Source organism: Arthrobacter sp. KKT183 (assembly GCF_055657625.1).
The window spans coordinates 1-112944 of the sequence record NZ_CM145770.1; the positions used below are offsets into that span (position 1 = coordinate 1).

General features: G+C 63.1%; 112 protein-coding genes, 4 tRNA genes and 1 pseudogene (1 of these 117 only partly in view). 77 read left to right on the forward strand and 40 right to left on the reverse strand.

Annotation, left to right across the window (positions count from 1 at the left end; translation table 11 throughout):
• From dnaA to ACZ2GY_RS00055, 11 genes are all read left to right on the forward strand, one after another.
• A complete protein-coding gene (gene dnaA / locus ACZ2GY_RS00005) occupies positions 1–1404 on the forward strand; it encodes a chromosomal replication initiator protein DnaA (RefSeq protein ID WP_277358070.1) in 1404 nt (467 codons plus the stop codon).
• Between the two features lie 454 nt (positions 1405–1858).
• Entirely contained in the window at positions 1859–2983 is a 1125-nt protein-coding gene (gene dnaN / locus ACZ2GY_RS00010; protein WP_277358071.1) for a DNA polymerase III subunit beta, read from the forward strand.
• Between the two features lie 41 nt (positions 2984–3024).
• Positions 3025–3912: a phosphogluconate dehydrogenase (NAD(+)-dependent, decarboxylating) gene (gnd, locus tag ACZ2GY_RS00015; RefSeq protein ID WP_056545603.1), complete on the forward strand. Its 888-nt coding sequence runs from the start codon at positions 3025–3027 to the stop codon at positions 3910–3912.
• A gap of 17 nt (positions 3913–3929) precedes the next feature.
• Positions 3930–5111 carry a DNA replication/repair protein RecF gene (gene recF, locus ACZ2GY_RS00020; RefSeq protein ID WP_471672618.1) on the forward strand — a complete coding sequence of 394 codons (1182 nt, stop codon included), beginning with the start codon at positions 3930–3932 and terminating at the stop codon, positions 5109–5111.
• Positions 5112–5136: 25 nt separating this feature from the next.
• Complete coding sequence (locus ACZ2GY_RS00025; protein ID WP_277358073.1) at positions 5137–5694, forward strand: DciA family protein; 558 nt, start codon at positions 5137–5139, stop codon at positions 5692–5694.
• 248 nt (positions 5695–5942) lie between these two features.
• The gene (gyrB, locus tag ACZ2GY_RS00030; RefSeq protein ID WP_404800710.1) at positions 5943–7997 is read left to right on the forward strand and encodes a DNA topoisomerase (ATP-hydrolyzing) subunit B; all 2055 of its coding nucleotides are present in this window, start codon (positions 5943–5945) and stop codon (positions 7995–7997) included.
• A gap of 82 nt (positions 7998–8079) precedes the next feature.
• The gene (gene gyrA, locus ACZ2GY_RS00035; RefSeq protein WP_471672619.1) at positions 8080–10713 is read left to right on the forward strand and encodes a DNA gyrase subunit A; all 2634 of its coding nucleotides are present in this window, start codon (positions 8080–8082) and stop codon (positions 10711–10713) included.
• Entirely contained in the window at positions 10710–11243 is a 534-nt protein-coding gene (locus ACZ2GY_RS00040; RefSeq protein WP_056545612.1) for a DUF3566 domain-containing protein, read from the forward strand. The genes gyrA and ACZ2GY_RS00040 overlap by 4 nt, the downstream gene beginning before the upstream one ends.
• Positions 11244–11325: 82 nt before the next feature.
• A tRNA-Ile gene (locus tag ACZ2GY_RS00045) sits at positions 11326–11399 on the forward strand.
• Positions 11400–11439: 40 nt separating this feature from the next.
• Positions 11440–11556: a DLW-39 family protein gene (locus ACZ2GY_RS00050; protein WP_235563158.1), complete on the forward strand. Its 117-nt coding sequence runs from the start codon at positions 11440–11442 to the stop codon at positions 11554–11556.
• A gap of 45 nt (positions 11557–11601) precedes the next feature.
• A tRNA-Ala gene (locus ACZ2GY_RS00055) sits at positions 11602–11674 on the forward strand.
• Between the two features lie 54 nt (positions 11675–11728).
• Here ACZ2GY_RS00055 and ACZ2GY_RS00060 read toward each other — a convergent pair.
• Positions 11729–12544 (reverse strand): glycosyltransferase family 2 protein, encoded by an 816-nt coding sequence (locus tag ACZ2GY_RS00060; protein WP_471672620.1) that lies wholly within the window; start codon positions 12542–12544, stop codon positions 11729–11731.
• Positions 12545–12675: 131 nt separating this feature from the next.
• The gene (locus ACZ2GY_RS00065; RefSeq protein ID WP_277358076.1) at positions 12676–13479 is read right to left on the reverse strand and encodes a hypothetical protein; all 804 of its coding nucleotides are present in this window, start codon (positions 13477–13479) and stop codon (positions 12676–12678) included.
• A 153-nt stretch (positions 13480–13632) separates the two neighbouring features.
• Between ACZ2GY_RS00065 and ACZ2GY_RS00070 the strand changes: the two genes are divergently transcribed.
• On the forward strand, positions 13633–14175 hold the full coding sequence (locus tag ACZ2GY_RS00070; protein WP_056545617.1) for a peptidylprolyl isomerase: 543 nt from the start codon (positions 13633–13635) through the stop codon (positions 14173–14175).
• 240 nt (positions 14176–14415) lie between these two features.
• Positions 14416–15048 (forward strand): rhomboid family intramembrane serine protease, encoded by a 633-nt coding sequence (locus tag ACZ2GY_RS00075; protein WP_346027791.1) that lies wholly within the window; start codon positions 14416–14418, stop codon positions 15046–15048.
• A gap of 153 nt (positions 15049–15201) precedes the next feature.
• Here ACZ2GY_RS00075 and ACZ2GY_RS00080 read toward each other — a convergent pair whose 3' ends face one another.
• Positions 15202–15909 carry a FadR/GntR family transcriptional regulator gene (locus tag ACZ2GY_RS00080; RefSeq protein ID WP_346027792.1) on the reverse strand — a complete coding sequence of 236 codons (708 nt, stop codon included), beginning with the start codon at positions 15907–15909 and terminating at the stop codon, positions 15202–15204.
• 166 nt (positions 15910–16075) lie between these two features.
• Here ACZ2GY_RS00080 and ACZ2GY_RS00085 point away from each other — a divergent pair, with 166 nt between their 5' ends.
• Positions 16076–16588 carry a gluconokinase gene (locus tag ACZ2GY_RS00085; RefSeq protein ID WP_277358079.1) on the forward strand — a complete coding sequence of 171 codons (513 nt, stop codon included), beginning with the start codon at positions 16076–16078 and terminating at the stop codon, positions 16586–16588.
• A gap of 79 nt (positions 16589–16667) precedes the next feature.
• Here the strand turns inward: ACZ2GY_RS00085 and ACZ2GY_RS00090 are convergent, their stop codons facing one another.
• Positions 16668–16913: a cell division protein CrgA gene (locus tag ACZ2GY_RS00090; protein ID WP_471672621.1), complete on the reverse strand. Its 246-nt coding sequence runs from the start codon at positions 16911–16913 to the stop codon at positions 16668–16670.
• Positions 16914–17190: 277 nt separating this feature from the next.
• On the opposite strand from ACZ2GY_RS00090, the gene ACZ2GY_RS00095 reads away from it, so the two are divergent.
• From ACZ2GY_RS00095 to ACZ2GY_RS00105, 3 genes are read left to right on the forward strand one after another with little or no spacing between them, the layout of a single operon-like run.
• Positions 17191–17913 (forward strand): class E sortase, encoded by a 723-nt coding sequence (locus tag ACZ2GY_RS00095; protein ID WP_157359044.1) that lies wholly within the window; start codon positions 17191–17193, stop codon positions 17911–17913.
• Positions 17913–18071, forward strand: a complete 159-nt coding sequence (locus tag ACZ2GY_RS00100; RefSeq protein ID WP_277358080.1) for a hypothetical protein — start codon at positions 17913–17915, stop codon at positions 18069–18071. Before ACZ2GY_RS00095 ends, ACZ2GY_RS00100 begins: the two co-directional genes overlap by 1 nt.
• Positions 18072–18073: 2 nt before the next feature.
• Positions 18074–18727 carry an anthranilate synthase component II gene (locus tag ACZ2GY_RS00105; RefSeq protein ID WP_056546686.1) on the forward strand — a complete coding sequence of 218 codons (654 nt, stop codon included), beginning with the start codon at positions 18074–18076 and terminating at the stop codon, positions 18725–18727.
• On the opposite strand, the gene pknB is transcribed toward ACZ2GY_RS00105, so the two are convergent.
• Genes pknB through ACZ2GY_RS00140 form a run of 7 tightly spaced genes read right to left on the reverse strand, consistent with a single transcriptional unit; the run spans position 18716 to position 28051 of the window.
• Positions 18716–20650: a Stk1 family PASTA domain-containing Ser/Thr kinase gene (gene pknB / locus ACZ2GY_RS00110; protein ID WP_471672622.1), complete on the reverse strand. Its 1935-nt coding sequence runs from the start codon at positions 20648–20650 to the stop codon at positions 18716–18718. The two genes, ACZ2GY_RS00105 and pknB, sit on opposite strands and share 12 nt — an antisense overlap.
• Positions 20651–20672: 22 nt before the next feature.
• Complete coding sequence (locus tag ACZ2GY_RS00115; protein ID WP_277358082.1) at positions 20673–22418, reverse strand: protein kinase domain-containing protein; 1746 nt, start codon at positions 22416–22418, stop codon at positions 20673–20675.
• Positions 22415–23857 (reverse strand): peptidoglycan D,D-transpeptidase FtsI family protein, encoded by a 1443-nt coding sequence (locus ACZ2GY_RS00120; RefSeq protein ID WP_056545626.1) that lies wholly within the window; start codon positions 23855–23857, stop codon positions 22415–22417. The genes ACZ2GY_RS00115 and ACZ2GY_RS00120 overlap by 4 nt, the downstream gene beginning before the upstream one ends.
• Positions 23854–25266, reverse strand: coding sequence for an FtsW/RodA/SpoVE family cell cycle protein (locus tag ACZ2GY_RS00125; protein WP_277358083.1), 1413 nt, complete (start codon positions 25264–25266; stop codon positions 23854–23856). Before ACZ2GY_RS00125 ends, ACZ2GY_RS00120 begins: the two co-directional genes overlap by 4 nt.
• Positions 25263–26846: a PP2C family protein-serine/threonine phosphatase gene (locus tag ACZ2GY_RS00130; RefSeq protein WP_471672623.1), complete on the reverse strand. Its 1584-nt coding sequence runs from the start codon at positions 26844–26846 to the stop codon at positions 25263–25265. The genes ACZ2GY_RS00125 and ACZ2GY_RS00130 overlap by 4 nt, the downstream gene beginning before the upstream one ends.
• A 3-nt stretch (positions 26847–26849) precedes the next feature.
• Positions 26850–27326: an FHA domain-containing protein FhaB/FipA gene (locus tag ACZ2GY_RS00135; protein ID WP_056545632.1), complete on the reverse strand. Its 477-nt coding sequence runs from the start codon at positions 27324–27326 to the stop codon at positions 26850–26852.
• Entirely contained in the window at positions 27323–28051 is a 729-nt protein-coding gene (locus ACZ2GY_RS00140; protein WP_277358085.1) for an FhaA domain-containing protein, read from the reverse strand. Before ACZ2GY_RS00140 ends, ACZ2GY_RS00135 begins: the two co-directional genes overlap by 4 nt.
• A 279-nt stretch (positions 28052–28330) precedes the next feature.
• Here ACZ2GY_RS00140 and ACZ2GY_RS00145 point away from each other — a divergent pair.
• Positions 28331–28413: transfer RNA gene (locus tag ACZ2GY_RS00145), tRNA-Leu, on the forward strand.
• Positions 28414–28492: 79 nt separating this feature from the next.
• Here the strand turns inward: ACZ2GY_RS00145 and ACZ2GY_RS00150 are convergent.
• From ACZ2GY_RS00150 to ACZ2GY_RS00160, 3 genes are read right to left on the reverse strand one after another with little or no spacing between them, the layout of a single operon-like run.
• Positions 28493–31900 (reverse strand): error-prone DNA polymerase, encoded by a 3408-nt coding sequence (locus ACZ2GY_RS00150; RefSeq protein ID WP_277358086.1) that lies wholly within the window; start codon positions 31898–31900, stop codon positions 28493–28495.
• 44 nt (positions 31901–31944) lie between these two features.
• On the reverse strand, positions 31945–33546 hold the full coding sequence (locus ACZ2GY_RS00155) for a DNA polymerase Y family protein (RefSeq protein WP_471672624.1): 1602 nt from the start codon (positions 33544–33546) through the stop codon (positions 31945–31947).
• Entirely contained in the window at positions 33543–34340 is a 798-nt protein-coding gene (locus ACZ2GY_RS00160; RefSeq protein WP_277358088.1) for a hypothetical protein, read from the reverse strand. Before ACZ2GY_RS00160 ends, ACZ2GY_RS00155 begins: the two co-directional genes overlap by 4 nt.
• Positions 34341–34451: 111 nt before the next feature.
• Between ACZ2GY_RS00160 and ACZ2GY_RS00165 the strand changes: the two genes are divergently transcribed.
• Positions 34452–35135, forward strand: coding sequence for an SOS response-associated peptidase (locus ACZ2GY_RS00165; RefSeq protein ID WP_471672625.1), 684 nt, complete (start codon positions 34452–34454; stop codon positions 35133–35135).
• A 3-nt stretch (positions 35136–35138) separates the two neighbouring features.
• On the opposite strand, the gene ACZ2GY_RS00170 is transcribed toward ACZ2GY_RS00165, so the two are convergent.
• On the reverse strand, positions 35139–35519 hold the full coding sequence (locus ACZ2GY_RS00170) for a DUF5997 family protein (RefSeq protein WP_277358090.1): 381 nt from the start codon (positions 35517–35519) through the stop codon (positions 35139–35141).
• A 37-nt stretch (positions 35520–35556) separates the two neighbouring features.
• Between ACZ2GY_RS00170 and ACZ2GY_RS00175 the strand changes: the two genes are divergently transcribed.
• The gene (locus ACZ2GY_RS00175) at positions 35557–36270 is read left to right on the forward strand and encodes a LysR family transcriptional regulator substrate-binding protein (RefSeq protein ID WP_471672626.1); all 714 of its coding nucleotides are present in this window, start codon (positions 35557–35559) and stop codon (positions 36268–36270) included.
• A 7-nt stretch (positions 36271–36277) separates the two neighbouring features.
• Here the strand turns inward: ACZ2GY_RS00175 and ACZ2GY_RS00180 are convergent, their stop codons facing one another.
• On the reverse strand, positions 36278–37660 hold the full coding sequence (locus tag ACZ2GY_RS00180; RefSeq protein WP_277358092.1) for a GH1 family beta-glucosidase: 1383 nt from the start codon (positions 37658–37660) through the stop codon (positions 36278–36280).
• 105 nt (positions 37661–37765) lie between these two features.
• Here ACZ2GY_RS00180 and ACZ2GY_RS00185 point away from each other — a divergent pair, with 105 nt between their 5' ends.
• Positions 37766–38632: a lysostaphin resistance A-like protein gene (locus ACZ2GY_RS00185; RefSeq protein WP_471672627.1), complete on the forward strand. Its 867-nt coding sequence runs from the start codon at positions 37766–37768 to the stop codon at positions 38630–38632.
• On the opposite strand, the gene ACZ2GY_RS00190 is transcribed toward ACZ2GY_RS00185, so the two are convergent.
• Complete coding sequence (locus ACZ2GY_RS00190) at positions 38633–39154, reverse strand: DUF4262 domain-containing protein (RefSeq protein ID WP_471672628.1); 522 nt, start codon at positions 39152–39154, stop codon at positions 38633–38635. It abuts the gene before it with no gap.
• 82 nt (positions 39155–39236) lie between these two features.
• Here ACZ2GY_RS00190 and ACZ2GY_RS00195 point away from each other — a divergent pair, with 82 nt between their 5' ends.
• From ACZ2GY_RS00195 to ACZ2GY_RS00205, 3 genes are read left to right on the forward strand one after another with little or no spacing between them, the layout of a single operon-like run.
• On the forward strand, positions 39237–40049 hold the full coding sequence (locus ACZ2GY_RS00195; RefSeq protein ID WP_471672629.1) for an enoyl-CoA hydratase/isomerase family protein: 813 nt from the start codon (positions 39237–39239) through the stop codon (positions 40047–40049).
• Between the two features lie 39 nt (positions 40050–40088).
• Positions 40089–40580 carry a transporter substrate-binding domain-containing protein gene (locus ACZ2GY_RS00200; protein WP_471672630.1) on the forward strand — a complete coding sequence of 164 codons (492 nt, stop codon included), beginning with the start codon at positions 40089–40091 and terminating at the stop codon, positions 40578–40580.
• Complete coding sequence (locus tag ACZ2GY_RS00205) at positions 40577–41593, forward strand: cation diffusion facilitator family transporter (RefSeq protein WP_346027797.1); 1017 nt, start codon at positions 40577–40579, stop codon at positions 41591–41593. Before ACZ2GY_RS00200 ends, ACZ2GY_RS00205 begins: the two co-directional genes overlap by 4 nt.
• Before the next feature lie 57 nt (positions 41594–41650).
• Here the strand turns inward: ACZ2GY_RS00205 and ACZ2GY_RS00210 are convergent, their stop codons facing one another.
• On the reverse strand, positions 41651–42130 hold the full coding sequence (locus tag ACZ2GY_RS00210; protein WP_277358097.1) for a Dps family protein: 480 nt from the start codon (positions 42128–42130) through the stop codon (positions 41651–41653).
• 218 nt (positions 42131–42348) lie between these two features.
• Between ACZ2GY_RS00210 and ACZ2GY_RS00215 the strand changes: the two are divergent.
• Positions 42349–42798: pseudogene (locus ACZ2GY_RS00215) on the forward strand (SRPBCC family protein); the annotation flags it as partial.
• 188 nt (positions 42799–42986) lie between these two features.
• Here ACZ2GY_RS00215 and pstS read toward each other — a convergent pair.
• From pstS to ACZ2GY_RS00230, 3 genes are read right to left on the reverse strand one after another with little or no spacing between them, the layout of a single operon-like run.
• A complete protein-coding gene (gene pstS / locus ACZ2GY_RS00220) occupies positions 42987–44099 on the reverse strand; it encodes a phosphate ABC transporter substrate-binding protein PstS (RefSeq protein WP_471672631.1) in 1113 nt (370 codons plus the stop codon).
• Between the two features lie 59 nt (positions 44100–44158).
• A complete protein-coding gene (locus tag ACZ2GY_RS00225) occupies positions 44159–45646 on the reverse strand; it encodes an FAD-dependent oxidoreductase (protein ID WP_346027798.1) in 1488 nt (495 codons plus the stop codon).
• A 29-nt stretch (positions 45647–45675) separates the two neighbouring features.
• Entirely contained in the window at positions 45676–46248 is a 573-nt protein-coding gene (locus ACZ2GY_RS00230) for a hypothetical protein (protein WP_056545668.1), read from the reverse strand.
• A 110-nt stretch (positions 46249–46358) separates the two neighbouring features.
• On the opposite strand from ACZ2GY_RS00230, the gene ACZ2GY_RS00235 reads away from it, so the two are divergent.
• The gene (locus ACZ2GY_RS00235; RefSeq protein WP_471672632.1) at positions 46359–46922 is read left to right on the forward strand and encodes a cysteine hydrolase family protein; all 564 of its coding nucleotides are present in this window, start codon (positions 46359–46361) and stop codon (positions 46920–46922) included.
• A 12-nt stretch (positions 46923–46934) separates the two neighbouring features.
• Here ACZ2GY_RS00235 and ACZ2GY_RS00240 read toward each other — a convergent pair whose 3' ends face one another.
• Positions 46935–47138 (reverse strand): hypothetical protein, encoded by a 204-nt coding sequence (locus ACZ2GY_RS00240; RefSeq protein WP_277358101.1) that lies wholly within the window; start codon positions 47136–47138, stop codon positions 46935–46937.
• A gap of 247 nt (positions 47139–47385) precedes the next feature.
• Here ACZ2GY_RS00240 and ACZ2GY_RS00245 point away from each other — a divergent pair, with 247 nt between their 5' ends.
• A complete protein-coding gene (locus tag ACZ2GY_RS00245; RefSeq protein ID WP_277358102.1) occupies positions 47386–47844 on the forward strand; it encodes a DUF4383 domain-containing protein in 459 nt (152 codons plus the stop codon).
• Positions 47845–47942: 98 nt separating this feature from the next.
• On the opposite strand, the gene ACZ2GY_RS00250 is transcribed toward ACZ2GY_RS00245, so the two are convergent.
• Both ACZ2GY_RS00250 and ACZ2GY_RS00255 read right to left on the reverse strand, forming a co-directional pair.
• Positions 47943–48383 carry an Hsp20/alpha crystallin family protein gene (locus tag ACZ2GY_RS00250; protein ID WP_277358103.1) on the reverse strand — a complete coding sequence of 147 codons (441 nt, stop codon included), beginning with the start codon at positions 48381–48383 and terminating at the stop codon, positions 47943–47945.
• Positions 48384–48559: 176 nt separating this feature from the next.
• Positions 48560–48633, reverse strand: a tRNA-Val gene (locus ACZ2GY_RS00255).
• Positions 48634–48771: 138 nt separating this feature from the next.
• On the opposite strand from ACZ2GY_RS00255, the gene ACZ2GY_RS00260 reads away from it, so the two are divergent.
• The 3 genes from ACZ2GY_RS00260 (at position 48772) to ACZ2GY_RS00270 (ending at position 50635) form a co-directional block, all read left to right on the forward strand.
• On the forward strand, positions 48772–49017 hold the full coding sequence (locus ACZ2GY_RS00260; RefSeq protein WP_277358104.1) for a DUF2630 family protein: 246 nt from the start codon (positions 48772–48774) through the stop codon (positions 49015–49017).
• Positions 49018–49096: 79 nt separating this feature from the next.
• Complete coding sequence (locus ACZ2GY_RS00265) at positions 49097–49705, forward strand: flavodoxin family protein (protein WP_277358105.1); 609 nt, start codon at positions 49097–49099, stop codon at positions 49703–49705.
• A 90-nt stretch (positions 49706–49795) separates the two neighbouring features.
• The gene (locus ACZ2GY_RS00270; RefSeq protein WP_471672633.1) at positions 49796–50635 is read left to right on the forward strand and encodes a formate/nitrite transporter family protein; all 840 of its coding nucleotides are present in this window, start codon (positions 49796–49798) and stop codon (positions 50633–50635) included.
• Positions 50636–50694: 59 nt separating this feature from the next.
• Here ACZ2GY_RS00270 and ACZ2GY_RS00275 read toward each other — a convergent pair whose 3' ends face one another.
• On the reverse strand, positions 50695–50943 hold the full coding sequence (locus tag ACZ2GY_RS00275) for a hypothetical protein (RefSeq protein ID WP_471672634.1): 249 nt from the start codon (positions 50941–50943) through the stop codon (positions 50695–50697).
• Positions 50943–51785 carry a non-homologous end joining protein Ku gene (ku, locus tag ACZ2GY_RS00280; protein WP_277358107.1) on the reverse strand — a complete coding sequence of 281 codons (843 nt, stop codon included), beginning with the start codon at positions 51783–51785 and terminating at the stop codon, positions 50943–50945. The genes ACZ2GY_RS00275 and ku overlap by 1 nt, the downstream gene beginning before the upstream one ends.
• A 46-nt stretch (positions 51786–51831) precedes the next feature.
• Between ku and ACZ2GY_RS00285 the strand changes: the two genes are divergently transcribed.
• From ACZ2GY_RS00285 to ACZ2GY_RS00295, 3 genes are read left to right on the forward strand one after another with little or no spacing between them, the layout of a single operon-like run.
• Positions 51832–52314: an SRPBCC domain-containing protein gene (locus tag ACZ2GY_RS00285; protein ID WP_056545693.1), complete on the forward strand. Its 483-nt coding sequence runs from the start codon at positions 51832–51834 to the stop codon at positions 52312–52314.
• Between the two features lie 40 nt (positions 52315–52354).
• The gene (locus ACZ2GY_RS00290; RefSeq protein WP_471672635.1) at positions 52355–54811 is read left to right on the forward strand and encodes an ATP-dependent DNA ligase; all 2457 of its coding nucleotides are present in this window, start codon (positions 52355–52357) and stop codon (positions 54809–54811) included.
• A gap of 22 nt (positions 54812–54833) precedes the next feature.
• The gene (locus tag ACZ2GY_RS00295) at positions 54834–57212 is read left to right on the forward strand and encodes a phosphoketolase family protein (protein ID WP_471672636.1); all 2379 of its coding nucleotides are present in this window, start codon (positions 54834–54836) and stop codon (positions 57210–57212) included.
• 44 nt (positions 57213–57256) lie between these two features.
• Here ACZ2GY_RS00295 and ACZ2GY_RS00300 read toward each other — a convergent pair whose 3' ends face one another.
• Complete coding sequence (locus ACZ2GY_RS00300; RefSeq protein WP_471672637.1) at positions 57257–57883, reverse strand: cob(I)yrinic acid a,c-diamide adenosyltransferase; 627 nt, start codon at positions 57881–57883, stop codon at positions 57257–57259.
• A 52-nt stretch (positions 57884–57935) separates the two neighbouring features.
• Between ACZ2GY_RS00300 and ACZ2GY_RS00305 the strand changes: the two genes are divergently transcribed.
• The 5 genes from ACZ2GY_RS00305 (at position 57936) to ACZ2GY_RS00325 (ending at position 64783) form a co-directional block, all read left to right on the forward strand.
• Positions 57936–59609 (forward strand): BCCT family transporter, encoded by a 1674-nt coding sequence (locus ACZ2GY_RS00305; protein WP_277358110.1) that lies wholly within the window; start codon positions 57936–57938, stop codon positions 59607–59609.
• Between the two features lie 116 nt (positions 59610–59725).
• A complete protein-coding gene (locus ACZ2GY_RS00310) occupies positions 59726–61189 on the forward strand; it encodes a flotillin family protein (protein ID WP_056546691.1) in 1464 nt (487 codons plus the stop codon).
• Positions 61190–61291: 102 nt separating this feature from the next.
• On the forward strand, positions 61292–62068 hold the full coding sequence (locus ACZ2GY_RS00315) for an electron transfer flavoprotein subunit beta/FixA family protein (RefSeq protein ID WP_471672638.1): 777 nt from the start codon (positions 61292–61294) through the stop codon (positions 62066–62068).
• A 9-nt stretch (positions 62069–62077) separates the two neighbouring features.
• A complete protein-coding gene (locus tag ACZ2GY_RS00320) occupies positions 62078–63064 on the forward strand; it encodes an electron transfer flavoprotein subunit alpha/FixB family protein (RefSeq protein ID WP_471672639.1) in 987 nt (328 codons plus the stop codon).
• A 3-nt stretch (positions 63065–63067) separates the two neighbouring features.
• Positions 63068–64783: a cytochrome b/b6 domain-containing protein gene (locus tag ACZ2GY_RS00325; RefSeq protein WP_471672640.1), complete on the forward strand. Its 1716-nt coding sequence runs from the start codon at positions 63068–63070 to the stop codon at positions 64781–64783.
• Positions 64784–64790: 7 nt separating this feature from the next.
• Here ACZ2GY_RS00325 and ACZ2GY_RS00330 read toward each other — a convergent pair whose 3' ends face one another.
• Positions 64791–65879 carry a GTP pyrophosphokinase gene (locus tag ACZ2GY_RS00330; protein ID WP_471672641.1) on the reverse strand — a complete coding sequence of 363 codons (1089 nt, stop codon included), beginning with the start codon at positions 65877–65879 and terminating at the stop codon, positions 64791–64793.
• A gap of 175 nt (positions 65880–66054) precedes the next feature.
• Here ACZ2GY_RS00330 and ACZ2GY_RS00335 point away from each other — a divergent pair, with 175 nt between their 5' ends.
• The 9 genes from ACZ2GY_RS00335 to ACZ2GY_RS00375 all read left to right on the forward strand — a co-directional run bounded on the left by ACZ2GY_RS00335 (position 66055) and on the right by ACZ2GY_RS00375 (position 71470).
• Positions 66055–66810, forward strand: a complete 756-nt coding sequence (locus ACZ2GY_RS00335) for an alpha/beta hydrolase family protein (RefSeq protein ID WP_471673611.1) — start codon at positions 66055–66057, stop codon at positions 66808–66810.
• Positions 66811–66864: 54 nt separating this feature from the next.
• Positions 66865–67329, forward strand: coding sequence for a PGPGW domain-containing protein (locus ACZ2GY_RS00340; RefSeq protein ID WP_056545709.1), 465 nt, complete (start codon positions 66865–66867; stop codon positions 67327–67329).
• Positions 67330–67345: 16 nt separating this feature from the next.
• Positions 67346–68275 (forward strand): carbohydrate kinase family protein, encoded by a 930-nt coding sequence (locus ACZ2GY_RS00345; protein WP_277359716.1) that lies wholly within the window; start codon positions 67346–67348, stop codon positions 68273–68275.
• The gene (locus ACZ2GY_RS00350; protein WP_471672642.1) at positions 68272–68799 is read left to right on the forward strand and encodes a YbhB/YbcL family Raf kinase inhibitor-like protein; all 528 of its coding nucleotides are present in this window, start codon (positions 68272–68274) and stop codon (positions 68797–68799) included. Before ACZ2GY_RS00345 ends, ACZ2GY_RS00350 begins: the two co-directional genes overlap by 4 nt.
• A 30-nt stretch (positions 68800–68829) precedes the next feature.
• On the forward strand, positions 68830–69057 hold the full coding sequence (locus ACZ2GY_RS00355; RefSeq protein ID WP_277359718.1) for a zinc-ribbon domain-containing protein: 228 nt from the start codon (positions 68830–68832) through the stop codon (positions 69055–69057).
• Positions 69058–69126: 69 nt separating this feature from the next.
• Positions 69127–69933: an HAD family hydrolase gene (locus tag ACZ2GY_RS00360; protein ID WP_471672643.1), complete on the forward strand. Its 807-nt coding sequence runs from the start codon at positions 69127–69129 to the stop codon at positions 69931–69933.
• 6 nt (positions 69934–69939) lie between these two features.
• Positions 69940–70713, forward strand: a complete 774-nt coding sequence (locus ACZ2GY_RS00365; protein WP_471672644.1) for a glycerophosphodiester phosphodiesterase family protein — start codon at positions 69940–69942, stop codon at positions 70711–70713.
• Between the two features lie 68 nt (positions 70714–70781).
• Positions 70782–71000, forward strand: a complete 219-nt coding sequence (locus ACZ2GY_RS00370) for a hypothetical protein (RefSeq protein ID WP_277359721.1) — start codon at positions 70782–70784, stop codon at positions 70998–71000.
• 8 nt (positions 71001–71008) lie between these two features.
• Positions 71009–71470 (forward strand): MarR family winged helix-turn-helix transcriptional regulator, encoded by a 462-nt coding sequence (locus ACZ2GY_RS00375; RefSeq protein WP_277359725.1) that lies wholly within the window; start codon positions 71009–71011, stop codon positions 71468–71470.
• Between the two features lie 5 nt (positions 71471–71475).
• On the opposite strand, the gene ACZ2GY_RS00380 is transcribed toward ACZ2GY_RS00375, so the two are convergent.
• From ACZ2GY_RS00380 to pgm, 5 genes are all read right to left on the reverse strand, one after another.
• A complete protein-coding gene (locus ACZ2GY_RS00380) occupies positions 71476–72483 on the reverse strand; it encodes a phosphotransferase (RefSeq protein WP_471672645.1) in 1008 nt (335 codons plus the stop codon).
• 36 nt (positions 72484–72519) lie between these two features.
• Entirely contained in the window at positions 72520–73668 is a 1149-nt protein-coding gene (locus ACZ2GY_RS00385; RefSeq protein ID WP_471672646.1) for a thermonuclease family protein, read from the reverse strand.
• 105 nt (positions 73669–73773) lie between these two features.
• A complete protein-coding gene (locus ACZ2GY_RS00390; RefSeq protein ID WP_277359533.1) occupies positions 73774–74466 on the reverse strand; it encodes an aspartate/glutamate racemase family protein in 693 nt (230 codons plus the stop codon).
• A gap of 43 nt (positions 74467–74509) precedes the next feature.
• Positions 74510–75838 (reverse strand): uracil-xanthine permease family protein, encoded by a 1329-nt coding sequence (locus ACZ2GY_RS00395; RefSeq protein ID WP_471672647.1) that lies wholly within the window; start codon positions 75836–75838, stop codon positions 74510–74512.
• A gap of 67 nt (positions 75839–75905) precedes the next feature.
• The gene (pgm, locus tag ACZ2GY_RS00400; protein WP_471672648.1) at positions 75906–77537 is read right to left on the reverse strand and encodes a phosphoglucomutase (alpha-D-glucose-1,6-bisphosphate-dependent); all 1632 of its coding nucleotides are present in this window, start codon (positions 77535–77537) and stop codon (positions 75906–75908) included.
• 220 nt (positions 77538–77757) lie between these two features.
• Between pgm and ACZ2GY_RS00405 the strand changes: the two genes are divergently transcribed.
• From ACZ2GY_RS00405 to ACZ2GY_RS00425, 5 genes are read left to right on the forward strand one after another with little or no spacing between them, the layout of a single operon-like run.
• Positions 77758–79203 carry an extracellular solute-binding protein gene (locus ACZ2GY_RS00405; protein WP_471672649.1) on the forward strand — a complete coding sequence of 482 codons (1446 nt, stop codon included), beginning with the start codon at positions 77758–77760 and terminating at the stop codon, positions 79201–79203.
• A complete protein-coding gene (locus tag ACZ2GY_RS00410) occupies positions 79200–80156 on the forward strand; it encodes a carbohydrate ABC transporter permease (protein WP_277359537.1) in 957 nt (318 codons plus the stop codon). The genes ACZ2GY_RS00405 and ACZ2GY_RS00410 overlap by 4 nt, the downstream gene beginning before the upstream one ends.
• A gap of 11 nt (positions 80157–80167) precedes the next feature.
• Positions 80168–81019, forward strand: coding sequence for a carbohydrate ABC transporter permease (locus tag ACZ2GY_RS00415; RefSeq protein WP_277359538.1), 852 nt, complete (start codon positions 80168–80170; stop codon positions 81017–81019).
• A gap of 34 nt (positions 81020–81053) precedes the next feature.
• The gene (locus ACZ2GY_RS00420; RefSeq protein WP_277359539.1) at positions 81054–82343 is read left to right on the forward strand and encodes a glycoside hydrolase family 32 protein; all 1290 of its coding nucleotides are present in this window, start codon (positions 81054–81056) and stop codon (positions 82341–82343) included.
• A gap of 33 nt (positions 82344–82376) precedes the next feature.
• Complete coding sequence (locus ACZ2GY_RS00425; protein WP_471672650.1) at positions 82377–83738, forward strand: CoA transferase; 1362 nt, start codon at positions 82377–82379, stop codon at positions 83736–83738.
• Here ACZ2GY_RS00425 and ACZ2GY_RS00430 read toward each other — a convergent pair whose 3' ends face one another.
• Complete coding sequence (locus ACZ2GY_RS00430) at positions 83739–84758, reverse strand: LacI family DNA-binding transcriptional regulator (protein ID WP_277359541.1); 1020 nt, start codon at positions 84756–84758, stop codon at positions 83739–83741. It lies immediately after the preceding gene.
• Between the two features lie 232 nt (positions 84759–84990).
• Here ACZ2GY_RS00430 and ACZ2GY_RS00435 point away from each other — a divergent pair, with 232 nt between their 5' ends.
• Positions 84991–85941, forward strand: coding sequence for a DUF559 domain-containing protein (locus ACZ2GY_RS00435; RefSeq protein WP_471672651.1), 951 nt, complete (start codon positions 84991–84993; stop codon positions 85939–85941).
• A 102-nt stretch (positions 85942–86043) separates the two neighbouring features.
• Here ACZ2GY_RS00435 and ACZ2GY_RS00440 read toward each other — a convergent pair whose 3' ends face one another.
• Positions 86044–86637 carry a hypothetical protein gene (locus ACZ2GY_RS00440; protein WP_471672652.1) on the reverse strand — a complete coding sequence of 198 codons (594 nt, stop codon included), beginning with the start codon at positions 86635–86637 and terminating at the stop codon, positions 86044–86046.
• On the opposite strand from ACZ2GY_RS00440, the gene ACZ2GY_RS00445 reads away from it, so the two are divergent.
• Positions 86636–86821, forward strand: coding sequence for a hypothetical protein (locus ACZ2GY_RS00445; protein WP_471672653.1), 186 nt, complete (start codon positions 86636–86638; stop codon positions 86819–86821). The genes ACZ2GY_RS00440 and ACZ2GY_RS00445 overlap by 2 nt on opposite strands.
• A gap of 63 nt (positions 86822–86884) precedes the next feature.
• Here ACZ2GY_RS00445 and ACZ2GY_RS00450 read toward each other — a convergent pair whose 3' ends face one another.
• A complete protein-coding gene (locus ACZ2GY_RS00450; protein WP_471672654.1) occupies positions 86885–88351 on the reverse strand; it encodes a peptide MFS transporter in 1467 nt (488 codons plus the stop codon).
• Positions 88352–88408: 57 nt separating this feature from the next.
• On the reverse strand, positions 88409–89818 hold the full coding sequence (locus ACZ2GY_RS00455; RefSeq protein WP_471672655.1) for an amidase: 1410 nt from the start codon (positions 89816–89818) through the stop codon (positions 88409–88411).
• A 113-nt stretch (positions 89819–89931) separates the two neighbouring features.
• Between ACZ2GY_RS00455 and ACZ2GY_RS00460 the strand changes: the two genes are divergently transcribed.
• From ACZ2GY_RS00460 to ACZ2GY_RS00475, 4 genes are all read left to right on the forward strand, one after another.
• Positions 89932–90258: a rhodanese-like domain-containing protein gene (locus tag ACZ2GY_RS00460; protein ID WP_056545739.1), complete on the forward strand. Its 327-nt coding sequence runs from the start codon at positions 89932–89934 to the stop codon at positions 90256–90258.
• Entirely contained in the window at positions 90255–91202 is a 948-nt protein-coding gene (pheA, locus tag ACZ2GY_RS00465) for a prephenate dehydratase (RefSeq protein WP_277359372.1), read from the forward strand. Before ACZ2GY_RS00460 ends, pheA begins: the two co-directional genes overlap by 4 nt.
• Positions 91203–91235: 33 nt before the next feature.
• Positions 91236–92207, forward strand: coding sequence for a DNA topoisomerase IB (locus ACZ2GY_RS00470; protein WP_346027816.1), 972 nt, complete (start codon positions 91236–91238; stop codon positions 92205–92207).
• Between the two features lie 84 nt (positions 92208–92291).
• The gene (locus tag ACZ2GY_RS00475; RefSeq protein ID WP_277359370.1) at positions 92292–92675 is read left to right on the forward strand and encodes a hypothetical protein; all 384 of its coding nucleotides are present in this window, start codon (positions 92292–92294) and stop codon (positions 92673–92675) included.
• A gap of 8 nt (positions 92676–92683) precedes the next feature.
• Here ACZ2GY_RS00475 and ACZ2GY_RS00480 read toward each other — a convergent pair whose 3' ends face one another.
• A complete protein-coding gene (locus ACZ2GY_RS00480) occupies positions 92684–93787 on the reverse strand; it encodes a diacylglycerol/lipid kinase family protein (protein ID WP_471672656.1) in 1104 nt (367 codons plus the stop codon).
• 68 nt (positions 93788–93855) lie between these two features.
• Between ACZ2GY_RS00480 and serS the strand changes: the two genes are divergently transcribed.
• Both serS and ACZ2GY_RS00490 read left to right on the forward strand, forming a co-directional pair.
• Complete coding sequence (gene serS, locus ACZ2GY_RS00485) at positions 93856–95121, forward strand: serine--tRNA ligase (RefSeq protein ID WP_277359368.1); 1266 nt, start codon at positions 93856–93858, stop codon at positions 95119–95121.
• Positions 95122–95213: 92 nt separating this feature from the next.
• On the forward strand, positions 95214–96071 hold the full coding sequence (locus ACZ2GY_RS00490; RefSeq protein WP_471672657.1) for an HAD family hydrolase: 858 nt from the start codon (positions 95214–95216) through the stop codon (positions 96069–96071).
• Here ACZ2GY_RS00490 and ACZ2GY_RS00495 read toward each other — a convergent pair.
• Positions 96068–96694: a hypothetical protein gene (locus ACZ2GY_RS00495; RefSeq protein ID WP_471673612.1), complete on the reverse strand. Its 627-nt coding sequence runs from the start codon at positions 96692–96694 to the stop codon at positions 96068–96070. The genes ACZ2GY_RS00490 and ACZ2GY_RS00495 overlap by 4 nt on opposite strands.
• A 90-nt stretch (positions 96695–96784) precedes the next feature.
• Positions 96785–97351, reverse strand: coding sequence for an inorganic diphosphatase (locus ACZ2GY_RS00500; protein WP_471673613.1), 567 nt, complete (start codon positions 97349–97351; stop codon positions 96785–96787).
• Between the two features lie 172 nt (positions 97352–97523).
• Here ACZ2GY_RS00500 and dacB point away from each other — a divergent pair, with 172 nt between their 5' ends.
• The 17 genes from dacB to ACZ2GY_RS00585 all read left to right on the forward strand — a co-directional run.
• Positions 97524–98951 carry a D-alanyl-D-alanine carboxypeptidase/D-alanyl-D-alanine endopeptidase gene (dacB, locus tag ACZ2GY_RS00505; protein ID WP_277359366.1) on the forward strand — a complete coding sequence of 476 codons (1428 nt, stop codon included), beginning with the start codon at positions 97524–97526 and terminating at the stop codon, positions 98949–98951.
• Positions 98952–99010: 59 nt separating this feature from the next.
• Entirely contained in the window at positions 99011–100129 is a 1119-nt protein-coding gene (locus tag ACZ2GY_RS00510) for a zinc-dependent metalloprotease (protein ID WP_471672658.1), read from the forward strand.
• Complete coding sequence (tilS, locus tag ACZ2GY_RS00515; RefSeq protein WP_471672659.1) at positions 100126–101205, forward strand: tRNA lysidine(34) synthetase TilS; 1080 nt, start codon at positions 100126–100128, stop codon at positions 101203–101205. Before ACZ2GY_RS00510 ends, tilS begins: the two co-directional genes overlap by 4 nt.
• Before the next feature lie 3 nt (positions 101206–101208).
• Complete coding sequence (gene hpt, locus ACZ2GY_RS00520; RefSeq protein ID WP_277359363.1) at positions 101209–101760, forward strand: hypoxanthine phosphoribosyltransferase; 552 nt, start codon at positions 101209–101211, stop codon at positions 101758–101760.
• Positions 101761–101946: 186 nt separating this feature from the next.
• Entirely contained in the window at positions 101947–104043 is a 2097-nt protein-coding gene (ftsH, locus tag ACZ2GY_RS00525; protein WP_277359362.1) for an ATP-dependent zinc metalloprotease FtsH, read from the forward strand.
• Positions 104044–104079: 36 nt separating this feature from the next.
• Entirely contained in the window at positions 104080–104697 is a 618-nt protein-coding gene (folE, locus tag ACZ2GY_RS00530) for a GTP cyclohydrolase I FolE (protein WP_404800751.1), read from the forward strand.
• Between the two features lie 14 nt (positions 104698–104711).
• Positions 104712–105617 (forward strand): dihydropteroate synthase, encoded by a 906-nt coding sequence (gene folP, locus ACZ2GY_RS00535; RefSeq protein WP_471672660.1) that lies wholly within the window; start codon positions 104712–104714, stop codon positions 105615–105617.
• A gap of 7 nt (positions 105618–105624) precedes the next feature.
• On the forward strand, positions 105625–106008 hold the full coding sequence (folB, locus tag ACZ2GY_RS00540) for a dihydroneopterin aldolase (RefSeq protein ID WP_277359360.1): 384 nt from the start codon (positions 105625–105627) through the stop codon (positions 106006–106008).
• A complete protein-coding gene (folK, locus tag ACZ2GY_RS00545; protein ID WP_471672661.1) occupies positions 106005–106499 on the forward strand; it encodes a 2-amino-4-hydroxy-6-hydroxymethyldihydropteridine diphosphokinase in 495 nt (164 codons plus the stop codon). The genes folB and folK overlap by 4 nt, the downstream gene beginning before the upstream one ends.
• A gap of 7 nt (positions 106500–106506) precedes the next feature.
• The gene (locus tag ACZ2GY_RS00550; RefSeq protein ID WP_056545763.1) at positions 106507–106998 is read left to right on the forward strand and encodes a DUF3180 domain-containing protein; all 492 of its coding nucleotides are present in this window, start codon (positions 106507–106509) and stop codon (positions 106996–106998) included.
• Positions 106991–107503: a PH domain-containing protein gene (locus ACZ2GY_RS00555; protein ID WP_277359358.1), complete on the forward strand. Its 513-nt coding sequence runs from the start codon at positions 106991–106993 to the stop codon at positions 107501–107503. Before ACZ2GY_RS00550 ends, ACZ2GY_RS00555 begins: the two co-directional genes overlap by 8 nt.
• The gene (locus ACZ2GY_RS00560) at positions 107500–109038 is read left to right on the forward strand and encodes a PH domain-containing protein (RefSeq protein WP_471672662.1); all 1539 of its coding nucleotides are present in this window, start codon (positions 107500–107502) and stop codon (positions 109036–109038) included. Before ACZ2GY_RS00555 ends, ACZ2GY_RS00560 begins: the two co-directional genes overlap by 4 nt.
• Positions 109025–109963 carry a Rossmann-like and DUF2520 domain-containing protein gene (locus ACZ2GY_RS00565; RefSeq protein WP_471672663.1) on the forward strand — a complete coding sequence of 313 codons (939 nt, stop codon included), beginning with the start codon at positions 109025–109027 and terminating at the stop codon, positions 109961–109963. Before ACZ2GY_RS00560 ends, ACZ2GY_RS00565 begins: the two co-directional genes overlap by 14 nt.
• Positions 109960–110865, forward strand: a complete 906-nt coding sequence (gene panC, locus ACZ2GY_RS00570; RefSeq protein WP_471672664.1) for a pantoate--beta-alanine ligase — start codon at positions 109960–109962, stop codon at positions 110863–110865. The genes ACZ2GY_RS00565 and panC overlap by 4 nt, the downstream gene beginning before the upstream one ends.
• A 70-nt stretch (positions 110866–110935) precedes the next feature.
• A complete protein-coding gene (gene lysS, locus ACZ2GY_RS00575; RefSeq protein WP_277359659.1) occupies positions 110936–112390 on the forward strand; it encodes a lysine--tRNA ligase in 1455 nt (484 codons plus the stop codon).
• A 4-nt stretch (positions 112391–112394) separates the two neighbouring features.
• Complete coding sequence (locus ACZ2GY_RS00580; protein ID WP_277359655.1) at positions 112395–112580, forward strand: hypothetical protein; 186 nt, start codon at positions 112395–112397, stop codon at positions 112578–112580.
• A 95-nt stretch (positions 112581–112675) separates the two neighbouring features.
• On the forward strand, positions 112676–112944 hold the 5' portion of the coding sequence (locus ACZ2GY_RS00585; RefSeq protein WP_056545775.1) for a histone-like nucleoid-structuring protein Lsr2. It continues 55 nt past the right edge of the window; 269 of the gene's 324 nt are visible here — the first part of the coding sequence; its start codon is at positions 112676–112678; its stop codon lies beyond the right edge, outside the window.

A 112944-nucleotide genomic window follows, 5' to 3' on the forward strand; every position in this document is an offset into this window, starting at 1 on the left:
GTGAGTACAGACGAGATCAATGATGTAGGAAGCTCCTGGCGCAAGGTCATCCGAACCCTGGAACAGGACGAGCGGATATCTCCACGTCAACGTGGGTTCGTGGTGCTGGCGCAGGCACAGGGACTCATCGGGACAACCCTGCTGGTGGCCGTTCCGAATGAACTGACCCGCGAAGTTTTGCAGAGTCAGCTGAAGAGCCAGCTCAATGACGCACTAAAAGACGTTTTCCGAGAGGATATCCAGTGCGCGTTCGTCATTGATCCGGAACTCACTCCGATCATTGAAGAAGAACCGGAAGAGATTCCGGAGGAAAGTGCGCCGCGGGACCAGACGCCATCGCCCACTCCACCGAGCAACTCCCATGAGTTCGGGCGACTGAATCCTAAATACATCTTCGACACCTTCGTCATTGGTTCATCGAACCGGTTTGCGCATGCGGCCGCAGTGGCGGTCGCCGAGGCGCCGGCCAAGGCGTACAATCCGCTCTTTATCTACGGCGATTCCGGGCTGGGTAAAACTCACCTGCTACACGCCATCGGCCACTACGCCCGCCACCTCTACACAGGGATCCGGGTTCGCTACGTAAACTCCGAGGAATTCACGAACGACTTCATCAACTCAATTCGCGATGATGAAGGCACAAGCTTCAAGCAGACGTATCGGAACGTCGACATCCTGCTCATCGATGACATTCAGTTCCTCTCCGGCAAAGACCGTACACAGGAGGAGTTCTTTCACACCTTCAACGCCCTGCACAACCACAGCAAGCAGGTGGTCATCACCTCTGATCTTCCGCCCAAGCAGCTGTCCGGCTTCGAGGAGCGGATGCGTTCGCGCTTCGAGTGGGGGCTCCTTACTGACATCCAGCCGCCGGAACTGGAAACCCGGATCGCCATCCTTCGTAAGAAGGCAATCAGCGAAGGAATGAGCGCACCCGATGAGGTGCTTGAGTACATCGCGTCGAAGATCTCCACGAACATCCGTGAACTCGAGGGTGCGCTGATCCGCGTAACAGCCTTCGCCAGCCTGAACCGCCAGGCGGTGGACAAGAACCTGGCCGAGATCGTGCTCAAGGACTTGATCAGTGACGACGGCGCCCAGGAAATTACATCGTCGCTGATCATGGCGCAGACAGCTGAGTACTTCAACATCACTCTTGATGACCTGTGCAGCAAGTCGCGAACGCGCACGCTGGTCACGGCACGGCAGATTGCGATGTACCTGTGCCGTGAGCTGACCGATATGTCACTACCGAAAATAGGCCAAGAGCTGGGAGGACGGGATCACACCACTGTCATCCACGCTGACCGCAAAATTCGCGAGCTCATGGCGGAACGCCGGGCCATCTACAACCAGGTGACCGAACTGACCAACCGGATAAAGCACCACCGGAAAGATTCATAGGACCTCTGGTACATACCTCAGCCGCGCGTGAATTAACATCTGTGGAAACAATTGTGGATAACTACCGGATTCCCGTGGACGTTAATGAGGACAACGCCAGGGAAGCCTGTGGACCGCTGAATTACGGCTATCTCATGCACAGCACACCTGGTACTTCTCCGTCTTCAGCTCACATGCTGTACACAGGGAGAATCCGCGGAAATGCCAGTACTGGGAAGGTTATCCACAGTATCCACAGGAGTTATTAACACTACTGATCCTTAATCCATCGATCTGTTCCAAATAACATTTCCCCTCCAGGCCATCCGGCAAGACTGTCCGCTGTGTCGCGCTAAGCTGTGACTCAGTAGAGTTGACGCTTGCTCACGCCTCCTCCTTCGCCCGCAAAGAATCGTCGGACAGGTCGAGGCCGAGTGGCTTCCCCCATGTACCTCGCGAAAGGCGGCACCCTTCAGTGAAATTCCGAGTCGAGCGCGATGTCCTGGCTGAGGCCGTCACATGGACGGCGCGTTCCTTGTCACCGCGTCCTCCCGTACCGGTGCTGTCGGGACTGTTGATCAAGGCGGGTGCAGGCAGTCTCAGCTTGGCCAGCTTTGACTACGAAATCTCAGCTCGTTTGGAAATTGCCGCTGATGTAGCCGAAGAAGGCACCATTCTCGTGTCCGGCCGGTTACTCGCTGACATTTGCCGCAGCCTTCCGTCCGCACCGGTTGAGGTAGAGACTGACGGATCCAAGGTCACACTGACCTGCCGTAACAGCCGCTTCAACCTGGCGACGATGCCGGAAGCGGAGTATCCCGAACTTCCAGCGCTGCCGGAGGTCAGCGGCGTCGTCGACGGCGATGCTTTCGCCGAAGCCGTTTCTCAGGTCATCATCGCTGCCAGCAGGGATGACACACTGCCCATCCTCACCGGTGTACGGATGGAAATCGAGGAAGACCTGATCACCTTCCTCGCCACCGACCGTTATCGCCTGGCGTTGCGTGAACTCTCCTGGAAACCGACGAATCCTGGAATCTCCACCAGCGCCCTGGTCAAAGCCAAGACGCTGAGCGAAGTGGCAAAGACCCTGGGCGGATCCGGAGATCTCAACATCGCGCTGTCTGACAACAGTGAACTCATCGGCTTCGAAAGTGGCGGCCGGCGAACCACCTCTTTGCTGGTTGACGGCGATTACCCCAAAATCCGGTCCCTATTCCCGGACAGCACACCCATCCATGCAACGGTGGAGACGAGTTTGCTGGTCGAAGCAGTCCGTCGTGTGTCCTTGGTGGCCGAGCGGAATACGCCTGTGCGCCTCGCTTTCAGTGCGGGCCAGGTGGTACTTGACGCCGGTACGGGTGAGGATGCCCAGGCATCCGAAGCCATCGAAGCTACCCTGGACGGCGAGGACATTACCGTTGCCTTCAACCCCCATTACCTGAGTGAAGGTCTTGGTGCCTTCAGCAGCCGCTTCGTGCGGTTCTCCTTCACCACCCCGCCCAAACCCGCTGTTATCTCGGCGCAGGAAGAGGCAACCGGCGCTGACCGGGAAGATTACAGGTACTTGTTGATGCCGGTGAGGTTGCCAAACCAGTAGCAGCGAGACCGTCCATCCCACCGAAACCCATGGAGGATACTTTGCACATCGGCCTAATCGGACTCGGAAAAATGGGACATAACATGCGGGAACGGTTGCGTTCCAAGGGCATTGAGGTCTCCGGTTACGACCGCAATCCGGATGTATCCGACGTCGCAAGTCTTGATGAACTGATTGCTACGATCCCCACTCCACGGGTGGTCTGGGTCATGGTCCCGGCTGGAAAGATTACCGATCAGGTGATTGCCGAGTTGGGAGAGAAGCTCTCCGAGGGCGATCTCGTGATTGATGGCGGCAATACCAAGTTCAGTACCGATCAGGAACACAGCGAGCAGTTGTCACTCAAAGGCATTGCCTTTGTTGATTGTGGGGTCTCCGGCGGTGTATGGGGCCTTGAGAACGGATATGGGCTGATGGTCGGCGGAGCTGCCGAGGACGTTGAACGGGTGATGCCGGTCTTCGATGCCTTGCGTCCGGAAGGTGACCGCGAAGAAAGCTTCGTCCATGTGGGAGACACCGGTGCGGGACACTACGCAAAAATGGTGCATAACGGGATTGAGTACGGTCTGATGCAGGCTTACGCCGAGGGCTACGAACTGCTCGAGGCAAAAGACATCATCAAGGATGTACACGGGACGTTCCGCGCATGGCAAAAGGGTACAGTCGTGCGGTCCTGGCTACTGGACCTGTTGGTGAAGGCGCTCGAGGAAGACCCGAAACTCACCCAGGTTGGCGCTTACGTTGAGGACTCAGGCGAAGGGCGGTGGACGGTTGAGCAGGCTATTGCCAATGAAGTGGCCGCACCAGCCATCACTGCTGCGCTCTTTGCCCGATTCAGCTCGCGGCAGGAGGATGCACCCTCGCTGAAGATGGTTGCGGCCCTGCGCAACCAGTTCGGCGGCCATGCCGTACGCCCTCCCCGCAAGTGAAAAATGATTGAGCAACGGTGTACGTCCAGCATCTCTCACTGACCGATTTCCGTAGTTATTCCCAGCTTGAGGTCGCCCTGGAACCAGGAGTGACGGTGTTCGTCGGGCAAAACGGCGTCGGGAAGACCAATATCGTCGAAGCCATCGGTTTCCTCGGGTCCCTCTCGTCCCACCGGGTGAGCTCCGACAAACCATTGATAGCCTTCGACGCTGAGCGGGCGTTGGTCCGTGGGCGCCTGGTACGCGGAGCACAAGCCACGAGTGTGGAGCTGGAGATCAACGGCGAGCGGGCCAATCGCGCCCGTATCAACCGGGCCAACCCGGTTCGGGCACGGGACGCCGCAGGTATCCTGCGTACGGTTCTCTTTGCACCGGAAGACCTCGCTCTCGTCAAGGGAGATCCGTCCAACCGCCGCCGGTTCCTGGACGAACTGATGGTGCAGCTGGTACCGCATCATGCCGGCACACGAGCGGACTACGAACGGGTCTTGAAGCAGCGCAACGCATTACTCAAATCATTGCGGGGGCGCAGGCTGACCGATGCGCATGAGGCCACTTTGGAAGTGTGGGACCAGCACCTTGCGGCGGTTGGTTCACAACTCCTCCATGCCCGACTCGCCGTTCTGACCAGACTTCTGCCGCATATCCAAAAGGCCTATCGCGAGCTGACCGACGGCTCGAAAGTTGCAACAGCCGCTTACCGTTCGTCCCTGGTCGGTCCGGTTTCCGATGACGACGACGGCCAGGCACCTTCTTCGGCCGAAGACCTCGGCACGCTCTCCATTGAACACATCACTGAGCGGTTTTTGACGACAATCAGGGAGCAGCGGCGCCGCGAAACCGAGCGTGGTATCTCATTGGTGGGGCCGCACCGCGACGAGGTGGAGCTCATGCTCGGTCGTGCCCTGGTCAAGGGGTATGCCTCGCACGGCGAAACCTGGTCGATGGCGCTTGCGCTCCGCCTCGGTTCGTACTACCTCCTGACCGATGATGATCAGACCCCGGGATCCACGCCAGTCCTGATTCTCGACGATGTGTTTGCTGAACTGGATACTGATCGCCGAGAGCGGTTGGCCTCTGTGGTGGTCGGAGCTGAACAGGTACTGGTGACCGCTGCGGTTGGAGCGGATGTACCTGCTGCGTTGGCAGGCCGCCAGTTCGAGGTAGTACCGGGGGGCTTCAGTGAAGTACCGGCCTGAAGATAATCGTACAGCGCCGGGTGTTATGAAGGCACAACCCAATGACGACGCCGGCACACCCCTTGCGGATGATGCCGGGGAAACACCTGCCCAGGATGCACCGCGGCTGTTGTTGAACCGACTCCGTGACGCGTCTGCAGCGCGTGGTGATCTTCGCGCGCCGGCCGCCCGCCGTCGTCGTACTGGGAATGGTGCTCATCATCCTAGAGGTCAGGAGTCCTACACCGGCAGGGATCCGCAGGGAGTCGGGGCCGTATTCGGGCGGCTCCTTAGTGAGCGAGGCTGGAATTCGCCGGTAGCCGTGGGGTCGGTCATGGCGCGGTGGCCGGAACTGGTCGGGCAGGAAATCGCCAGCCACTGTACTCCCGAAAGCTTCCACGAAACAACGGTTCTCGTGCGCTGCGACTCCACCGCCTGGGCAACGCAGCTCAGACTGATCAGCCCTGACCTTTTACGCCGCTTCGAACACGAGCTGGGCACAGGTGTTGTGACGGCCATGAAAATTGTCGGGCCGTCGGCTCCGTCCTGGCGAAAAGGGGGCCGATCGGTTCCCGGCAGAGGTCCCAGGGACACCTACGGGTGACCTGCTGACCGGTTATCTGCGGATCCGCTGATGAGCGGCGTGCAGCGCCGAGCGGACCCCAGCGGACGTATACGCCCCCACAAGACCCCCCGCTGAGAGCTTAAATAGCTGTTTATTCGCCGTTAGGGGGCAATTGAGGCTCCGTTGTCGGCCACTGCACGGTAGAATGACAGGTGCAGGCATTCCTTTTGGGATGCCTTCATTCTGAGACTGGGCAACATTAGGACAACGAGGAGTCGACAGCGTCAGTGGCTAACGACAACGAAGTGGAATCTGCCGGACTGCCGGAAACCGGCGCCGGCGCACCCAAAGGTTACGGCGCAAGCGACATCACAGTCCTTGAGGGGCTGGAAGCGGTTCGAAAGCGGCCCGGTATGTATATCGGGTCCACTGGTCCCCGCGGCCTGCACCACCTTGTCTATGAGGTTGTGGATAACTCTGTGGATGAGGCACTCGCGGGATACTGCGACCACATCAAGGTGGCGCTGCTTGCTGACGGCGGCGTCCGCGTCATCGACAATGGCCGCGGTATTCCGGTTGATATGCACCCGACCGAGGGCAAACCCACCGTTGAAGTAGTCATGACTATCCTGCACGCAGGCGGGAAGTTCGGCGGTGGAGGATATGCCGTATCCGGTGGCCTCCATGGAGTGGGTATTTCGGTTGTGAATGCGCTTTCCTCCCGTGTCAACACGGAAATTAAGCGTCAGGGCCACGTCTGGAGGCAGTCCTTCGAGGATGGTGGAAAACCTGTCGGAAAGCTCGAAAAGGGTCCGGAGACCACCGAGACCGGTACCACGCAGACTTTCTATCCGGATGCCTCAATCTTCGAGTCGGTTGAGTTCGATTTCGAGACGTTGCGGGCGCGTTTCCAGCAGATGGCCTTCCTGAACAAAGGCCTGCGGATCAGCCTTGTGGATGAGCGCGTGCCTGAGGTGGAGACCGAGGAAATTACGGACGCCGCCCACGCCGAGGCAGAACAGTCCGAAGAGAACAAGCACCGCCATGTCGAGTACCTCTATGAGAACGGCTTGCTGGACTACGTCAAGCACCTGAACTCATCGAAACGCGTTGACATCATCCACGAGGACGTCATTGCGTTCGAGACTGAGGATTCGGACCGCTCCATCGCCGTCGAAGTGGCAATGCAGTGGACAACGGCGTATTCCGAAAGCGTTCACACCTACGCGAATACGATCAACACCCACGAGGGTGGAACCCACGAAGAGGGTTTCCGCGCAGCTATGACATCGTTGATCAACCGTTATGCGCGTGAGAAGAACATCATCAAGGAAAAGGATGACAACCTCACGGGTGACGACATCCGTGAAGGGCTTACCGCCGTCATCTCGGTCAAGCTGTCCGAACCACAGTTCGAAGGGCAGACCAAGACCAAGCTGGGCAACTCGGAAGCCAAGGGATTTGTGCAGCGCGTGGTCACGGACCAGTTGGGTGACTGGCTCGAACGTAATCCCGGGCCTGCCCGCGATGTCATCCGCAAGTCCATTCAGGCAGCCCAGGCGCGGCTGGCTGCGCGCAAGGCAAGGGAGTCCACCCGGCGGAAGGGCCTGCTGGAATCCGGCGGGATGCCGGGCAAGCTCAAGGACTGCCAGTCGAAGGACCCATCGAAGTCTGAGATCTACATTGTCGAGGGAGATTCCGCAGGTGGCTCGGCCGTTCGCGGTCGCAATCCGGAAACGCAGGCAATCCTCCCGTTGCGCGGAAAGATCCTGAACGTTGAGCGTGCCCGGCTTGACCGTGCGCTGAGCAACACCGAAGTCCAGGCGATGATCACCGCCTTCGGAGCCGGCATCGGTGAGGATTTCGACGTCGAGAAGGCCCGCTATCACAAGATCGTCCTGATGGCAGATGCCGACGTCGATGGTCAGCACATCACCACGCTGTTGCTGACGCTGCTTTTCCGCTACATGCGGCCGCTCATCGAGAATGGGTATGTGTACCTGGCGCAGCCGCCCCTGTACCGCATCAAATGGTCCAACGCTGCGCACTCCTACGTATACAGCGACCGCGAGCGGGATGAAACCATCAAGATGGGCCTTGCCAATAACCAGCGTCTCCCCAAGGAAAACGGGATCCAACGTTACAAGGGCCTCGGCGAGATGGACTACACCGAGCTCTGGGACACCACGATGGATCCTGACAACCGCACCTTGCTGCAGGTCACTATGGATGATGCCGCTGCAGCCGACCAGATTTTCTCTGTACTGATGGGTGAGGATGTCGAGTCTCGCCGCAACTTCATCCAGCAGAACGCGAAAGACGTACGGTTCCTCGACATCTGAGCGTCATTGAGTAGCCCCGGCCGGGCACGCAGCTATCTGCTGGCCCGGGTCCTGACACGCATTCACGAATGGAACGAACTAGATGAGTGACGAAGTAACGCCTGAGGTTCCGAGCGGTACGCCCATTGAAGGTGCAGTGCTGACGGACCGTGTCGAGCAGGTAGACCTGCAGACCGAGATGCAGCGGTCCTACTTGGACTACGCAATGGCGGTCATTGTCGGTCGCGCGCTGCCTGACGTGCGTGACGGTCTGAAACCCGTTCACCGTCGCGTTCTTTATGCAATGTTCGACGGCGGCTACCGCCCCGACCGCTCGTTCAACAAGTGTGCGCGCGTTGTCGGTGAGGTCATGGGCCAGTACCACCCGCACGGCGACAGCGCTATCTATGATGCACTCGTCCGGCTGATCCAGGACTGGACCATGCGGTACCCGTTGGCCCTTGGTCAGGGGAACTTCGGATCGCCGGGTAACGACGGCGCGGCAGCCCCCCGGTATACCGAGACCAAGATGGCACCGCTGGCCATGGAGATGGTCCGCGACATCGACGAAGAGACTGTCGACTTCCAGGACAACTATGACGGAAAAAACCAGGAACCCACCATCCTGCCGGCGCGCTTCCCGAACCTGCTGGTCAATGGATCCTCCGGTATTGCCGTCGGCATGGCAACCAACATCCCGCCGCACAACCTGCGTGAGGTGGCGGACGGTGTGCAGTGGTATCTGCAGAACCCGACTGCCAGCAAGGAAGAACTGCTTGAGGCGCTCATCCAGCGCATCAAGGGACCGGATTTCCCTACCGGAGCGCAGATTCTTGGCCACAGGGGTATTGAAGACGCCTACCGGACAGGCCGCGGTTCAATCACCATGCGCGCCGTGGTCAACGTGGAGGAAATTCAGGGTCGTACCTGCCTGGTCGTAACCGAGTTGCCCTACCAGGCCAATCCGGACAACCTGGCGATCAAGATTGCCGATCTCGTCAAGGACGGGAAGGTTTCGGGGATCGCCGACCTCCGGGATGAGACCTCGGGCCGCACGGGCCAGCGCCTGGTCATTGTCCTGAAGCGTGATGCCGTGGCCAAAGTAGTGCTCAACAACCTCTACAAGCACACGCAGCTCCAGGACAATTTCAGCGCCAACATGCTGGCGATCGTGGATGAGGTCCCCCGCACCCTCAGCCTGGATGCCTTCATTCGGCACTGGGTGACGCATCAGCTCGAAGTCATTGTCCGCAGAACCAGGTACCGCCTGCGGAAAGCGGAAGAAGCCGCACATATTCTGCGGGGACTGCTCAAGGCACTCGACGCCCTCGATGACGTGATCGCCCTTATCCGGAGATCTTCGACCGTAGAGGACGCACGCAATGGGCTGATGGGTCTGCTGGACATTGACGAGATCCAGGCTCAGGCGATTCTGGACATGCAGCTGCGGCGGCTCGCCGCCCTGGAGAGACAGAAGATCCAGGATCAGCATGCCAAGCTCGAATCCGAAATCACCGAGTACAAAAAAATCCTTGCCTCCGAGGTACAGCAACGAGAAATCGTCTCTACGGAGTTGCAGGAGATCGTCGACAAGCATGGTGATGACCGCCGCACCGAGATTCTCATGGGGTACGACGGCGATATGAGCATGGAAGACCTCATCCCTGAAGAGGAGATGGTGGTCACCATCACCCGCGGTGGTTACGTCAAGCGGACTCGTAGTGATAACTACCGCCAGCAGGCTCGGGGCGGTAAGGGTATCCGTGGGGCGCAGTTGCGCGGCGACGACGTCGTCGAACACTTCTTCGTCACCACGACGCACCATTGGCTGCTGTTTTTCACCAACCTTGGGCGCGTTTACCGCGCGAAGGCGTACGAGCTTGTGGAAGCGGCACGCGACGCCAAAGGTCAGCATGTAGCGAACCTGTTGGCATTTCAGCCTGACGAAACCATTGCGCAGGTACTTGATCTGCGCGATTACCAGCAATCCCCTTACCTGGTGCTGGCAACCAAACGCGGCCTGGTCAAGAAGACGCGCCTCGAGGACTATGACACCAACCGGTCCGCGGGTGTTATCGCCATCAACCTGCGTGACGGTGATGAACTGGTGTCAGCTCAGCTTGTGTCCGAAACCGACGACATGATGCTGGTCTCCCGGAAAGGGCAGTCACTTCGCTTCAGTGCCACCGATGAGGCGTTACGCCCGATGGGCAGGGCTACCTCGGGAGTGACCGGCATGAAGTTCCGGGAAGAGGATGAGCTACTGGCGGCCAACGTCGTGAGTGATGACTCCTACGTGTTCATCGTGACCGAGGGCGGCTTCGCGAAGCGGACCAAGGTCGATGAGTATCGGGTGCAGGGCCGTGGTGGCCTGGGCATCAAGGTAGCAAAGCTTGCTGACGTGCGCGGCGATCTGGTTGGGGCCCTCATCGTGCAGGAAGAAGACGAAGTCCTCGTTGTTATGGGCGGCGGCAAGGTGGTGCGGTCATCGGTGGCCGGCGTTCCGGCGAAGGGCCGTGACACCATGGGCGTGATTTTCGCGAAGCCGGACAAGTCGGACCGGATCATCGCTGTTGCCCGCAACACGGAACGTGGACTCACGGTGGATGAGGAAGTTCCGGTAATGGGTGTGGATGACACTGAATCTGCGCCGGTTGCTCCTGATGAAGTACCGTTGTCGTCAGAAGAAACGGCTGAGCCGGAGGCTGAGTCAAGCGATATTGGAGGTTCCGAGTGAGTTCTGCCAACTCAAATCCGCGCACGACTGCGGGCAGCGCTGTGCGGTCGTCGGGCGGCGGACCTCGGGTCAACCCGCCCGCGCGGCCCACCCAGCGTCCGGCTTCATCAGGCGCAAGGCCGGCGGGAAACCGTCCTGGGCTGGTCAAACCCGCACCGAAGGCCAAGGCTCGCAAAGCGCGTCTGCTGGTCAGCAAGATCGATCCGTGGTCCGTCCTCAAAATGTCATTCCTGCTTTCCGTGGCGCTGGGCATTGTTACGGTGGTTGCGGCGATCGTCATTTGGACTGTGCTAGACCTCACTGGGATCTTTGATCGGGTGAACCAGCTCCTTGGAGAGATCGCTGGATCAGAGGGAGCCGGCTTTGATCTGCGCCAGTTCGCATCTCTGGGTCAGGTTGTCTCGTTCGCCACCATCATCGCCGTCGTGAATGTAGTGCTTCTGACCGCCCTGGCCATGCTTTCGGCGGTTCTTTACAACATTTCATCGACCCTTGTCGGCGGAATCGGCGTGACGCTGACGGACGACTGATCTGCCGAAATCGATGCGGGCCTCAATTTGTGGATCGCTGAGGCCCTACTGTAAAGTCGTATTTCGGCCCGATGAGGTACGGGGGCGTATAGCTCAGGCGGTTAGAGCGCTTCGCTGATAACGAAGAGGTCCCAGGTTCAAGTCCTGGTACGCCCACGGATCGTGAAACCGGCAGGCAACTGCAAGGAGGAGCACTGTGAAGAAGTTGCTGGTAGCGGCAGCTGCTGTTGCAGGAGTTTTCGCCTACAAACGGTGGCAGGAGTCCGAGAAGGAAAAAGAAGTGTGGAGCAGCGCGACTGATCCAGTCGAGTAAAACTTCACCGCCTGGTCGGGGTATACTGATCAGGTTCCGTTTTACGGGGGCATGGCGCAATTGGTAGCGCACCTGCTTTGCAAGCAGGGGGTTCGGGGTTCGAGTCCCCGTGCCTCCACCGAAAGATAAGGGCTCCAGTCGAAAGACTGGGGCTCTTGTCTGTTAACGGTGGCTAACGGTTCGCCGCTGTGTTTCGGGCTGCACGCGCGGTGTGCACGGCACGCAACACCTTCGCTGGGTAGTAGATCGACATGAAGATCAGCATCGGAATTTTCAGAACTTTCTTGTCAATCTGATGCGCTCGGTAGGTGCGGTCGAACCTTGTGACGTAATAGCGGTAGTCCTTGGGCGAATTCTCGAGGCGCCGGGCTGACATCCCGCTCACCATGCCGGGGATGTACCGGATGATCAGATCCTGTTCTGCAAGGTGAAGAGAGAGGTCTATGTCCTCATGCATCTCGTCCTTTTCATCAAGACAGGTGTACTCACGGATCTGTTCCCATGCCGTCCTGCGAAGCGCCATGTTGGAGCCGAAGAGAAAGTGGTACTGGTTACGTGCGAGCTTCAGCACGAGTTGACGCATTTTGTCATCCGCTTTCAGCCCCCACCGCCGCATCGGCATGTCATAGTAGACAACCGGTCCGGTCGCGGCGGCTACGGTTGGATCGCTGAACCCTGCCTGAACGGTTTCGACCCAGTCGGGTTCCAGGACGGAGTCGGCATCAATTCGGCCTAGTACGTCTCCTGTTGAGTGGTTCAGCCCATAGTTTCGGGTAGGTATGAGACCTTGCTTGTCATCTTGCTCCAGCAGGCGGATCGGGCTCTCAGGGTATTCGAGCTGCATCTGACGGACAATGTCGGCAGTGCGGTCAGTAGAGCGATTGTTCACGACCAGAATCTCGTGTGCCGGCATTGACTGATAGATGGCCGCGACGAGGCACTGGCGGATGACGCTTTCTTCGTTGTACGCCGGGATGACTATCGACACGGACGGCTTCGCGGTGTGCACGGCCGTAAATCTATCACCGGCCGGTCAGACTAAGACCCCAGACATCAAAAAAGCGGGAAAGATCCTCCGATAGGTGGACCTTTCCCGCTTTTTGCGGGGCGTCAACGAACCTAGACGGCGGGACCCTTGGGTGCGCCGGCGCCGTCGTCCGACTTTTCGGCTGCGCGGTCAGCGGCTTCCTTGATGTCGTTCACAGCCTGCTTGGCCTCTTCATTGTGCGCAATGTCTGCAACAGGAGTCGGTTCAACCGGAGCTGGGGTTTTCCAGGGATCCTCCACAGGCTGTGAAGCGCGCCAGATGGCAACTCCAGCTGTCAGGGCGGCGGCGATGATGCCGACAATCAGCCAGCCCTTCCCGCCCTTGCGCTGCTTGCTTCGCCTGAGGTCTTTCGCGGCGCGCTGGGCGGCGACAACGGCTGCTTTCTGGTACTTCTTTACGGCCTTTTTGTCACCGGTAACCTTGGTCACCACACCGGCAACTCCAGCCGGGATGGTAGCAGCAGCCAAAGTACGCGACGCTGAATCTGCGGCATCACCAAGCCGGTATGACACAGCCGGGATGTATTCACTCACGACGCGGTCGCGCGCGTGGTGGATGGCCGGGGTTGCGCGGTCCAGGGTGCCCTGAATGCGGGGCGCCGTGCCGTCGACGAACTGGTTGATGCGCGGACCTACGCGGTCCAGGCTCTCCTGAATTCTAGGGGTGACGACGGCTATGCCGTCTGACAGACCCTGTGTTGCCCGGTTCACGCCCTGCTGGATCCTGGGCGAGGCCGTCTCGATTCCTCGCTCGATTCGCGGCGTCACCCATTCTCTGGCGGCATCCACTCGCGGAGCGGCCCAATCCCGTGCCGTTCCGACGCCCATCAGAACGTTGTTCTCAAGGCTGCGGACAACGCTTTCGGATTTCTTCACAACTACCTCCCATGGATAGTGACTGTTGTTAGTCAGCCTACGTGCTATCCCGAGGTCCATGCTATCCGTGCGTTGGTTTCACAGCTTTTTCACTGTACGCGGAACGTGGTCGTTCCGGGAGATACCACGGGTGTGCGTGAAAGAATGGATCCCATGACAGCTATAGCTACTGCACACGCAACTATTCACACCAGCCTTGGAGACATCAAGGTGGAGCTTTACGGCAACCACGCCCCGAAGACCGTCAAGAACTTCACGGGCCTCGCTACCGGTGAGATCAAATGGACTCACCCCAGCACGGGCGAAGAGACCAACGCACCGCTCTACGACGGCACCATTTTTCACCGCGTCATCAAAGACTTCATGATCCAAGGTGGCGACCCCCTTGGCCAGGGCATCGGCGGCCCGGGCTACAAGTTCGACGATGAGATCAACCCCGACCTTGACTTCAGCGCTCCCTACAAGCTGGCAATGGCCAATGCCGGCCTGCAGAATGGCCGCGGAACCAACGGCTCACAGTTCTTCATCACCTCCGTTCCCACCACGTGGCTGCAGGGGAAGCACACCATTTTCGGCGAGGTCAAGGACGAGTCATCCCGCGCCATCGTCGACCAGCTCAACTCGATCCCCACCGATGGACGCGATAAGCCTCTCGAAGATGTCGTAATCAACAGCATCACCATCGAGCAGGCCTAGCACCGTATGACCTATGGAATCCCGGCGGGCCAGCCGGATGAGGACGTTCCCGTATGCCCACGCCACCCGGACAGGGTGAGTTATGTGCGGTGTCAACGATGTGGCAGGCCCGCCTGTCCGGAATGCCAGCGTCCGGCGGCCGTCGGGATTCAGTGCGTCGACTGCGTGCGTGACGCACAGCGCCACAGTCCGGCCACGCGCACCATCTTCGGCGGAACAGTGCGGCAAGGGAAACCGCTGGTGACCTTTTCGCTCATCGGAGCCTGCGTAGCGTTGTTCCTGGCCCAACTAGCCATCCCCGGGGTGACGGACCTATTGGCGTACGCAGGAATCTATACCTCCGGCATCATCACTCCGGAACCCTGGCGCATGATCACCGCCGCGTTCCTTCACTCCACAGGATTCCTGCTCCATATCGGTTTCAATATGTATGCGCTGTGGATCATCGGACAGGCTCTTGAACCCCTGCTGGGGCGGGCAAGATTCCTCGCCCTGTACCTGATCGCTGCCTTCGGCGGATCGGTGGCGGTACTCCTGCTGACCAATCCGCTGCAGGGCGTTGTCGGGGCATCAGGGGCGGTGTTCGGACTCTTCGGGGCCATGCTCATTGTGCAGAGGCGGCGTGGCGGTGACGTACGGCAACTGGTTGTGCTCATTGCAATCAACACCGTCCTCGGGTTTGTGGTATCGGGAATCTCCTGGCAGGCACACCTTGGCGGTCTGATGGCCGGAAGCGCTGCCGCGGCCATCATCGCCTACACGCCGCGGAGTTCGAAGCGCTCCCTGATCCAGTGGTCAGGACTGGCCGCGCTGACGGTTGTCCTCCTTGTTCTTACGTTTGTCGGTGCAAGCCTGGTGACGTTCCCCGCCTAGTTTTCCACAAGGGTTATCCCCAGTGGGGAAAACTTACACACATGTAATTCCACAGGTGTGGATAAGCAGAACCCACGGATTTCAGAAACGGCCCGAAGAATTGCACCGAGTTACCCACAGCTGTGGATAACTCGGTGCACAACCTGTGCACGACTACGTAACCGCTTCCTGTACTTCGGCCAGCAGGTTCCGCATCTCTGTTTCGGCTGCGTCAGGGTCGGATCCGGCGATCGCCGCCGCGACGGCTTCGTGGCTGGCAAGCGAATACTCACGGGGTGTGCGGGGCATCAACCCCTGGGTGGTCCTTCCCCGGAGAACTTCCGTGACAACGTCATCGAGCGCGGAGAACATCTCGTTACCGCTGGCCAACAGGAGTAGGGCGTGGAATTCGATATCCACGGCTAGAAACTCGTCAAGACGGCCCGCTTCGCCGAGTGTGCGCAACTGCTGGGCGAGGTTCACAACGACGGCGCGTTGCTCTTGGGTTGCATTGCGCGCTGCTCCCGCCGCAGCAAGCGGCTCAACTGCGCATCGCAGTTCCATCAGGCTCTTGAACTGCCGTGCGCGGGATGTTCCCTCCAACCGCCAACGGATGATCCGCGCGTCGTAGACATTCCAGTGACGAGGGGCCTGAACCACAATTCCGACGCGGCGTTTGCTGAAGACGAGGTTCATGGATTCGAGAATCCGCATGCAGTCGCGAATCACGGTTCGTGAGACCTTGAAGCGCGCCTGTAGTCCCTCGATTGTCAGCCGTCCCCCGGGTTGTAGCTCACCGCTGACAATGCTGCGCCCCAGCTCCTCGATGATGCTGCTGTACTTTACGGCGGCCGCCGGTGCCCGGCCTTGCGAAGACAGCACCACTGATTGACCTTTCCGAGGGGTAGGGATGGGATCAGAATAAGCCGGGACGCCGGCGATTCAAAGGTCGCATCTTTACTTTCGGTAAAGGTGCTACCTTTATAGCCGAGTAGATTGAGCGTTGAGTCGCAGGCGGCGGAAACGACCAGAAAGTCGAGGAGACGGCGTGGAGTCACGAATGCATCTGGTGATTATGGGCGTGTCAGGATCAGGCAAAACGACGATCGCCACTGCACTGGCGGAGCGCCTCGGTTGGATCTATGCCGAAGCGGACGAGTTTCATTCCCCTGAGAACATCACGAAGATGACCCAGGGTATTGCTTTGACCGACGAGGACCGCAAACCCTGGCTTGATTCAATCTCGCATTGGATCAGCGAGAAGAGCGCCAATGGAGAATCCACCATCGTGACGTGCTCGGCGCTGCGAAGGCGTTACCGGGATGTTCTGGCCGCTGCCGACGGTGACATCCGGTTTGTTCACTTGCTCGGCGATGTTGACCTCATTCGCTCACGCATGAAGACGCGCACCGGGCACTTCATGCCTGAATCCCTGCTGCCATCGCAGGTCAGCACCCTCGAAATCCTCGAGGAGAACGAGCGCGGGCTCACCATCGACAATGTCGGCACACCCGCGGAAGTTACGGATCGGATCATGGCCGAACTCGGCATCATCGCCTGAGCGCATAGAACAAAGGAGGCGCCTTTCGCTCGGAAGGCACCTCCTTTCTGGCTGGATGGAGCAGCCGCTCTGGCTAGAACTACCGCCAGCGGGTGGTCATGAGGAACCCGGCGATCGCGACTCCAAAGCCAATGAGAATGTTCCAGGAGTCGATGCCTGGGATCGGGAAACGTCCTTCGGAGATGTAATAGACCAGAATCCACAACAGACCGAGCACCATCAACCCGAACATTACCGGCTTGTACCAGACCGGGTTCGGCTTCGGTTCCGCAACGGCGCGCGTCTTCGGCTCGACCTGCTTCTTGCGGGACTTCGACTCGGGCACGGATCCTCCTAGACGGTGGCTGGGGCTTCCAGCCGCTGTGTTTGTGGTCATACAGCTCGGAACCCGGCCGCGACACCAGTTATCCTGAGATGAGGACCCATGGCATCGGCGCGGTTCTAGCTGCCCATTCTAGCTAATGAATGGCCGCTGCGACGCCCGACATCACATCCGTAGGCAGGGAGAAGGATTGAGCGACCTCGGCGGCGGCATCGCGGTGGCTCGCCGTGACCGTTCCCGGCGCGCGCCCGCCCGCCGACGTCGTCGTAGTCTGCTCGAGATGGCGGCCCAAGTGATCGGTGAGCTGCTCATCACGGCCGGCGTTATCCTGCTCCTGTTCGTGGCGTGGCAGCTGTGGTGGACAAATGTCCAATCCAATGCAAAACAAGACCAGGCAGTTGAGGAGTTCTTCGCCGACCTCGGTGAGGCGCCTGTGGCAGATGATCCTGTGGACGAGCCTCCAACTTCGTCACCGGATCAGGTTCCCGTTCTGGAGGCGAAAGCAGCGGGTGAGACCTTCGCCGTCATCTACATCCCGCGTTTCGGGGACAGCTACACCCGGCCGGTCACCAGCGGGGTGACGACGGCCGTGCTCGACAACCTGGGCCTGGGACACTATCCCGAGACCGGCATGCCGGGTGCTGTAGGGAATTTCGCACTTGCAGGCCACCGGCAGACAAACGGCGCCGTGCTGGACAACATACATACTCTGGTGCCCGGCGATCGCATCTATGTGCAAACACAGGACGGTTATTACTCCTACGTCTACCGGAATACGCAGATTGTACTGCCGGACCGAACTGATGTCCTCGCGCCGGTACCTACGCAGCCGGGCGTTGAACCCGAGGAACGAATCCTCACCCTCACCAGCTGCAATCCGCGCTTTGGCGCGCAGGAACGAATTATCGCCTACGCAGTGATGGAGTCATTCCAGTCACTGGAGGACGGACCGCCGGAGGAGATTGCCGCACAAGTAGCCGAGGTCGCGGAAGGAGCCGCCTGATGTACGCCTTCATATTCCGCCACTTGCCGGGGCCTCTCTGGCTTCGGATCGTCTGGGCGATTCTGCTCATCATTGCAGCACTGGCAGTCCTCGTGAGCTGGGTCTTCCCCTGGCTGTCCCAGTTCAGCCCCCTGACCGATTCAACGATTGGCACGTGATCATGAACAGTCCTACCCGAATCCTGGTTGTCGACAACTACGACAGCTTCGTGTACACGCTGGTCGGATATCTGCAGGAACTGGGTGCGGAGACCACCGTTGTCCGGAATGATGACGTCACGCTCGCTGAAGCTGTGGCGCTTGCCGAAGTGAGGGACGCAGTTCTCATCTCCCCCGGGCCGGGAGCGCCCGCGGAAGCCGGCGTCTGCATCGAGCTAATCAAGTGGTGCGGCGCAAACGACAAGCCGATGCTCGGTGTGTGCCTTGGCCACCAGGCGCTGGCAGAGGCTTACGGCGGATCAGTGACCCATGCTCCCGAACTGATGCATGGAAAGACGTCCCTGGTAGAACATGACTCAACGAACGTCTTCGAAGGCCTGAACTCGCCGTTGACGGCCACCCGCTACCACTCGCTGGCAGCAGTAGGGGACGTTCCTTCCGAACTGCGTGTGACGGCGAGGACGGCGAGCGGAGTGATCATGGGTCTTGAGCACCGGTCCGCTCCGCTGTGCGGAGTTCAGTTTCACCCGGAGTCGGTCTTGACCGAGGGCGGCTACCGGATGCTGGGGAACTGGTTGGAGCAGGCCGGCCTGGACGGCGCTGCAGCCCGCTCAGCCACGCTTAGCCCGCTGATTCACCAGCAGTCAGGGACCTAGGCCCTCCACCGCATCTCCCACGACGCCGCTGTTGCCCTGCCCGTTTCCCTGTCCTCGCCCGCGACCCTGGTTGCCGGGCTCTTCCTCCTCGGCGGGAGCGCTCGACGCGGGCGGCGGGGCTGTTGACGGAGCAGGCTCTTCTTCGGCCGGTTTGGTAGCAACATAGATGACTACTTCGGTGCCCGGCGCGATATTCGAGTTCGCAACCGGTTCCTGTCTCACTACAAGGCCGGGTTCCACGACGGCGTTTGGTTCCTCCTCGATCCGTGGGACCAAAGCGCGGGCCGGGTCTTCCAACAGCGCGACTGCTTCATCGCTCGGCAAGGAAGTGAGACGAGGGACGGTCACCAGCCCGGTGGAAAGCACGAGGTTAACCTCGGAATCAGCGGGTACGGTCGAGCCGAGTGCCGGCTCGGTTTCGATCACCCGGCCCGCGGGAACAGTTGCGCTGTTCGCTTCACTCACGCTACCGCCCCGCAGGCCAACCGACTCAAGGGCATCCCTCGCTGAGGATTCGGTCATCTGGAAAATGTCCTCAGGTATTGCGCGATTTGCCGGTCCCTTGGAAATCAGCAGTGATACCAGGGCATCCGGTTCCACCTCGCTGCCTGCTTCGGGATCGGTAGTGATAGCGAAGCCCGACTCGACTTCATCGTGGAACGTACGTTCCACCTGCGGACGGAGACCCACGGCGGTCAGCGCGTTGCTTGCCTCGGTTTCACTCAGGGAGTCAACGGCGGGAACAGAGGTGAGGATGGGCTCCTCCGGTTGCGCGTTGAGGATTCCGAAAAGCGCGATACCTCCGGCAGACAGGAGCAGGGCCAACAGCACCAGCAGTACAGCTATCCACCCGCGCCGGCGTGAGCGGGTCCGGTCTTCGGCATCGCGACGGTTCTGCGCCGCATGTGCCACGGGCAGCGAGCCCGTCTCCTCTTCCTCCACCAGCGAATCAGCTGCGATGCTTCCACCGGCAAGAACCCTGGCCATCGCTCTTGTCTGAGGGGCGTCGTCGTCCGTTCGTGCTGGAACGGCGGCGATTGCTTCGGTAGGTGCTGCCGGCACGTCTGGCCGGATGCCTTTGCGCGCGTCACGAAGGGCCGACCGGAAGTCGGCTGCACTCTGGAAGCGCCGGGCGCGGTCCTTCTCCAGCACAATGGAGAGCACTGACTCGATCTCCGCCGGAATGCTGGCATCGATTTCACGGGCAGGCGTGGGAATCTCACGCACATGCTGGTAGGCAACAGACACCGGGCTGTCGCCGACGAACGGAGGCCTTCCGGTGAGTAGTTCGTACAGTAGGCAACCCGCCGAGTACAGATCACTGCGAGCGTCCACGGTTTCTCCGCGCGCCTGCTCAGGGGAAAGGTACTGTGCGGTACCGATCACCGCTTGGGTCTGGGTCATGGTGGCGGCGGAATCGGCCATTGCCCTCGCAATGCCGAAGTCCATCACTTTCACCTGACCCTCAGGAGTAATCATCACGTTGGCCGGCTTGATATCCCGATGGACAATGCCTGCACGGTGGCTGTACTCGAGTGCTGAGAGAACTCCCAAAAGGTAGTCGACAGAGGTCTCAGGCGTCAGTTCTCCGCGCTTGAGGAGATCGCGGAGGGTCCGCCCGGCAACATATTCCATCACGATGAAGGGAACACGGACCTCGTCATGGTGCTGGCCCTCGACCTCCTCCTCACCGGTGTCGTACACGGACACGATCGTGGGGTGGTTCAAACCGGCAACCGCCTGCGCTTCGCGGCGGAATCGGGACTGGAACAGTGGGTCCCGGGCAAGGTCACGGCGCAGCACCTTGATGGCCACGGTACGGCCGAGCCGGACGTCACGGCCGAGGTGAACGTCGGCCATACCGCCACGGCCGATCAGTTCACCCATCTCGTAACGTCCGTTGAGGACTCTCTCGCTGCTCACCTGGTGCCCCCTCACATGCTTCCTAGGGCTGGTCCTGGCCGGGCGGAGTCTGGCCGGGACCGATCGCCGGGGGCGCCTGGGTTTCATCAGGGCCCAGGGAGACGACGTAACGAACGGTGCTTCCCGGTTCCACCTCGGTGCCTTCAGCCGGATCCACGGACAGGACGGTTCCCGCTGCTTGTTCGGAAGCTTCAGAACCGGAACGGACGGCGCTGAGCCCCAGATCGGCGAGGGCCTGCTGCAGTTCTTCCTCGGTGGCTCCTACAAGGCCCGATGGAATGGTCAACGTCTCGGGCGCTTCCGCGAAGGTGACAGTGATCTGGGAGCCGGGCGTCAGTGGGCCGACGGGGTTGAGGGTCAGGACCGTCCCGGGATCAAAATCGTCCGTAACCTCCGGCTGCTGGTCCACGGAGAATCCCAGATTGTTGAGCTCGGCCACGACCACGTCAATGGGACGACCCTGATAGGTGGCCTCATCCACCACGATCGCTTCCGGTGTGGTGGGTGCGGGGGTGGTGGGTTCCGGAGTGGTTTCTTCCGGCGTGGGCGTCGGGCTTTCACTTTCGGACGGCGTTGCGGACGCCGAGGAGCTGGTGGGTGCCGGGGCCGGCTCGTCTTCGTTGCCGGCCAACAGCGGAGCGAGCAGGAAGCCGGCAACGGTGAGCGCTGCCAGGACCAGCAGGACAATCAGCGCAATCAGCCAGGGACTGCGTCCACGGGATTCTTCCTCTGGCGGGGGAACTTCGTCGATATCTTCCTCGGTCCACTCCCGTGACGCCGCAACTGCGCCGGCGCCTGCCCCTGCACCTGCGACGGCGGGCAGAGCCGACGTCGTTGGGGCGGGAATCGCGCGGGTGGCGCCGGTGGGTGCCGGGACCGGAGTGGTGAGTGGGCCGGTGGAGTCCGTAAACAGCAGCATTCCGGGTACGGCTGACTCAGCTGCACGGATATCGTTGCGCCGGATGGCGGCGACAGCCTCGGCAAGCGCTTCCGCGTTCCCCGGACGGTCCGCCGGGTCCTTGGCCAGCATGCTCGCGATAAGCGCACGCACCGGATGAGGGATAGTTTCGGGTAGATCAGGCGGCGCATCATTGACCTGGGCGAGGGCAATTGCGATTTGCGACTCACCGGAGAACGGGCGGCGTCCGGCGAGTAGCTCGTACCCGATCACGCCCAGCGCGTAGATATCGCTGGAACCGGTTGCCTGCTGCCCGGTTGCCTGCTCTGGAGCCAGGTACTGGGCAGTGCCCATAACCTGTCCGGTGGCGGTCAGCGGAACCTGGTCAGCAAGGCGCGCAATGCCGAAATCTGTAATCTTCACGCGGCCATCGGGCATGATCAGCAGGTTTCCGGGCTTGACGTCCCGGTGCACAAGGCCCTGGCGGTGTGCGACGCTGAGGGCCGTTGCGGTCTGGCCGATGATTGACAGCGCCCTGTCCGGTGCCAGGATTTGTTCGCGCTCAATGATGGTCGACAGGGGCTGGCCTGGGACGAGCTCCATGACGAGATAGGCTGAGCCGCCTTCCTCACCATAGTCAAAGACGTTCGCGATGCCCTCGTGGTTCAGCAGGGCGGTGTGGCGGGCTTCGGCGCGGAACCGATTGAGAAAACCGGGATCCCCCGTATATTCCTCTTTGAGAATTTTTATGGCCACGATGCGTCCGAGCACCTGGTCACGTGCTTTCCAGACCTCACCCATGCCTCCGATGGCGATGCGATCAGTCAGCTGGAACCTGCCGCCTAATGTGATACCTGAAGTAGGTCTCACCTATTCAACACCGCCTCTATGAGTCTCTTAGCGTTTGGACTTGTCAATTGAGCACCCGTCGCTATGTCGACGTCCTGCATCACGATGGAAACCACTACTTCCGGATTGTCGGCCGGCGCGAAGCCGGTGAACCAGGCGTTGTCGCCCTGCTCGGGTACTTCCGCCGTGCCGGTCTTGCCGGCTACTTCCACCCCTGGGACCGCGGCATTCTGGGCCGTACCGTTCTCCACCACGTTGACCATCCACTCCGTGATCAGGTTGGCGTTGTCCGCGCTGAGGGATTCGCGGAAAACCTCCGGCTCCGGTTCGTCGATGATGGAGAGGTCCGGTGCACGGACGGCTTTCACCAGGTTGGGCTTCATGAGCACACCATCATTGGCGATCGCAGCGCTAACCATCGCCATCTGAAGCGGTGTGACTGCGACACTGAACTGCCCGATGGCCGACTGCGCGAGCTGGGCTTCACTAAGTTCTGTGGGGAACTGGCTGGCCGCCACCTCAACCGGAATGAAAAAGCGCTCACCAAAGCCGAACTCCTGCGCCTGCTCGAGTACCGCCTGCTCACCGACCTCCCACGCAATCTGGGCAAACGGAGTGTTGCAGGACTGCTCGAGTGCAAACTCGAGGTCTGCGGTGTCACGCGCCGCGCATCCGCCGGTGGTGAAGTTCGGGAGCCCGACGTCGGTGCCCGGCAGGTCAAGCACCGGCGGGTTGGGGATGGTGGACTCCGCATCGAACTGACCTGTCTCAAGAGCGGCCGCGGCCACCACGAGTTTGAAGACTGATCCGGGAGCCACAAGTGACTGCGTTGCTGGGTTGAAGTAGATGGACAAGCCGGGAACCTGAGCGAGCTGCTCGATGTTCTGCACAACCACCGACGTGTCATGGGCGGCGAGCAGATTAGGGTCATACGACGGCTTGGAAGCCATCGCGAGCACGTTTCCGGTGGCTGGCTCCATCACAACGATCGATCCGGTCTGCCCTTCGGGGATCATGTCCCAGGCCAGCTGCTGCAATTGAGGATCGATGGTCAGCTCGACGGAGGCACCCTGTGCCTGGGCGCCCGAGAACAGCCGGACCATCTGATCAATGAAGAGGTCGTCGCTACTGCCGGAGAGCTCCTCATTCATGACGTTCTCCAGCTGTGTGGAACCGTTCACCAACGAGAAGAATCCCGTGAGGTGCGCATACATCTCCGGCTCGTTGTAGACGCGCTGGTAGTTGAATTGGTCATCCGACGGCACGGATTCCGCGATCGGACGACCATCCACCAAAATCGCGCCCCGGTTCTTTCCATAGTCCTGCAGGATCTGCCGCGTATTCCAGTCATTGTTCTCCAGCGCGTTGGCCTCGAAGAACTGGACATAGGTGAGGGATCCGAGGACGAGCGCGAACATGCTCATGGCCACGATCCAGGAGCGTCGGATTGCCTGGTTCATGCGGTGACCTCCCGCGTAGGATCTGTTGCCGGAGTGTTCCGATTCTGCTTGCCTTCGGAAAATGTTTCGCGGACCGGCCCCTTCACGGCCGGCCGCCGGGCCGTCTCCGAGATGAGCAGGAGCAAGGCGACGATGATCCAGTTCGCCAGCAGGGAAGAACCACCGGCCGACATGAAGGGTGTGGTGAGCCCGGTAAGCGGAATGAGCCGTGTTACCCCGCCGATGACAACAAAGCACTGCAGCGCGATCGTGAAGGACAAGCCGCAGGCGAGAAGCTTTCCGAACCCGTCACGGGTGCCGAGAGCCGCGCGGAAACCCCGGGAAATAAGCAAAATGTAGAGCAGCACGATGGCGAAGAGCCCGATTAGGCCGAGTTCCTCACCGAGGGCCGTGATGATCATGTCGCTGTTGGCATAGGTTACAAGATCCGGCCTGCCCTGCCCGAGCCCGGTGCCGACGAGTCCACCGTTCGCAAGGCCGAAGAGCCCCTGGACAACCTGACCGCTGCCACCGGGATTGCGGTTGAAGACCTCCGGCTCAAACGCATTGATCCAACTGTCTATGCGCAGGGCAACGTGGCTGAACAACTGAAGGGCTGCGTAACCACCGACAGCAATCATCGCGAGGCCGATCAACACCCAGCTGACCCGCGACGTCGCGACGTAGATCATGGCCATAAAGAGGCCGAAGAACAGGATGGAGGAGCCGAGGTCACGCTGGAAGATCAGCACGCCGATGCTGACCAGCCAGGCGGCCACCATGGGTGCCAGGTCCCGGAAACGCGGAAGCTGCAGCGGTCCCAGCTTCTTTCCGGCCAGCAGGATGAGGTCGCGGTTGGTGGAAAGATACCCCGCGAAAAATATGGCGAGAGTGATCTTGGCGACCTCGCCGGGCTGGAAGGTACCCACACCCACGTTGATCCAGATACGCGCCCCGTTGATTTCGACGCCGAGCGGGGTAAGCGGCAGCATCAGCAGGACCGCGCTCACAATGAGCGATATATAGGTGAACCGACGCAACATCCTGTGGTCCTGAATCACCAGGAGTGTAGCTATGGACGCACCCATGGCGACAGTTGTCCAGAGGAACTGGCTCGGTGCAACAGGTTGTGCATCGGCCGGAAGTGCCAGGTCTAACCGGTAAATCATGGCCAGCCCGATTCCATTGAGCGCGATCACGATGGGAAGAATTACCGGATCTGCATATTTTGCGCGGAAACGAAGAAGTATGTGGAAGATCAACGCCAGCGCGGCCAGCGTACCGCCCTGCAGCCAGAAGGCCGAGTCGAACGGATTCTCCTTGTCGAGACCTACAAGCCAGTTGGCGCCGATCGCTACTGTCAGGGCCACGACAAGGAGGAGTGCCTCGACATTACGACGGGACTTCGGGACTGTGAGTACCTCACTCATTGGACTCTCCCTCCACAGGAGGCTGCTTCGCCTGGTGCTGCATCAGCGCTTGCGGAGGCGCTGGGGCTGGCTTCGGCGGTGGCGCCGGGACTCGCAGGAGAGGCACTTGCACTCGGTTCTGGTGTTGGGCTACCCGAGGACGACGGCTCAGGCGACGCAGTCTCGGGTGAGGCTGAAACTGTGGGCGACGGGCCGGCGGACGGGCTCGGATTGCTCTCCGGTGGACACGGCAGCGCCCGCAGTGACTGGCGGAGGTCTTCAACGATGTCCTGTGCATGTTCGAGGTCGCTCGCTGCGAGAGTGTTCTCGAGGCGATTGCGCTGGAATTCCGGAAGGCTGGACACAGGAATGTCGGTCGTCTGGTCCACGTGGCTCAAGGGAATCGGCCCGAGTGTCTGAGCAACCCCGTTGTAGATGGCCACCCTGTTGTCGAAGGTAGCAACGTAATAGCGCGTCTGGGTCCAGACGTATCCCAGGGAAAGCACTGCGGCAAGGATCAGTGCCATCAAAGCCAGGGCGGCCGGCAGCAGCCAGCGCCGGCGGCGGGGCGCGGAAGCTTCCTCGGTCTGGTCGTCCTCCACGGTGTCCGCGGGTGCTGCCTTGTGCGTCAGCATCATAGCTGCGCGGCGCTCGGTGGACCGCTGCGTGACGATGGGAATCTGTCCGGTTTCAGTAGCCAGCGCTGCCGAACCCACCAGGGTATGCGGGCGGGATGACAGGTCTTCCCGGATAACGTCCGCCCTGATGGCTACACCGGGTGTCGCGTCATCAGTAGAAGTGTCGCTGTCCTTCTCCCCGGCTGCTTCACGCGCGGGCGGAAGTGCGGTGAGCGCGGCAGTGCGCAGATCTTCAGGCGTGGCGGTGTCCACATCCACCACCACGATGGTGATGTTGTCCGGGGATCCGCCGGCCAGCGTCAGGTCAACAAGCGTGTTGACGCAAGCTGAAAGATCACGCGTTTCACGGATAATTCGTTCGACTGTGGCATCATCCAGGACGGCATTCAATCCGTCCGAGCAGAGCAACCAGCGTTCACCGGGCTCAGCATCGAAGGTGGTCAGGTCGAGTTCCGGGCTGGCATCGACATCACCGAGGACGCGCATCAGCACATTCTTGTGCGGATGGACATCCGCCTCCTCCGGCTTGAGCCGGCCCTCCTCGATGAGTCGCTGCACAAAGGTGTGGTCGACGCTGATCTGCTCGAAAACATCGTTCTTCAGCCGGTAGGCCCGCGAATCACCGATGTGGGCAAAGGAAATTTTCTCGCCGTTGAGAAGCATCGCCGTGACGGTTGTACCCATGCCGGCAAGCTGCGGGTTGGTGCTGACCAGTTCAGACAGGAGCGAATTGGCAGTCTGGATCTCGTCGGCCAGGTGAGTGCCGGCGTCGTCGTCGTAATCCTTACGGTCAAGATGCACCAGATCCAGGACTGTGGACGCTGAGGCGATGTTGCCGCCGGCGTGCCCGCCCATTCCGTCCGCTACAACGGCGAGGTAACGGCCGGCATAGGCGGAATCGTCATTCTTTGCGCGGACTTTTCCCACATCCGAGCGGGCGGCGAAACGGAAAACCAGGGCCATGGACTATGGCCTCAATTCAATAACCGTCTTACCGATCCGGACGGGTACGCCAGGTTCCACCGGCAGCGCGCGGGTCAGCTGGTTGCCGGCAAGATAGGTTCCGTTGGTGGATCCGAGATCTTCAATGAACCACCGGCTGCCCTGCGGGAAGAGCCGGGCATGGCGGCCGGACGCGTAGTCATCCTCAAGGACAAGCGTGGCTTCTTGGGCGCGGCCCAGCAGGATGGGGCTGGACGCGAGGTCCAGGGCGGTTCCCTTGAGAGGGCCTTCCGTGACGATCAGACGCCGCGCCTGCGCCTTGGCCGGTGGTTCCTCAACCAACTCCGGGTGCTTACGGGCTTCGCGGGCTGTAGGAGAGCCAGTCCGGTTGCGCAGGCCCACCACAAGATCCCGCCGCAATGCGCTGACGACGCTAAGGACGAGGATCCAGATCAGGAGCAGGAACCCGTATCTCAACAGCGTTACGGTCAGATCACTCATGCTTGGCGTCCACCGTTCTGCACGGGTACAAGTCGGAAAGTCATGCGGGTACGACCCATGGTGATCACTGAGCCGTCCGTCAGGTCCGCTTCCCCCTGTACGCGTTGTCCATTCACATAGCTGCCGTTGGTCGAGCCGAGGTCAACGGCACGGGACTGGCCCTGAGCGGTGTGAATCTCAAGATGCCGGCGGGACACACCGGTGTCATCGATGAGGATGTCCGCCTCCGATGAACGGCCCAGAAGGACGGACCCGGCGTTCAACGAGTAGCGCTGACCGTCGAGTTCAAGGACGGGCTGATAGCGCGTGGGCTGGCGGTTTGGGACGCTGGGAGCAGGCCGACGCTGCGCGGGCTGTTTTTCGGTGGCTGAGTCGATTTCAAAGGAACCGGGCTTCAGGTCGGAATCGCGGGTGAAAGACACCCGAACCGATCCCTGAAGCGTGTAGTGCTGGCTGTTGACGTGCTTGATGACGACATCACACAGTTCCTCGGCGAGTGGCGCCCCCCACTCCTGAGCGAGTGCGAAGTCCGGATCTGATAGCCGGGCGGTGAAAACATTCGGTGCAAGGGTGCGTCCCTGCGCCAGCGTGAGTGACTTGTTATCCAGTTCGCGGCGCAGTGCGCTGGCAATCTCGACGGGCTGCACCTGGGACCTGGAACCGGTGGAGAAGGCGCCACGGACCATCTTTTCGAGTCCGCGCTCGACATTATCCAGAATGCCCATGCCTACCTCCTTACCTGCTTTTCTTGCTGCCCGAATGCGCCCGCACGAAAGCGCGCGGAGGCATGCCGGGTCGCTGCTGTCTTGTGTCGATACTACTGGGGCGTCCCCTAAATGGCCTTAACGCGGCATGTTGCCCCGTCGATTACATTCAACGTCTCTACTCATCGCAAAGTTGCGCGGTGTGCCGTAGCTGTACCGTTTAGGTGTTTTTGGCGCCGCTCCGTTATGCTTGTTTCTGCTGATTCGGAGGAATCTTTTCCAAGAATCCTTCTTCACTTTGCGCGAGTGGCGGAACGGCAGACGCGCTGGCTTCAGGTGCCAGTATCCGAAAGGGTGTGGGGGTTCAAATCCCCCCTCGCGCACGAGAGAAAAATAACCCCGGCCTCGTGTCGGGGTATTTTTTTACCTACTTTCTGATGCATTGAACGGCCAAGACCCCGGTCAGCGGAAGTCCCGTGACTTGGTGGCGGCTTTGAGGCGGAGCACCTCGAACTTGTCTGCCACCAGGTTCACCACCCCCTCGTTGGACCGCTCCAACACTCCACGCACCAGGACGCTACTGGCCTCCCGCGCTATCCGCCGATACCGCTGCCAGACACCGACTGAGCAGATGACATTAACCAGCCCTGTCTCGTCCTCAAGGTTCATGAAGGTGATGCCGCTAGCCGTGGCAGGGCGTTGCCGGTGGGTAACCACTCCACCGACTTCAACGCGCCGACCAGCCTCGGCGGAAAGGAGGTCCGCGGCGGTCAGTGCGCCTCGGCGTCGTAATGCTGGCCGGGCGTGGCGCACCGGATGGTCATCTGTGGTGATTCCAGTGGACCACAGGTCTGCTGCCACGCGGTCGACGTCGGTAAGGTCCGGAAACAGGGGCGGCTGGATGTACACAGTGGTTCCCTTGATTTGGCCCTCGCGTTCCGTGGAGGCGGGACCGGCATGCCAGAGCGCTTCCCGCTGGGTGAGTCCCATTGAGTCAAATGCCCCGGCAGCTGCCAGCGCTTCGAGCTGCTGTGAGTTCAGTTCGGTCCGGCGCGCCAGGTCACCCATGGTTTCAAAGGGGCCGTTTGCCTCGCGTTCCTCGACGATGGCCTGTGCCAGTTTCTTGCCGATCGACTGCACGCTGTCCAGCCCTAACCTGACCGCATGGTTGCCGTCGCGGCGGTGAACCGTTGAGTCAAAGGGAATGGTGCGGTCGAATTTCCCCACTGGGGGCTGGTGGAACGCCAGGCAGTTATCAGAACCTGTGGAACCTGTTCCCGCGGAGCCGTCCACCTCCAGATCTGCATGAATCCCGGACAGCAGGATGTCCGGGCGCAGGACCGTGACGCCGTGCCGCCGGGCATCTGCCACCAGGGTCTGGGGTGAGTAGAAGCCCATGGGCTGTGCGCGCAGGAGCGAGGCCAGGAAGGCCCCCGGATAGTGGAGCCGGAGCCAGGCACTGGCGTAGACCAGCAGGGCAAAGCTGATGGAGTGGCTTTCAGCAAAGCCGAAATTGGCGAACGCCTGGATTTTCCGGTAGACGGAGTCTGCGGTTTCCCCGACAATTCCATTGGACTTCATGCCCGCGTACAGCTTCTCCTTGAGGGTGTCGATCCGCTCAAGGCCGCGTTTGGACCCCATAGCGCGGCGCAGCTGATCGGCGTCGGCGCCTGAACAGTTGCCCACTACCATGGCCATCTGCATGAGCTGCTCCTGGAAGAGCGGTACTCCGAGCGTGCGCTTGAGCACCGGTATCAGCTTGGGATGCAGGTAGCTTTCTTCCTCCTCGCCCAGTTTCCGCTTGATGTACGGGTGCACCGCTCCGCCCTGAATGGGGCCGGGACGCACCAGCGCAACCTCGATAACCAGGTCATAGAACCGGCGGGGCTGCAGGCGCGGCAACATTCCCATTTGCGCGCGGCTTTCCACCTGGAACACTCCGATGGAATCAGCGAAGCACAGTTGATCGTAGACTCCCTGCTCTTCCCGGGGCATGGTGTGCAGCGTCCATTCCTCACCGAAGTGCTTTTTGACGAGGTCGAAGTTGTACTGCATGGCCGCCATGATGCCGAGGCCCAGCAGGTCGAACTTGACCAGGCCCATCCAGGCGCAGTCATCCTTGTCCCACTGCAGGACGGTGCGCCCGTCCATGCGCCCGTGCTCGATCGGGCACACTTCCCCGATTGGGCGGTCGGTGAGCACCATTCCGCCCGAGTGGATTCCCAGATGGCGCGGAAACTTCAGCACTCCCTGTGCCAGTTCCACCACCGGCTCGGGGATGTCGTGATCATCACTGGAAACCAGTGCACCCCAGCGCTCCACCTGTTTTGACCAGGCATCCTGCTGCCCGGGGCTGTGCCCCAGCGCCTTGGCCATGTCGCGGACCGCGAACTTGGGCCTGTAGGTGATGACGTTGGCAACCTGGGCGGCATTGAACCGGCCGTACTTGTTGTACACGTACTGAATGACCTCTTCGCGACGGTCGGAATCGAAATCGACGTCAATATCGGGTTCCTCGTCCCGCAGGCTGGAGAGGAATCGTTCAAAGGGGAGGTCATACAGGATGGAATCGACGGCGGTGATTTCCAACAGGTAGCAGATAGCGGAATTCGCTGCTGATCCGCGGCCCTGGCAGAGGATGCCCCGGGTGCGCGCAAAGTGGACCAAATCATGGACGATCAGAAAATAGCCCGGGAAGTCTTTCTCCTCGATCACACGCAGTTCTTTTTCAATGCGCTCACGGACATCATCCCTGCCGGCGTAGAACTTGGCTGCGCCTTCCCAGACCAGCTTCCTCAGCCAGCTCATCTGTGTGTGGCCCTCCGGCAGGTTGAGTTTGGGCAGGCCGGGCTTGACGCTGCTGAGCCGGAATGCCAGATCATCCGCCAGTTCCACTGTCCGTTCCACGGCCCCTGGATAGGCGGCAAAACGGGCTGCCATTTCCGCGCCGCTGCGCAGATGCGCAGACCCCGACGCCGGTAGCCACCCATCCATGTCATCCAGTGACCTGCGTGCGCGGACGGCGGCCACCGCGGTTGCCAGTCTGTGTTGCTCAGGGACGGCATAGTGCACATTGTTGGTGGCAACGACGGGCAGCTTCAGCCGCGTGGCGATGTCCCACAGGGCATCATTGTGCGCACTGTCCAGCGGGTTGCCGTGGTCGTAGAGTTCGACGGCGACGTTGCCCGTACCAAAAAGGTCTATCAAACGCCGGGTTTCCTCTTCCGCGTCCTGAAGGCTGCCGTTGCGGAGCGCATGGCGGACGGCTCCTTTGCGGCACCCGGTCAGTATCATCCAGTTGTTGCCTGCCCTGGCGGCGAGCTCGGCAAGGTTGTACCGGGGCTTGCCTTTCTCTGCTTCCGGTTTCAGCTGAGCTTCCGTGATTGCCGCGGCCAGCTGATGATAGCCCTCTGCGCCGCGGGCGAGGACGAGCAAATGCCGGCCCTCCGGGTCTGGTTCACCGTTTTGGGGTTTGCTCAGTTCCAGGGATAGCTCAGTGCCGTAGATGGTGGAGAGCCCGGGGTGTTTCTCTGCCGCTTCAGCCAGGTGGACAACACCGTAGAGCCCATCATGATCGGTCAGCGCCAGCCCGTGGAGACTGAGCCGGTGGGCTTCCTCGACAAGCTGTTCGGGACTGGCAGCACCATCAAGGAAGCTGAAATTCGAATGCACGTGAAGTTCCGCGTAGGGCACCACCGGACCGTCAGGCATGGTCACCGGTTCTTCCGGCGGGGAGTACGGATGCCGTTTCAGGGACCAGGCGGGACTGTCTCCGCCGTCAGCACCCAGGGGCGGGGAACCGGGGCGGCGACGATCGGAGAGGGTCCGTTCAAACTCCGACCAGGAAATCGGGGGATTATTGAAGCCCATGTCAGGACTCTCTGTCCGTGCCAGCACGGTGGCATACGGAAGGCCTAGTCATAGCTGGCCTCCGCCCACCAGCGGTGATCAACAAGCAGCAGCAGCCAGGCCGTTCCTGATTCATCCACCACCTGGAACCGGTTGAGGGTGCGCCCATTCGAATCCCACCAGCGCTCGACAATGGGCCACGGCCCCGCCCACGAGGAAATGGCGGTTTGCCGCGGAGGCGCCGCGACAAGCACGGCAGGAACGGCTGTGAGCAGTCCGCGCCGATCAACGTCTACGGTGCTTCCTGCGCCGTCCAGCACCTGGACCGGACGGGGCTCGTCGAAGACGGTGGCTGGAACTGGGCCGGGGAGCTGGCCGGGCCACGGAAGATCCCGGCTTTTGGCAGCAGCTTCCGACGGCGGATCTCCCCAGGGAATGAACACCCGCCGGTCGGTGAGCATTCTTCCACCGGCCACCATGGCCGTCAGTACCGCACCATGTCCCAGCATGCTTTGCACCCGGGCAAGACCGTGGTGAATATTTTCATCCGGGCCCGTTCCCCACAGCCCGTCCGCGTGGTCGCTGAGATCCTCCACCGTCTCCGGCTGAAGCTGGACCTTGCTGATTCCGGAGCTCAACCCATGCTCAACGTTTCCGCTGCCCTGCAGTTGCCAGCGGACGCGGTCCAGCACGTCATCCGCGTCGAACCAGCGGGGGTGCCGCCAGAGCCGAACCGATTCCTCACCGGATTCCGACTGCAGCCGTACCACCAGAACCGTGCACACCAGCCCTGCTTCACGCAGCCGGCCCACGAATTCCTCCGCGGACAGGCGCAGGGTGAACGTCAGCTCATCAATGCGTGCCAACGGCGGTTCACAGTGCACGACGGCGTCGAGTTCCGCCGGCGGTTTCCTGACCACTACGCTGTGGTGGTCATATCCGCTTGCCTTGAGATGGGCCAGTGCACCTTCCACGCCGAACCGGTTGCGGACGTCAGCACGGGCAAGGGCGGCGAAATCTCCAAGCGTGCGGATTCCAAGCCGGCGCAGCACCACCGCGAGTGCTGGTTCCTCCAGAACTTCCAGGGGGAAGCTGCCAAGGAATGAGGCTGATTCTCCGGGCGGAAGGATCCATACGGGATTGGCCCCCGGATCCTCCAGGAATTCCGTTGCACGGGCAGCATGCTCAGCGGCAAAGGGGCTGTCTGCTACTCCTACCCGGGTGGCCGTGAGCCCGATGGCGGCGAGGGTTTTGAGCAGGACAGCCGCCGCGCGTTCTTCACTGCCGTAATACCTGGCAGGACCTTTGGCGTGAAGGACACATAATCCTGGGCGAACAAGCTGCACCCCGGGCATGATCTTTTCCATAGCGGTTATAACTGGTTCGAAGTTTCTCGCGTCCAGTGCCGGTTCATAGGGAAGAACAGTAAGGGTGGTGCACCGGGCCTGGGCTTCCCGGAGGCGAAGGCCGCGTTTGACTCCTTGTTCCCGGGCGGAGGGGGAGCAGGCGAAAACCTCGCCCTTCCCGATCAATGCCACGGGGTGTTCTGCCGGCAGGAGGTATTCCCTGAGTGCTGCAGTGATGGGCCAGTCCGGACACCAGAGAGCCATGGTGCGGGTAGTGGTGGGGGATGCCGGCGCGGCCTGGCTGGAACGGGAAGATTTCATGATGCGCGGGCCGGTCTGGAGAAAAATTCCTGCTGCCCGGACTCCGAATGTGCAGCGGGCGCAGATGGAGACCTGGATGTGGACCACGGCCCATGGTGAAGATCCGGCAGCCATAGGTCTGCGGTGCGTGAACGGCCGGTGGAAGCGTGCGCTGTGATCCGCATCCTGCGGCTTCGAAGATGCCCGGTTCCTGAACCCAGGCCCTGCCAGTTGCTCCCGGTTACGCTGAGCGTTGCCTCGCTGTGCGGCCAGGGCCCCATGGTCACCAGTGCAGCACCGCGCTGGCGTAGGCGTGCCATCAGACGGGAGGCATCCGATGGAGCGACGTGCTGTGGAGCGCAGGTCAGAACAATTGACACCACATCCACCATTGCTGCAGTCACCGTGAGCCACTGATCCCCGGGGTGGGGCACCAGAACCAGTTTGTCCAGCGCTATGCCGAAGCCGGCAGCGGCTTCCACACTGAAAGTGGGCATGCCGATGACGCTGCACCAGGCTCCGGCGCCTGACGGGCCTGCCAGCAAAGCCATAGCCAGGGTGGTGGAGTTGGTCACCGAATACGCCGCACCCGCCTGGAGCCCGCCCCCCGGAAGAATTCCAGCCAACACCGGCACGGTGGGCAGCCGCCGGGAAGAGGGCCTGCTGTTCTGCATGCCGTTGATTTTGGACTGGAGCTCCGCCTTGAGCCGGGCTTTGTCAGCAGCCTGATCCACGGCAGACAGCGCCCGGCGGGTACCGCCGGGGAACTGACCCGGAGGTACGGCCTGAACTACGGCTGCTGCTGGTGAACTCACACTTAATGTTCGAACGCGTGTTCGATTAAGTCAATTGGCTTTCCAGGCTGTGGAGGACTTCATGGTCACCCAGTACTCCAGTACCCTGTCTCCATGTGCGGACGCTTTGTAGTGGCAGGCTCGAACAAGGATCTGGTGGACCTTTTCGACGTTGACACGGTGGGCGATGATCTTCCCGAACCGTCGTGGAACATCAGCCCTACCGATCCCGTTCGGGTAGTCCTGGAATCACTCAAAGACGAGCAGGTCACCCGACGCATGGAGGCCGCGCGGTGGTGGTTGACGCCGTCGTTCTCAAAAGAACTGAAAACCAAGGCGCCCACCTTCAACGCCCGGTCGGAAACGGTGGGCAGCAAGCCCACCTTCAAGCCGTCCCTCGAGAGCCGCCGCGCCCTCATTCCTGCCAGCGGCTACTACGAATGGCGAACCGAGGGAAAAACAAAGATTCCGTTCTACATCCACCTGCCGGGAGAACCGGTGGTGTTCGCAGGACTGTACGCCTGGTGGCGCAACAGGGAGTTACCGGATGACCACCCCAACCGCTGGGTACTCTCCTCCACCATCCTGACCCGTCAAGCAGTGGGGCCGGTGGCTGAAATCCACGACCGCACACCGGTGACGCTCCCCCGCGAATTCTGGAACGAGTGGCTGGATCCCACCACAAAGGGGACGCAGGAACTTGCTGATGAAGCGGTTGCAGCAGCCACTCCCGTTGCCGAACAACTGCAATTCCACGAGGTGGCGCCGGTTCGGGAGGACAGCCCGCTGCTGATTGAACCGCTGAACCCGGCGTAGGAGCTAGTCCTTTGCGCGCCGCGCTTCCTTGGCCCGCTTCTCTTCCGCACGCACCCGCGCCATGGTTGAGCGCTCCGCCACCAGCCACTCAGGCGGTGACTGGAGCAGCGCGGTGATTTCCGCCGTCGTCAGTGGGTCTGTGATTCCGCCGCGGGAGAGGCCGCTGATCGAGACACCCAGCTTGTGCGCCACTACGGGACGCGGATGGGGACCGGTGCGGCGAAGCTCGGCAAGCCACTCGGGTGGATTCTCCTGGAGCTGGTTGAAGTCTCCACGGGAGATGTCGTTGTCCTGGAACTCTTGTGGTGTTGCGGGCAGGTAGATGCCAAGTTTCTTCGCGGCGGTAGCCGGTTTCATGGTCTGCGGGGACTTCGCTGGGGTCATCCTCTCAGCGTAACCGCGACTGGGTTACTGTGAAGACGTGCCCGAGCCCCAATCTTCCACGCTGCAGGTCGGCTTTGTTCCCGGGGTAACGCCCGGAAAGTGGGTGGGACGCTGGCGGGAGCGAAACCCTGAGCTTCCGATCGAAGCAACAGAGTACGACGACGGCGCGCTGGCTTCGGCGCTCCGGGCCGGCTCAGTGGACCTTGCGTTCGTCCGTCTGCCCGTGGACAGGGACGCGCTCAGCGTCATCCCGCTTTACGAGGAACTCGCCGTTGTGGTGGTCTCGAAGGAGAACGAGCTCTCCCTGCTTGATGAGGTCCCACTCTCAGAACTGGGCAACGAGAATGTCCTCGACGTGCAGGAATGCGGTGGAGCGCGGATGGCCATCGAAATCGCGGCGTCGGGAGCCGGTGTCGTTGTGCTGCCCATGTCCGTTGCGAGGCATTACAACCGGCGTGATGTCGAGGTTCGGGTTGTACCGGACGCACCTTCCACCAGAATTGCCGTTGCATGGATTGCCGAGAACACCACGGATGACATCGAGGAATTCATCGGGATTGTTCGGGGAAGGACGGCGCGCAGTTCACGGCAGCCGTCGGCCCAGAAGGAAGTACCCAAGCAAAAGGAAACCCGTAGCGAGCCTAAAAAGGCAGCAAAGCCCGCGAAGGGCAGGTCTGCGCCCGGCGGGACCAGGAACAAACCGACCGCCAAAGGTGCGCCGAACCCTCGCGGGCGCGGCCGCCGTCGTTAAGTGAATTTCAGGATGCTTCGGCGGCCAGCGGCGCCGTAGCAGTTTCAGAGTTCATCGTGGCGTTCCTGTGCTGAGCGATAATTTCTGCGTACCGGTGGAAGGAAGCCCGCGGGACGCGGTCGAGTGTGGCCGGTTCCATGCGGATCAGGCCGAACTTCTTGGTGTAGCCCTCCTGCCACTCCCAGTTGTCCACAAGGGTCCAGTGGAAGTAGCCGCGCACGTCGACGCCGTCAGCAATTGCATCACCGATCGCTGCCAGGTGTTTCTCCAGGAACTCGATCCGGCGGGTGTCTTCCACGTCTCCGCCGGGGCCGTCGTCGTAGGCGCAACCGTTCTCGGTGATGTAGATCGGCGGAATGTTGGGGTACTGCTCCTTGAGCTGTTTGAGGATGGTGGTCAACCCGCTGGGGATGACCGGCCAGTCGAAGTCGGTTTTCGGAACGTCCGAATAATCACGCGGCATGAACGGGACCGGGAACAGCGGCGGAGCGGCGCCGACCTTCGTCGGGAAGTAATAGTTGATTCCGTAGAAATCCAGCGGAGTGGAAATGATGTCCATGTCTCCGTCCTGGATGACCTCAAAGGACATGCCTTCGATCTCCGCAAGATCAGCCGGGTACTCACCGGTCAGCAACGGCGCCGCGAACTGGCCGTTGTGGTAATGATCGTAGAGAAGCGCGAGGTTGCGCTCCTTCTCCGAATCACTTGCCGGCTCCACGGGAGAGTGGTTATTGACGACGCCGATGGGTGTGTCCAGTGTCTCGCGCAACACCCGGACGGCGTGCCCATGCGCAAGCAGCAGGTGATGTGCAACGGAGAATGCGCTGCCCAGCAGCATGAGCCCTGGCGCCGCCCGTCCGATCGCATGCCCGACGCCGGTATGCACCACCGGTTCATTGACCGTCATCCAGGCGGCAACCTTGCTCCCGAACTCGTCGCGGAGAAGCCGCGTGTAATCGGCGAAAGCATCGATTGTGTCCCGGTTCTGCCAGCCGCCGGCGTCCTGAAGCGCCAGTGGAAGATCCCAGTGATACAGCGTGACCCACGGTTCGATGCCGCGCTCCAGCAGGGAGTCGAGGAGCCGGTGGTAGAAAGCGATCCCTTCCGGATTGGCGGGTCCGCGGCCGGTGGGCTGGATGCGGGGCCAGGCGATGGACATCCGGTACGCCTTGCCGCCCAACTGCTCAAGGAGGTCGAAGTCTTCTTCATACCGGTTGTAGTGGTCGCACGCGATGGCAGGGCTTGAGGCATCGAGGATGTTGCTGTGCTGGCTGGCGTATTCGTCCCAGATACTCGGTCCGCGCCCGCCTTCATTGACCGCACCCTCAATTTGCGCCGCCGCAGTTGAGGTCCCGAATACGAACCCCGCCGGCAATCCGAACTCGCTCATCCGCACTCCCTGATTCCGATGTCCCTTCACTAAAGAGGTCCCCACCCTCACCCGTCAACTGCCCGGACCCGGTTTCTTCCCGGCATAGCCGGATAAGGTGCTTTCATGGCCCGATCTTTTCTTCCGCCCGCAGGGCAGCGAACAACGCTTCGCCTGGCCAATCCCACACAGCTGACTCCCGAAGGACTCTTCGCGCCGAGGTGGGGCGCCGGACTGGCACTGGCAGGGCTGGTGCTTGTAGTACTGCTGCCGCTGCTGGGAACCCTTGCGCTGGTGGAAGTGCTTTCCTTCGGCCCACCGCTGGTCCTTGCGTCCCTGCTGCTGACCTGGACCGCGATGTTCTCAGTGACCTTCTACGCCTCGCGGCGCCATGGATTCCGTTCCCTTGCCCGCGATTTCGGTCTGCGGTTCCGTTGGATTGATCTGGCCGTGGGACTTGGTGTGGGGATTGCGGCACGCATTGTCCTGGCCGTGCTCCTGGCGATTCTCACCCTGCTCTGGCCGCTGCAGGACGGCGAAGTGATCCAGGGCAACGCCGAACTGTTTCTCACGGGCGATACAGTATGGCTGCTCATCAACGGCGTCCTCGGCGGTGTGCTGATTGCGCCCTTCTTGGAGGAGCTGTTCAATCGCGGCCTGGTGTTGCGCGGGATCCAGAATGCACTGTGGCTTCGGCGCACTGGCAACCCCCGCGATTCCGTAACGCCCGCCGTGCAGCGGCGGTCCCTGATGACCTCTACCGTTATTGCCCTTCTGGTGAGTTCCCTTGCTTTCGGTCTGTTGCATACCGGTGCCGTTCCGGACCTCCGGTCTTCCGTCTATCTGCTGCTCAGTACGTTCACGGTGGGCTTGATGTGCGGGGTGCTGACCGTGATCACCGGACGGCTGGGTGCTGCCATAGTGACCCATGTTGTGTTCAACGGCACCGGCGTGGGCTTGCTGCTCCTGGTGCCGCCGGAGCTGCTTCCCTGACTAGGCACTGCCCTTCCCGCCAAGCAGGTCACCGAGTGATCCCCCGGCAAGGAAAGGCTGCGCCGCGAGGAACCGGATCTCCCATTGCTGCGGCAGATGGTTGTCCGAACCCACCGTCCAGTAGACCTGCAGCGCACTGAATCCCTCCTGTCCGTACAGCTGGAACGCATCCCGCAGCCTTTTCAGCGACGCCCCGCGCACCTCGACGGCCTGTCCATCGAACTGGCCGTGGAAAACTTTTGCTCCTGGCTGGGTGAGTAGATGCAGGGCAGGTTCAAGCAACGACCAGGCATGACGCACGTGACCGGGACTTTGGCCGTACAGAATGAGTTCCGGGAGCCCGCGCTCAGTGAGGCCCACTGTGTAGGCGCAGGGCACTTCACGGTGAGCCTGGCTGAAGCGCACCAGGACGCCCTCCCGCGCCACCTGCGCTTCAATGCGCTCGCGGTCAAGGACGTCATCACGCCACAGGTTTGAGAACTCCAGCGACGAGCAGTGGGGGTGAAAGATGAGGTCGGTCATGTGCGCTCCTTCGATGTGCCTGATGCAAAGGTGTCATCCCGCTCGGACATTCTGATGACTTTCGGTCGCTACGCTTGGGATCATGCAGTTTCCCGCGTACGCCACACTCCTGACAGACATCCGCGACACCGTCCTGACCATCACGGTCAACCGGCCGGACGCCCTCAACGCCCTGTCCTCCAGAGTGATCGAGGATCTTGAACACTGCCTCGACGCGGTGTCTGACGTCCTGACAAACGACGACGGCGCGTGGCCGGTTCGCGGCGTCATCATCACCGGCGCGGGGAAGGCGTTTGTTGCCGGTGCGGATATCCGCGAAATGACCGCGATGTCACCGGACGACGCCCACGCCTACAGCTCCCGCATGCACCAGGTCACGCTCGCGATCGAGCAGCTGCCGGTCCCGGTCATCGCTGCCGTCAACGGTTTCGCCCTTGGTGGCGGCTGCGAACTGGCGATGGCCTGCGACGTCATCTATGCGGCGTCGACCGCGTCCTTCGGGCAGCCGGAAGTCAGCCTGGGCCTCGTTCCGGGGTTCGGGGGATCCGTGCGGCTGCCGCAGTACGTCGGGCCGGGCCTGGCGCGCGAGCTCCTCTTCACCGGACGCCGCCTGGATGCCGGGGAAGCCCAGCGGGCGGGTCTCGTCACAGCGCTTTTCGATACCGTCGATGACCTGCTTGACGGTGCGCACAGCACTCTGGCGCTGGTGGCACGTCAGTCTCCCGCCGCCGTCGCGCTCGTCAAGCGGACTCTCATCGCGACTTTGGGCTTGCCCACCGATGAAGGGCTTGCCATCGAGGCGGAGTCCTTCCGGACCGCCTTCGCAACGGAAGACAAGGCGGAGGGAACCCGCGCGTTCCTCGCCAAGGAGCACCCCAGCTTCCTCGGACGCTGACAATCGTGCCCTGACCTGCAGAAACGGCAGGAAGGGGGTATGTTGCTAAGCATGCTGAAGATTGGTGCGGTGATCCCCGGACTGGTGCTCCTCCTCGGATTGACTTCGTGCGGCATCACCATTCCACAGGATCCGGAAGGAACTTTGGAAAAGGTATCTGGAGGCATTCTCCGGGTTGGTGTGAGCGAAAACGCGCAGTGGGTTCAACTGCCGCCTACCGGGGACCCGCAGGGCATCGAGCCGGAATTGGTCGAGGAGTTCGCGGACACACTTGACGCCGCGATCGTGTGGGTCCCAGGCGCAGAACACGAGCTGGCCGGCGACCTGTTCCACGGAGAACTTGATATGGCCATCGGCGGATTCGGCGCGGATACCCCGTGGGTCAAGGAGGCCGGCATTACCCGGCCCTACACCGAGACAGCCGATGAACGCGGCAAGACAATCAAGCACATCATGCTGGTTCCCCTGGGGGAGAATGCCTTCCTGCTGGAGCTTGACCAATTCCTGCAGGCGCAGGAGGTGGAATTGTGAGCACGACCGGCGAAAAAAACACAGCGCGCTTCGGCCATACGGAACTGCCCGAGGAACAGCAGCGTGCCCTGCGCAAGGCAGTCAAATGGGAATGGATCACCATCGGATTCCTGGTCGTCTCTACGTTCCTGGTGTATCTGGTCCTGGGAAATTCGCAGGCCATGAAGGCCGCGTGGATCGAAGACCTGCTGTCCTTCCTTCCGCCGATCTCGTTTCTCATCGCAACCCGGGTGATCCGTCGTCGTCCCTCCGAGTCCCATCCGTACGGCTATCACCGCGCCGTCGGTGTAGCGCACCTCGTGGCCGCTGTAGCGCTGGTGGTGATGGGTGCGTATCTCATTGTCGATTCCGGCATAGGTCTGTTCACTGCCGAGCACCCTACGATCGGTGGAATCACGCTCTTGGGAAGCACCTTCTGGTTGGGCTGGCTGATGGTACTCGCGATGCTGCTCACCGCTGGGCCTCCCGTAGTCCTCGGAATCGTCAAGATGAAGCTCGCGAGGACGCTTCACGACAAAGTGCTCTACGCCGACGCGGACATGAACAAGGCTGACTGGATGACGGCGCTCTCGGCAGCGGTAGGTGTTCTGGGTATCGGCGTGGGCCTGTGGTGGGCGGACTCGGTGGCAGCGCTCCTCATTTCCACAAGCATCCTGCGCGACGGGATCAAGAACCTTCGCGGAGCCGTCGGCGGCCTGACCGACACACGGGCCCGGACCTACGATGATTCCGAGCCCGATCCCGTCGGTGAGCGCATCGACTCCTATCTCCGCAGCCTGGGTTGGGTCCGGGAAGCCAGATCGAGGGTGCGTGATGAGGGGCACGTGTTCCACATCGAATCGTTCGTAGTGCCGCGGACGTGGCCGAGGGCAACGCTGCGAAGAATCGAGAAGGCCCGGGACGCGTGCGTGGAAATGGACTGGAAAGTACAGGACATGGTCATTGTGCCTGTTGCGGAGCTACCGGAGGAGTTTCTGCCCGGCGTAGCCAAGGGCGGTTCGGAGTACCGCTGACAACACGAAGAGGGTGGCAGTCTCTCGCGACTGCCACCCTCTGTGTCTGTGCGTGCCTTACTTTCGGGCTGGCTTCACCACGTTGGCCGTGGGTGTCATGTTCTCCGCATCGACCATCCAGGCGTACTGCTCCAATTTCTCGATGAAGCCGTGCAGGATGTCTGCGGTGGTGGGATCTTCCTCATCCACCTGGTCATGGACGTCCCGCATCCGGCCGACGGCCGCCTCAAGCATGGCTACCACCATGGAAACGGTGTCCTTGGTATCCACCAGACCGGACGGGAACTCATTCAGTGAGGTTCCTTTGGCGACGACGGCGCTGCGTCCGTCCGGAACAGCGTGCAGGGCGCGCATCCGCTCAGCCATCTGGTCCGCGAAAAGGCGGGCGTCCTCGATGATTTCATCCAGTTGAAGGTGCATGTCGCGGAAGTTCTTGCCGACGACGTTCCAGTGGGCCTGCTTGCCCTGCAGGTGCAGCTCCACCAGATCAACCAGGACAGCCTGCATGTTGTCGGTCAGTGTTTTTGACGCCTTCATAAGTTCCTCCACTCGTGACGGAAATCCGGCCGCTGTTCGCCGCCAGCATCAGCCCCAGCCTAGACCGGCGCTTTCGATCGAATCCAGTTGCTGGGAAAACTCTAAGTAAACTTACCATTCTGTTGATCCGGCAAGAATCGTGGGTTAGCGTGGCGAACAAGCGGTCAGTTATCCGTGATGTTCTGCGCGAAGTTCCAGCAAACGAGGAGGAACAGACAATGGCAACAGTTCAGGAATTCATAGACGTTTCAGTGCCGGTGTCCACCGCCTACAACCAGTGGACGCAGTTCGAAACCTTCCCCGAGTTCATGGGGGGAGTCGAATCGATCACGCAGATCTCCGAAACACACAACCACTGGGTAACCAAGATCGGCGGAGTTGAGCGCGAGTTCGACACCGAGATCACCGAGCAGCATCCTGACGAGCGGATCGCGTGGAAGAGTACCGACGGAAAGTCCCATGCCGGCGTCGTAACCTTCCACCGGCTGAGCGACTCCACCACGCGTGTCACTGTTCAGCTGGATTGGGATCCGGACAGTTTCACCGAGAAGGTCGGCGCAGCTGTCGGCGCCGATGACCGGCAGGTGAAGTCGGACCTCGCACGCTTCAAGGAGTTCATCGAGAACACGGGGAACGAAACCGGTGCCTGGCGCGGTGACGTGGACGCTCCCGGTTCCGGCTCTGCCACGGCCGGCCGGACCGTTGATCCTTTGGCGGGCGGGGCAGGCCTTGCCGATCCATCACTGGATGACCCGGAATCGGGCGGGCCTCGAGCCGCCAACCCGGCTTAGGACGTCAACCAAACGAAGGGCCCTCTCTCGGGAGAGCCCTTCCTTTGGTTAAAGGGATGAATGCCTCACTCTTCGACGCTGATCGTGTTGATTGCCTCGGTCGCGCGTTCCGACAGGTTCTCGGAAATCGGTGCGCTGCCGGCGGCAACCGCAGCGGCCTGCTGACCCTCTTCGCTGACAACGAAGGTACCGAAGGTCTTGACCAGGTTTGCGGTCTGTTCGTCCTCGTAGGTGGAGCAGAAGATGTGGTAGGAAACCAGCACCAGCGGGTATGCGCCGGGGGCTGTGGTTTTTCGGTCCAGGTTGAGGGCGATGTCGAATTCGGCTCGGCCCTGCACCGGCTCAGCCTCGTCGACGGCGGCAGCCGCGGCTTCTGAACTGACAGCGACATACTCGTCACCCACGAGAAGCTTTGCCCGGCCCAGCGGCGGTCCGACGGCGGAATCATCCGCATAGGTGACCGCGCCTTCGGTGGCGGCAACGGTGCTGACGACGCCGGCATTGCCCTTGGCGTTCTCTCCCGCCAGCCCTGCCGGGAAGGTGCCTTCCGCCTCGTTGGTCCAGATCTCCGGCACTACAGCATGCAGATAATCAGTGAAGTTTTCCGTTGTGCCCGAGTCATCGGAGCGGCTGACCGGAGTGATGCGGGTGTCGGGAAGATCAACGCCCTCGTTCTGGCTAGCAATTGCTGGGTCATTCCAGCGCGTGATTTCTCCGCGGAAGATGCGGGCAATAGTCGCGGCGTCGAGGTTCAGCTCTTCGATCCCGGGCAGGTTGAAGGCGATACTGATCGGCGCCACATAGGCCGGGATGTTGAAAGCGCCCTCGGGTCCGCACACTTCACGGGACTCCTCGAGTTCTTCTTCGCTGAGGTAGGCATCGGATCCCGCGAAATCCACGGCTCCGGCCAAAAGTGCACCGCGCCCTGCCCCGGACCCGTCCGGCGAATACTGCACGCGAACGTCCGGATGCATGGTTGCGAACTCCGCCTGCCAGGCATTCATGGCCGGTCCCTGCGCCGATGATCCCGCGCCAGTGATGGTCCCGCTCAGGGTCGAGGTGGCGTTCTGCGCGGCAGCTTCCTGCTCCGGCCCCAGTGGGTAGTCCGAACCGCAGGATGCAACAGTAAGGCCGGCAGCGCAGCTCAGGGCGATGGTCAGCACGCGACGAAAAATCACACGCCCACGATACAGGTGAATACTGGGTGTCCCCACGTTGAACAACTCGTGAACCGGCCCTACGGCGCCTGCAAGTCGCGTGTGGCCGGGCCTTCGAGGCGTACGCCGTCATGGGTGAAGCGGGATCCGTGGAGCGGGCAATCCCAGGATTGCTCGGCGTCATTCCAGCTCAATACCCCGCCGAGGTGGGGGCAGACAGCTGATACCCGGTGCGTCACACCGGCGATTTGGCAGACACCCACCGGCCGGGCACCTTCCCGCACAATCACGCCCTGGCCCTCGGCAGGCCGGGCGTGGGAGGTCCGCGCCAGCCCGCCCAGCCAGCCGGTGACCATTTCGACCCCGACGCCGGCGTTGGTCTTTGCGGTGCTGAGCGCGTCCTGTTTGCCGACCCGGGTCTTATACAGCTCCTTCGCCCACGGCATCTGCCCGCCGAGGATTTCCGCTGACAGGGCCAGCCCTGCAGCCACGCCGTTGGTGAAACCCCACTTGTTGAAGCCGGTTGCCGCGTAGATGGATTGGCCGCCGACGGGCATCTTCCCGACATAGGGAACCGATGACGCCGGCTGGTAGTCCTGCGCCGACCAGCTGAACGCTGCCTGCGCGGTGGGAAAGTGCTCCTGGGTCCAGCGAATGATGTCGTCGACGAGGGACTGCGTATGCGCCTCGCGCCCAACGGTATGTCCGTTGCCGCCCACGATGAGGTACGGGCGTCCCTCGACCATGGCAGTGCGCAACGTACGCGAGGGAGAGTCAACTGACAGGTACATGCCCTGCGGAATCTCGTCCTGCACGGTAAAAGCAACGGCATAGGAACGGTGTGGCTGCAGGACGGAGAAATGCCCGCCACGGTCCAGGATCGGCGTTCCGGTGGCGATGATGACGCTGGCCGCCGAAATCTCGCCCAGCGAGGTCTGGATGGTGCTCCGCTCGCCCTTGGTGCTGCCGGCCTTCACGCCGGTGACCCGAACGCCCTCGATGAGCTCGCCGGAGTGCTTGCGCAGGTCTGCTGCGAGTGCGGCAAGGACCTCCAGTGGATGTACCTGTGCCTGACCAGCCACGCGCAGCGTACGGGTCACCGGGAACGGGAGCTCCGAGGAGTCTTCAAGGACGGCACTGAGTCCGGAAGTGGCGCATGCGTCCCGTTCCTCGCCCAGGAGGCGGGCGCCGTCGTCCGTGATGGCGTAATTGAAGGCGTCCCGGACGTCGTAGCTGACGTTGTTTTCATCGCAGAACCGGAGCAACCAACTTTGGCCCTCGCGGTTTGCGGTGACATAGTGACGGGCCAGAGCCGCTCCGTGGTGTTTGATGACCGAGGACAACTGCGTGCCCTGCAGCAGTGAGACTTTGGCCGTGCTGTTCCCGGTAGTCACTGCACCAACCGTTCGCGCCTCCAGGACCGCTACCCGCTGACCGGATCGCGCGAGCAACGTGGCAGTGGTCAGACCGGTGATACCGGCGCCGACCACCACGGAATCGTACTGGCCGTCCGCCTGAAAGGTGTCAACGGGAATGCGCGGTGATGATTCAAGCCAAAGGGACTTCACGGCCAGTTCTCCTTCTGTAGTGCGGTTGATTACCAGTCCAGTTCAATTCCGATGTTGTCTGACGGACCTTCCGGCGCCGTGCCGAGGTAGATCACCTCACCGGTTTCGTCGTCGCGCAGGAAAGTGTGGAAGGTTCCGGGAGTGAGGCTGCCGCTGATCGGCGGGAAGCCCTGTTCGGCGGAGATCCGGTCCTGGAAGCCGACGGCGGGAAGGCCGTCGTCGTTCACAATGAACCAGTCCCACACCGCGCCGGTCGACAGGTCGACCGCGAGAACCGTGCCGGCGGGCCATCCTGCGTCCGGATCCCGGTCTGAACCTGGGATCTGGCGCCCGGCTGAGCGGTCGTACCCGGCGAGGAATTTTCCTGTGTCAGCACGCACCAGGCCAACCAGCAGGGGAAGCCCCGGTGTTCCGGGGGAGAGGGCCGTTGTGTCCCACCATCCGCTGTAGGCAGTCTGCAGCGGGAACACGTCGCCCGGTTCCACGCTCACGGGCAGCGGCTGGAAGTAGGGCGGCGTTGGCGCGGCGGCCGTCTGCGCACTGCAACCCGGAAGAACGACGACGGCGAGCAGCACCGTTACGCCCGGCAGATGCGTCCGCACCGTAATCACCTCCGTGGCGTCAACGCTAGCCCTCGCCGGCCTGCCCCTCAAGGAGGATTCCTAAGTATGCTGTCAAAGAGATGCAAGGAACCTTCGCAGGGAGGAAGAACATGACGGCTGCACTGCTCATCATTGATATGCAGAAGGCATTTTTTGAAGACGAATCTCTCGGCAATCAGCAGGACTTCCTGGTTGCGGCCTGCAACTCAGCTATCGCGGATGCGCGCGAGGCCGGCATTGCCGTCTATCTCATCCGCACAGAGCACCAGCGGGACAAATCAACGTGGACACTGAGCATGCTCGATGATGATCAGGGTTTCCTTTTCAGCGGCACTGAGCAGGCCGAATTCGTTGATGACCTCGATGTCGAGGGTCTTCCTGAGTTGGTGAAGACGCGCGACAGCGCTTTCTTCGGGACCGATCTGCTGCAGCGCCTGCGCATTCTGGAGGTAGACACGGTGGTCCTCGCAGGGCTTTCAACGCACAATTGCGTGGCCCAGACCGGTGCGGATGCCTACGCGAACAACCTGCGGGTGGTGTACGCCAGGGATGCGGTCGCCTCAACCAACAGTGAGTATGCGCAGAATGTGCTGGGCGTACTGATGGATGAGTACCGTCAGGTTTCCCTCGACGCGAGCGGGATCCGGCAGTTGTTCTCGAAGAAGCGCGCTTAGGCGGTGGACGGATCAGATGCCGATGCTGTAGCCGTCCTCCCGGTGGAACAGCCGACGGCCCGCGCCGTCGTCGGACCGGACCCAGACAACCGAGGAGTCATCGGCGTGATCTTCGAGTACGCCGGAGAACTGGTCTCCCGAGGAGTGCCGAAGGGTTATCTGCTGGCCGCGCCTGAGCGTCGAGAAGTCGGCAAGCGAGGAATGTTGCGAGGTCATTGGGGAAAGGCCTTCCTGAGAGTGTGACTGACGCCACACTAAGGGCCGTTCCTGAATGTTTGGTGAATGAAAACTGGGTAATCGCCCAAATGGACGCAAACGTTTATCGAAAAGATAGCTAAGCAAGCTTTCTATTCTGTTCTGCCTGTGGCACGCTGGCAGTACAAATGGCGGGACATACTGTCCATAGCTCGCAAGATCACGTGCCGGTGTCCGCCAGTCCGGCCATCTTAGAGGGGATAGTGCAATGGCATCAACACATTCAGGGTCGGGTGTAGGCACCCGGACAAACATTCAGAAGGCCGCACTCGCGGTAGGAGTGGTCTTCCTCCTGGTCGGCGTGCTGGGATTCATTCCCGGTATCACCAGCAATTACGACACGCTGCAGTTCGCCGGCCCCGAGTCCGAGGCGCAACTCCTCGGCCTGTTCCAGGTTTCGATCCTGCACAACATTGTTCACCTGCTGTTCGGCGTCGCGGGCGTCGCGATGGCAAAGACTGCAACCGGCGCTTACAACTTCCTGCTGTGGGGCGGCGTTATCTACGCGGTGCTCTTCATCTACGGGCTCATCATCCCGCATGATTCGGCAGCGAACTTCGTTCCGCTGGACGCGGCGGACAACATCCTCCATCTGGGCCTTGCCGTCGGCATGATTGCGCTGGCGCTCGCTCTTCGGGACAAGCACCGCACTGTCCGGGACCGGTAGTCCCGGCTCCAACCAACTACAAACAAACAGAACGACGACGGCGGGCCGCAACCTGCCGTCGTCGTTCTGTTTGTGCTGTGCGTAGCTCCGCTGACGATCTAGGCTTCCACAGCCCTGTCCGTCTGCACCGGCTGGGCGTCTTCGCCGGAAACGACCTCGATCTTGCGGGGCCTTGCGCGCTCGCTGACCGGGATGGTCACGCTGAGCACGCCGTTTTCATAGCGTGCCGAGATGGCATCAATGTCAATACCCTGCCCGAGGTTCAGTTGCCGAAGGAAGGATCCGCTTTCACGCTCGCGGGTCAGCCACTTGACTCCCTCTGCGTTCCGCAGGGTGCGCTCGGCGCGGATGGTCAACAGCTGGCCGTCGACGTCAATGTCAACAGATCCCGGATCAATGCCCGGGAGGTCAGCGCTCAGGATGTAGTGGTCACCCTCGCGGTACAGATCCATCGGCATCAGCCGCAGACCCTGGCGGGGATCCAAAAGTGCGCCGGCCACGCGGTCCAGTTCACGGAATGGGTCGAATTTCATTGCCATGATGGTTCACTCCCTGTGAGTCAGTAGTCTTTCTTCGGGTTGAGTCTGGTTCGCTCAACCTGCAAGTAGATTAGCACTCGCAGGAGGAGAGTGCTAACGGTTTATGTTCGCTCTGAACGAACTATTCGGAACACAAAAAAGCCCGCCCCGCATGCTGCGGGACGGGCTATGAACGGTGCCTGCGCGGGGCCTCGATCCCCGGGCCTTCCGCGTGTGAAGCGGATGCTCTACCAGACTGAGCTACACAGGCAAATAGTTCCCAGTCAGTTTAGGTCATTGGCAGACGGATGATGCAAACGCGGGGGTGCGGTAGATATTCGGGCGGACACTAAGTAGCCTGACTATTTGAGGCTATTCCACTTCTCGATGTCAGCGAAGGAGTTTGGCAATGGACGATGAGGACATTCTGGCGCGGATCCAGGCGCTGGTCGACAAGGAACACGAGCTGCGGGGTTCACCCTCGGGTGACGATGCTCCTGGCGAAGATCGACGCAGCAGCCTGCGGCGGGTCGAGGAACAGCTCGACCAGTGCTGGGACCTGCTCCGTCAGCGGCGGGCGAAGGAAGACGCAGGGGAAAGCCCGCAGGAAGCGGAGGCCCGGCCGATCGACCAGGTAGAGGGCTACCGCCAGTAAGCACATCGATTTGGCAGGACACGCCCCGATACCCCGTTGATAAGGGGCGTGTCCTGCCAACTCAACGAAAGGAATCTTCATGGACGACCTCAAAGCATTTGCACTGATCTGTACTCTCACCCCTTCGCCCGATGCCTCGAGCACCGATGTGATGGCCGACCACATCCTTGGCAAGCTCAAGGAGCAGGGGGTAACGACGTCGTCGGCCCGGGTAGTTGACCACAACGTTGCTCCAGGCGTGCAGATCGACATGGGAAACGGGGATGAATGGCCGCAGCTCCGCCAGCAGATCCTCGATGCGGACATCTTCCTCCTGTGCGCACCTATCTGGGTAGGGCACATGAGCAGCCTGGGACAGCGGGTGTTCGAACGGCTGGACGCCGATCTCTCCTCGACTGATGATGACGGCCGGCCCATCATGTACAACAAGGTCGCTCTGACCGCGGTGGTGGGAAACGAGGACGGCGCCCACCATGTCACTGCCGAGATGCACCAGGGCCTGAACGACATCGGCTTCACCGTCGCGGCGCAGGGCGGTGTCTACTGGGTCGGGGAAGCAATGCAGACCGTGGACTTCAAGGACCTGGACCAGGTACCTGATCCGGTTGCTTCCACAATTTCCTCCATGTCCGTGAACGCTGTCCACCTGGCGAAGTCCCTCAAGGCATCTCCCTACCCAGCTCCCTAGCATCGAGTTGGCAGGACACACCCCGAAAGGGGCCCCAAAAGGGGTGTGTCCTGCTCATTGACGGGTACTACAACGGAATAGGCGAGTCGCTTGAACGATCACAAGAACGATCACAAGAACGATGACGAAGCCCGACGGCGGGAACTCGGCGACAATGCGGGCCCGGTCGAGGAAGAGATCGAGGAATCGTTCGACCGCACAGTGGATGAAGGCGCACAGCGCCTGAACCGCACCTTCCCCGACGTACTCATCACCGGGCTCTTCGGAGGCTTCGAAATAGGGATCGGCGTGATCGCCTATCTGGCGGTGCTTCATGAAACCGACAACCACCTGCTCGCGGGATTGGCCTTCAGCGCGGGACTCATTGCGCTACTGCTGGCCAAGAGCGAACTCTTCACTGAGGGATTCCTGGTTCCCATCGCAGCGGTGACCGCCAAGCAGGCGAGCCTTGCGCAGCTCGGCCGGCTCTGGAGCGGCACCCTGGTGGCGAACCTTGCAGGCGGCTGGATCTTCATGCTGATTGCCATGAACGCCTTCCCGCAGTGGGCCGGGACGGTCACCACGTCCGCCGAGCACTACGTCGACGCCGGGTTCAGCTGGGAATCCATCTGCCTTGCGTTGCTCGGCGGAAGCACAATCACGCTGATGACGCGCATGCAGCACGGCACGGAGGAGATGAGCGGAAAGCTGATGGCCGCCGTCGTTGGCGGGTTTGTGCTCTCCGGCCTGCAGTTATTCCACTCCATCCTGGATTCGCTGCTCATCTTCGGCGCGATCCTCGCGGGCGCCGACATCAGCTACCTGGACTGGCTGGGCTGGTTCGGCTACACCGTTGTGTTCAACGTCATCGGCGGAATCCTGCTGGTTACCGCCCTCCGCCTGGTCCGGGACCGCAAACTCGTGGAGCGCGAACGGGAAAAGACGAGTTGAGCTGGCAGGACACGCCCTGAAAGAGTGCTCATAAGGGGCGTGTCCTGTTAACTCATTGCTCAGCTGCGGCGGGCCAGCCAGCCCAGGGTCAGCGTGCCCATGGTCCGGCGGAAGCCGCTGTCACCCTCCGCCAACTCCAGCGCTGCCCACACCATCAGGCACGCCTTGCTCGCATCCGCCAGCGCCTCCCGGTTCTTTGCGTCGAGCGCCATCATCGATGCGACGCCCAGCAGCGCCCATCCCACAATGGGTGCATTGGGGCGCTTGGCTATTGTCTGCTGTCCGAAGTCATTCCTGATGAATCCCATTACGCGCCTTTCTTCGATGCCGACTTTGCGGGTTTCTTGGCCCCCGCGGAGCCCTTCTTCTCACGATTCTTTTCCACACTCCGACGGAGCGCTTCCATGAGGTCGAGGACGTTTCCTCCCTCTTCTTCTCCGGTTTCCCCGAAGGTCTCATCTGTATCGAGGGCCTCGCCCTTCTCGAGTTTCGCCTCGATGAGTGTGCGCAGCTGCTCCTGGTAGTCGTCCTTGAAGTTCTCGGGATCAAAATCCGAGGAGAAAGACTCGACAAGGGCCGCTGACATCTCCTTCTCCTTGGCCGAAATGCGCACCTTCTCATCGAGCGAGGGGAACGTAGCCTCACGCACCTCGTCCTGCCACAGGAGCGTTTGGATCATCAGGACGTCCCCGCGCACCCGCAGTGCCGCCAGCCGCGACTTCTGCCGCAGCGAGAATTGCACGATCGCCGTCCGGTCCGTTTCCTCCAGCGTGCGCCGGAGCAGCACATACGCCTTGGTGGACTTTGAATCCGGCTCCAGGTAATAGGCGCGGTCGAGCATGATCGGATCGATCTGGTCGCTGGGAACAAACTCGACCACCTCGATCTCGCGGCTCTTTTCCACCGGGAGCGAGGCGAGGTCTTCGCTCGTGAGCACAACGGTGCGCTCGCCGTCGTCGTACGCCTTGTCAATGTTTTTGTACTCGACGATCTCGCCGCAGATTTCACAGCGCCGCTGGTAACGAATGCGGCCGCCGTCCTTGTCATGAACCTGGTGAAGGCTGATGTCGTGGTCCTCGGTGGCGCTGTAAACCTTGACCGGCACGTTGACCAGCCCAAACGCTACTGCACCCTTCCAGATGGCTCTCATGTTCCTAGTGAACCAGTGTTGCCCGTGCCGGTCTACGATTGCTTAGGTGAACTCCGAACCGATGGTTACCAAAACGCTCGCCGATGGAGAACCTGCCCTGTGGTTCGAGATGCGCTTCAACGCGCCGGCCCGGGTGTTGTGGAAGCATTTGGTAGATCCTGAGAAGCTCAAGTACTGGTTCCCCTGCCAGCTGGATGTCCTGCCGCGTCCCGGTGCGGTGGTCACCTTCACGTTCCCCGGCCAGAGGCCGATGGAGGGCACAGTCCTGGAGGCTGAAAAGCCGCGGTTGCTCGCCTACACCTGGGACGAGGAAGTTCTTCGCTGGGAAATCGAGGACGACGACGACGGCGGCAGCCTCCTCACGCTCACCAACACCCTCGCAGAGGGTCAGGACATCGCCCGCTCGGCTGCCGGTTGGCACCTGACGCTCATGGGCCTGGACGACTACCTGAATGAACGCTCCCTGGGCCAGGACCCGGCGCTGTGGGATCAGTACGTGGCGCGGTATGAGGACCAGCTGGGCGGCTGAGCCACTGGCGTAATCGGCGCTTCCCTACAAGACTGGGCAAATGGCTCCAGGCAGCGCGCAGCAGACGGTTACCGTCGATGGGCGCCGCCTGAAACTCACCAGCCTGGACCGCGTGATGTATCCGGAAACCGGAACCACGAAGGCGGACGTGCTGGCTTATTACGCGGCCGTCGCCGACTGCCTCATACCGCACGCCCGCAATCGTCCCGTCACCCGCAAACGGTGGGTCAACGGCGTCGGTACCGAGGAGAAGCCGGGCGAGGTGTTCTTCCAGAAGAACCTCGACAAGTCGGCGCCGTCGTGGATTGAGCGCCACGGGATCGAGCACAGCGACCACACCAACGTCTATCCGATGCTCAACAACCTTGCCACCCTGACTTGGCTGGGACAGATCTCCGCCCTTGAGATCCACGTTCCGCAGTGGCAGTTCGGGCATGAGGGTGAAGTGAACAACCCGGACCGGATGGTTCTGGACCTGGATCCGGGGCCGGGTGCTTCCCTTCCCGAATGCGCCGAGGTGGCGCGGCTCGCCCGGGAGATCCTGAACGACATGGGCCTCGATCCGCGTCCGGTGACCAGCGGCTCGAAGGGAATCCACCTGTACGCGGCGCTGAATCGGGAACAGACCTCGGACCAGGTCTCCGCGGTCGCGAAGGAACTGGCTCGTATCCTCGAGGCTGACCACCCGGACCTGGTGGTCAGCGATATGAAGAAGTCGCTGCGCGGCGGGAAGGTGCTCCTGGACTGGAGCCAGAACAACCGCAACAAGACCACCATCACGCCGTACTCGCTCCGCGGGAAGGCCCACCCCATGGTCGCCGCGCCGCGCACCTGGCAGGAACTCGACGATCCGGACCTGGCGCACCTCGACTTCGAGCAGGTGATCGAGCGCATTCGTGAGCACGGCGATCTGCTCGCGGACATGGATCGCGGGCAGGCCGGCTTGGAGCCCATGTCCTCAAACCTCCAGCACAACGACGACGGCGGCCCGGACCGGCTGCACACGTACCGTTCGATGCGGGACGCTTCGAAGACACCGGAACCCGTCCCGGATGCGGTAGGGGAGCCGGGCGGCAACAGTTTTGTGATCCAGGAACATCACGCGCGTCGGCTGCACTACGATTTCCGGCTGGAACGCGACGGCGTCCTGGTTTCCTGGGCGATTCCGAAGGGACCGCCGACGTCCACGGGCGAGAATCGCCTCGCCGTCCAGACCGAAGACCATCCGCTGGATTACGGCTCCTTCGAGGGCACTATCCCCAAGGGCGAGTACGGGGCCGGTGAGGTCTATATTTGGGATTCTGGCACGTACGAGGCTGAGAAGTGGCGGCCCGGCAAAGAGGTCATCTGCACGCTGCAGGGCCGGGAGGACGGCGGACTGGCCAGGGGCGGCAATGCGGTCCGGCGGTTCGCACTCATTCACACGGGCGGCTCGACTGACTCAGCCGAGAAGAACTGGCTCATCCATCTGATGAAGGAGCAGCCCGGGCAGCCATCGCCTCCCGCCTTTACGGTCCGGCCCACCGAGGAGTTGCCCACGCTCAAACCAATGCTCGCCACCAGTGGTTCGCCAGGACTGCTGCGCTCCGAGGAGGACTGGGCATTCGAGATGAAGTGGGACGGTATCCGCGCTGTCGCTACGGTGACGCCGGAGGGAACCCGCCTGCTGAGCCGCAACGGCAACGACCTGACCAAGGCGTACCCGGAACTGGCCGATCTCGGCAGCTACGTCAATGCGGAGCAAGCGGTGCTCGACGGTGAGATTGTCGTCATCAACAAAGCCGGCCGCCCGGACTTCGGCTTGCTGCAGGGGCGCATGAACCTGACCAAGAAGTCCGACATCGATGCGGCGCGGAGGCGGACGCCTGTTCATTTCCTGCTGTTTGACCTGCTGCATCTCGACGGCAACTCGCTGCTGGACCTCGGCTACACCCAGCGCCGGGAAGTACTTGAGCAGGCGGTGGACGCGCCGGGCGACGGTCACATCCAGGTGCCGCCCGCCCTCGACGCGACTCTCGATGAGGCGATCGACGCGAGCAAGCAGCTTGGCCTCGAAGGGATCATGGCGAAACGGGTCAACAGCACCTATTCGCCCGGCCGGCGCTCGGAATCGTGGGTGAAAATCAAGCACTCGTTGACCCAGGAAGTGGTTGTGGTCGGTTGGCGGCCGGGCAAGGGCAGCCGCGCCCACAAGGTCGGTTCACTGCTCGTGGCGATTCCCGACGGCGTTGACCTGAAGTACATCGGCCGGGTGGGTTCGGGCCTGACCGAACGTGAGCTGGCGGAGATCGGGTCGCGGCTCAAGAAAATGGGACGCAAGACTGCACCGCTCGATGACGTTCCGGCCCCTGACGCATCAGACGCACGCTGGGTCCGGCCGGCACTGGTCGGAGAGGTGCAGTTCAGTGAACGCGCGTCCACCGGCAAGCTGCGCCATCCGGTCTGGCGGGGGTGGCGGCCGGACAAAAAGCCGTCCGACGTCGTCGTCGAAATCTGATGCGCTGAATCAAGGAGGAACTATGCAGATTGATGAGCTGGACGCCTGGTGGCGGGCCGCCAATTACCTGTCCGTCGGTCAGATCTACCTGCGGGACAACCCGCTCCTGCGCCGGCCGCTGCGCCGTGAGGACGTGAAGGAGCGCCTGCTTGGCCATTGGGGAACCACGCCCGGCCTCAACTTCATCTACGCGCACCTGAACCGCGTGATCAGCGACCACGGGCAGGAGATGCTCTTCATCACCGGGCCGGGGCACGGCGGCCCTGCGAACGTTGCCAACGCCTGGCTCGAGGGTACCTACACGGAAACCTACAGCCACGTCGGCCGGGATGAGGCGGGCCTGAAGGAGCTCTTCAAACAGTTCAGCTATCCCGGCGGCATCCCATCCCACGCCGCTCCCGAAACGCCGGGATCCATCAATGAGGGCGGCGAATTGGGTTATTCGCTGGCGCACGCTTACGGCGCGGTCTTCGACAACCCGGACCTGATTGCCGCCTGCGTCATTGGCGACGGCGAGGCAGAGACCGGACCGTTGGCGGCCAGCTGGCACTCAAACAGTTTCCTTGACGCGAAGCACGACGGCGCGGTGCTGCCGATCCTGCACCTGAACGGCTACAAAATCGCGAACCCGACGGTGTTGTCCCGGATGCCGGAGGCCCAGCTGGAGCAGTTGATGCGCGGCTATGGCTACAAGCCGCACTTCGTCACCGTTACCGATCCCCACGCGACCGAGCAGGCGCACCAGGATTTTGCCGCGGCGCTCGATACCTGCCTGGCGGGGATCAGGGAAGTGCAGGCTTCGGCACGTCAGGAGCCGCGCACCGGAGCAGACTACGCGCCGTGGCCCATGATTGTGCTGCGCTCGCCGAAGGGCTGGACAGGACCGGCCACTGTGGACGGCAAGCAGGTCGAGGGCACCTGGCGGGCGCACCAGGTTCCGTTGTCAGGAGTTCACGACGACGACGCGCACCTTCACCAGCTCGAGGAATGGATGCGCTCCTACCGCCCCGAGGAGCTTTTCGCGGAGGACGGGACGCTGAGGAATGAGGTAGCCGCTCAGGCACCTCCGGGGGACCGGCGCATGAGCGCCACGCCGTACGCCAACGGCGGCAGGCTACTGCAGGACCTCAAGCTGCCTGCCTACGGGGACCACGCCGTCGTCGTCGATAAGCCGGGACAGGAAAAGGTGAGCCCCATGCTCACCGCCGGCGGCTATCTGCGGGATCTCATCCGGCTTAACCCCGAGAACTTCCGGCTCTTCGGGCCGGACGAAACGGCTTCGAACCGGCTGCAGGACGTCTACGAGGTCACCGACAAGGTGTGGCAGCAACGGATTGACGACGTCGACGAGCACCTGGCGCGGTCCGGCCGCGTTCTTGAGGTCCTCAGCGAGCACCTGTGCCAGGGCTGGCTCGAGGGCTACCTCCTGACCGGGCGGCACGGGGTGTTCAACTGCTACGAAGCGTTTGTGCACATTGTCGACTCGATGTTCAACCAGCATGCAAAATGGTTGAAGGTGCATCAGGACCTGCCGTGGCGGCAACCGATCGCGTCGCTGAACTACATGTTGTCCAGCCACGTCTGGCAGCAGGACCACAACGGGTTCTCACATCAGGACCCAGGGTTCATTGACCATGTGGTCAACAAGAAAGCGGACGTCATCCGCGTCTACCTTCCGCCGGACGCCAATACCATGCTTGCCGTCACTGAGCATTGCCTTCAGACGCGGGACCGGGTGAACGTGATCGTCACCGGGAAGCAGCCCACCATGACCTGGCTTGGCCCGGAGGAGGCGCGCCTGCACGTCGAGCGGGGTATCGGGGTCTGGGACTTCGCCGGAAGCGAGGATCCGCGCGGCGGGGAGGATCCCGACGTCGTACTGGGGTGTGCAGGAGATGTGCCGACGGTAGAGGTGGTGGCGGCCGCACGGCTGCTGAAGGACGCGCTGCCGGCACTGAAAGTGCGGGTGGTGAACGTGGTGGACCTGATGCGCCTTCAGGACGAGTCCGGGCATCCACATGGGTTACCCGCTCGGGATTTCGACACTCTCTTCACGCTGGACCGTCCCGTCATCTTCGCCTACCACGGCTACCCGTGGCTGATCCACCGGCTCACGTATCGGCGCACCAATCACGACAACATCCATGTGCGCGGTTACAAGGAGGAGGGGACCACCACCACGCCCTTCGACATGGCGATGCTGAACCAGATTGACCGGTACCAGCTTGCGATGGACGTGATCGACCGGGTGCCGTCGCTTCGCTCCACGCAGGCGGGGCTGCGGCAGCACCTGCAGGACGAGCGGCAGCGGGCCTGGCAGTACACGCGTGATTTCGGCAAGGACATTGATGCGGTGACCGGCTGGATGCTGGAGGAGGCTTCACCCGACGACGCCACGTAAGACGCGGCGCACGGGAGATCAGCGGCGCACGAGCGGCGCCGGACTTACTCGGCTGCGGGTGCCTCTTCCTCTGCCGGCACACGCACCGACGCCTCAGGAACCCAGGTGATGTCGCCGTGCTCCAGGTTGGCGTTCCGCGCCAGCACAAAAAGCAACGCGGACAGCCGGTTGAGATACCGGCCGTTGACCGGATTCACCACACCGGGATATTCCTGGACGGCGGCCCAGACGGCCCGCTCCGCACGGCGGACAATGCCACGCGCCTGGTACAGCAGCGCCCCGGACAGCGTTCCGCCCGGAAGAACCATGCCGCTGAGGTTACCGGCCTCCTCGGCGAAGTGGTCAATGGCGCGCTCCAGCCGTTCAACATGGCCGGGAACCATGCGGGCCTGAGGCTGCTTCCCGGCGTTCAGGGGAGCCGCGAGGTCAGTGGCCACGTCGAAGAGGTCGTTCTGCACACTCACCAGGGTGGCGGAAACGTCCGAAGGGAGACCCCCGGCGGCAATCGCCACGCTCACCGCTGCATTTGCCTCATCACACTCCGCGTGGGCAACAACGCGGCTGTCATTCTTGGAGCAGTTGCCGTGCCCGCCGAAGTCCGTGAAACCGGTGTCTCCCTCGCCCGTGTAGAAGTGACCGTCCGTGGGATAATTCTTCGCTTCCTCAACCATTCGGTAAGTATACTTAGCGTCGGTTTCTGCATTCCACGACTGAGGAGATCGCATGGCTACGGATTCGTCCGAGGATTCCCTGGAGGAAAGAATCGGCGGGACCAACAGCGCCGCCCCGGCCAGAGGCTGGGCCACCGTTGACAAGACCGTCTTCGCGATCTCCTTCAGCATCATCGTGGTGGTCTGCGTGCTGGGCGTCCTGTTCACCACGGCGGTCAGCGACTCCACCGGCGCCGCGCTGGGCTGGATCACCGGAAACTTCGGCTGGTTGTTCATCCTCGGCGCCACCGGGTTTGTTGTGTTTTCCCTTGTCCTGGCCTTCGGAAAGTACGGAAGCATTCCGTTGTCCCAGGAAGGCGAGGGGACGGAGTACTCGACCATCTCCTGGGTGGCAATGATGTTCAGTGCCGGCATGGGAATCGGGCTCATGTTCTTCGGGGTCTATGAACCGGTGACCCACCTCGCTTCTCCGCCGCCCTTCGTGGACGCGGCAGCGGGAACGCCGGAGGCCGCCAACCAGGCCATGGCCTACACGTTCTTCCACTGGGGCCTCCATCCCTGGGCGATCTATTCCGTCGTGGGACTGGCGCTGGCGTACTCCACGTACCGCATGGGCCGCGGCAACCTCATGAGTTCCCCGTTTCAGTCGATCTTCGGCAAGGAGCGCATCGAGAAGAAGGGCTGGGGCAAGCCCATCGACATCCTCGCGATCATCTGCACCAAGTTCGGTTCAGCGACCTCCCTCGGCCTCGGAGCCCTGCAGATCGCTGCCGGTCTTTCCCTTTTGACCACGGGAGAGTTCTCTGATGACCCCGGGGCGAGCCTCCCGATCCTGATCATCTGCGTCCTCACGGTCGGCGTCGTCATCTCCGCTGCCAGCGGTATCTCCAAAGGAATCAAGTGGCTGAGCAACACCAACATGGTGCTCGCCGCAGTGCTTCTGCTCTTTGTCTTTGTGGTGGGCCCAACCGTCTTCATCCTTGACCTGATACCGGCATCCATCGGGGCCTATCTTTCAAATCTCGTGCCGATGAGCTTCCATTCGGCGGTCTTCGGCGGCACTGAATGGCTCTCCAGCTGGACCATCTTCTACTGGGCCTGGTGGATCTCCTGGACCCCTTTCGTGGGCACCTTCATCGCGAAAATCTCCCGCGGGCGGACAGTGCGCGAGTTTGTCCTTGGCGTCCTGCTCGTTCCCACCGCCGTCAGTGTGGTGTGGTTCTCTGTCTTCGGTGGCGCCGGCCTGAACCTGCAGCTCGGCGGAGTGGACATCGCGGGCAGCGGAAACGAGGCGGCAGGCTTCTTCACCGCACTGCAGGAGTATCCGTTCTTCATCGGAGCTGCGCTGGTTGTCATGGTGCTCACGGCGGTCTTCTTCATCAGCGGAGCCGACGCCGGTGCGCTGGTTCTCGGAACCCTCTCCAGCTACGGGCGAGCCGAGCCGTGGAAGCCGCTGGTCATCCTGTGGGCGGTGCTCACCGGTGCGGTGGCCGCGGTGCTGCTGTTCGTCGGCGGCCTTCAGGCCCTGCAAACGTTCACTATTCTCGCGGCAACGCCCTTCGTTCTCATCATCATCGGGCTCTGCGTCTCGCTCTACGTGGACCTGCGCCGCGACCCGCTTCGTCAGCGGACATCGGGTCCCGTACGCGGCGCCGCGACTGTCCCGTCCACGGTTCCCTTCCGTGAACCGGCCTCTACTTCCAGAAACGACGACGACGACGCGTAGCACTTTGTGCTGTGGATAATCCGAATTGCTGATGGCAGGGGCGGTTCTTTGGTGTAGCGTCCGATGTGGCGTGCTCACATCGCGCGTTCGGATACGTCTTATATATGGGGGAAGTCGTGGATATTGGTCTGTTGATCACGCTCGGGGTGATTGCCGGCGTCGTACTTGTTCTGGCGTTGATCGCCGCGGTTATCGCTCGGATGGCTTTGCGAATCGCAAGCCCGGCGGAAGCGCTCATCATCACCGGCAAGGGCAGCCAGGAAAGTCAGCGGGTGGTGTTCGGACGGACGTTCATCAACCCATTCAGCCAGCGTGCGTTCTCGATTTCGCTGGCGTCGCGCCAGGTCACCCTGCAGATTGAGGGCATCTCGAAGAACGGCATCGCCCTGCATCTGACCGGCGTGGCACAGATCAAGGTCGGTGGGGATGAAGAAGCCGTACGTCGCGCAGCCCAGCGCTTCCTGAACCAGCAGGACCAGATTGACCACTACACGCAGGAGACCCTCTCCGGTTCCCTGCGTTCGATCGTCGGCACGTTGAGCGTCGACTCCATCATCAAGGACAGGGCTTCCTTCGCAAAGAGCGTCAAGGAAGAAGCCGAGCACTCCATGCACAACCAGGGCCTGGTGATCGACACCTTCCAGATCCAGTCCGTGGCAGACAGCTCCGACTACCTGCGGAACCTGGGCCGCCCTGAGGCCGCCCTCGCGGAGAAGCTCGCGAAGATCGCCGAAGCCAATGCGGCTCAGGAAGCCGCGCAGGCCAAAGCTGTTGCCGACGAGCAGGTTGCGCTCGCCGAGCAGCGCCTCGCCATCCGGCGTGCGGAGCTCAAGGAAGTTGCGGACGCGCGCCAGGCGCAGGCAGATGCCGCCGGCCCCCTTGCCGCAGCAGAGCAGAAGGAGGCGATCCTCCTCAAGGAGCAGCAGGTGACCTCCCGCCAGGCAGAGCTGCGCGAACGCGAGCTGGATATCGAAATCCGCAAGCCTGCGGACGCAGACAAATACCGCGTGGAGCAGGAAGCGGCCGCCAAACTCGAGCAGCGCAAGCGCCAGTCGGAGGCCGACCAGGTCGAGGCGGAAGTCCTGCTGTCCAAGCGCCGGCTGACGGCCGAGGGCGACAGGGTTGCCGCGGAGGCAGAGGCCGCCGCAAATACGGCGCGGGGTAACGCTGCGGCCGCAGTCACCCGTGCCAATGGTTCGGCGGAGGCAGAGATCATCAAGGTCCGCGGCGAGGCGGAAGCGGACGTCGTCCGTCAGAAGGGCATTGCAGAAGCGCAGGGTATCGAGGCTCAGGCCCGCGCCTACGAGCAGTTCAACGAAGCTGCTGTCCTGAACAAGGTCATGGAGATGCTGCCGCTCGTGGCACGCGAGATTGCTGCGCCCATGTCATCGATCGACAACATGACAGTGATCTCCACCGACGGTGCAAGCCAGCTCAGCAAGAACGTCAGCGGCGGCCTGCAGCAGACTTTCCAGCTGTTGAAGGACACCACGGGACTTGACGCCGTCGAGATGCTCCGCAACTGGGGCAGCAACGGCACCAAGGCGCCGGCCGCCGGATCATCCGACATTCATCCCTAGGGTTTCTCGCTGTATTCTCGGTGCAGACGGTTTTCGGTTAACGCTCCTTCACTCAGTTGGTTCAGGTGCTGTGGGGAAATCGTCAGAACCATAGGAGGGTCAATGAGGATCATCGTTCTGATGAAAGAGGTGCCGGACACCTACGGCGAACGCAAGCTCAATCTCGAGACGGGACTTGCGGAGCGGGGCGCGAGCGAGGCTGTGCTCGATGAGATCGGCGAGCGTGCCCTTGAGCTGGCGCTGACGCAGGCGGCTTCATTGGAGGATGCCGAGATCACCGTTGTCTCCATGGCCCCTGAAACAGCGACGGCAACGCTCCGCAAGGCTCTCGCCATGGGTGCGGGCAAGCTTGTCCACATCGCGGATGAGAGTCTTGCCGGCGCGGATCTCGGGCTCACAGCTGATGTGCTGGCGGCTGCAATCCGCCGTACCGGTTTCGATCTCGTCATTGCCGGAAACCTCTCCACCGACGGTTACGGCGGGGTGCTCCCCGCCATGATCGCCGAATTGCTCGGAGTGCCGTACGCAAGCGCCCTCACCACCGTTGACATCTCCGGCGATCGGGTGAGCGGAACACGGGAAACCGACGGCGGGGTCATGACGGTCGCAGCCCCGCTGCCCGCGGTCATCTCCATCACCGAACGTTTCCCTGCGGGCCGGTTCCCCAACTTCAAGGGCATCATGGCGGCCAAGAAGAAGCCCGTTGAGACCCTGACGGCCGCCGATCTGGATATTGACCCGGAAGGGCTGGAGACTCCCCGGTCCATCATGCTTGCCGTATCAGAGCGGCCCGCGCGTTCGGCCGGAACAAAGATCGTGGACGAGGGCGACGCCGGCGAGAAGCTTGCGGAGTTCCTGATTCAGAACCGACTGGCCTAAGGAATGACCATGACCACATTCCCGGAAGACTCCATCCTCGTCCTTCTCGAGACCACGCCGTCGGGAGGACTGGCCAAAAGCGCAGCCGGACTGCTCGGCGCGGCCTCCCAGGTGGGCACGCCGGTTGCGCTGTTGGTAAGCGCGTCCGGTGCGGCGTCCAACGCGACCCAGGACGCGGCCGCCCTCGGAGCAAAGCATGTGCTGACTGCTGAACCAGAGGGGGCGGATTCACTGTTGGCTGTTCCAGCCGTCGATGCACTTGCCGCCGCTGCGGACCTGGTGCGGCCGGACGCCGTGCTGATCTCCAACTCCGTCAGCGGCCGGGACGTCGCCGGGCGGTTCGCGGCGCGCACTCGTTCGGCCCTTGCCATCGATGCCGTGGGAGTTTCGCGCGATGATGAGGGGATCGTCGCCCACCACTCCGTCTACGGCGGTGCCTACAACGTGGACTGCGCACCCACCTTCGGTGCGCCGGTGATCACCGTGCGCGAGGGATCAATCGATGTCCGCGCTGAGGCCGCCAGCCCAGAAGTTGCACCGCTCGACGTTCCACCCTCCGGCGCTCCCGCAGCGTCCATCGAGTCGTTCGAGGAGCAGGCGGTGGTTTCGACCCGCCCCGAGCTGCGTGGCGCCGCCAAGGTTGTAGCGGGCGGCCGTGGCCTGACCTCGCAGGAGCAGTTTGCCCTCGTTGACCAGTTGGCGGACGTGCTCGGCGCTGCTGTCGGCGCATCGCGTGCGGCGGTGGACGCCGGGTGGGTTCCAAACAGCTACCAGGTTGGCCAGACCGGAATCTCCGTCTCGCCTCAGCTGTATGTGGCGTTGGGCGTCTCGGGTGCCATCCAGCACCGGGCAGGCATGCAGACCGCCAAGACGATTGTCGCGATCAACAAGGACCCTGACGCGCCGATCTTCGAGATCGCCGATTTCGGCGTCGTCGGTGACCTCTTCGACGTGGTGCCGCAGCTGATCGCGTCGCTTTCGGCGCGGAAGGAGTAGGGCATGGCGACGTACAGTCGCACGATGCGGCGGGGACTGCCGCGACAGAGCGGTGGGGAAGCGTGGCCGCCGGCGGGCGCCGCACCCGCTGACCTGCACGACGTCGGCGCCCCGGACACTCCTGCGGAGCCGTCTGACGCTGCCGTCCCGACCGCCATCGGCACCGCTGCTGACGCAACGACGACGGTCTCGCCGGTTGAAGCGACCGCGACCCCTCCTGCCGAGGTGGCCGCTCCAGCAGTGCAGGCGGAACCAGCAGTGCAGGCGGAACCAGCGGCACAGGCGGAGCAGCCCGCTGCCCGCGGGATCCGGCGGGGGCTTCCCCGGGTTGTTGGGGGAGAGCCATGGCCGCCGGCCGGTGACACTCCGGCAGCAACTCAATCGGTTTCCGTAGCTCCCGACACGGAGGAGGCCCGGTCCGCCCCCGCTTCGGCAGGGGGGCCCGTCGAAGAGGCAACGAAGCCCGACGCGGCGGCCTCAGCCGACGAGCCGCTATCCCGAGCCGAAGTTTCCAGCCCCGCCCTCGCAGACGCGACAGGTTCTGCCTCAGCGGCGCCGGTAGCGGCCGGAAACACGCGCCTGCTTCGCCGCGGACTGCCCCGCGTCCCCGGCGCCGAAGCCTGGCCCGCCGCGACCGCTGTTCCCGTTGAGCCGGTTACCGCCTCGGAGAGCCCGGCCGCCCCGCCGAACCAACCAGTGACCAGCGAACTCCCGCGCGACGATGCAGAAGTTGCCGCACAGGCGGAGGCTCCAGCTCAGCAGGAGACGGAGGCTCCAGCGCGGACAGCAATGGAACCGGTGCCCGCCGAGGAGGCGAAAGCCAGGAAGCCACGCAGCCGCACAACCAAGCTGCTTCTCGGCGCGCTGGGACTCCTGGTGGTCGCGCTGGCTGCCGTGTTCTTCACGCGCTGGCTCGTCACGCTCGGCTTCATGCAGGACTTCCTGCAGGCGTATCCGGGTGAAACGCCCCTGCCTGCCGGCACCGAGCAGGGCTTCCCCGCGTGGGTACAGTGGCAGCACTTCTTCAACTTCTTCCTGATCGTCCTCATCATCCGCTCCGGCCTGCAGGTCCGCAGTCAGACGCGGCCACCGGGGTATTGGACCCCGAGATGGTCGAAGGGCGGCGACGGAAAGATCAGCATCAACCTGTGGTTCCATCAGGCGCTCGATATCCTGTGGCTCCTGAATGGGGTTGTCTTTGTGGTGCTGCTTTTTGTCACCGGCCACTGGGCGCGGCTGGTGCCCACCACCTGGGAGGTCTTCCCGAACGCACTGTCGGCTTTCATCCAGTACGTTTCGCTGGACTGGCCCACGGAGAACGGCTGGGTGAACTACAACAGCCTTCAGATGCTCGCGTACTTCGTCACCATTTTCATCGCCGCACCGTTGGCAGCCATCAGCGGGGCGCGCATGTCGGGAATCTGGCCCAAGGATGCCAAAGCGCTGAACAGGGTCTACCCGGTGGAGTGGGCACGTGCCGTCCACTTCCCGGTGATGCTCTACTTCGTGGTCTTCATCATCGGCCACGTGGCGCTCGTATTCGCGACCGGCGCACTGCGCAACCTCAACCACATGTATGGCGGTCAGGATGCGGTGAACTGGGCCGGCTTCTGGATTTTCTTCGTGTCGCTGCTGCTGGTCATCGGCGCCTGGATTGCAGCGCGGCCCATTGTGCTGGCACCCGTCGCGGGACTGTTCGGAAAAGTCAGCTCCCGCTGAGCCGGCCCTAGGAGCGCGAGCGGAACGTGCGGATCTGGCGGAACCGCCGCACGAGGCTGTCGCGGCGGGATGCCCCGGTCTCGGACGAGGGATCCGCCGTCAGCTCGATATGCCGCTCGCCGTAGTTCCAGAGCAGGACGTCGTCGAGCAGGCGGTCCGGCCCCGGCGAATAGCGGTGATCGAGTGCGCGCCGAACAGAGGTGATGGTGTCAGCCTGGAGCAGTGAGGCGAGGGCCGTCGTCGTGGTCAGACCGTGGGCGGCCAGCAGCTCCGCCGCCCAGCGCCAGTCATCATCAGACTTGCGGTCCACGTGCGGCAGCAGGGTCTGCCACACCTCGCGGATGCGGTCCGGTGTGAGTTCGACACCGCCCTCACCCTCGGGCTCCCAGAAACCGGTGACCTTCTGGTAACGCGAATGCAGGTCAGCAAACGTTGATTCGACGCTCTCCAGCATGGCTGCCGTGGCGGTGAACTGCCGGTCGAAGTAGGGGCTCCACGCCTTCGGATTGAAGGATTTGAACCGGATGTCATGCTCGATCTCCGACCAGGCGTGCGCCAGAACGGTGCGGATCTGGGTCTCGAACAGATAGCTGCCCGAATCGGAACCGAGCAGCTGCTGGTAGGCGCGGACGGCGTCGTTCTGGATGGTCCGCAGGATCAGGTGCCGGCTGGAATAGCCGTAAGTGCCGGATTCAATGGAACCAATGTCCTTTTCGCGGTCACCACGGCAGTCAAACTCGTTGCGCTGGCGCTTGATCAGGTTGGCTGCGGTATCAACCTCATGGGGAAGCGTGGTGATGACGCGGACGCCCACGAGGTCCGTCAGGTTCCGCAGCGGGTCGGGGAAGACCAGGCTGGGCGGTCCATCACTGTCAGCGAGCATCCTTGAGGCCTTGTCCCGGAAGGACTCGATGGTTTTGGTACGTGCCGTGACGAAGAGCGGCCGGAGTTCCGTGCCGACGAAAATGTTCTCGATCCTCTCGCGAGAATCGGCTGTGACAGCCTCAAGCGCCGGCCGGACGCGCTCATACTCGCGGACACTTTCCTCGACGGCCGGCCGCAGCCTCTCATCCAACTCATCCCATCCACTCACCAACCCATCTAAACACCCTGCACTGACAGCGGCTACGCTGGTGAAAGTGACCGGCCTCCCACGACGCGCAGTCCTCAGTGGGGCTGCAGCTGCGGCTGCGCTGGGCGCGGCAGCACTCGCCGGCTGCAAACCGAAGCCCTCCGCGGAACCTGCGGACAGGACAACGAGCAAGGAAGCCATGGCACCCCAGCGCTACACCTATGGCAACGATGCGCAGCAGTTCGCCGAGCTTTACCTCCCGCAGGCACAACCGAGGCCCGGTGTCGTCGTCATTATTCACGGTGGATTCTGGCGCAGCCGGTACACCCTCGAGCTTGGGGTACCGCTCGCCGAGGACCTCGCCTCACGCGGTTATGCATGCTGGAACCTCGAGTACCGGCGCGTCGGCAACGGCGGCGGCTGGCCGCAGACCTTCGAGGACGTCGCTGCGGGAATCGACCTGATCGCCTCCGCGGCGGAAGAGCACAGCCTGGACACCAGCACGACGACGGCGCTCGGTCACTCCGCGGGCGGTCACCTTGCGGTGTGGGCAGCCGGGCGGTTCTCGCTGCCGGAGGATGCGCCGGGAGGCGGGGTGCCAGCGGTGCCGATCACCGGCGTCGTGAGTCAGTCCGGTGTGCTGAACCTGCAGCGTGCCCACGAGGAGCGGCTGGGCAACGGAGCTGTGCAGGACTTCCTGGGTGAACGCGACGGGAAGAAGTACCGCCTCGCTGATCCCATGACGGCGATTCCGCTTTCGGTGCCGGTGCTGGCCCTCCACGGGGAGAATGACACAACCGTCCCGCTCACCCAGTCGGAGTCGTATGTCGCTGCGGCTCTGGCCGCAGGTGGGACGGCTGAACTGGTGCAGATTCCCGGAGACCACTTCGCGATGATCACCCCCGGCACGGACGCCTGGCTGCAGGTGGTCGCAGCCGTTGAGCGTCTCGGATAGCTGCGGTAGGGAACCGTTAATGGGGAATTCAGGGAAGTGTGGGATCCTGCACCAATGAGCGCGCGATCCCGGTTCCACCGGGCTGCCCACCGCACCGGCCTGGAAATTCTCGGCTGGACCCTGGTGGTGCTCGGATTAGCTGCGCTGGTGTTGCCGGGTCCGGGTCTCCTGATGCTGGTCGGCGGGCTTGCTGTCCTGTCCCAGCAGTATGAGTGGGCTGAGCGCAAGCTGCACCCCATCAAGAAGCAGGCCTACAAAGCCGCGCGGATCGGTGTGAAGACCTGGCCGCGGATAGCGGTCAGTGCGGTGAGCGCTTTCGGCTTCATGGCGCTGGGAATCCTTTGGATGCTCCAGCCTCCCGCTCCCGGATGGTGGCCGTTCAACGATGACTGGTGGCTCTTCGGCGGCTGGGGTGCCGGGCTGAGCCTCGTGCTCTCCGCCATCATTGCGCTTACGCTGCTTGTCTACAGCATCCGTCGCTTTCGAAGGCGTCCGCGCCGACAACCGGCTGCATCGTAAATGCTAGGTTGGGACGGTGCTCACAGTAATCGGCGAAGCCCTCATCGACGAAGTTCTCAGCGACACCGCACCTCCGCGTGCGCACGTTGGTGGCAGCCCGCTCAACGTGGCTGTGGGGCTGGCGCGCCTGGGGCATTCGGCGCAGTTCCTGGGCCGATTCGGGGATGACGAGTTCGGCCGCCGCATCCACCAGCACCTTGCCGACAATTCAGTGCTTGTGCCGCTGCCCGCGGACTCCTATCCGACCAGCGTGGCATCAGCGAGACTCGATCCCGCAGGGGGAGCGACCTACACCTTCAACCTCTCCTGGGAATTACCTGACCTCGCCGCCCAGGAAGACCTGTTTAACGGAACCACCCTGGTCCACACCGGCTCCATCGCATCGATGCTGGCTCCCGGAGCGCACGATGTATTGGCAGCGATCCAGCATGCGCGGCCTCTCGCAACCGTCAGTTACGACCCGAACTGCCGGCCGACCATCATCACGGACGCCGACTACGCGCGGGCGCAGGCTGAGAAGTTTGTCGCGCTCGCAGACGTGGTCAAGGCGTCGGACGAGGATCTCGAGTGGTTGTATCCGGAACAGGACCACCGGGAATCGGCGCGCCGGTGGCTGGAACTGGGCCCCGCCGTCGTCGTAGTCACGCGTGGTTCCAAGGGGCCGTGGGCGGTTGTGGACCGCGGGGAGTGTGAGGTTCCGGCGCCGGCAACTTCCGTCGTGGACACTGTCGGCGCAGGCGACTCCTTCATGGCGGCGTTGCTCAGCGCCCTGGTGGACCGGGAACTGGACGGCGGGCAGCGGCGGAATGAGTTGCGCGCCCTGTCCGTTGAGCAGATGCAGGGCGTCCTCGCCTTCGCCGCCGCCGCTGCGGCAGTAACCGTGTCACGTGCCGGCGCCAATCCGCCCACCAGAGCTGAACTTAGAGCACAAGGAGTGTACGCATGACCCGCGATCCTTACGCAGACCTTCCAGAAGTTCCATCGTTCGAGCTGACCAGCAGTGATATCGCCGACTACCAGCCCCTCGATGAGCTGCAGGCGTCGGGTCGAATGGGTGCAGGCGGGCATGATGTGTCACCGCAGCTGAGCTGGAGCGGATTCCCTGAGGAAACTCAAAGCTTCGCCGTCACGGTTTATGATCCAGACGCTCCCACCGCCAGCGGATTCTGGCACTGGGCCGTGTTCAACATTCCTGTGGGCACCACGTCGCTGCCTGCCGGCGCCGGTACCGAAGACGGCGCCGGCCTGCCTGAGGGTGCCGTGCAGTTGAAGAACGACGGCGGCTTCCCTGGTTTTGTGGGGGCGGCACCTCCGGCGGGACACGGTGTGCACCACTATCACGTGGTGGTGCACGCGGTGGATGTGGAGCAGCTGGACATCCCGGCAGAGGCCTCGAATGCCTACCTCGGCTTCAATCTCTTCTCCCACACCCTTGGGCGCGCGCGTATCGTTGGCACCTACGAACAGTAGATTCGCACACGATTTACAGGGAGGCCCGGCATGCTGATTCTGTTTGGATTCAAGACCGCCGTGAAGGAACTGTTCCGCAGGCAGGCGGTGTGCCCCAACTGCGGCCAGCACGCTTCCCAGCGGGTTGATGAACGGGCTTCGAAGTTCACGCTGTTCTTCATCCCGCTCTTCACTACCCGCCGTCGGTACCTGCGGACCTGCGCCTACTGTGGCGTCACGGCCGAGCTGTCGAAGAGCGAGAAGAACGCGCTCGCCTAGGTTCACCGCGCATCGGCGAGGCTGGCTTCTTGGGTAGGCTGGATACTTACCCAGGCTAGGAGTTTGCGCATGCGTTTGGTTGCCAGCGACATGGACGGCACGATCGTCGGCCACGACGGCCGGATTTCGGAGCGGACCGTTCGCGCGTTTGAAGCATGCCTGGATGCCGGCATCGAGGTGGTTTTCGTGACCGGGCGCCCGCCGCGTTGGCTCCAGCCACTGCGGGATCTTGGTTTCAAGGGGACCGTCATCTGCTCCAATGGAGCGCTGACCTATGATCTTGGACGCGAGGAAGTCCTCGATTCACACCTCCTTGACGGTGAGAGCATTTTCGAAGCCCAGGACATCATCCGGAAGCTCTACCCGGCGGTGCGGTTCGCTGCCGAAACGGTGGACAGTTTCCTCATCGAACCGGGGTTTGCGGATCCGGGCTCCGTTGAGCTGCTCGGCGCCGCCGAGCCACGGCCTCTTCGGGAGTCACTTGACGGCTCGGGTGTCATCAAGTTCCTCGCCCGGGAACGGGACATCACGCCTGACGAATTCCTGCACGGCGTGGGCCCGGCAGTTGAACACCTTGTCGCCACCACACACTCGGCGCCCAGCGTCCCGCTTCTTGAGATGAGCGTTCCTGGGATCAACAAGTCAGTCACGCTTGCGAGGTTCGCGGCGCAGTTGGGCGTCGATCAGGGGGATGTCATTGCTTTCGGTGATATGCCGAACGACATCCAGATGCTGGGCTGGGCCGGCCACGGTTACGCCATGGCCTCCGGTCACCCCGACGCGCTCTCTGCCGCGAATCTTCGCGCACCAGCCTTCGACGACGACGGCGTGGCCCAGGTCCTCGAGGAGCGGCTGGCCGCGCTGAAGTCGGCCTGAGCCGCCGTGGCCAAGCCGTACTTTGATTCCGACGGTCCACTTGCGCTCTCCCACCGTGGCTTCTCGCCGGAGGGCCTTGAGAACACGCTGATCGCGATGGAGGCGGCTCTGGAGCTCGGTTTCCGCTATCTGGAGATCGACGTGCGCACCACGAGCGACGGCGTCGTCATGGTTTTCCACGATGAGCGCTTTGAGCGTGTGACCGACGGTGTGGGCCTCCTCGCGGATCACTCCCTGGCGGAGTTGAGTTCCGTGCGGGTTCGCGGCGTTGAACCGATCCCCACGCTGGCCGAGGTGCTTGAGCGGTGGCCGGACGCGCGGCTGAACGTAGACATCAAGGATGACGCCTCGGTGCAGCCATTTGTGGATGTGGTCGAGCAGGCGGGCGCGCATGACCGCGTGCTGGTCGCATCATTCTCCGACCGGCGTCGTCTGAGGGTTCTTCGCCGACTGAGCCGGCCAACGGCGTCGTCCGCAGGAATGGCAGTAAACGCACTCCTCAAGGTGGTGTCGCCGCTGGGACTCGCCGGGCGGGCCGCGCGGCTGGCACGGGTCGATTGCCTGCAGGTCCCCCGGCACTACCGCGGCATTCCGGTGGTCACCGCCGGCTTTGTTCGACGCTGTGCGGCTGCGGGGATACCGGTCCACGTGTGGACCATCAATGAGCGGCCGGAAATGGAGGCCTTGCTGGACCTCGGGGTCAGCGGCCTGGTGTCGGACCGTGCGGATTTGTTGGCCGCGGTGATGCGCGGGCGGGGACACTGGCCGCGCGTTAATTAGGGCACTAACAATTAGCTCGCTATGCTTCTTTGTGGGCAGTTGCTGTCCACGGCGAGAGAGGCTCAGGAATGGCGGACAGGAAGCCGTTGTCGCAACGGTTCATGAAGGCTACGGGCAAGTTGAGAATGTTCTTCGGGCCTGCTGACCAGGGTGGGCTGGAGGGCCCGGTCAAGTACGCGGACGGCGCAGCACACCAGCAACGCCAACAGGAGTTGCAGCAGTGGGACGTTGTCCGGAACGCTGACGGCTCCACGTACCTGGTGAAGCGCGAGGATGGGGACAAGTGACCGATTCGATGGTGCGGTTGTCTTCGCGGGAACCGTCCCAGGACAACGACCTGCTTCTTGAGCGGCAGTTGTGCTTCGCCCTGTCGGTTGCCTCACGAAGCGTCATCGGTGCGTACCGACCCGTGCTGGAGGAGCTCAACCTCACCCATCCGCAGTACCTCGTCATGCTCGCCCTGTGGGAGCACAGCCCGCGGACCGTCCGTGAAATCAGCGACGCGCTCGCCATGGAACCGGCAACGCTTTCACCAATGTTGAAGCGCCTGGAAGCCAACGGACTTGTGACGAGGGAACGGGTGGTCGGCAATGAGCGCGCCCTCGCTGTCGGGCTGACCGTCGAGGGGCGTTCGTTGCGCAAGCGGGCGCTGTCCGTGCCGGGCACAATGATGGAAAAGCTCGGCTTGTCCCGAGAGCAGGCCGAGGACCTGAACCGGATGATGGGCGAAGTGATCGCCGCGGCGCAGGGCGCCTGAGGGTTCTAAAGAACCGGGTCGGTGATCGTTCGCAGGTACTGCAGGGCGTGCGGACCGTAGGTGAGCATCGATTCATCGTCGGCGTGGATCAGCAGCCGCAGCCAGGAGGCATACCTGTTCAGCCGGCCCAGATGCAGCGCGGGCTCCAGCGCCTTCCGCAGCTCAGGGAGCGGCGCGTAGCTGGTCCACCGCTCAAGGTAGGCGCTGAATACGCGCCGAATGCGGGCGTCGTCGTACCCGGTTTCCCAGTTCTCCTTCATCACGCCAAGGGGAACGTAGAGCGAGCTGAACGGATGCGCCCAGTACGAGTCGCCGAAGTCGAAGAACCGTAGCGGATCCGTGCTTGAGCCCGGGATGAAGGCGTTGTTCGGGTGGAGGTCGTTGTGCTCCAGTGACAGCGGTACGCCGAGGGTGTTCAGCTGTGCCGCGGCGCTCTCGATCGCAGGAACGCTGGCGTAGATGCTGTCCGCCTGCTCCGCGTTCAAATGCAGCGGGTGCTCCTCGGGCAGCCCTGCGTGGAGGAGGAGCTGGTTGCTGACGAAGTTGCCTGCGATTGCTGGATCCAGCGAAGCCAGTCCCGCATCGGTCAACCGTTGCCCGTGCTGGGCCGTCTGCTGCTGCAGCTCAGCGAAATCGGCGACCACGCGCGCCCACAGCGCGTAGTCCGTCGATGCGAGAGTGGCGAGCGTGGCTCCGTGGTCCGGGGAGATCAGCCAGCCCCTGGTCGGCTCGATGGCCAGCGGAGTGACAACGCGGTCCGGGGCGATCTCCGCCAGAGCCGCCACAATGGATGCCTCCTGGAACTGTCCGGGATTGTTCTCCTTGAACCAGAGCTTCCCGTGGTCCGTGGGGATGGTCAGCAGCACTGACCAGAACCGGATCCTCGGCTCGCTCACCGGGCCGGTCTGTTCAATGTTGAACGTAGCGAGGACCTGCGACACCCAGGACTCCACCTGGGACTTCCAGGCAGCGCTTTTCCACAGCTCGACCGGGTGGGGCGTGGGGGAGTTCACCGGATTATTGTGTCATCCTCGCCGGTTCGGCGTGCCTTACGGGCACGGTTTCCAGGTCTTGCCTCCCGGTGCGTAGCAGCGTGGTCCGTTGTAGCCGGGATACGGATTCTGCTCGGCCGGCGGCGCTGGTGCCGGTGCCGGCGGGACGTAGGGAGCCGGTGTCGGCGGGACGTACGGCGCGGGTGCCGGAGCCGGAGGTACATAAGGAGCCGGAAGATTCCGGATTCGCTCTGCTTCGGCCGCAGCTGCTGCCTCGGCGGTCACACGTGCGGCCTCAGCTCGTGCGGCCGCTGCTGCTGCTTCTTCCGCAATAAGGCGACGTGCTTCGGCTTCGGCGGCCACCCGCTCCGCTTCACGCTTCGCCGCTTCAGCGGCCTGTCTCGCTGCCTCGTCTTCCGCCGCCTTGAGCCGGGTGGTTTCCTGCTCCAGCGTGGCCAGCGTTGCCCGTCCCGAGTCGATGGATGTCATGAGCTCGGCACTCAGCGTGGCGGCGCCTGCGGTTCCCAGGGCAGCCCAGCGGATGGAGTCCTCGCCGGCTTCGAGCGCCGCATGGAGTGCCTCGGCCGTCGCCAGAGCACCCGCCACGGCGGCCGCACCGGCTGCCGCCGCGCCGGAGGTGGAGGCAACGGGCTGCTCCACAACGGCGGCCAGCGAATCGACAGCCGCAGTGACTTCTGCGGGAAGAGTGCATTCGGCGTCAACGCTGAATACCCCGAGCTCCGCCTGCTGTGCTTCCTCCTGGGCGATTTTGACGGCGTCATAGTACTTTTCATTTGGTTCGAAGATGACCGCTGAACCTAGGCCTTGGCGTGCGATCTCGGCGTTCACCAGAGTGCGGTCCTCCAGGAATACTGCGGCAAGGGTCCTGCCGTACTGATCAACACGTTCGACGTCGAAGTCCAGTCCCACTTCAGTGCCTGCGGGCAGCGTTTCCGCAAGGAAGGCCGTCGCCTCCGGACCGAAGCATTCCACCGCCTTGTCGGGGTGCCTGGTTTCGGGCGTATCGATGTTGAGCAGGCGGACTCTCGTGTCGACGTCGGCAATCTTCACAATCACTGTGTCGCCGTCAACAACGCGGACTACCTGGCCGGTCGTGGCATCAGCAGATGGACTGCAGGCTGTGACGGACAGCGCGCCGATGGCGACGCCAAGAGCGCACCACTTTTTGATAACCGGTGTGAACACGGTTCCCCCATTTTGTTCAATATTCAAGTACGAGTCCTTGAATTGTACGGCCGCGGACCAGCCCTGGAATCCGTGAGATGAAGGGATCGCCGGCTCTGCGAACCCTCAGCCGGCCAGCGCGGCGTCCACTGCCGCCTGTGCGTGTATGGACGTCGTCGGGTAGAGGGCAATGTCCGCATCCGTCTGCGAGATCAGCAGCTCTATCTCGGTGCAGCCGAGGATCACTCCCTCCGCACCGCGCGACGCAAGCCCGGCGATGATGCGCTGGTATTCCTTCCGGGAATCGACCGAGATGACCCCAAGGCACAGTTCCTCGTAGATGACCCGGTGGACAATCGCGCGGTCTTCGGGGTTGGGAGTAAGCATTTCCAGGCCATGCGCGGCCAGCCCGTCGCGATAAAAATCCTGCTCCATCGTGAAGGCCGTCCCGAGCAGGCCCACCGTCGTCGTGCCCGTCGCCGTTACTGCGCGTGCGGTCTCGTCAATGACGTTGATGAAAGGGATGCTGACGGCCCGCTCTATGGCAGGGGCAACCTTGTGCATGGTGTTGGTGCAGAGCACGAGAAGCTTGGCTCCGCCCCGTTCAAGCTCGACGGCGGCAGCAGCCAGGGCTGCGCCGGCCTCCTCCCATTGACCCTTGGCCTGGAGCTCCTCGATGGGTGCGAAGTCGACGGATCTGAGGAGGCAGTCCGCTGAGTGGAGGCCTCCCAGACGGTCCCGCGCCATTTCGTTGATGAGGCGGTAGTACTCGGCGGTGCTTTCCCAGCTCATGCCGCCGAGCAGGCCAATACGCAACATGGTCTCATCATGGCAGCCCGCGCGCTTCGGCGTGAGGGCCGACCTACCCCAGCTTGGAAGGGCGGCTGCCGTGGTCTTCCGCTTCGAGCTCCTCCGGCCCGGCAACGTGCTCGCTGCCGCGGACGCGGGCAATCCCGCTCATGCCATGGAAGATGATGAGGGTAGCCGCCGTGCCCAGGGCAATGCCGGCGAAGGTCAGGTCGCCGATCGTCCACGTGAAGTCCGCGATGCCCACTACGAGCGCCACGCCCGCCGTCGAGAGGTTGATCGGGTTCGAAAAATCGACCCGGTTCTGCACCCAGATCCGCACGCCGAGGATGCCGATCATGCCATAGAGAACGACGCCGGCACCTCCCAGTACTCCCGCCGGAACCGTTGCGATGAGCGCACCGAACTTGGGGAAGAGGCTCAGCAGCACGGCGATGACTCCGGCTACCCAGTACGCGGCAGTGGAGTACACGCGTGAGGCGGCCATAACCCCGATGTTCTCGGCGTACGTGGTGGTGCCGGAGCCGCCACCTGAACCGGCCAGGACGGTGGCCAGCCCGTCCGCCATGAGGGCGCGCCCTGTGATGGGGTCAAGGTCGTGGTTGGTCATCGCGGCCACGGATTTCACGTGGCCGATGTTCTCAGCCACCAGGACCAGGACAACCGGGACAAACAGTCCGATAACTGAAAGGTGGAATTCGGGAGCCATGAAAGGGGGCAGGCCGAACCACGCGGCGTCGTTGATGGCGGCGAAATCCACCTCTCCGCGCAATACCGCTACGAGGTAGCCGACGAGGACGCCGATCAGGATGGACAGCCGGCCGAGAATTCCCTTGAACAGGACCGTAACGAGCAGGATCGAGATCACCGTGACCAGCGCGGTGAGCGGCGCCTGTTCAAAGCTCGCCTTGGCGGTCGGCGCAAGGTTCAGGCCGATCAGGGCAACGATTGCACCGGTGACCACGGGCGGCATCAGCAGCTGGATCCATCGTGCGCCTGCCCAGTGCACCACCAGTCCAATGAGCGCCAGCACCGCACCGGCCAGAACGACGCCGCCCAGTGCCCCGGCAGGGCCGTGCTGGCTCTGCGCCGCTGCGATCGGCGCGATGAAAGCGAAGCTCGAGCCAAGATAGCTGGGTACGCGGCCGGCAGTGATGACCAGGAAGATCAGGGTGCCGAGACCGGAGAAAAGCAGCGTGGTGGACGGCGGGAAGCCGGTCAGCAGCGGCACCAGGAAGGTGGCGCCGAACATCGCAACCACGTGCTGCGCACCGATGCCGACGGTCCGGGGCCAGCTCAGCCTCTCATCGGGGGCGACGAACCGACCCGGCTGGACGTTCCGCCCGTCGCCGTGCAGCGTCCAGTTCATTCCGAGTCTGCGCATGGCTGTGTGCCTTCCAGAGATGGTGGGGATCTGGAGGAAATCTTACGCGACACAGACTCCCGTGAGGTTAGGCGATCACGCCATCGACCAGGGCCTTGGCTTCCTCCTGCACGCGCCTCAGGTGATCTTCACCAAGGAACGACTCGGCGTAGATTTTGTAGACGTCCTCAGTTCCGGACGGGCGGGCCGCAAACCACGCGTTCTCGGTGGTGACTTTCAGGCCGCCGATCGGTGCACCGTTGCCGGGCGCTTCGGTGAGGCGTGCAGTGATGTCTTCGCCCGCCAGCGTGGTGGCTGTGACGTCCGACGGCGACAGCTTGCCCAGTGCCGACTTCTGCTCACGTGTGGCAGCAGCATCGATCCGCGCGTACACCGGTGCCCCAAACCGTTGCGTCAGACCGTCGTAGTGCTGCGACGGCGTGCGTCCTGAGACGGCGGTGATTTCGGAGGCGAGCAGTGCAAGGAGGATGCCGTCCTTGTCGGTGCTCCAGGGCGATCCGTCGTGGCGGAGGAAGGATGCCCCGGCGGATTCCTCCCCGCCGAACGCCACCTCACCGGAGAGCAGCCCCGGCACGAACCATTTGAAGCCGACGGGAACCTCTTCGAGGACCCGGCCAAGATCCGCGGCCACCCGGTCAATGATCGACGACGACACGAGGGTCTTGCCGACCATCGCATCCGAGCGCCACTGGGGACGGTTCCGGTACAGATAATCGATGGCGACGGCGAGGTAGTGGTTCGGATTCATCAGGCCGGAATCCGGGGTGACTATGCCGTGTCGGTCGGCGTCGGCGTCGTTTCCGGTGGAAATATCAAAGTCCCCGGCCCGCTTGATCAGGGACGCCATGGCGTAGGGGGAGGAGCAGTCCATGCGGATCTTTTCGTCCCAGTCCAGGGTCATGAAAGCCCACTGCGGATCAACGGAGGGGTTCACCACCGTCAGGTCGAGATTGTGCCGCTCGGCAATGGCTCCCCAGTAATCCACTGACGCGCCGCCCATCGGATCGGCGCCGATGCGCACGCCGGCGCTGCGGATTGCCTCCAGGTTGAGCACGTTGGGAAGGTCTTCGACGTAATGCTGCAGGAAATCATAGGTGCTGACGGAATCCGCCTGCTGCGCCTGCGCTGTAGGGATCCGCTTTACGTCCCGGAGGCCGTTCTCGAGCAACTCGTTGGCGCGGGCTGCAATCCAGTTGGTGGCGTCCGAGTCGGCAGGGCCGCCGTGGGGCGGGTTGTACTTGAAGCCGCCGTCGGCCGGCGGATTGTGCGACGGCGTGATCACGATGCCGTCCGATTGGTCTGTCCGCGACCCGTTGTAGCCAAGAATGGCGTGCGAGAGGGCCGGAGTAGGGGTGTAGGCGCCACGGGCGTCGATCCGCACGGCGACATTGTTGGCGGCGAGGACCTCGAGCGCCGTGTTCTGCGCCGGCTCGGAGAGGGCGTGCGTGTCCTTACCCATGAAAAGCGGTCCGGTGATGCCCTGGCCGGCCCGGTATTCGACGATTGCCTGCGTGATCGCGGCGATGTGCCCTTCGTTGAAGGACGACTTCAGTGACGATCCGCGGTGGCCGGAGGTCCCGAACGCAACGCGCTGCGCGGGTTCGGAGAGATCCGGGGTGGAATCGAAGTACGCGTCCAGAAGTGCGCTTACATCAACAAGGTCGCTGGATTGGGCAACGGTGCCTGCTCGATTAGCCATGGGACCAAGCATGCCACTACCCCCATGCAGTCAGCGGAAATGACTACACATTTTGTACGCCGGGTGCGCACTTCGCTCCCGGATGACATCGAGTGGGCGCTGGCGACCTTTCACTTCCGCACAACCCGTCCTCAGCGCCCATTCGATGCAGGGATGTGACCCTTGACACGTGTTAGATGACCGTCATATGATTCCTGACACGTGTTAGAAAGGATTGACGATGAGGTCTACGCACTTTCCCGATAAGGGCAACCCACTCCGCGCCAGAGCCGGGGATCTATCCCGCCGCACCCTCCTTGGTGCTCTCGGCATTGGCGCAGTGGGAGCCACAGTCGGTGCCTGGCCCCGGCTCACAGGAGCCGATATCCCGGGCCGCAACAGCACCGCCCTCAATGTGGCAATTCTCGGTACTGCCGCCGATGCAGCTGCACGCCAGGCGCTGGTCGATGAATTCACCAGCCTCCACCCGGATATCCCGGTCCGCATTCAAGCGATTCAGGGAGCCGACTGGCGTGACTTCTTCTCCAAGATCCTCACTATGGTCGCTGCCGGAGATCCACCCGACGTCGTTTACGTCGCCACCGAGGGCGCCCAGTTGTTCGCTGAGAAGCTTGCTGAGCCGTTGGATGCATACGTGACGCGGGATGCCGCGGAGATCCAGGAGTACTTCCAGGACGTCCACCCGAGCCTCATTGAGGCGTTCATGTACCGCGGCAGCCTGTACCAGCTGCCGCTGGACTGGAACGGCGCCAACATGTACCTGAATACCAGCGCCCTTCAGCGTGCAGGGCTTGACCGGCCGGCGGATGACTGGACCCACGAGGACTTCACAGCAACCATGCGTGCGATGAAGTCTTCGACCGAGGGCAACTTCACCCCGTACTACTGGACCAACCGGCTGTTTGGCGGCGTGGTCCCGTGGCTCTACGCCAATGACACAAGTTTCCTCACCGAGGAAAAGGCCGCCGGCGGGAACTGGTTCTGGGACCGGTTCTACGCAAGTGATCCGACCCGGGCGCAGCGCAGCGGTGGCTACCTCTGGGAAGCACCTAATGCCGAGGACCCGCGCGTCGTCGAAACGTTCGACTATTTGCGCGAACTCGTAGCCGAAGGCCTTGGCGTGAGGCCCGAGGGAGGCGGCGGCAACGCCCTCGTCGGTCTTTTTGCAAGCAGCCGCATCGGCGCAACTCCTGCCGGCGGCTACTGGGTGCAGGGACTGCACGAGGCAGGCATGGGCGCCGACGACTTCGACGTGCAGTTCTTCCCACGCTGGCGCACCCAGCGCCACCAGTTCGGCGCTGCAGGCTACGCCATCATGCGCACTGCCAAGGACAAGGACGCCGCCTGGGAATGGGTGAAGTTCTGCGCATCCAGACCGGCCATGGAGCTGGCGTTCCCCACCCCGAACACCACGCCCACCCGGCGCTCCATGGTGAATCAGTCGCTCTACTCCGCCACCGGACCCGAGCACTGGAAGGTCTTCTACGACACCCTCGACCGCTTCCCGACCTCTGGCCCCATCCCCGCCCCGCCACAGCAGGCAGCCGTGGAAACCGCCCTCATGAAGAACGTCTCGGTTGCCGTCAGCGGCTCATCCGCCCAGGTGCGCTCGGCCATGGGGAGCCTGCAGCGTGACCTCGAACTGGCACTCAGGAGCACACCATGAGCACTCCAACACTCAAAACCCCACCAACGACGACGGCGGCATCCTCCGCCCGCACCCGCCCCACCACCCGGAGGCAGCGCTCCCTGTCCGAGCGACTCATCGCGCCGCTCTTTCTGGCGCCCACGGTGATCGGTATGGCGATCTTCACCATCGTGCCCATCCTCGGGTCGATCCTCCTGGCCTTCTTCCGTTGGGACATCATCTCCGCTCCGGAGTTTGTCGGGTTCAGCAACTTCGCGGACATCGTCAGCGATCCCACCGTCAGGGTCTCGTTCCTCAACACCATCGTCTTCGTGGTGGTGGCGGTAACCCTGCAGCTCGGGATCTCGATGGCGCTCGCCGTAGCAATCCAAGGGCGGATGCCCAACTGGCTGCGGGTATTTTTCCGCTCGGCCTTCTTCTTCCCGCTGATCCTCTCGGCCGCCTCGGTCTCGATCTTCATGGGATACCTATTCAATGAGCAGTTCGGCGTCGTGAACTGGCTTCTCTCATTGATCGGCATCCCGGCGGTGCCGTGGCTGACCACATCAGGCGGGGCTGCCGCCGTCGTCGTGCTGGTGTATGTGTGGCAGAACTTCGGGTTCTCCTTCCTGCTCTTCATCGGTGGGCTGGCATCCATCCCGAAAGAACTCCTTGAGGCCTCCGCGCTGGACGGTGCCACCGGCTGGCGGCAGTTCGTCAATGTCACGCTGCCGCTGTTGAGCCCCACCGTGCTGGTGGCTTCCGTCATGGCGATCATCAGTGCCCTGCAGGTCTTCGACCAGCCCTACGTCCTGACGCGTGGCGGGCCCGGGGACAGCACCCGGACGGCGGTAATGGTCATCTTCGAATCGGCCTTCCAACGCCTCGAGTTCGGGCGAGCCTCCGCGATCGGGCTGGTGCTCATGATGCTCATCATGGCCATCACCGCCCTTCAGTTCCGGCTCAGCCGCCGATTCGTCTTCTACCAGTGAGGAACCCGAGAATGAGCACCCTTACCGCAACCCGCAAGACCCGCATGCCGCGCGCCGGCACAGCCGTGCGGATCCTGGTCCTCCTGGTGGCAGCGGCACTGACGCTCGGTCCCGTCCTGTGGACCCTGTCGACGTCGCTTCGTACGCCGTCGGAATCGTTCAACCTTCCGCCCCAGTTCCTGCCGCTCAACCCAGACTTCTCCTCCTACGTCCAGGTGTTCCAGCAGGTCAACATGGTGCTCCTGGTGGTCAACAGCGCACTGGTGACCCTCCTGATCGCCGTGGGACAGATGGCAACGGCGGCGCTGGCCGGCTACGCCTTCGCCCGGTTGAGCTTCAAGGGCAAGAACGCGTTGTTCTCGGTGGTGCTGGCCACCATGATGGTTCCGGTGCAGGTGACGATCGTCCCGGTCTTCATGCTCATCCGCGGCATGGGCCTGTCCGATACGCTCCTTGCCCTGATCCTGCCCGCAATACCTACTGCGTTCGGCACGTTTTTGATGCGCCAGTACTTCCTCGGCCTGCCGAACGACTTTGCGGAGGCGGCGTCGCTCGACGGCGCCTCCCCCTGGCGCACGTTCCGCTCGGTCTATGCGCCGCTGGCGGTACCCGGCATGGCGATTGTGGGCATCCTCGCCTTCAACTTCCACTGGAACGAATTCTTCCGGCCACTGATCCTCACCATCTCGCAGGAGAACTACACACTCCCGCTGGGCTTGGTTACGCTGCAGGGCAACCTCGGTACCGGAAGCATCTCCGTGGTCCTCGCCGGCGTCATCCTGTCGATGATCCCCGCCCTGGTGGTCTTCATCTTCGGCCAGCGGACCCTCCGTGAAGGCCTGACCGCGGGCGCCAGCAAGTAGTTTCGACCAACCGACCCCACTACCGAAGGAAACCGTGAATTCTTCCGCATCGCCGACCGTCGCCGTCGACCGCGCCTTCCCCACCCTGCACCCCCGTCCCCAGCAGGGCTGGCTCAACGACCCAAACGGGATTTGTTACCGCGACGGCCGCTGGCACGTCTTCTTCCAGCACAACCCCGATTCGGCCCGCCATGCCGCCATCACCTGGGGGCACGTCAGCTCTCCTGATCTGCTCCGGTGGGAGGAGGAGCCGGTTGCGCTGCGGCCCCAGCCCGGCGGTCCCGATGCCCTGGGCTGCTGGTCCGGTGTGATGGCCGACGAAAACGGCGTCCCCACCGCCGTCTACAGCGGCGTGCAGGATGCCAGCGGCCACGCGCAGGTGACTCTCGCACGAGGATCCGCCGACCTGCGGACCTGGCAGCAGGACGGTGAGGTGGCGGCAGGCATTCCGGCTGACCAGTCCATCACCGACGTACGGGATCCTTTTGTCTTCAGGTGGAACGGCGCGCGTTACGCAATCCAGGGGGCGGGGCTGGAGGACGGTCGCGGCGCCCTGCTGCTCTACGACGCCACAGAGCTCTCGGCCTGGACGTATCTCGGGATCTGGTTGACCACTGAACACCCCGCTGCCGCCGCAGCGCAGGCGAACATCTGGGAGTGCCCCCAACTGGTCGAGGTGGACGGCCGGTGGGTTCTGATCGTTTCCCTGTGGAAGCGCCGGAACGGTGAACACCACCTTTCCGGCGTGGCTCACCTGATTGGATCAATGCACGACGACGGCGACGGCCGCCCGGTCTACGAGCCCGAAACCTGCGCGGCGACCGACGGCGGCCCCGATTACTACGCCCCCCAGGCGGTGCCGGTTGGAGACCGGGTGATGTTGTGGGGCTGGTCCTGGGAATCGCGCGCCGAGGAGGAGGCAGACGCAGCCGGGTGGGCTGGGGTGCTGACTTTCCCTCGCGAGCTGGGCGTAGTCGATGGTGAGCTGGTAGTGAAGCCCGCGCGGGAACTGGTGGGCTACCGACGTAGTGCACGTGTTGCCGGTGCTGTCACCGAACTGCCCGCGGTCGCCGAGGCGGTGGTTTCGCCGCGCGGCGACGCGCGGGTGTCGCTGGCGCTTGTCTCGCCGTCGGGTTCCCGTGAGCTGTATTCAGTGGAAACCGCGCGTGGTGTGCGGGTGCTGCTGGATGCGTCGATCGTCGAGGTGTACCGGGAGGGTTCCACGGCGGTGACGTTCCGGGCGTATCCCGTGCAGGACGAAAAGTGGGAGCTGACCGTCACCGGAAGCGCCGTCGTGGAGGCCTGGGAACTGGGTTTGCCGTAGCCGTCACCGGGCGGCGGCGTCCATAATGCACTCATGGATTACCCGTTGCCCAGTGCTGATCCGGTGCCCGAGCTGTGGCGTTATTTTGCTTCGCTGATGCCGAACGGCGCGGAGGGAGCGTCCTGGTCCGGACCCCGAAGGTGGTGGGGAGGGCGCCTTGACGTTGAGGGACTTGCGCTCGGGGCCGTGCAGGCGGTCGCCGCGGCTCTTGCTGCCGCCTCGCCTGGGCTCCCCGCCACGTTCACGTCCTCCGGGGTTGCCGGGTGGTTCGATTCGTTCGTCCACCTTCGCATCGACGGATCGCCGATCCAGGCTTTCGGGGCTTCATCGGGTTTCCGCCAGGCCGCCGACGGGTGGGTCCGCATTCACGGGAACTATCCGCACCACGGACGGGCGCTGCTGGAAGCGCTCGGTGTGTCCGCGGCCGAGGATGTCAACGATGCGTTGCTGGAACGTCCGGCGGCTGTCATCGAAGAGGCCGTCACTGCTCGGGGTGGGCTGGCCGCGGTGGTCCGGACACCCGAGGCGTGGGCAGCAACGCCGGCCGGGCAGGCTGTCGCTGACGAGCCATGGGTGCGGCTGTCGACGAGCACTTTCCGGCGCGGGACGCGTACCTTCGGGGGCGACGAGGGGTTGCTGGAAGGTGTGCGCGTTCTTGATTTCACGCGGGTCATCGCCGGTCCTTCTGCCAGCCGGCTCCTCGGCGCACTGGGTGCCGATGTTCTGCGGGTGGACCCGCCGGCGCTACCCGAGTTGGAACACCAGCACGTGGAGACCGGGTTCGCGAAGCGGAGTGCCGTGGCCGATCTGCGGGATCCTGAGGCGCTCGCCCGCCTGCGGGATCTCCTTCCAGCGGCTGACGTGGTGCTCAGCGCCCACCGCGGCGGGGCGCTGGCCCGGCACGGACTGGACGTCGGTTCTCTGCGCACGGACTACCCCGGCCTGGCCGTTGTCTCCCTCGACGCCTGGGGTGATAGCGGACCGTGGGCCGGCCGCCGTGGGTTCGACAGCATCGTGCAGGCGGCAACCGGCATAGCCCACATCTATGGGACGGGCTCAGGGCCGGAATTCACACCCGGTGCGCTGCCGGTCCAGGCGCTCGACTACGCGACCGGCCTCGGAATGGCGGCTGCCGCCGTCGTGCTTGTGTCTGCGCGCAGTTATGGAATGAGCGGTTCCGCGCACCTTTCCCTGGCGCAGACGGCGGCGGAACTGCTGCGGATGCCCCGGGCGGGGGAGGCAGGGCCGGTGAACCTGGAGGTGCCGTTGAGGCGGGCAACGAGCGACTACGGCGAACTCGTCTTCGTGCCGCCGCCTCTGGTGGTCGATGGCCGTCAGGTGGAATACCCCGACCCTCCCCGGCGCTATGGCAGCGATGCCCTTTCGTGGAGGTGATCAGGGTGCCGGAGCTGTGGACTGCCTCGTGATGAGGGGGCACGGCACCAGGACCCGCTCGGTGCGGCGCTCGCTGCCCTCGAGCTCGTCGAGAACCCGCTTGACGGCGATGGCTCCGATCTCCGCGTGGGGGAGTGCGACGGTGGTCAGCGCCGGCACCAGGTTCGCGGCGACGTTCTGTTGATCGTCGTAACCAACCACGGACAACTGCTGGGGCACCTGAATCCCGGCTGTTGCCGCGTAGAGCAGGATGCCGGTGGCAACGCGGTCATTGGCGGCCAGGATCGCGGTGGGACGGTCTGGTTCCTGCAGCACCGACTCCGCTGCCCGGTATCCCTGGTTGATGTCCCAACCCGTGACGATGACCTGGTGGTCTCCGGCGGTCAATCCGGCGCGGTCCATCGCCGAGCGGTAACCCTGCTCCCGAAGGAGCGCCGCGTTGTCATCATCGCCGCCGAGGAGGGCGATGCGGCGATGGCCCAGTTCCAGGAGCAGTTCGGTGGCACGCCGGCTCCCCGTCACCTCATCCGGGACGACTGCCGGAAGCCTGTCCTCGGGGTCGAAGCAATTTGCCAGCGCTGCCGGCTGGGCCCGAAAAGGCCCGGAGGGGATGTAGGGCTGCAGGCTGCCAGTGGCATAGATCAGGCCATCCACCCGCCGATGCTGAAGCGCCTCGATCGCCGGCCCTTCGCGGCCGGGAATATGCTCGGTATCGACAACCAGAATCATGTATCCACGAGCCAAGGCGGCGTTCGTGGCGCCGCTGACAAGCCGCCCGGCGAAGGGGCTGGTCACAATCTCATCCGTGATGATGCCGAGTGTCGCCGTGCGCTGGTTCCGCAGACTCACAGCGACCGGGTTGGGTAGGTAGTTGAGTTCTTTGGCAGCAGCGCGGATTCGTTCCTGCGCGTCTTTGGAAACGTTGCCCTTGATGTTTCCGTTGAGCACCATGGACACGGCACTGCGTGACACGCCGGCCAATTTGGCAACATCCAACGCAGTCGCCTTGCGTGCTGCCATGTATCTCCCTCGTTGAAACTGTCCAGCCATTCTAGCTAATACGTGTCAGAGGGCTGTCGTCATTCCTCTCTCGCATCGAGTGGGCGCTTCTCGCATCGAGTGGGCGCTGAGGACGGGTTTGTGGCGTGGGCGCGGTCGCTAGCGCCCGCTCGATCCTGAGGGGAGCGGAGACCCACAAATACACCCTGTGGATAAGGGAATTCTGCCGCCCTCTCGACGGCATTATGAACGGGTGAGCTCCTCATCCATCCCTCTGCCCCATCGGTACTCCTTTACGGTTCAGGAGGCACTCGGACGTGGGCTGCCGTACAGCAGGCTGCGACGCTCGGATCTGACCATCCCGAGCCGCGGCGTCCGGCTTGTGAATGGTTCCGGTCCGTCGCTCCTCGATGATGTGGCGCCGCTGACAAGACTCGGCTGCCCGGACGCCGTCAGCCATTCGACAGCCGCCCGGCTGTGGGGAATCATCCTCCCGTTCCGACTCGAGGAGGATCATGGGCTTCACCTGACCCGATGGAAGGGGAGTAACCGCGTTCGTCGTCCAGGCGTCGTTGGTCACCGTGCGCCCCTTACGTCCCGCGACGTCGTCGAAATCTATGGTGTTACCGTCACCTCCCCGGCTTGGACCTGGACGGACCTGGCGCCGTCGCTATCGCTGGAGGAGCTGGTGGCTGCCGGCGATTCACTTCTGCGCAGGCAGGATGCTCCGCGACGCCGTTGCGACCTGAACGTCCCGGACCCTCTCGCCTCACTGACCCAGATTGCGGAAGCAGCCGATCGACGCGGCGGCGCCCGCGGTATCCGGCGTGTGCGGGAAGCGCTGCCCTTGTTGAGGAGTGGTGTTGATTCCGGTCGCGAGTCGCGTTTGCGGCTGTTAATAACGCAGGCGGGGTTGCCCGAGCCTGCGGTCAATCAATGGGTCCTGGACCAGAACGGGCGCAGGGTGTCGAGACCTGACCTGTCGTACAGCGAACTGCGCATCGCTATCGAATATGAGGGTGAGCACCATCTGGTGGACGCCGAACAGTGGCACAGCGACATCAACCGCGACGATCGGTTACGGGCGATGGGCTGGACGGTGCTTCGCTTCACGAAGAAACACCTCGAGCCTGATAACGAGCGAGCATCGATTGCGAGAATAAGGTCGGCGATTGCGTCAGCCCGTGCATCGAGTGGGCGCTGACGGCCGGCTGTCCACGAGGAATAGGTCGCCAACGCCCACTCGATTGAGGGATTGAGGGATTGAGGGATTGGGGGAGGGCATGAAAGCCGAGGACGACGGCTCCTACGGGACGGTGAGCGTCACCGGCCCGGCCTCCTCCGGCCCACCGCACTGCTCGGAGCCGCCTACCCGAACCCAATCCAGGGTGAACTCGCCCTCGACGAGGACCGTCCCGTCGGCAGCGAGAGCCCGTACAGTGACGATCTCGGGGGTGTCCATGTCGAGGTTGATCACCCACCTGTCCTCGTCCAGTGGCGTAGCCATATAGGGCGAGAGGAATTCGCGCGGAGGGTGCGATTTCTGGCCGGTTTCATCGATCGTTCCACCAGGCGCTGGTGTGATGATCTCGACGGGCACATCGGTAGTTGGCGGCCGCACAACCTGCGAGCACACGCCGTTCACGCAGCCCTGCACCTCAGCAACCACCGAAACGTCACCCTCCAGCTCCACCAGAACGTTGTTCAGCCATCCGATTGCCGGACACGCCACAGGCGGCCCGCCGGTCCCGGCACACCCCGCAAGCAGCATCGAAGAAACGACGACGACGGCGCCTGGCCGGAACTTCCCCCATGCGCCCAGTGTGGCACTCGCCGGCCCTAGTGCACAGGCCTGCCGGACGGTACGTTGAGAACACCCGTCAACGAAAGGTTGTGTCATGAGCGAGAACCCCACCAGCGACGAAATTGACCACACTGACGACGAAAAGCTGGAGCAGGACGCCGAGCAGGCTGCCGGCAAGGCTGATTCCGAGAGCGGTGGCGGTTACGGCGGCCCGGGTCCGGAGAGCGAGTCCGGCGGAAGCGAGGCCGGCAACGCCGGTTCCGCAGAAGACGGCTCCTAAAACCACAGACGACGACGGCGCCCTCCTGCGAGAGGAGGGCGCCGTCGTGGTTCGCTGTAGCGCCTAGCGGACGCCGCTCATCAGTTTCTTGATGGCGGGCGTAGCCAGCGCAAGGGCTATGCCGAGCACGATTGCCGTGATGCCGCTGAAGGAGAAGTACGGCACCTCGTTGTCCTGGTTGTAGTATCCCGCCAGAATGCCGGCCACCGTGGTTCCCAGCGAGATCGATAGGAAGAACAGGGCCACCATCTGGGTTCGGAAGGCACTCGGCGCAAGCTTCGTTGCAACCGAGAGCCCGATCGGCGACAGGAACAGCTCCGCCCAGGTGAAGAACAGCAGGATGACCACGAGAGCCATCAGCGGAGTGCTGTTCGGTCCGCCGCCGGAGAACGGAATGAACAGCAGGAACGCGACGCCCATGAACACCAGGCCGAGAGCGAACTTCAACGGTGATGACGGTTGCCGGTTTCCGAGCTTCGTCCACAGCGCAGCGAATACGGCGGCGAAGATGATGATGAAGATCGGGTTGATCGACTGCACAAAGCTCGGCGGCATGATCCAGCCGAACAGGTTGCGGTCCAGGCTGCGGTCCGCGTAGATCGCGACAACGGTGAACTGCTGCTGGAACAGCCCCCAGAACGCAGCGCTCGCAATGAACAGCGGAATGAAGGAGTAGACCCGCTTGCGCTCGATGGCGGTCACGCGCTTGCTGCGCAGAATCACCGTGAAGTAGGCGATCGAGGCCGCGATGGCGACGTACGCCATGGTCTGGGCGAGATTCGCGGGCGTCACCAGGCCGGTGGTGAAGGCAAGGATGATCACAACGACGACGGCCGCAGCAATCAGCCCCATTCGCGCCAGCCGACCGGGCGGCAGCGGGTTGGTCACCGCGTGGGCTGTCTCCGGCAGGTTCTTGCGGGTCAGCGCGTACTGCGTCAGGCCGATCGCCATGCCGACGGCCGCGAGCCCGAAGCCGTAGTGGAAACCGAACTCCGTCCAGGCCAGGCCCGTCAGCAGTGGGCCGATAAGGGCGCCGATGTTGATGCCCATGTAGAAGATGGAGAAACCGGCGTCTCGCCGTTCATCACCCTCGGCGTAGAGGGTTCCAACCAGCGAGGTCGCGTTGGCTTTCAGGCCGCCGGAACCGACACCGACGAGGACCAGACCCACCGCGAGGCCGACTCCGCCCGGCAGCAGCGCCAGCGCAATGTGGCCGAACATGATCATGATGGCGGAATAGAAGAGGACCTTCTCGGATCCCAGAACCCGGTCAGCCAGCCATGCTCCAAGGATGGTGGAGAGATAGACGCCGCCGCCATAGGCCCCCACCAGGCCGGTGGCAATTCCCTGGTCAATGCCGAGGCCGCCGTCGGCCGCGGAGTAGTACATGTAATAGAGGAGGATCCCCTGCATGCCGTAGAAGGAGAAGCGCTCCCAGAGTTCTACGCTGAACAGGTTCGCAAGCATCCGGGGGTGACCCAGAAACTTCTTGCCCTCCGTTGTGGCTGTTTGATTGTGAGTTGTGCTCATTCACTCCATGATGCCAGTCACTTTTTGGACTGTCATATCCAAAATGCGAACAAACAGTTATGCTGTTTGGTTTTGGCCAGTGCGGAGGTGTTCCTCAAGCTGAGCTGACACGGTGAGGAGATCCGCCTCTGCGCTGGGCCTTCCGATGAGCTGGATGCTCATGGAGAGTCCCTCAGCCGTGGTGAAGATAGGCACCGAGATGGCAGGCAACCCGCACACGTTCACCATAGACGTGTAGGGCGAGTATTGGCACTGGCGCAGATAGTCGGTGTCAGCATCCGCATCGGTGTACCAGCCGATTGGACGCGGGACCATGCCGAGAGCCGGCGTCGCAATGATGTCGAAGGCGGAGTACTGCGCGATGGTGTCCTGCTCAAATTGCCGCAGGATGTCGACGGCGGAGGCAAGGTCCGTCGCAGACTTCCCTTGCGCGCGGCGCCGGAGGGTACGGGCGAGGGTCGTCAGGTCTTTTTCCCGGTCGGCCGGGATGCGTGCGACGGCCAGGCCTGCGGTCCACACCGTCTGAAAAGCTTCGTGATAGCGCGGATCGTACCGGAGGTCTGCCTCAAGGATTTCGTGGCCGACGGCGCCGAGCGCCTTTACCCCGGCGTCGAAACCGGCCTGCGCGGCGTCGTCGAGCTCGATGGGAAAGGCCGCGGCGAAAGGCGAGGCGGTGCTGACCCCGATCCGGAATCTACCGGCAGCCCGCAGCGCTGCGTCGAGGAATGAACCATGGGCGGCGGCGCTGGTTGCGTGGAAGTTCGGCTCGTTCACCATGGCGTCGAGCAGCAGGGCGGCATCCGCCGTCGTCCGCGCCAGCGGTCCGGCAACCACAAACTGACCGAGGTCGCTCTGACCTGCACCGGAAGGCACCCTGCCGCGGTTGGGTTTGAGGCCGATCAGCCCGGTGGCAGCGGCCGGAATCCGGACGGAGCCGCCGCCGTCCGTGCCCGGCGCAAACGGGATCAGGCCTGCCGCGACAGCCGCTGCGCTGCCGCCGGACGAACCACCCGAGCTGAGCGCCGGGTTGAGCGGATTCCGCGACGGCGGTGCAACGAGATTCTCGCTGTAGCAGCTCAGACCGAACTCCGGAACCTGCGTCTTTCCCACACTGATCGCGCCGGCCCGCCGGAGAACGGCGACAAGCGGCGAGTCTGCGGCCGCCACCGTGTGCTGCAACGCTGCGCTTCCGTGTGTGGTCACAACCCCGGCGACGTCGGTCAGGTCCTTGTGCGCAAGCGGCAGGCCATGTAGCAGAGGCAGGTCCGCCCCGCTTGCCTGCAGTTGGTCAGCGGCGCCGGCTTCCGCCAGTGCCGCGTCAGCAGTCACGGTGACAAAGGCGCCCAGCTCCATATTCCGGGCGTCGATTCGGTCCAGATAATGCGTAGTGAGTTCCCGGGAGCTGAGCTCACCGCGTCGGAGGAGGTCCCGCTGTTCAAGAGCGGTCAGCTCGGAAAGGGAACTCATGGGAGGGCCTTCCTCAGGGGTGGGGTGTCTGCGGTCCCCACTATAGGCTTGGATTCAAGGCGTACTGGAGTCGGACTGTCGGAGTCGGACAAGGAACAGAGACGGAGCTTGCAGTGACCAACAGCGAAAACGTGTCCATCGACGCAATCAGTGAGGGCACCGCCGTCCTGGACGTGCGTGAGGACTATGAGTGGGAGGCCGGGCACATCGAAGGAGCCCGGCACATCCCCGTCAACGATATTCCGGCGCGGCTCGACGAGCTTGACCCGGATGAAGACCTGCACGTCATTTGCCGGACCGGCGGACGCTCGTTCCGGGTAAGCGAATGGCTGGTCGCCAACGGATACTCTGCGGTGAATGTCAGCGGCGGAATGGACGCCTGGGTGGAGGCCTCGAGGCCGATGGTCTCTGAAACCGGTGAGGAGCCGCGCGTTCTATGAGCTCCTACGCATATCTCGGCCCCGAGGGCACTTTCACCGAGGCAGCTCTCCTCCAGGTGCCCGGGGCGGACAAGGCCGAGAGGGTACCCGCAGTGACGGTGAGCTCCGCTCTGGACATGGTCCGCACAGGCCGAGTGACGGCAGCGATGGTGCCCATCGAAAACTCGGTGGAGGGCGGCGTATCAGCCACCCTTGATTCGATTGCCAACGGGGACCCCCTGCGCATCATCCGGGAAATCCTTGTTCCGGTCTCCTTCGTGCTGGTGGGACGCCCGGGGCTGGAGCTCGCCGACATCCGCTTCGTGGCAACCCACGGCCACGCCTGGGCGCAGTGCCGGGGCTGGACCGAACAGAACATTCCAGCCGCGGAATACATTCCGGCTTCCTCAACAGCGGCTGCAGCCCACACCCTGCTCGACGACGGCGCCGGCCACGATGCCGCGATCTGCTCACCTCTCGTGGCCAACCGCCTCGGCCTGCGCGTCCTCGCAGAGCACATCGGTGATGTTGCCGACGCGGTGACCCGCTTCATCCTGGTCAGCAGGCCGGACACCCTGCCGGCACGGACCGGGGCGGACAAGACCACCCTGGTCATTCCCCTGCCGGAAGACCATCCGGGCGCCCTGATGGAGATTCTCGATCAGTTCGCTGCACGCGGAGTCAACCTCAGCAGGATTGAATCCCGCCCCACGGGACTGTTCCTGGGGGACTACTTCTTCAGCATCGACGCGGACGGCCACGTAGCGGATGCCCGCGTTGCCGACGCCCTCCAGGGACTGCACCGCATCAGCCCGGGGCTGCGGTTCCTCGGTTCCTATGCACGCGCGGACCGGCGTGAATATGACGTTGCCCGGCATACCTCCGACCAGGCGTTCCAGTCAGCGCAGGAGTGGGTTGACTCGCTGCTGCGTTCCCCCACGGTTGATCCGGAGAGCATAGGCTAGGTCTTCCCTGCAGGCGGTATCAGAGGAGGCGGCGTGCCACGACTTCGACGCAGTGACTGCAACAAGCCCGGTTACACCCGCCGTCGCCACGGAAAGGGCTTCAGTTACCGCAACCAGCAGGGTGAGCCGCTGGAACGCGATGAACTTGAGCGGATCAAAGACCTGGTCATTCCGCCGGCGTGGCGTGATGTCTGGATCAGCCCCTATCCCAATGGCCATATCCAGGCGCTAGGCACAGACGACGCCGGTCGGCGGCAATACATCTATCACCCCGCCTGGCGGGAGAAGAAGGACCGCGAGAAGTTTGACCGGGCGCTGGATTTCGGCGAACGCCTCCCCAGCGCGCGGCGGGTCATCACACAGCACCTGCGCAGCAACGGCAGCGGCCGGGAGCGGGCCTTCGCGGCTGCGCTGCGCATTGTTGACTCCGGCGCGCTACGGATTGGATCGGCGCAGTACGCAGCCGAGAACGGTTCTTTCGGGGTGACAACCCTGCGGGTTGAGCACGTTACGCTCAGCGGACCGGTGATTACCCTGCAGTTTCCCGGAAAGAGCGGCCAGCAGTGGGACACCACCATCGAGGACCCGGATCTCGCCGCGGCGCTGCGCCCGATGATGCGCAGGGAAAGCGCGGACACCATGCTCGCGTACCGTGCCGCAGACGAATCCTGGCATTCGATTGACGCTTCCCAGCTCAATGAGTTCCTTCGCCAGGTCACGGGTGGAGGCTTTACGGCGAAGGATTTCCGCACCTGGCAGGCTACTGTCGTCGCGGCCATGGAGCTCGCCCGGATGGATCTGAAGGCCACCAGCCGGACGGCGCGGCAGAAGGCAGTCGCCGCGACCATGCGCTCGGTCGCTGAACACCTCGGCAATACTCCGGCGATCGCCCGCAGCTCGTATGTGGACCCGCGCGTGGTGGACCGCTTCATGTCCGGGGAGGCCATACCCGTGGCGAGCTACTCCGCGTCGGAGAAGGCTGTTCGCGAGCTGCTTAAAGCGTAGGAATGCTTTCCCACGGACCGGTCGCTAAGTAGGCTGATGGTGAGCGCCCGGCCAATGGGCGACCCTTTTGGAAAGGCAGGCACCATGAGCGAGCAGCCACACAACAACGAGGTCAACCCAAACAAGGATGACGGATCCACCTCTGACCCGAACTGGCACGGCGATGCCGGCGACCAGGGCAATGACCTGCGCTTCGCGGAGGAGCAGCAGCTCATCAACAGCCAGGCACAGAACGCTGATGCGGTGGGTGAGACAACCGGCGCAGCCACGGGCGGCTACACCGGCGCGCAGCGCGCTGACGGGGTCGGCGAGTACACCGAAGGTCAGGACCAGCTTGATGAAGGTGAGTACACCGACAAGGACGGCACCACAGACGCAGACTCTAACATTGAGGGGGAGTACACCGATGCTGACTCCGTCCCGTCCCTCCAGGAAGGCGGCGACGCCGAGGGAACTGAGCGCCACTAGCAGCGTTTCTACTGCGCAGGCGCGTCGCTGAACATTCCAGTTGATGGTCCGGTTGCCCGTCCAGGGACCCGGACCATCAGTGCGCCGGGAGCCACGCTCACGCTCAGGGAGGTCACATCGCCGGAGGTGTCGCCGTCGAGCTGGGTGCCCGTTGCCTCGGAGACACGGACGTCCACCCGCTTCACGCGGTGGTAGGTGATCACCGGAATGGGCCCCGCGTGCCGGAAGAGGATCTTCGCGGCAACCCACAGCCAGCCGAGTATGCTCCGCGGACTCGTAATCACAACATCGAGATAGCCGTCGTCTATTGTCGCGTCGGGGACGAAGGTGATGCCGCCGGGCAGCCGTGCGCAATTTGCGAACAGGACACTGTGCACTTTCCGGGTCTGCGCGGGCCCGCCGTCAATGCTGATCGACATGCGTTGGCGTTTTCCGGGCAGGCTCCGCACGCCGGCTTCGCTGTAAGCCAGCCAACCGAATTTCTTCTTCAGGGCGTCCTTGGTGGCAGCCACCACCACAGCATCAAGCCCGACGCCGCCCATCACCAGGAATGTATGCTCACCGCTGACACCGGTCCGCTCATTGCGGAGCTCGACACGGCCCATATCGATCCGCCGGCCAGCCCCGTGAAGCGCCTGCCTGACGCTGCGTGGCACGTCGTTCACCGCAATACCGAGGTTGCGCGCCAGCAGATTACCGGTCCCCAGCGGCAGCAGTCCCAGCGCGGCATTGCTGGAAACCAGCCCGGTTGCCACGGCGCGGACGGTGCCGTCCCCGCCTGCTGCAAGAACGACGTCGTAACCTTCTGCGACAGCGCGCCGCGCCTGGGCGGCACCCGGCTCCGCAACCGTAGTCTCCAGCACCAGGGGAGGTTCCCATCCGGCGTCTGAGCAGGCCTGCTCAACCTGCTCGCGGGCGAGCGGCGCACTGAGTTTGACCGGGTTGAGGACCAACGCAACCCGCTGCTGTTCCCCGGTCGCCGAAAGGGTGGGGCGCGGTTCCTCCCACTGCAGTGAGCGTTCACGGCGCAGCTTTCGAACGCCCCACCAGCTGAACGCTGACGCGGCTGCGGCGACAACCGCAAGGGCCGTGATAATCCACTCAAGGGGCATGATTTCCCCAGACTATCCTTCAGCGCACGGGTGCCGGGCGCGCAGATCCCATTCGGTAGTCTTGTGAGGTGATCGACGTAAACGAACTCCGCGACAATCCTGAAAAATTCCGCCTTTCGCAGCGTGCGCGGAAGGCCGACGAGTCTTTGGTGGATGCGATCATCGCGGCTGATTCCCGGCGTCGCGAGGCGGTCACGAGTGCGGAGTCGCTGCGGGCTGAGCAGAACTCCTTCGGCAAGCGCGTTGCCAAGGCGCAGGGCGAGGAAAAGCAGGCACTTCTTGCCGAGGTGAAGGAACTGGCGGCGTCGGTGAAGGCTGCCGCAGCGCAGGCCGAGGAAGCGAAATCCGAGGCGGACGCCCTTCTGCGTCGGCTGCCCAACGCCATTCTCGATGGCGTGCCGGCTGGTGGCGAGGAAGACTTCGTGGTCCTCAAAACAGTAGGAGAGCCCCGGCAGTTCGATTTTGATCCGCGGGACCACCTGGAAATCGGCGAGCTGATCGGCGCGATCGACATGGAGCGCGGCGCCAAGGTTTCCGGGTCCCGCTTCTACTTCCTGAAGGGCGTAGGTGCGCGCCTTGAGCTTGCCCTGCTCAACATGGCTATGGATCAGGCAATCAGTGCCGGGTTCACACCCATGATCACGCCCACACTGGTGCGGCCCGAGACCATGCAGGGGACCGGTTTCGATATCGCCCACGACGCGGAGATCTATCGCCTTCCGGAGGACGACCTCTACCTGACCGGCACGTCCGAGGTAGCGCTGGCCGGGTATCACTCGGATGAGATCGTGGACCTCTCGGCCGGGCCACTGCGGTATGCCGGCTGGTCCTCCTGCTACCGGAGGGAAGCCGGTTCACATGGGAAGGACACCCGGGGGATCATCCGGGTGCACCAGTTCAACAAAGTGGAGATGTTCACTTACACCACGGTTGAGGAATCAGAAGCGGAGCACGAGCGCATGCTCGCCTGGGAAGAGGAGATGCTGGCAAAGGTTGAGCTGCCCTACCGCGTCATCGACACCGCCGCCGGGGATCTCGGGATGTCAGCCGCGCGCAAGTTCGACTGCGAAGCCTGGGTGCCCACCCAGAACGCGTACCGCGAGCTCACGTCCACCTCTAACTGCACCGGCTTCCAGGCTCGGCGGCTCAACATCCGCGAACGCGTGCAGGGCGCCAAGGCTACCCGCGCCGTGGCAACGCTGAACGGTACCCTCGCGACAACCCGGTGGATTGTCGCCATCCTTGAGCATCACCAAAACCCTGACGGCTCGGTCAACGTGCCGGCCGCACTGCGCCCATATCTCGGAGGCCTGGAGGTTCTCCCGGTCCTGTAGAGGCAGGTTCAGCCCTCACCCGTAACCAGCCGTTGGCTTAGTTGTGATCAAAAACCTACCCGCGATTACTGGCTTTCTGGTTCACTTTAACGATGACAACTACATTTTCCGCTGGCATCGATGACCAGCAGCAGACAACACGGAAACTCATTGCCCTCGATGTTGACGGGACCCTTGTGGATCACGAGGGGCTCATGTCGGACGAGGTCCGCACCGCGGCCAGCGCCGTCGTGGATGCCGGCCACGAGGTGGTGATCGCTACCGGCAGATCGCTCGGCGCCACCCTGCCCATTATCGAGAAGATCGGGCTTACTCGCGGTCATGCCGTGTGCTCCAACGGCGGCGTCACTCTTCGCATCGATGTGGACGAGTTCGAGGACGGCTATGAAGTCGTCAACCGGGTGGTCTTCGACCCGCGACCGGCGCTGGTGGCCCTGCGAAAGTGCCTTCCCTCGGCCAAGTTCGCCCTCGAGGATGATGAGGGCCGCTTCCTTTCCACCGAGCGGTTCCAGGATGCGAGTTTCGGAGCAGAGGCAGAAAGCGTTGACTTCCAGCGGATGCTGCGGGCGCGGGCCGTCCGGGTGGTGGTGTTCAGTACGGACAGCACGGCCGAGGAGTTCGGCGAGGCCGTCGAATCCATCGGACTCCACGGTGTTACCTACTCGGTAGGGTGGACCGCCTGGCTGGACATTGCAGCTGCGGGCGTCACGAAGGCCAGCGCGCTTGAGCTGGTGCGTCGGAGGCTGGACGTCGATCCCTCCGAAACCGTTGCCATCGGTGACGGCCGCAATGACATTGAGATGCTTTCCTGGGCAGCGCGCGGGGTTGCGATGGGCCAGGCCCCCGAAGAGGTGCTGGCCGCGGCTTCCGAGGTGACGGCTTCGGTGTACGACGACGGCGCCGCGAAGATCCTGCGCTCCCTCACCCGGGCGGGACAGAACGAGCGCTAGTACGCCAGCGCTGCCGGCGGCAGCGCCGCCGGGCCGTACACCAGGTCCAGCAGCCGGGCGGCTGCGGGACGGGTGGCCCACTCTTCCATCCAGTGTGAACGGATGACGGCCTTGCTCACTGCCTGGGTGGTGATTCCCAGCTCCTGGGCTATCAGTTTCTGCTGCCCGCGGGCTCCCGGTGTCATGAGGTCCAGGACATTCCACTCCGCGTCGGTGCGCGTGTAGACAATCTGCCCCAAAAGCCGCAGAACCGCTTCAGCCTCGGCCGAAACCTCCGAGTCAGGGCCTTCTACCGCGAGCGGGATCCGCTCACCAGTCTTCTGCGCCCGGTTCACCGCCCTGCGCGAGTACACCAGGCCGTACCCCTCGGCGTCGGTGATGCGTTCAGGCAGGGGGGAATGGACCTCTCCGACGCCGATCCCGACGTGCCAGCGCCGGTATCGGATCGCTTTCAGCGCCACATCGACGGCAACCCCGGCGCTGCCCACAACGCCCTGCAGCTCGTCGCCCACCGAGCGTTGAAACGGCACCACCGTGTCGATGAACCGGAACTCACGCAGCAGCTCGGGCACCAGGTCACCCACGTCGCGGGAATCGCGCTGATTGATGGTGACCACGAACAGCATGACCCCAGTATGACCGAGGAAGCCCTCGAATCAACCGATTTGCGTTGATTCGAGGGCAATGTTTGGTGTGGAACTATTGATCAGGAGCTACCGGCCCTGCGGATCATTGTCAGCGTTGTCGGTGTCGGTGTCGACAGCGCGCCCCTGCGGCTCGTCCTCTTCACTTGCTTCACCCAGAGCCTGGAAACGCTTCAGTGATGCCTCAACTTCTGCCTCTGCGGCCTCGTGGCCCTCCCAATCAGCGGCTTCAACCCACTTACCCGGCTCCAGATCCTTGTACTTCCGGAAGAAGTGCTCGATCTCATCCAGCAGGAACTTGGAAACGTCTCCGAGATCCTGGATGTGGTCGAAGCGGGCATCAACGGGGACACACAGTACTTTGGCGTCTCCGCCGCCGTCGTCCACCATGTTGAAAACGCCGATCGGGCGGGACTCAACCAGGACTCCCGGGATGAGGTCGAAGTCCTGCAGCAGAACCAGGGCGTCCAGCGGATCTCCATCTTCGCCCAGCGTGTTCTCGAAGTAGCCGTAATGCGTGGGGTACTGCATCGAGGTGAAGAGCACGCGATCCAGCCGGAGGCGGTGGGTCTCGTGGTCGATCTCATACTTGACGCGTGATCCCTTGGGGATCTCAATGGTGACGTCGAGCTTCATTGCCATGTGGAACTCCTGCGGTCAGCGGTTGGTAAGTGAAAACCTTGGCGGGGCTGCCGAACCACCCGCAGCCCCCATCTACTGTTAAAGATATAGGCCGCCGCGCGCATCATCGATTCGTGTCCGGAGCCGATCCCTTCAGTTTCCAGCATGAGCCTTTCGAGAGGACGCCATGAACCGCAGCGCCAGGGTGTTCACTGCCCTGTTGCTTGCCCTGGTTCTCGGAGTGCTAGCGGTCCCTGTCGGTTTCCATTACGGCCCGCAGGTTGCGGAGCTGGTCACCGGCCCGCCTCCGCAGGCGGAACCGGAAATCCCGGTCATCCAACAAACTCCGGACGACGTTGCCGCCCCCACGCTCGTCAGCCAGCTGGACGCACAGGCGCCGGTGCCGGTTCCGGACGTTCTTGCCCCCCTGCTCGCCGCCGCACTGGAGGTTCCGGGCGGGACCCCGGTGACCGGCGTCGTTCTTGATGCGCTGACCGGCGAGGTGCTTTTTGACCGGGGCGGAGGGGAACCGCAGCTTCCCGCCTCGAACATCAAGATCCTCACTGCCACCGCGGCGCTGGCCAAACTCGATCCGAATCAGCGGTTGACCACCTCTGTGCTCACGGGAGGCGCCGGCGGGGAAGGCGTCCTGGTGTTGCGTGGAGGAGGGGACGTCCTCCTCGGCTCCGGGGAGTCCGATGCCGAGAGCGTTATCGGCCATGCCGGTCTTGCTACACTCGCCCGGGAGACGGCAGCCCAGCTCGACGGCGATGGCCCGTACCGCGTCGTGATTGACGACTCGCTCTTTGTCGGGGACGTCCTCAACCCCAGCTGGCAGCCCGGTGACGTGCAGGCCGGCGAGATTGCGCCGATCTATCCTCTCGCCATCAATTCGTCCTGGACGGATGAGTCGAAGCAGTCCGGCGCGAGGGCGGCGGATGCGGCACTGGCTGCGGCCACCGTATTCCGGGAGGCGCTACTTGCCGCTGGCGTGCAGGTTGAGGAGGGCATCGAGCGGCAGGTTACGGGTGAGGACGCGGAGGAGGTGGCGTCCGTCGAGTCGGCGACGGTCGAAGCGCTGGTTGAACACATGCTCCGCACCTCGGACAACTACCTCGCCGAGGTGCTCGCCCGGCTCGCGGCAGAGGCCAGCGGCAGGCCGGCGTCGTTTGGCGGGGGGCTCGAAACGATCGCCGAGGTGATCGCCGGGCTCGAAGTGCAGACAGAGGAAATGGTGCTTGGAGATGCCTCAGGCCTTTCGCCCAGGAACCGAATCAGCCCGCGGCAGCTCTCGGACGTGGTGCGCACGCTGCTCCGCTCCGACAACCGGGCGCTGCGGCACGTGCTGCACGGCCTTCCCGTGGCCAGCCTCTCCGGCACGCTGGCGGACCGCTACAACGACGACGACGCCCCCACTTTTGCGGGCGCGGGCCTGGTCCGCGCCAAGACCGGAACTCTCAACGCGGTGACTGCCCTCAGCGGTCACGTGGTGTCAGTTGATGGCCGCCTGCTGGTGTTCTCGTTCATTGCGAGCGGCCTTGACGGGACCACGGAGCCGGCACGGGCCGCGGTGGACAGAGCAGCCGCTGTCCTTGCCACCTGCGGGTGCCGCTGAACCCCGGTGTGCGCTCTGGGTGGACTCCGCCAAGCGGCCTCCCAGACTAATGTGGTCGAATGGCCACCATGGACAGCAACGCCCCCCTTCAGCTCGTCAACTGGGATCTGGCCGCCAGCAGCGCGGCGAAACTGGCGCCTCCGGGCCCCAAACTGAGCGCCGGGGAAGTGCGGGACGCCGTAGCGAACCTCCGGGAACTGGCAGATCTCTCCGTTGAGCACGTTCATCGGATCACGGGCCTCGAGGCGGCGCGGGACCTGCGGGATTCGGAGCTGATCATCGTGGACCGCGCATCGTGGGCCAAGGCCAACACCCAGAGCTTCAAGGTGCTGATGGCGCCGGCGATCGAGCACCTTGCGCAGACCAAAGGCGAGCAGCTGAAGGCGGCCAATGCGGCCCTCGGCGGCGCAGTGACCGGTGCCCAGATGGGCACCATCCTCGCCTTTCTCTCGAGCAAGGTCCTCGGGCAGTATGATCCGTTTGTTGCCTCCAGCCGCGGGCCCGGCGGACGCCTGATGCTCGTGGCGCCCAACATCGTCTCCGTTGAGCGTGAACTGAATGTGCAGCCCGCCGACTTCCGGCTGTGGGTGTGCCTGCACGAGCAGACCCACCGGGTGCAGTTCGCTGCCGCACCGTGGCTCAAGGACCACATGTTGGAGCACATCTCCGAACTCACCGTCGGCCTGGCGGACAAGGCCGAAACCCTGGCGGAGCGGCTCACCAACGCGCTGAAGTCGCTGCCAACACGCAGCCAGAACGGTAAGGACCAGGACGGCGACGGCGTGCCCCCGAGCGATGGCGGCATCCTCTCCCTGCTCCAGGAACCTGAAGACAAGGCCCGGCTCTCCCACCTCACCGCCGTCATGAGCCTGCTCGAAGGACACGCGAATGTGGTGATGGACGCCGTTGATTCCAGCATCGTGCCCACCGTGAAGACCATCCGCCGCCGGTTCAACGCACGAGGGAAAACCCGTGGACCGGTCGAGAAGTTCATCCGCCGCCTATTGGGCCTGGATGCGAAAATGCGCCAGTACAGCGACGGGGCACGCTTCGTCCGCGCGGTCGTGGACGCCGTCGGTATGGAAGGGTTCAACCGGGTGTGGGAGCAAGCGGAGAACCTGCCCACCGAAAAGGAGATCCACGCGCCCAGGGAGTGGATCACCCGGATGGGACTGTGAGCCGCCGGCCGCGGCTCAGCCCTACGGTCGGCACGGCGAGAAACCTGATCCGCGCCGCGCTCGAGGATGCGCAGGTTTCCGAGGGATCGCTGATCCTGGTTGCGTGCAGCGGCGGAACCGACTCACTCGCGCTAGCCGTTACGGCGGCGTACTTCGCGCAGACCGGTCAGTACCGGGTGGGTGCCGTCGTCGTCGATCATGGTTTGCAGCAGGGCAGCGCGGACGTAGCGGAGGCCGCGCGCTCCCAACTGGCGGGTCTGGGCCTTGCACCGGTGGAGGTGCGCCGGGTTGAGGTGGCAACAGCTGGAATGGGCCCGGAAGCCGCAGCACGGATTGCCCGATACGGGGCGCTCGATGCCGCCGTCGAACAGCACCGCGCCGCCGCCGTTCTGCTCGGCCATACCCTCGATGACCAGGCCGAACAGGTACTCCTCGGTCTCTCCAGGGGTTCGGGAACCCGCTCATTGAGCGGCATGCCCCCGCGCAGAGGGGTTTACCTTCGACCGTTCCTCGCCCTCCGGCGCATTCAGACGGAGGAGATCTGCCGGTTCACTGGTCTTGACCCGTGGCATGATCCGACCAACGCGGACCCTTCCCTGATGCGCTCACGCGTACGCACCCGGGTGCTGCCTTTCCTGGAGGACGAGCTAGGCCCCGGAATCGCAGAGTCCCTGTACCGGACGTCGCGGATCCTCTCCCAGGACGCCGCCTACCTGGACGAGCTCGCAGAGGTCGAGTACGGCCGGCTCAGAAAGACTGCAGGCAGTAGTGAGCCGGGGAAAGAAGAGCACGACGGCGGCAGCCTCCTCCTGTCCGAAGAGGGCCTGCGCGCCCTTCCGCCCGCTCTCCGGCAGCGGGTCCTGGCGCTCGCCGTCGTCGAACTCGGCGGAATTCAACCAAGCTTCGAACGCCTGTTGGCCGCAGAGAACCTGTTGCGGCGCACCGGATCGGCGGGTCCAGTGCAGCTCGGCGGCAGCGTGAGCGCCTACCGGCAGGTCAGGGGTGCAGGGGTTCCCCAAGGCCACTCAAGCTATGGCAGTCTTGTCCTTAGGAAAAACCTCACAATCCGGGAGTAATTGGTGGATTCACAAGACGTCCAGTCGGATCTCAAGCACGTTCTCTACACCAAGGAAGAGATTCAGCAACGGGTCCAGGAACTGGCCGCGGAAATCGACCGCGATTACGCCGGCCGGGACGTCCTCATCGTGGGAGTGCTCAAGGGTGCGGTGATGGTCATGGCTGATCTGGCACGCGCCATGCACTCGCACGTCACCATGGACTGGATGGCCGTTTCCTCCTACGGTTCGGGAACGCAGTCCTCCGGTGTGGTCCGGATTCTCAAGGACCTCGAGACAGACCTCATGGGCAAGCACGTCCTGATCGTCGAGGACATCATTGATTCGGGGCTCACCCTGTCCTGGCTGAAAGCCAACCTGCTCTCACGCGGTCCCGCTTCCGTCGAGATCTGCACTTTGCTCCGCAAGCCTGACGCCGCAAAGGTAGCGATCGACGTGAAGTACGTCGGCTATGACATCCCGAACGAGTTCGTGGTGGGCTACGGCTTGGACTTCGCCGAGAAGTACCGCAATCTGGACTTCATCGGTACCCTCGCGCCGCACGTCTACGAATAGCTCCGCAGGTGGGCGGGAACCCGCCTGTACGCCCAGAGGGAACTTTCCACCGCGGGTGCGCGTGGATTCTGAAGAGAATGTAAAGCTGGTAGCACATTTCGGGCGCGCCGCTTTGGGCGATCCGCAGGTGGACGAGCGCTATGTGGCAGTTAATCAGGAGGGACAGGGCACTGCGCCCTGAGTTGAATGAAATTGAAGAGCTTGTTCAGAGGACCCATTTTCTGGATTGTGCTGGCAGTTGCCGCACTTCTGGTCATCCTGCCCTCCGTGTTCAACAGCAGCGGTGCCCGAGTGGACACCAATATCGGCCTTGAACTCCTCGAGAGCGATCAGGTGGAGCAGGCAAAGATTTACGACGGCGAGCAGCGGGTTGATCTCACGCTGCGCGAGGACTATGAAGAGCTCGGCCGCAGCGTTTCCTTCTTCTTCAGCGCCGCACGTGCCGAGGACGTAGTCGACGCCATCAACTCCTCAGACGTGGACGGCTTCACGGACCAGCCGGTCGAGAACAACTGGTTCACCAGCATCCTCGGCCTGATCCTGCCCATCCTGATCCTTGGTGCAATCTTCTGGTTCCTGCTCAGCAGGATGCAGGGCGGCGGCTCCAAGGTGATGCAGTTCGGCAAATCCAAAGCCAAGCTCATCAACAAGGACATGCCCCAGGTCACCTTCAATGACGTCGCAGGCGCTGATGAAGCAGTCGAGGAACTCCACGAGATCAAGGAATTCCTGCAGGAGCCTGCCAAATTCCAGGCGCTCGGCGCGAAGATCCCCAAGGGCGTGCTTCTCTACGGCCCTCCCGGAACCGGTAAAACCCTCTTGGCCCGCGCCGTTGCGGGTGAAGCCGGAGTGCCGTTCTACTCAATCTCCGGATCCGACTTCGTCGAGATGTTCGTGGGTGTCGGTGCCTCGCGCGTCCGTGACCTGTTTGAACAGGCAAAATCCAACGCTCCGGCCATCATCTTCGTTGACGAGATCGACGCGGTCGGACGCCACCGCGGTGCCGGCGTGGGCGGCGGCAACGACGAGCGTGAGCAGACCCTCAACCAGCTTCTGGTGGAGATGGACGGCTTCGACGCCAACACCAACGTCATCCTCATCGCAGCGACCAACCGACCGGACGTGCTGGATCCTGCGCTGCTGCGTCCCGGTCGCTTCGACCGGCAGATCGGCGTCGAAGCCCCGGATATGGGCGGGCGTCTGCGCATCCTGCAGGTCCACTCGAAGGGCAAGCCCATGGCGCCCGGCGTGGACCTGAAGTCCGTAGCCAAAAAGACTCCCGGGTTCACCGGTGCTGACCTCGCGAACGTCCTGAACGAAGCAGCGCTGCTCACCGCCCGGTCCAACGCCCAGCTCATCGACGACCGCGCCCTCGACGAGGCGATCGACCGCGTCATCGCCGGGCCGCAGAAGCGCAGCCGGGTCATGAAGGAGCTGGAGCGGAAAATCACGGCGTACCATGAGGGCGGCCACGCCCTGGTTGCCGCCGCACTGCGCAACACGGATCCGGTCACCAAGGTGACCATCCTTCCGCGGGGCCGGGCTCTGGGTTACACCATGGTGCTGCCCGCGGATGACAAGTACTCCATCACCCGCAACGAACTCCTCGATCAGCTGGCCTATGCCATGGGCGGCCGCGTGGCGGAGGAGATCGTGTTCCACGATCCCTCGACAGGTGCATCGAATGACATCGAGAAGGCAACCGCTACTGCCCGGAAGATGGTGACACAGTACGGGATGAGCGAGAGGATCGGTGCCGTGAAGCTCGGCCAGGGCGGCGGCGAGCCGTTCCTGGGCCGCGACATGGGCCACGAGCGCAACTATTCGGATCACATCGCCTACATCGTCGATGAGGAGGTGCGTCGGCTCGTGGACAACGCCCATGATGAGGCGTATGCCATCCTTACCGAAAACCGAGACGTTTTGGACCGGCTGGCTCTCGAACTGCTGGAACGCGAAACCCTGAACCAGGCGGAGATTGCAGAGGTCTTCACCGACATCCGCAAGCGGGACGCGCGCAGCATCTGGCTCTCGAAGGATAGCCGGCCGGTGCACTCCCTCCCTCCCGTGGTCTCCGCCAAGGAACGCCAGGAAGCGGAGGCAGCCGGAGAGCCTGACCCCGAAAACGTTTCGCCGCAGGATCAGATTGCGGATGCCAATCTGCCCAGCGGTTTCGACGTCACGGGCGATGCCCTGCCGGAGCCGGAGACTGAGCCGGACAACAAAGGCGGAACCACCGGGAACAATGACCAGGACGGGTACGGCCAGCGTCGTAACCGCTAGCAGGTCGGCCACAGGGGCCGGGATAGGATTCTTGGCGTGACCGATTTTGACGATCAAATGGTTGATGTGGCTCTCGCGGCCAGCGGTTCAACGGTGGACCAGCCGAGAATCGAGCGGGCAGTCCGGGAGATTCTCGCCGCCATCGGCGAGGATCCTGACAGGGACGGCCTCGTGCAAACACCCAAACGGGTGGCCCGCGCGTACGCGGAGTTCTTCGCGGGACTTCACCAGCATCCCAAGGATGTCCTTTCGACCACCTTTGATCTGGACCACGAAGAGCTGGTGCTCGTCAAAGACATTCCGTTCTATTCGACGTGCGAGCATCACCTTGTCCCGTTTCATGGTTCAGCGCATATCGGGTACATTCCCTCAGACGACGGAAAAATCACAGGCCTGAGCAAACTGGCGCGGCTGGTGGAGATTTATGCGCGGCGTCCGCAGGTGCAGGAGCGCCTCACCACGCAGATCGTGGATGCGATGATGGAGCACCTGCAGCCGAAGGGCGCGATCGTGGTCATCGAATGTGAGCATATGTGCATGTCGATGCGCGGCATCCGCAAGCCGGGAGCCAAAACGGTCACTTCAGCGGTGCGCGGACAGGTGCGGGAAGCCGCCACGCGCGCCGAGGCCATGAGCCTGATACTTGGAAGATAGGACACAGCAACTTTATGGATTCACTCGCGGCAGCCCCAGGAACCGGACCGGCAACCTCCCCCATTCCCGTCCTGCGGCCATCCCGGGTTCGCAAGTCCTTCGCGGACCTGCCGACGGAGCGGGCGCTGGTGATGGGAATCCTCAATGTCACCCCTGATTCCTTCAGTGACGGCGGCAAGTTCGGAACGGCAGATGAAGCCATTGCTGAAGGGCTGCGCATGCATTACGCCGGAGCGGACATCGTGGACGTCGGCGGAGAATCGACCCGCCCCAACGCTGACCGCATCACCGTAGAGGAGGAGCAGCAGCGCATCATTCCGGTTGTCGAGGCTCTGGTTAAGGCGGGCGCGCTGGTCAGTGTCGACACCATGCATGCGGCCACTGCAGCTAGGGCGATTGATGCCGGCGCCGCCATTGTGAACGATGTTTCCGGGCTGGATTTCGATCCGGACATGCCGGGACTGATTGCCGAACGCGGAGTCCACTACGTCCTGATGCACCAGCGCGGCAATCCGCAAACCATGGATTCCCTTGCCAGCTATGATGACGTCGTTGAAGACGTCATCTCCGAACTCACGGACATCCGGGACAAGTTCTACGCCGCCGGTGTAACCCCGGAACAGATCATCCTGGATCCCGGAATTGGCTTCGCCAAGAAGGAAGACCACAACTGGGCACTGTTGCGCGCACTGGACCGATTCGACGTGCTCGGTCACCGCATTCTGGTGGGAGCCTCCCGCAAGCGGTTCCTCGGAACCCTGCTCAGCGTTGCTGGCAAGGCAGCAGCTCCCGCCGAGCGCGGTGACGCGAGCGTTGCCGTTTCCGCCCTAGCAGCTGCACACGGCGCCTGGTGCGTCCGTGTGCATGACGTCGGACCGAACCTGGATGCGGTCAAGGTCGCCGCAGCCTGGACCAGGTAGACGGATCATGGCACAAAGTTCTCCCGCGCAGCGGGACAGGATCACACTGACGGGGATTACCGCCGTCGGGCACCATGGGGTGTTCGAGCATGAGCGCCGTGATGGCCAGCCCTTCATTGTCGACGTGGTGCTTCACCTCGATCTGCGGCCGGCAGGTGAGAGCGATGACCTCACGCGCACCGCGCACTACGGCGAACTCGCCGAACAGGTCGTAGAACTCATCACGGGTGAGCCGCTTGATCTCATCGAGGCACTGGCTGAGCGCATAGCCGCCGCTATCCTTTCCGCCTTCGCCGTGGACGCCGTCGAGGTCACCGTGCACAAACCCAAGGCGCCCATCGAGGTGCCGTTTGGCGACGTCGCCGTCTCCATCTTCCGGGAGCGTTCATGAGTGGAACGGTGCGTTCCATCCTCGCGCTGGGCAGCAATCTCGGCGAAAGCCGCGACACGCTGTCCCTCGCCGTTGCCGACCTCGTTGACTCCACGAACGTGCGTTTGCGTGAAGTGTCGCCGATCGCGCAGACGAAGGCCGTCGGCGGCCCGGAGCAGCCGGACTACCTCAACATGGTGATCGAGATTGAGACGGACCTTGGGCCGTATGAACTGCTTGAGCACTGTCAGGCCGTTGAGAATAAGCACCACCGGGTCCGCTCTGTCCGGTGGGGTCCGCGTACTCTCGACGTCGACATCATCACCTACGGCGATCTCGTCTCGGATGACGAAAAGCTGACCCTGCCCCATCCCCGCGCGGCGGAGCGGGCCTTTGTCCTGCAGCCCTGGGCGTGGATGGACGGAACGGCTACGCTGTCGGGGCGCCCGGTCGCGGAGCTTGTCCAGCAGGCGGAAGACCTCCCCGGCCTCGTACCGTTCGAGGGGGCCTAGCAGAGCCGTGGGATCAATCCGCATCGGCTGGCTGGTTCTGATCGGTTTGGTGTTCGGTGCCGCCGGGTGGCTGGTCAACTGGTGGGCAACCCGCAACGGGTACCCCACCCCGTCGCTGCCGCTGAGTTCGCTGTTGACCATCGCCGCCGTCGTCGCGGTGACACTTATTTTCGGGCTCCGGGTGAGGCGCTGGCGCGGCGGCAATCGCAAGCGGGTCCTCGATCCGATCCTGGCGGCACGCACCGTGGTGCTTGCCCAGGCGACTGCCTATGCGGGTGCCCTGACAACCGGCTGGCACGCGGGGATCCTCGCCGATCAGCTGACGCTGGTGGGAGTCCGCAGCAACCTCGGTCCATTGTGGGGTTCGCTGGCGGTGATTGCCGGTGGCATAGTCATGATTGCAGTCGGACTGATCGTGGAGAGTTTCTGTAAGCTTCCGCCGGATGATGAGGCCGGGTCGGAGACGAGGCGTGAGAGCGGCGAGGGGGAGTATGCGTAGGGAACCAATTGACCCGGCGGGGATTGAGTGGACGCGGGTGTCACCCAAGTACCTCAGGGTCCGGCTTGTAGGGTGGGCGATAGGCAGCCTCATCTTCCTGGTGATCTTCTCTGTTCCGCTCGTCCTGTTGCTGACGGGGGTGCTGCCCCGCTTTCCGCTACTGCTCGCGTGGTTGCTGCCCGCCGCCGTCGTCATCTTTGCCGGGTGGCGTGGACTGCTCCTGCCCCGTCAGGTGCGCGCTATCGGCTATGCGGAGCGCAATGAGGATTTGCTGGTCCGGCAGGGCATCTTCTTCCAGCGCACCATGGTGGTGCCCTACGGCCGGATGCAGTATGTCGACGTCGCGGTAGGGCCGATTGAACGCGCCCTCGGCCTGTGCACGCTCAAGCTGCACACGGCGTCGCCGGGCACCAATGCCGAAATTCCAGGGCTTCCTTCCAGTGAGGGAGCGCGGTTGCGGGAGCAGCTCTCGGCACGCGGTGAAGCGAAGCTGGCAGGGCTGTGACCGGCGCCGTACCTGACCCGGCGGTGCTCTCCGCCTCACCCGAGGAATGGAAGCGCGTCCACATCATTTCGCCGCTCGTCCGCGGCTGGATTGCCATTGCCGCGCTGATCTTTTTCGGCGGCCGCGATTGGTTCGAGGGTCTCCTGACAGGAGAGCCTGGAGGATTCAGGGGAGAAGGGGTAGTCAATCTTCCCCTTGCCATAGCCATCGTCGTCGGCGTCGTGCTGCTGATCGCGGCCGGGTTCTTCCTCTCCTGGTACTACACGCGCTACCAGGTGACCGAGGAGCACGTCCGAGTCAATTCGGGAGTGGTCTTCCGTCAGCACCGGCAGGCGCGTCTGGACCGGGTGCAAGCCATCGACGTTGTCCAGCCGTTCCTCGCGCGGCTGTTCGGGCTCGCGGAGCTCAAGTTCGATGTGGCGGACGCCGGGGAGTCGGCGGTACGGCTCTCCTTCCTGAAACTGGGGGAGGCTCAGAAGCTGCGGGCAACCATCCTGGCGCGGGCAGCTGGCGTCGTCGTGGATCCGGAGCACCCACAGGACATCCCCGAGGCACCCGAACGCGAGGTCCTTGCCCTCACTCCTGCCCGCGTGCTGGGCGCCGCGGCACTCTCCGGCAACACTGTCGCGGTGGTACTCGGCCTGATCGGCGTGGTGGTTTTTGCCTTCGTTCTTGAGACCGGGGCGCTGCTGGCGGCTTTCGTTCCCATCCTCATCGGTGTGGTCAGCGGTTACTGGAACGTGCTGAACACGGGGTTCAACTTCCGGGCAGCAATTTCACCGGACGGCATTCGCATCCGCTACGGGCTTCTCGATACCCGCACACAGACGGTGCCGCCCGGTCGGGTGCAGGCGGTCGGCGTGATCCAGTCACCCCTGTGGCGCCTGAAGGGCTGGTACAAGGTCACCGTGAACGTGGCCGGCTACAGCGCGTCCGCGAGTGGTGAGGCGCAGGCACGCGCCACCCTCCTTCCGGTGGGAACGCTGGACGAGGTTCTTCAGGTAATCGCGCTGGTGCTCCCCGATCCGGGAACGGACTCGCCCGTCGAGGTGTTCTCGGCAGGCCTGTCAGGACGGGATTCCGACGCCGGTTTCATCACCACCCCGCGGCGTGCACGCCTCATCGCGCCGCTCGCCTGGCGGCGCAACGGGGTGGCGGTGACCGACACCGCGCTATTGGCCCGGTCAGGTGCGTGGTGGCGGCAGGTCGCCGTCGTACCGCATGAACGCACGCAGTCCCTGGCCCTTCACCAGGGCCCGCTGGCGCGCAGGTTCGGGGTGGCTGACCTCATCCTGCACACCACTCCCGGGCCGGTCTCTCCCCGCGTCCGGCAGATCCCTGAAGCGGACGCCTGGCGGCTGTTCTCCGAAGAGGCCGGGCGGGCGGCCGATGCCCGACGCCGCAGCGGTCCCGAACAGTGGATGCGGCCCGTCCCGGTGCAGGAGCAGATGGAAGAGACGGATGCGGCTGCCGACGCACCCGTCATGCCGGCACCGCCCTCATACCTGGAAGGTCCACATCATGAACGTTCCTGAGCGTCCGGTCCGTCCCGGCGCTGGAGGCCCCCGCCGGAAACCCGGGAGGCTCGGCGTCGGAGTGATCGGCGCAGGCAGGGTTGGTGCCGTTCTGGGTGCTGCCCTGCGTGCAGCCGAACACGCCGTCGTCGGAGTTTCCGCTGTCTCCGAAGCAAGCAGGGAACGGGCCGAGAACCTCCTGCCCGGGGTCCCGCTGCTTGGGATCGAGCAGATCGTGGAACGGGCGGAGCTTGTCCTGCTGGCAGTGCCCGACGACGCCCTCCCGGATCTCGTCTCCGGCCTGGCCGCCGTTGGTGCCTGGCAGCCCGGCCAGCTCGTCGCGCACACGTCGGGCCGCTACGGAACGGCCGTTCTGGACCCGGCGCGGAGGCTTGGCGCCATCCCGCTAGCGCTGCACCCTGCGATGACGTTCACCGGCATGAGCCTGGACCTCACGCGCCTGCCCGACTGCACGTTCGGTGTCACAGCGCCCACCGCCGTCCTCCCGGTGGCGCAGGCACTCGTGGTCGAGATGGGCGCTGAGCCGGTGGTCATCGAGGAAGAGGACCGCGTCCTGTACCACGCGGCGCTTGCGCACGCGTCGAATCACCTGGTCACCCTCGCTGCGCAGTCAACACAGTTGCTCGGCAGCATTGGTGTGGAGCGGCCGGACCGAATGCTCGGGCCGCTGATGCGTGCCTCCCTTGAGAACGCGCTCGCCGCGGGCGAGGGGGCACTCACTGGGCCGGTTGCACGCGGTGACACCGGTACGGTCGCGGCGCACGCCGCTGCCCTCGCCGAAGCGCCCGAAGACATTTCCCGTGCCTATACGCGATTAGCCGCGGTGACTGCCTCCCGCGCACTGGAACGCGGGCTCCTGTCCCCGGAGCAGGAACGCGCAATCACTGAGGCGCTGGCACGGCCCGAGAAGGAAGAAAGCGAATGAGGCCACGGGTTCTCACTACTGCGGCGCAGCTGCGTGCTGCGCTCGCCGAACAGCTGGCTGCGGCAGGTCCCGGCCCCGTCAGCCTGGGGCTCGTCCCCACTATGGGCGCCCTCCATGAGGGCCACGCTGCGCTGGCCCGCGCTGCACGGACAGAGAACGACGTCGTTGTTGCCACCATCTTCGTCAATCCTCTTCAGTTCGGGGACCCGCTAGACCTTGACCGGTACCCCCGAACGCTGGAGGCGGACCTGGAAATCCTTGGGGGCTACGGTGTCGACCTGGTCTTCGTGCCGTCCCGGGAAGAAATGTATCCGGGCGGCGAACCGCTGGTCCGGCTCTCCGCCGGACGCCTCGGCGCAAGGTTTGAGGGCGAATTCCGGCCGGGACACTTCGACGGGATGCTCACCGTCGTCGCCAAGTTGCTGCATCTGGCCTGGCCCGCCGCCGACGCCGCGTATCGGGCCTACTTCGGGCAGAAGGACGCGCAGCAGCTGGCACTGATCCGCCGGATGGTCCGCGACCTCAGCTTCACGGCGGACATCCGTGCGGTACCCACGGTGCGGTCTGCCGAAGGGCTGGCGCTCTCGAGCCGGAACCGGTTCCTGACGGCACAGGAGGCGGATGCCGCCCTTGTCCTGTCCCGCGCATTGCGCCTGCTGACGGAGCGCGCTGTCCGCTGCGAACCGCTGGACCTGGAATCCGCCGTCGCACTGGTGGAAAGCCAGCCGCTCGTGCAACTGGAGTATTTCGAGGTGGTGGACCCGGATACTTTGGAACCGCTCGCCTTCAACTGCCGCGAGACTCCCTTCTCGGGGGAGGCGCTCGCGCTGATTGCCGCAAGGGTGGGCAGCGTCAGGCTCATTGACAATCAACCGCTGCTTGCGGACCCGGCGGGCACGTAAGGCTGAACCGGTAACCTTAGATACCGTGACCACTGAGCCAGCCCTCTCCACCGAAGAATTCAACGAGCAGATGCGCATCCGCATGGAAAAGCGCGCTCGCCTGCTGGAGCGCGGTGAGGAGCCGTATCCGGTCAAGCCGGAGCGGACGTCTTCTCTGGGCGAGATCCGGGACCGCTTCTCCGGTCTCGAGGCCGGTGACTCAACCGGTGAGAACGTCAGCGTGGTTGGCCGGATAGTCTTCCTCCGGAATACCGGGAAATTGTGCTTCGCGACGCTCCAGGAGGGCGACGGAACCCGTCTCCAGGCGATGCTGAGCCTCGCCGCCGTCGGCGAGGAGCCCCTGGCGGAGTGGAAGTCAACGGTGGATCTGGGCGATCACGTGCAGGTTTCGGGGGAAGTCATCAGTTCACGCCGCGGTGAACTGTCGGTGATGGCTACGGGCTGGGCTATGGCGTCGAAGGCGCTGCGCCCGTTGCCCACCCTGCACGCCGGGGTCAACGAGGAGACACGAGTCCGCCAGCGCTATGTGGATCTGCTGGTGCGCGAGGAAGCGCGCCAGATGGTCCGGACGCGGGCAATGATTACCCGCAGTATCCGTGAGACGCTTCACTCGCATGAATACATCGAGGTGGAAACGCCGATCCTCCAACTGGTCCATGGCGGCGCCACCGCGCGGCCGTTCGAGACCCACGTGAATGCCTTTGATCAGAAGATGACCCTTCGCATCGCGCTGGAGCTTTATCTGAAGCGGGCAGTTGTCGGTGGAATCGACCGCGTTTATGAAATTGGTCGTATTTTCCGCAATGAGGGAGTCGACTCTACGCACAGTCCCGAATTCACGATGCTCGAGTGCTACGAGGCTTATGCTGACCAGTTCGTGATGGCTGACCGCATGAAGGAGATCATCCTGAATTGTGCTGACCTTCTTGGATCGCGCCAGATTGAATCCGGAGCCGGGACCATTGACCTGGACGGCGAATGGCGCTGGCTCGGGGTCTATCCGGGGCTCTCCGAGGCAGTTGGACGTGTTATCACTCCGGACACTGACAGGGAAACGTTGTTGACGGTAGCTGAAGAACAGGAGGTTTCCGTGGACCTGGACTGGGACGCGGAAAAGCTTGTCCTGGAACTCTTCAGCGAGATTGTCGAACCGACATTGGTGCAGCCGACGTTCGTTTATGACTATCCGCCGTCAGCGCAGCCCCTGGCCCGTCCCCACCGCGACCAGCCGCAGCTGATTGAGGCATGGGACCTCATCATCGGCGGCATGGAGCGTGGAACCGCGTTTTCCGAACTGATTGATCCCGTCATCCAGAGGGAGCGCCTCACCGAACAGTCACGGCGGGCAGCTGCCGGTGACGAGGAAGCCATGCAATTGGACGAAGACTTCCTTCGTGCCCTTGAATACGGCGCACCGCCGATGGGCGGGATCGGCCTGGGCATTGACCGGCTCGTCATGCTTTTCACTTCCACCGGAATAAGGGAAACCATCCTATTCCCGCTGTTGAAGCCGGAGTTGGGTTAATACTATGGAGTATTTGGCTGTTCTCCTACCTTCCCTTGCCGTTGGGCTCATCTTCTACTTCGTCATGAAGTCGATCTTCAACGCGGACCGGGCCGAGCGTGAGGCCGAATCCGCAGAACGCCGCAACAGGGAGAATGAAATAGTAAAACCGACACCGTCGCCGGATGATGCGCCGCCCGGGAAGCAGTAAAAAGCCTGATCATCATTTTCTCCCTTTTGACGTCTGGGTTTAATGCGGACGATAATGTCTCTTGAATACTCGATAGGCCGATTGAGGAGATTGTTATGGCGCAGAAAGTCAAAATTATTCTGATTGACGACCTCGACGGCGGTGAGGCAGATGAAACCGTAAGGTTCGGCCTCGACGGATCGCAGTATGAAATTGATCTTTCCTCAGTGCACGCGGAGGAACTGCGCAGTGCGCTGTCCACCTATGTCTCCTCCGCCAGGCGCGAGAGCCAGGGTAAACAGCGGCAGGGCGCACCCGCCGCCCGCAATCAGGAAGCCGCGCAGATCCGCGAATGGGCAAAGGCAAACGGTTACAACGTCTCTTC

Coding starts and splice junctions, on each gene's coding strand:
- ACZ2GY_RS00025 (WP_277358073.1), top strand. CDS start 5,137: ATGAAGGCACAACCCAATGACGACGCCGGCACACCCCTTGCGGATGAT.
- gyrA (WP_471672619.1), top strand. CDS start 8,080: ATGAGTGACGAAGTAACGCCTGAGGTTCCGAGCGGTACGCCCATTGAA.
- ACZ2GY_RS00070 (WP_056545617.1), top strand. CDS start 13,633: ATGACAGCTATAGCTACTGCACACGCAACTATTCACACCAGCCTTGGA.
- ACZ2GY_RS00095 (WP_157359044.1), top strand. CDS start 17,191: ATGGCGGCCCAAGTGATCGGTGAGCTGCTCATCACGGCCGGCGTTATC.
- ACZ2GY_RS00100 (WP_277358080.1), top strand. CDS start 17,913: ATGTACGCCTTCATATTCCGCCACTTGCCGGGGCCTCTCTGGCTTCGG.
- ACZ2GY_RS00105 (WP_056546686.1), top strand. CDS start 18,074: ATGAACAGTCCTACCCGAATCCTGGTTGTCGACAACTACGACAGCTTC.
- ACZ2GY_RS00120 (WP_056545626.1), bottom strand. CDS start 23,857: ATGAACCAGGCAATCCGACGCTCCTGGATCGTGGCCATGAGCATGTTC.
- ACZ2GY_RS00125 (WP_277358083.1), bottom strand. CDS start 25,266: ATGAGTGAGGTACTCACAGTCCCGAAGTCCCGTCGTAATGTCGAGGCA.
- ACZ2GY_RS00130 (WP_471672623.1), bottom strand. CDS start 26,846: ATGGCCCTGGTTTTCCGTTTCGCCGCCCGCTCGGATGTGGGAAAAGTC.
- ACZ2GY_RS00135 (WP_056545632.1), bottom strand. CDS start 27,326: ATGAGTGATCTGACCGTAACGCTGTTGAGATACGGGTTCCTGCTCCTG.
- ACZ2GY_RS00140 (WP_277358085.1), bottom strand. CDS start 28,051: ATGGGCATTCTGGATAATGTCGAGCGCGGACTCGAAAAGATGGTCCGT.
- ACZ2GY_RS00150 (WP_277358086.1), bottom strand. CDS start 31,900: ATGGGCTTCAATAATCCCCCGATTTCCTGGTCGGAGTTTGAACGGACC.
- ACZ2GY_RS00155 (WP_471672624.1), bottom strand. CDS start 33,546: ATGAAATCTTCCCGTTCCAGCCAGGCCGCGCCGGCATCCCCCACCACT.
- ACZ2GY_RS00170 (WP_277358090.1), bottom strand. CDS start 35,519: ATGACCCCAGCGAAGTCCCCGCAGACCATGAAACCGGCTACCGCCGCG.
- ACZ2GY_RS00180 (WP_277358092.1), bottom strand. CDS start 37,660: ATGAGCGAGTTCGGATTGCCGGCGGGGTTCGTATTCGGGACCTCAACT.
- ACZ2GY_RS00185 (WP_471672627.1), top strand. CDS start 37,766: ATGGCCCGATCTTTTCTTCCGCCCGCAGGGCAGCGAACAACGCTTCGC.
- ACZ2GY_RS00190 (WP_471672628.1), bottom strand. CDS start 39,154: ATGACCGACCTCATCTTTCACCCCCACTGCTCGTCGCTGGAGTTCTCA.
- ACZ2GY_RS00195 (WP_471672629.1), top strand. CDS start 39,237: ATGCAGTTTCCCGCGTACGCCACACTCCTGACAGACATCCGCGACACC.
- ACZ2GY_RS00200 (WP_471672630.1), top strand. CDS start 40,089: ATGTTGCTAAGCATGCTGAAGATTGGTGCGGTGATCCCCGGACTGGTG.
- ACZ2GY_RS00210 (WP_277358097.1), bottom strand. CDS start 42,130: ATGAAGGCGTCAAAAACACTGACCGACAACATGCAGGCTGTCCTGGTT.
- ACZ2GY_RS00235 (WP_471672632.1), top strand. CDS start 46,359: ATGACGGCTGCACTGCTCATCATTGATATGCAGAAGGCATTTTTTGAA.
- ACZ2GY_RS00240 (WP_277358101.1), bottom strand. CDS start 47,138: ATGACCTCGCAACATTCCTCGCTTGCCGACTTCTCGACGCTCAGGCGC.
- ACZ2GY_RS00245 (WP_277358102.1), top strand. CDS start 47,386: ATGGCATCAACACATTCAGGGTCGGGTGTAGGCACCCGGACAAACATT.
- ACZ2GY_RS00250 (WP_277358103.1), bottom strand. CDS start 48,383: ATGGCAATGAAATTCGACCCATTCCGTGAACTGGACCGCGTGGCCGGC.
- ACZ2GY_RS00260 (WP_277358104.1), top strand. CDS start 48,772: ATGGACGATGAGGACATTCTGGCGCGGATCCAGGCGCTGGTCGACAAG.
- ACZ2GY_RS00265 (WP_277358105.1), top strand. CDS start 49,097: ATGGACGACCTCAAAGCATTTGCACTGATCTGTACTCTCACCCCTTCG.
- ACZ2GY_RS00275 (WP_471672634.1), bottom strand. CDS start 50,943: ATGGGATTCATCAGGAATGACTTCGGACAGCAGACAATAGCCAAGCGC.
- ku (WP_277358107.1), bottom strand. CDS start 51,785: ATGAGAGCCATCTGGAAGGGTGCAGTAGCGTTTGGGCTGGTCAACGTG.
- ACZ2GY_RS00290 (WP_471672635.1), top strand. CDS start 52,355: ATGGCTCCAGGCAGCGCGCAGCAGACGGTTACCGTCGATGGGCGCCGC.
- ACZ2GY_RS00295 (WP_471672636.1), top strand. CDS start 54,834: ATGCAGATTGATGAGCTGGACGCCTGGTGGCGGGCCGCCAATTACCTG.
- ACZ2GY_RS00300 (WP_471672637.1), bottom strand. CDS start 57,883: ATGGTTGAGGAAGCGAAGAATTATCCCACGGACGGTCACTTCTACACG.
- ACZ2GY_RS00305 (WP_277358110.1), top strand. CDS start 57,936: ATGGCTACGGATTCGTCCGAGGATTCCCTGGAGGAAAGAATCGGCGGG.
- ACZ2GY_RS00315 (WP_471672638.1), top strand. CDS start 61,292: ATGAGGATCATCGTTCTGATGAAAGAGGTGCCGGACACCTACGGCGAA.
- ACZ2GY_RS00320 (WP_471672639.1), top strand. CDS start 62,078: ATGACCACATTCCCGGAAGACTCCATCCTCGTCCTTCTCGAGACCACG.
- ACZ2GY_RS00325 (WP_471672640.1), top strand. CDS start 63,068: ATGGCGACGTACAGTCGCACGATGCGGCGGGGACTGCCGCGACAGAGC.
- ACZ2GY_RS00335 (WP_471673611.1), top strand. CDS start 66,055: ATGGCACCCCAGCGCTACACCTATGGCAACGATGCGCAGCAGTTCGCC.
- ACZ2GY_RS00340 (WP_056545709.1), top strand. CDS start 66,865: ATGAGCGCGCGATCCCGGTTCCACCGGGCTGCCCACCGCACCGGCCTG.
- ACZ2GY_RS00350 (WP_471672642.1), top strand. CDS start 68,272: ATGACCCGCGATCCTTACGCAGACCTTCCAGAAGTTCCATCGTTCGAG.
- ACZ2GY_RS00355 (WP_277359718.1), top strand. CDS start 68,830: ATGCTGATTCTGTTTGGATTCAAGACCGCCGTGAAGGAACTGTTCCGC.
- ACZ2GY_RS00360 (WP_471672643.1), top strand. CDS start 69,127: ATGCGTTTGGTTGCCAGCGACATGGACGGCACGATCGTCGGCCACGAC.
- ACZ2GY_RS00370 (WP_277359721.1), top strand. CDS start 70,782: ATGGCGGACAGGAAGCCGTTGTCGCAACGGTTCATGAAGGCTACGGGC.
- ACZ2GY_RS00375 (WP_277359725.1), top strand. CDS start 71,009: ATGGTGCGGTTGTCTTCGCGGGAACCGTCCCAGGACAACGACCTGCTT.
- ACZ2GY_RS00390 (WP_277359533.1), bottom strand. CDS start 74,466: ATGTTGCGTATTGGCCTGCTCGGCGGCATGAGCTGGGAAAGCACCGCC.
- ACZ2GY_RS00395 (WP_471672647.1), bottom strand. CDS start 75,838: ATGCGCAGACTCGGAATGAACTGGACGCTGCACGGCGACGGGCGGAAC.
- pgm (WP_471672648.1), bottom strand. CDS start 77,537: ATGGCTAATCGAGCAGGCACCGTTGCCCAATCCAGCGACCTTGTTGAT.
- ACZ2GY_RS00405 (WP_471672649.1), top strand. CDS start 77,758: ATGAGGTCTACGCACTTTCCCGATAAGGGCAACCCACTCCGCGCCAGA.
- ACZ2GY_RS00410 (WP_277359537.1), top strand. CDS start 79,200: ATGAGCACTCCAACACTCAAAACCCCACCAACGACGACGGCGGCATCC.
- ACZ2GY_RS00415 (WP_277359538.1), top strand. CDS start 80,168: ATGAGCACCCTTACCGCAACCCGCAAGACCCGCATGCCGCGCGCCGGC.
- ACZ2GY_RS00425 (WP_471672650.1), top strand. CDS start 82,377: ATGGATTACCCGTTGCCCAGTGCTGATCCGGTGCCCGAGCTGTGGCGT.
- ACZ2GY_RS00430 (WP_277359541.1), bottom strand. CDS start 84,758: ATGGCAGCACGCAAGGCGACTGCGTTGGATGTTGCCAAATTGGCCGGC.
- ACZ2GY_RS00445 (WP_471672653.1), top strand. CDS start 86,636: ATGAGCGAGAACCCCACCAGCGACGAAATTGACCACACTGACGACGAA.
- ACZ2GY_RS00440 (WP_471672652.1), bottom strand. CDS start 86,637: ATGACACAACCTTTCGTTGACGGGTGTTCTCAACGTACCGTCCGGCAG.
- ACZ2GY_RS00450 (WP_471672654.1), bottom strand. CDS start 88,351: ATGAGCACAACTCACAATCAAACAGCCACAACGGAGGGCAAGAAGTTT.
- ACZ2GY_RS00455 (WP_471672655.1), bottom strand. CDS start 89,818: ATGAGTTCCCTTTCCGAGCTGACCGCTCTTGAACAGCGGGACCTCCTC.
- pheA (WP_277359372.1), top strand. CDS start 90,255: ATGAGCTCCTACGCATATCTCGGCCCCGAGGGCACTTTCACCGAGGCA.
- ACZ2GY_RS00475 (WP_277359370.1), top strand. CDS start 92,292: ATGAGCGAGCAGCCACACAACAACGAGGTCAACCCAAACAAGGATGAC.
- ACZ2GY_RS00480 (WP_471672656.1), bottom strand. CDS start 93,787: ATGCCCCTTGAGTGGATTATCACGGCCCTTGCGGTTGTCGCCGCAGCC.
- ACZ2GY_RS00490 (WP_471672657.1), top strand. CDS start 95,214: ATGACAACTACATTTTCCGCTGGCATCGATGACCAGCAGCAGACAACA.
- ACZ2GY_RS00500 (WP_471673613.1), bottom strand. CDS start 97,351: ATGAAGCTCGACGTCACCATTGAGATCCCCAAGGGATCACGCGTCAAG.
- dacB (WP_277359366.1), top strand. CDS start 97,524: ATGAACCGCAGCGCCAGGGTGTTCACTGCCCTGTTGCTTGCCCTGGTT.
- ACZ2GY_RS00510 (WP_471672658.1), top strand. CDS start 99,011: ATGGCCACCATGGACAGCAACGCCCCCCTTCAGCTCGTCAACTGGGAT.
- ftsH (WP_277359362.1), top strand. CDS start 101,947: ATGAAATTGAAGAGCTTGTTCAGAGGACCCATTTTCTGGATTGTGCTG.
- folP (WP_471672660.1), top strand. CDS start 104,712: ATGGATTCACTCGCGGCAGCCCCAGGAACCGGACCGGCAACCTCCCCC.
- folB (WP_277359360.1), top strand. CDS start 105,625: ATGGCACAAAGTTCTCCCGCGCAGCGGGACAGGATCACACTGACGGGG.
- folK (WP_471672661.1), top strand. CDS start 106,005: ATGAGTGGAACGGTGCGTTCCATCCTCGCGCTGGGCAGCAATCTCGGC.
- ACZ2GY_RS00555 (WP_277359358.1), top strand. CDS start 106,991: ATGCGTAGGGAACCAATTGACCCGGCGGGGATTGAGTGGACGCGGGTG.
- ACZ2GY_RS00565 (WP_471672663.1), top strand. CDS start 109,025: ATGAACGTTCCTGAGCGTCCGGTCCGTCCCGGCGCTGGAGGCCCCCGC.
- panC (WP_471672664.1), top strand. CDS start 109,960: ATGAGGCCACGGGTTCTCACTACTGCGGCGCAGCTGCGTGCTGCGCTC.
- lysS (WP_277359659.1), top strand. CDS start 110,936: ATGCGCATCCGCATGGAAAAGCGCGCTCGCCTGCTGGAGCGCGGTGAG.
- ACZ2GY_RS00580 (WP_277359655.1), top strand. CDS start 112,395: ATGGAGTATTTGGCTGTTCTCCTACCTTCCCTTGCCGTTGGGCTCATC.